The following is a 112,803-nucleotide window of genomic DNA, read 5'->3' on the forward strand; positions in this document are numbered from 1 at the left end:
CCGGTGATTTACTGGCAAACAGCCAGGCTGATCCTTACTTAAGCCAGGCGGTACTGGATCTGCAATTCGGCCATTCACAGCGCGTTGGCTATGATGTTGCGGTGAAAGTGCTGCAGCAACTGCGCGGAGTGACGCCGTTGCACAAACGTTTACCGGAACATGCCAGCTTAGGCGTGTTGCGTTCCCCGGATATCCCTTCTTTACTGGTTGAGACTGGCTTTATCAGTAACGCGGCGGAGGAGCGGCTGCTTGGCAGCAGCGCGTATCAGGAGAAAATTGCTCAGTCGATCTATAAAGGACTGCGCAACTATTTCCTCGCGCATCCGCTGCAATCCATCCCAAAGGAGGAAAACCGGCCGCTGGACAGCGCACCAGCGGTTAGCGTGGCCAGCAACCCGGCAACCGGAACCGTGCAATACACTGGCGCGACGCAGCGCCATACGGTGACGCGGGGTGAGACGTTGTCAGGTATTGCCGCCAAATACGGTGTCAGCATGGCAACCCTGCGTGACCTCAATAGCCTGAAGCGCGATGTGGTGTGGGTCGGGCAACGTTTGAAAGTCCCGGCAAAATCGGGCGTTAGCGTGACCGCTGCGAGTCGTCCTACCCGACACAAAGTGGTACGCGGTGACTCACTCACTGGGATTGCCGCTCATTATGGTGTCAGCCCCAAAGCCATCATGCAGGCGAATAATATGAAGTCGAGCAACGTGATGCTGGGGCAAAACTTAAAGATTCCACAATCCTGATTGCTGGCGCTGCGGCGCCAGTCTGCTTAAAGGATCACCACCATGCCAATACAGATTTTACCCCCGCAGCTGGCGAACCAGATTGCCGCCGGCGAAGTGGTTGAGCGCCCGGCATCGGTCGTAAAAGAGCTGGTGGAAAACAGTCTTGATGCCGGAGCAACGCGCATCGACGTTGATATCGAAAAAGGCGGCGCGAAATTGATTCGCATCCGCGACAACGGTTGTGGCATCGCCAAAGCCGAACTGGCCATGGCATTGGCTCGCCATGCCACCAGTAAAATTGCTTCGCTGGATGATCTTGAGGCGATTATGAGCCTCGGTTTTCGCGGCGAAGCCCTCGCCAGTATCAGTTCGGTTTCACGCCTCACGCTAACTTCTCGCACCGCGGATCAACACGAAGCCTGGCAAGCCTATGCGGAAGGACGTGATATGGATGTCACGGTGAAACCCGCAGCACATCCTGTCGGGACGTCGCTGGAAGTGCTCGATCTATTTTACAACACCCCGGCGCGGCGCAAGTTCATGCGCACTGAGAAGACCGAATTTACCCATATTGATGAAGTGATTCGCCGTATCGCGCTGGCGCGCTTTGACGTGGCAATTTCGCTGACCCACAACGGTAAGATGATTCGCCAGTATCGCGCGGTGGATCAGGAAGCGCAGCGTGAACGCCGTCTTGGCGCCATCTGTGGCACCCCCTTTATGCAGCATGCTCTGCGCATTGACTGGCAACATGACGATCTGGCGTTACGTGGATGGGTGGCCGATCCCGCCGGGTCACGTCAGGTCACAGACCTGCAATATTGCTACGTCAATGGACGCATGATGCGTGACAAGCTGATCAACCATGCGATTCGGCAGGCGTATCAGACGCAGTTGGGGGAAGATCAACAGCCCGCTTATGTGCTCTATCTGGAGATCGATCCCCATCAGGTGGATGTCAACGTTCATCCCGCCAAGCACGAAGTGCGTTTTCATCAGTCACGACTGGTGCATGATTTCATCTGGCAAGGCGTGATGAGCGCTTTGCAGTCGAGCCGTGTCGCAGAGTTGCCAATCGCGCATGCGGAAGAGCCCGCGCCGAAGTGGCAACCAGAGAACCGACAGGCTGCGGGGACGAATCATTTTGCGCAACCGGCGAGCACACCACGCAGTAGCACCAGCTCCATCAGCAGCGGTGCGGCTGCGGCGGGAACACACGCGGGTTGGCAGAATAAAGAGCCGGTCTATCGCGCACGTGAAGGTGCTGCTTATCAGCAGCTCATGAAAACGCCTGCGGCCGACACGCCTCGCGCCGCCGCGCCGCAACCGGCACCTGTGCGTCAACCTGAAGCACGGGAAGCGCCGTTGGCCGCACATGCACAAAGTTTTGGTCGCGTGCTGAGTGTGATGCATGAGCAATATGCGCTGTTAGAACGTGGCCCACAGTTACAGTTGTTGTCACTCAGTGTGGCCTCACGCTGGCTGAAACAGGCCCAGTTACAACCGGGAGAAGAGGGCTTAAAACCCCAACCTTTACTTATTCCGGTGCGGCTGAAAATTGCCAAAGAAGAGTTGAATGTGATCGATACTCAGGGCGGACTGTTACGGCTGATGGGCATTGATTTACAACGAGAAGGTCAGCACGTCACCTTGCGCGCTGTCCCTTTACCGTTACGCACACAAAATTTACAAATCTTGATTCCAGAACTGTTAGGCTATCTCGCCCGGCAGCAAGAGGTTTCTGCATCGGCGCTGGCCCAATGGCTGGCACGTCGTGATGATGCAGAAAACGCTCACTGGAATCACTCGCAGGCGATTGCACTGTTGGCAGAGCTCGAACGACTTTGCCCGCACTTGCTTAAATCGCCGCCTTCAGGTCTGTTACAGACCATTGAGATTGAGAGCGCGATGAACGCGTTGAAGCATGAGTGAACTAAACCAGGCTAGCCGGCCTAAGGCAATTTTTTTGATGGGGCCTACCGCCTCCGGTAAGACGGCATTAGCGATTTCGCTGCGTCAGCAACTTCCGGTGGAACTTATCAGCGTTGACTCTGCCTTAATCTATCGCGGGATGGATATTGGCACGGCGAAACCGTCGGCAGAGGAGTTAGCACAGGCGCCCCATCGTTTGCTGGACATTCGCGATCCAGCGGAAGCGTATTCCGCTGCTGAGTTTCGTCGCGATGCGCTGGCAGAAATGGCGGAGATTACTCAAAAGGGTAAGATTCCGTTGCTTGTTGGTGGAACCATGCTCTACTTCAAGGCGTTACTTGAAGGATTGTCGCCGCTGCCCTCGGCCGATCCCGAGGTGCGTCAGCGGATAGAGCAAATGGCGGCGGAGAAAGGGTGGGATGCCCTGCACCGCCAGCTGTGTGAAATCGATCCGGTCGCCGGTAGTCGTATTCATCCGAATGATCCGCAGAGACTTTCGCGAGCACTGGAAGTTTTTTTTATTTCGGGTAAAACTTTAACGGAACTGACAAAAACATCCGGCGAAGCGTTACCCTACGACGTGTACCAGTTTGCTATCGCTCCGGCGAATCGTGAACTGATACATCAACGCATTGCGTTGCGTTACGACCAGATGCTAGCGTCAGGATTTGAAGCGGAGGCTCGTGAACTGTTTGCACGAGGTGATTTGCATACGGATATGCCTTCCATTCGTTGTGTAGGTTATCGCCAGATGTGGTCTTATCTCTCTGGTGAAATCGATTACGACGAAATGGTTTATCGGGGAATTTGCGCCACCCGGCAGCTCGCTAAACGCCAGATGACCTGGTTACGTGGCTGGTCCAACGTCCACTGGTTAGACAGTGACGAGCCAGAATTAGCCCGTAATGCGGTGCTTCAGGTAGTTAGTGCGTAGCAGGGATGATTGTGTACAATTGGTCCGTTATCGTGCGCAAATTTTTACGCAGTTTTTCTGAACCACGGTTCTTAAAGTAACAAACAACAAGCATATAAGGAAAAGATAGAATGGCTAAGGGGCAATCATTACAAGACCCGTTTTTGAACGCATTGCGTCGTGAACGTGTACCGGTTTCGATCTATTTGGTGAATGGTATTAAGCTGCAAGGACAAATTGAATCCTTTGATCAGTTCGTCATTCTGTTGAAAAACACGGTTAGCCAGATGGTGTACAAGCACGCCATCTCTACAGTGGTTCCTTCTCGTCCGGTTTCGCACCATAGCAACAACCCGGGCGGTAGCGGTGGCAGCAGCAATTACCACCATAGCGGAAGCAACCAGGGCGCTCAGTCGCAGCCACAACAAGACGGCGATAACGCAGAATAATTTTGCGCTGCCGTAAAGCCAGGGCTGGGGAGCGAAAGCGTTTTCCCGTCCTGGTTATTTTATTTTAGCGAGGTTATAGCTTGTTTGACCGTTATGATGCCGGTGAGCAGGCCGTACTGGTACACATCTGGTTCTCCCAAGACAAAGAGCTGGAAGATTTGCAGGAGTTCGAAACTCTTGTCTCTTCTGCGGGCGTCGAAGCGCTGCAAGTCATTACGGGCAGCCGTAAAGCGCCACATCCCAAATATTTTGTCGGTGAAGGAAAGGCAGTTGAAATTGCCGATGCGGTGAAAGCGAGTGGAGCATCGGTCGTATTATTCGATCATGCCTTATCGCCTGCCCAGGAACGTAATCTCGAGCGAGTGTGTGAATGTCGCGTTGTCGACCGCACTGGCTTAATTCTCGATATTTTTGCTCAGCGCGCCCGTACCCATGAGGGTAAATTACAGGTCGAGCTGGCACAGTTGCGCCACATGGCAACCCGTTTGGTGCGTGGATGGACGCACCTTGAGCGCCAAAAAGGCGGTATTGGTTTGCGTGGTCCCGGTGAAACGCAGCTGGAAACGGACCGCCGCTTACTGCGTAATCGCATTAGTCTCATCCTTTCTCGCCTTGAGCGTGTAGAGAAGCAGCGCGAACAGGGCCGACAAGCACGCGCCAAAGCCGATGTGCCGACCGTTTCGCTGGTGGGATACACCAACGCCGGCAAATCTACCCTGTTCAATGCGGTGACGTCAGCCAATGTGTATGCGGCAGATCAGCTGTTTGCGACCCTCGATCCGACACTGCGTCGCCTGAATGTGGCAGACGTGGGTGAGGTGGTTTTAGCGGATACCGTTGGGTTTATTCGCCACTTACCGCATGATTTAGTGGCGGCCTTTAAAGCCACACTGCAGGAAACACGTCAGGCGACGCTCTTGCTGCACGTGATTGACGCTGCCGATTTGCGCGTCAACGACAACATCGACGCTGTTAATGAAGTATTGGCAGAAATCGAATCGGATGAAATTCCCGCGCTGTTGATTATGAATAAAATCGACATGCTGGACGGTTTTGTGCCGCGTATTGATCGTGATGAAGAGAATAAGCCGACACGCGTCTGGCTTTCTGCTCAGAGCGGTGAAGGTCTACCCTTACTTTGGCAGGCGCTGTCTGAACGCTTAGCCGGTGAAATTGCGCAGTATGATTTACGTCTGCCGCCAGAAGCGGGCCGTTTGCGCAGCCGCTTCTACCAACTGCAGGCGATTGAGAAAGAATGGAATGAAGATGATGGTTCTGTCGGTATGCATGTGCGAATGCCGATCGTTGACTGGCGTCGTTTGTGCAAACAGGAGCCGTCATTAGCCAGTTATATTGTTTGATATTGCCCTAACGCCTTTACCCAACTTATTGAAAAATGCAGTGATGATTGCTGTGAACCGCAAATTAGCAGGTTATACCCGACTATTTCGGATTTCAGCATGGCGGCAACTGAGTGAATCTTCGGGCACTTACGTCAGTCAGTGACCGGAGTGCGCGAAGACAGCCAACGCAGCTGCAATTCGCAAGAGAAGGGTAAAAAACGTAAATACAATAAATGGAGTAGAGACATGGCGTGGAATCAGCCCGGAAATAACGGACAGGACCGCGACCCGTGGGGAAGCAGCAATAATCAAGGCGGCAACTCTGGGGGAAATAAGGGAGGGCGCGATCAGGGGCCTCCTGATCTGGATGATATCTTCCGTAAGCTGAGTAAAAAACTCGGCGGACTGGGCGGTGGCAAACAGAGTGACAACAACGGCCAGCGCGGCGGCGGTAGCGGTGGCAAACTGGTTGGCATCGTTGCCGTAGCTGCAGTGGTCATCTGGGCTGCCAGCGGTTTCTACACCATTAAAGAAGCAGAACGTGGGGTTGTGACTCGTTTTGGTAAGTTCAGCCATCTGGTTGAGCCGGGCCTGAACTGGAAGCCAACCTTTATCGATCAGGTGCGTGCCGTTAACGTTGAAGCGGTGCGTGAGCTGGCTGCTTCTGGCGTAATGCTAACTTCGGACGAAAACGTGGTGCGCGTGGAAATGAACGTGCAGTACCGCGTAACCAATCCTGAGCAGTATTTGTACGCGGTTACAAGCGCTGACGACAGTTTGCGTCAGGCCACCGACAGTGCACTGCGCGGGGTGATTGGTCGTTCTACCATGGACCGTATCCTCACTGAAGGTCGTACCGTGGTGCGTAGCGAGACGCAACGTGAGTTGGATGAAACCATCCGCCCTTACAACATGGGGATTACGCTGCTTGACGTTAACTTCCAGGCGGCACGTCCACCGGAAGAAGTGAAGGCCTCGTTTGACGATGCCATCGCCGCGCGTGAAAACCGTGAGCAGTACGTGCGTGAAGCAGAAGCTTATTCGAATGAAGTGCAGCCGCGTGCGAACGGTCAGGCGCAGCGTATTCTGGAAGAGGCCCGCGCATACAAAGAGCGCACGGTGTTAGAAGCGCAGGGTGAAGTGGCACGCTTTGCTTTACTGCTGCCGGAATACAAAGCCGCACCGCAAATCACCAAAGAGCGTCTGTATATCGAAAGCATGGAACGTGTGCTGAGCCATACGCGCAAAGTTCTGGTTAACGACCGTGGTAACAGCCTGATGGTGCTGCCGCTGGATCAACTGATGCGTGGTGGTCAGATTTCTGGCAGCCAGGCAGGCCAGAAAAACACTAATTTGATGAAGCTGCCTTCGTCTGGCAGCAGTGCCAGCAATGATGACTCTTCGTCTTACAGTCCGAGCAGCATCATGGACCAGCGTCGCGCCAATGCGTTACGCAACGATACCCAGCGCGCAGGGAGGGAGTGATCGATGCGTAAGCCAATTATTGCCGTAATTATTGTCGTCCTGGTGGCGCTGTACGCATCACTGTTCGTGGTGCAGGAAGGTGAGCGCGGTATCGTGCTGCGCTTCGGTAAAGTTCTGCGCGATAGCGAGAACAAGCCGCAGGTTTACGAGCCGGGTCTGCACTTCAAGATCCCGTTTATTGAAACCGTGAAGTCGCTGGATGCGCGTATCCAGACCATGGACAACCAGGCCGATCGCTTTGTTACCAAAGAGAAGAAAGACCTGATCGTTGATTCCTACATCAAGTGGCGTATCAGTGATTTTAGCCGCTACTACCTGGCAACCGGCGGTGGTGATGTTTCTCAGGCGGAAGTGCTGCTGAAACGTAAGTTCAGTGACCGTCTGCGATCTGAGATGGGTCGCCTGGATGTGAAAGACATCGTGACGGATTCACGTGGTCGTTTGACCACCGACGTGCGTGATGCGTTGAACACCGGTACTGCAGGCAGTGATGACGAAGTACAAACGCCAGCTGCTGATGATGCGATTGCCAGCGCGGCAGCCCGCGTTGAGCGTGAAACCAACAGCAGCGAGCCAGCACCGAACCCGAACAGTATGGCTGCATTGGGTATCCAGGTAGTTGACGTGCGCATCAAGCAGATCAACCTGCCGGCGGAAGTGTCTGATGCTATCTACAACCGTATGCGCGCAGAGCGTGAAGCGGTTGCCCGTAGCCAGCGTTCACAAGGTCAGGAAGAGGCAGAAAAACTGCGTGCTCAGGCGGATTACCAGGTCACACGTACATTGGCTGAAGCTCAGCGTCAGGCATTGATTTCACGTGGTGAAGGTGATGCGCAGGCAGCAAAACTGTTTGCAGATGCTTTCGGTCAGGATCCTGATTTCTATGCCTTTATCCGCAGCCTGCGTGCTTACGAGAACAGCTTCTCTGATAACCAGGATGTGATGGTGTTGAGCCCGGATAGCGATTTCTTCCGCTTTATGAAGGCACCGACTAACACCGCGCGTTAAGAACTGATATAACCTTGAGGCCGACAATGTTGTCGGCCTTTTTTTTGGGAAAAATAGAATGAACACAACCATCTGGATGGCGCTGGCATTAGTTCTGGTGCTGGAAGGGCTGGGTCCGATGTTTCTGCCGCGTGTCTGGCGCCGCATGATTCTGTCGATGGCGCAGTTGCCCGATCGCATCCTGCATCGTTTTGGTGGTGGATTAGTGGTAGCGGGCGTGGTGATTTATTACATGCTGAGCGTGCACGCGAGCGCATAGCGTTAAATTTGAGCGGTAACGCACGGCTAAATTGTGTCTTGCAGTCGATGTTTCCCCCAACATGTTGTATTGATCAAAACGCGGGCAAAAAACCGCGCAATCGTATGCTAAAAGTGCTGAAAGTGAGCAAAACCGATGGTAGAATCCATTTTTAAGCAATCGGTGATTTTGATAAAATGGGTAAGAACGTCGTCGTACTGGGCACCCAATGGGGTGACGAAGGTAAAGGTAAGATCGTAGACCTTCTGACTGAACGCGCGAATTTCGTTGTGCGTTACCAGGGTGGCCACAATGCAGGCCATACACTTGTCATCAACGGTGAAAAAACCGTCCTCCACTTAATTCCATCTGGCATCCTGCGTGATAACGTGACCAGCATCATTGGTAATGGTGTTGTATTGTCCCCTGAAGCGCTGATGAAAGAGATGAAAGGTCTGGAAGAGCGCGGTGTGCCGGTACGTGAACGTCTGCTGATCTCTGAAGCATGTCCACTGATTCTGCAATATCACGTCGCGATGGACGTGGCGCGCGAAAAAGCGCGTGGCGCCAAAGCGATTGGTACCACCGGTCGTGGTATCGGTCCAGCTTACGAAGATAAAGTTGCACGTCGCGGTCTGCGCGTGAGCGATCTCTTCAACAAAGAAACCTTCGCCGTTAAGCTGAAAGAAATCGTCGATTTCTACAACTTCCAGCTGGTTAACTACTACAAAACTGATGCGGTTGACTACGAAAAAGTGCTGAGCGATACGTTGGCTGTGGCTGACATTCTGACCAGCATGGTGGTTGACGTTTCTGACCTGTTGGATGGTGCGCGCAAGCGTGGCGATCTGATCATGTTCGAAGGCGCACAGGGTACGCTGCTGGATATCGACCACGGTACTTATCCGTACGTGACCTCGTCTAACACCACCGCAGGTGGCGTGGCGACAGGCTCCGGTATTGGTCCACGTTATGTTGATTACGTGCTGGGTATCGTTAAAGCTTACTCAACGCGTGTTGGTGCGGGTCCATTCCCTACCGAACTGTTTGATGAAACTGGCGAGTTCCTGTGTGCTCAGGGCCACGAGTTTGGCGCGACGACTGGTCGCCGTCGTCGTACCGGCTGGCTGGATGCGGTTGCCGTGCGTCGCGCAGTACAGATCAACTCCCTGTCAGGTTTCTGCATGACCAAACTGGACGTGCTGGATGGCCTGAAAGAAGTGAAAATCTGTGTGGCTTATCGCATGCCGGATGGCCGCGAGATGACCACCACGCCACTGGCAGCGGAAGGTTGGGAAGGTATTGAGCCAATCTACGAAACCATGCCAGGCTGGAGCGAAACCACCTTTGGTGTGAAAACGCTGGAAGGTCTGCCGCAGGCCGCGCGTGACTACATCAAGCGTGTAGAAGAAGTGACCGGTGTGCCGATTGATATTATTTCAACTGGCCCGGACCGTAGTGAGACCATGATTCTGCGCGACCCGTTCGACGCATAATCTTACATGGCCGGACACTGTCCGGCCTTTGTTTATCCGCTCTTTGACTCCGCTCACTCTCTTTTTTCTTGCAATTATCGATACTTGCTTAAGAAAAAACGCACCGGCTTCCACGCTCTGGTTTATCATCATATTTAAATACCACGCCGACCGGCGCATAACCCTAACGCCCGATGGTTCACCGAGGTATATGTGCAGCTAACGAGTTTCACCGATTATGGTCTGCGTGCGCTGATTTACATGGCGACGTTGCCGGAAGGTAAGCAGACCAACATTACCGAAGTCACCGATACCTACGGGGTGTCGCGTAACCATATGGTTAAAATCATCAACCAACTAAGCCGGGCCGGCTTTGTCGCCGCAACACGCGGTAAAAACGGCGGAATTCGTTTAGGCATGGACCCGGAAAAAATCGTGATTGGTCAGGTCGTGAGAAAAATGGAGCCTTTGCAGTTGGTGAACTGTGAGGAGTGCGCCATCACACCGGCCTGTCGTCTGCGCAAGGCGCTGCACGATGCGGTCCAGTTATTCCTCAAAGAGCTGGATAACTATACGTTGGCCGATCTGGTCAAAGATAACGATTCACTGTACCAAATTTTATTGTCCGAACCGCCGGTGGCAATCCAAATTAAATGACATCGGAGGAACCGTAATGTCAAAAGATCCTTATCAGGATAGAGAAGCAGAAAAGTACGACAACCCCATTCCAAGCCGCGAATTTATTCTGGCGCTGTTAGAAAAGCGTGAGAAACCCATCAATCGTGATGAAATTGCCCAGGAATTGAATATCACCAGCGAAGAGCAGCTTGAAGCGCTGCGCCGTCGTCTGCGCGCCATGGAGCGTGACGGTCAGCTGGTATTTACCCGTCGTCAATGTTACGCCCTGCCAGAACGCCTCGACTTACTGCGCGGCAAAGTGATTGGCCATCGTGATGGCTATGGCTTCCTGCGCGTGGAAGGCCAGAAAGATGATTTCTATCTGTCTGCCGAGCAGATGAAATTTTGCCTGCATGGTGATGTGATTCTGGCTCAGCCGGGCAGTGCAGACCGTAAAGGTCGCCGTGAAGCGCGCGTGGTGCGCGTGCTGGAACCACGCAACAGCCAGATTGTTGGCCGTTACTTTACCGATGCCGGCACCGGTTTTGTGGTGCCGGATGACAGCCGCCTGAGCTTTGACATCCTGATCCCGCAGGAAGAAACCCAGAGCGCGCGCATGGGCTCGGTGGTGGTTGTAGAGATCGTCCAGCGCTCAACCCGTCGCACCAAAGCCACCGGAAAGGTCACCGAGATTCTCGGCGATAACATGGGCACCGGTCTGGCGGTCGATATGGCGCTGCGCACCCACGAGATCCCACATACCTGGCCGGAAGAAGTTGAGAAAGAGATCTCGAAACTGAAAGAGCAGGTGCCAGAGGCGGCAAAAAAAGGCCGCGTCGATCTGCGTGAATTACCGCTCGTTACCATTGATGGTGAAGATGCGCGTGACTTTGACGATGCCGTCTACTGTGAGAAAAAGCGCGGTGGTGGCTGGCGTCTATGGGTGGCGATTGCTGACGTCAGTTATTACGTGCGCCCAGGCACAGCGTTAGATGACGAAGCGCATCAACGCGGCACCTCGGTCTACTTCCCATCGCAAGTGGTGCCGATGCTGCCGGAGATCCTCTCCAACGGACTGTGCTCGCTGAACCCGCAGGTTGATCGCCTGTGCATGGTATGCGAGATGACCATCTCTTCCAGCGGTAAGCTCACTGGCTATAAGCACTACGAAGCGGTGATGAACTCCCATGCGCGTCTGACTTACACCAAAGTGTGGAACATTCTGCAGGGTGATACCGAACTGCGTGAGCAGTATGCCGCTCAGGTGAAACACCTTGAAGAGCTGCATCACATGTATCAGGAGTTGGAAACCGCACGTGAACAGCGTGGTGGCATCTCCTTCGAAACTGAAGAAGCCAAATTTATCTTCAATGCGGAGCGTCGTATTGATCGCGTTGAACGTACCGTGCGTAACGATGCGCACAAGCTGATCGAAGAGTGCATGATTCTCGCCAACATCGCCTCGGCGCGTTATGTTGAGAAGCATCAGGAACCGTCACTGTTCCGCGATCACGATCGTCCAACCGAAGACAGCATCAAAAGCTTCCGCACCGTATTGAACGAGCTGGGCTTGAGCCTGCCAGGTGGTGCGAAACCGCAGCCTGTCGACTATGCCGAATTGCTCAAGCAAGTGGCTGATCGTCCCGATGCAGAAATGCTGCAAACCATGTTGCTGCGCTCAATGAAGCAAGCGGTGTACGATCCTGAAAACCGTGGTCACTTTGGCCTGGCGTTGCAGTCCTATGCGCACTTCACCTCACCGATTCGTCGCTACCCTGATTTGCTGCTGCACCGTGCGATCAAATACCTGCTGGCGAAAGAGCAGGGCACGCTGAAAGGTAACACCACGCCAAACGGCGGTTATCACTACGATATGCAGCAGATGTTGCAGCTCGGTCAGCACTGCTCGATGACTGAACGCCGTGCTGATGAAGCCACGCGTGATGTCGCGGACTGGCTGAAATGTGACTTCATGCAGGATCAGGTTGGCAACGTGTTTAGCGGCGTGATCTCCAGCGTGACCGGTTTTGGCTTCTTCGTGCGTCTCAACGATCTGTTTATCGATGGCCTGGTGCACGTCTCTTCACTGGACAACGATTACTATCGTTTCGATCCGATTGGTCAGCGTCTGATTGGCGAATCTGGTGGCCGTACTTATCGTTTAGGCGATACGGTGGAAGTGCGTGTGGAAGCGGTGCACATGGATGAGCGCAAAATCGACTTTGCGCTGATCTCCAGCAAGCGCGTACCGCGCGGCGAGGGTAAAACCGAGCGCGAACGTGAGAAGCGCGGCGGCAAGCCGCCCGCAAGACGTCGTCGTGATGCGGGTAAAAAGGGCACCTTCGAGCCAGATTCAGCGTTCCGCAGCGAGAAGAAGCAGCCTGCGTCTGCTGAAAAATCGGCAAAAAATGAGAAAAAAGGCAAAAAAATCTCTGAGAAAACCCGTAAAATCGCCGCCGCCACCAAGGCCAAGCGCGGGTCGAAGAAGAAACCTAACGAAGCTTGAGGGTTGGCTCGCGAAGCCTGAAGACCTGATCGCACTGTGAAGCTGGGGCAGCCTTGAACGGCGCCCCTAAGCTAGGCCAGCATGCTGTGATGGCGCCCGTAGGGCAGATCATGGATAAGTGCGTAGTGATAGCGACCCTAAGTTAGGCCAGCGTGCTGTGATAGCGCCCGTAGGGCAGATCATGGATAAGTGCGTAGTGATAGCGACCCTAAGCCAGGCCAGCGTGCTGTGATGGCGCCCGTAGGGCAGATCATAGATAAGTGCGTAGTGATGGCGGCCCTAAGTTAGTTCAGCGTGTTGTGACGACGAGCGTACGTTAAATCGGCGCGTTTTGTAGGGTGCGCATTAATGTGCATCGAAATTAATACCCTTATATTCAGATATATACATCCAACCTTGAGCAAACAAATGAGTGAAATAATTTTTGGTATTCATGCCGTGCAGGCGCTGCTGGAACGTGATCCTCAGCGTTTCCAGGAAGTCTTTATTCTCAAAGGCCGTGACGATCGTCGCCTGCAGCCGCTGATTGCCGCACTGGAAGCTCAGGGAATTGTGGTTCAGGTGGCTAATCGCCAATGGCTCGACAGCCAGGTGGAAGGCGGAGTGCACCAAGGTATCGTGGCACGCGTAAAGCAGGGTAAAAATTATCAGGAAGGTGATTTGCCTGATCTGCTGCAAAGTCTGGATAAACCGTTCCTGCTGGTACTGGACGGCGTCACCGATCCGCATAACCTCGGTGCTTGCCTGCGTAGCGCCGACGCTGCGGGCGTACATGCCGTCATCGTGCCGAAAGATCGTGCCGCACCGCTGAATGCCACGGCGAAAAAAGTCGCCAGCGGCGCAGCTGAGAACGTGCCATTGATCCGCGTCACCAACCTGGCGCGTACTCTGCGTTTACTGCAGGAGTACAACATCTGGGTAGTGGGCACCGCAGGTGAAGCCGATCACACCGTGTACCAGAGCAAAATGACCGGCCCGATGGCGCTTGTGATGGGCGCGGAAGGTGAAGGTATGCGTCGTCTGACCCGTGAACACTGCGATGAGCTGATCAGCATCCCAATGGCGGGCAGCGTCTCTTCTCTGAACGTCTCTGTCGCAACCGGTGTCTGCCTGTTCGAAGCGGTGCGTCAGCGTTTGGCGTGATCCCCGCCGCAAAAGTGTTTCTGAGCCAGGCATAACTGCACATCCCCCTCATACTTGAACCATGCGTTTTATGAGGGAGATGCCACATTATGACCTGGACAACCCACAGCGTTTTCAATCAGCCCCATCCTCTTAGTCATAGCAATTTATTCACCCGCGATATCGCCTTGTGCGAGGCCGTCGTGCGCGAAGGTGCAGGCTGGGATCGCGAATGGCTGGCCTCTGTTGGACTGCAACTCGGCAGCGCTGAATCGCTGGAATTAGGTCGGCTGGCGAATACCCAACCGCCTGAGCTACAGCGCTATGACGCACGCGGTGAGCGGCTGGACGAAGTGCGCTTTCATCCCGCCTGGCATCTGCTCATGCAGGGTTTGTGCGCCAGCCGCTTGCACAACCTAAGCTGGCAGCCCGATGTTCAGCCTAATGCGATGGTAGCGCGTGCCGCGCGCTTTATTCTGCATGCTCAGGTCGAAGCGGGTTCACTCTGCCCGGTCACCATGACGCATGCCGCCATTCCGCTACTGCAAAACCATCTGCCGGAAGCCTACGATGATTGGCGCGAAGCGCTGCTGAGCGATCGCTACGATGCGCATCATCAGCCGGGCAATAAAAAGCGCGGCCTGTTGATTGGCATGGGCATGACCGAGAAGCAGGGCGGAACCGATGTGCTCAGCAATAGCACGCGCGCGGAACCTATTGGGTCACGCGGTACGGGTGAACCTTATCGCATTACCGGTCACAAATGGTTTTTCTCTGTGCCGCAAAGCGATGCGCATCTCATTCTGGCGCAGACTTCGCAAGGGCTGAGCTGTTTCTTTCTGCCGCGTCTGCTGCCTGATGGCACGCGCAACGCGATTCGCATTGAGCGCCTGAAGGACAAGCTCGGCAACCGATCCAACGCCAGCGCCGAGGTGGAATTCCAGGATGCGATTGGCTGGCTGATGGGCGAAGAGGGCGATGGCGTGCGGCTGATCTTAAAGATGGGCGGCATGACGCGCTTTGATTGCGCGCTGGCCAGCCATGGCTTGATGCGCCGCGCCTTATCGATTGCCCTGCATCATGCACAGCAGCGTCAGGTTATGGGCAAAAACCTTAGCGATCAACCGCTAATGCGCACCGTGCTGGCGCAGCAGGCCTTGCAGCTGGAAGGGCAAACCGCGCTACTGATGCGATTAGCACGCGCATGGTCCACGCCTGCCAGCGAGCACGAACGTTTGTACGCACGGCTATTCACGCCCGCCGCCAAGTTTGGCATTTGCAAAGCCGGCATACCGTTTGTGGCAGAGTCGATGGAGGTGCTGGGCGGTATCGGCTACTGCGAAGAGAGTGAACTGCCACGTCTGTACCGCGAGATGCCAGTCAACAGCATTTGGGAAGGCTCAGGTAACGTGATGTGCCTCGACGTGCTCCGCGTGCTGGGTCGCCAGGCCGATGTGATGACCATGCTTAACGATGAATTTGAAGCGGTAAAAGGCAGCCATCGCCACTTTGATCGTCGCTGGCGCCAGTTAAGGCTGCAGCTTAACCATGTGCGAGAAGGTATGGCGCGCGAGGTGACGCAGGAACTGTTACAACTGGCGAGCGCGGCGATTCTGTTGAAAGTGGCTGAACCGCCGTTGGCCGATGGCTGGTGCGATCAACACCTTGATATGCGGGGGCGACGTTCGCTGAGTGACGATCTCAGCACGCGCTTACTGCTGCGAGCCAGCACTGGCTGACGGCGCGCCATAGAGAATGGCGGTGCCGTACCAAAAGCCAGGCAGTGTGGTTTCATCCAGCATCAGGATTTGGTAGTAAACCGCGCCCGCCTGATTCGCTCGTGCGGCTAATGCGCGCTCGGCATCATCCGGTGAGCCACGGGTGGAGACCGTGATATTGCCCAGTTTGCGCAAGCCATAGCTTTGCGCGCGGCTGATTTCCTGCGCGTGGCTGGTTGGCGGTGGTGGGGCTTCCGGTGTGGTTTTAAACGCGGCACAACCGGTTAGTAACAGGCTCAACACCAGTAAAAAGCGACGCATAATACGCTCCTGATAAGGAAGATGGCTCCAGTTTAGGCCATCTTCCCCGTTCACATCAGTCTTTCAAATGAAAAACACTCACCAGCTGGGTTAAATGATGACCCTGCTGGCTCAACGTCTGCGCTGTGGTTTCCGATTGGGTAACCATATCGCTGCTTTGGTGCGTCGCCTGGCCAATATGATTCATCGCCAGATTCACCTGACCAATGCCCGCCGCCTGTTCCTGTGCTGCGATATTGATTTCGCCCATCAGCGTTTTCACCTGGTCAATATGGCTAACAATATGCTGCATTGCATCGCGCGTTTGCTCGGACAGCGCATGGCCGGCCGCGACTTTATCGATGGAGGTGGCGATCAAGTTATCGATCTCTTTAGCCGCATTGGCACTGCGTTGCGCCAGCGCACGGACTTCCGCTGCGACCACGGCAAAGCCTTTGCCATGCTCACCGGCACGCGCCGCTTCCACCGCCGCGTTTAGCGCCAGAATATTGGTCTGGAATGCAATGGATTCAATCACATGGGTGATATCAGCGATGCTCTGTGAAGCCACGCGGATCTCCGCCATAGTTTCGACCGAGCGCGCTACCGTACTGCCGCCATGATTGACGGTGCTGGCCGCTTCACCCACCAGCGCCATCGCCTGGCGCACGTTGGCCGCGGTTTGCGCCACGGTGGCACCAAACTGCTCCATGCTGGCAGAGGTCTCTTCCACGCTACTCGCCTGACGATTGATCTGTTCGCTGATGCTGGAGCTGCTGGCGGCGATAGTGTCAGTGCCACGACTGATATCGCGTGCCGCATGACGAACCTGACTCACCACTTTTTCCAGCCCATCGCCGATGCCGTTAATCGCCGCGACCAGTTGACCAATTTCATCACGGCGGGTGGAATCCAGATGCGCCTGCAAATTACCGGCCGCATACTGCTCTGCCAGATGAATCACCTGCTGCAACGGGCGCGTAATGGCGCGTCGGCTATACCAGATGAAGCCCACGGCGAAAGCGATGACCAGGGCAAGCCCAATGGCGATAAACAGGTTACGGCTCTGGGTAATCGGTGCCAGCAGGCTGGCGCGGCTGACTTCGCCAGCGATAATCCAGTTCCAGCCCGGCAGCTGCTGCCACGCCAGCAGCTTAGTCTCGCCATCCAGTTGAATACTCAGCAATCCTTTGGATTGGGTTAACAGCTGTTGCTGGACAGACTGATCCCAGCTCGGCAGCTTGCCTTCGGATTGACGATCAAACAGATACTGTCCTTGCGTGCTGCCGGGGGCGCCGTTGAGTACAAAGAAGGTGCCGCTGTCGCCGAGATGGCGTGCCAGCACTTTGTCGCGCATCAGGGCATATTGCGCATCGATCTGCACGCCGACAAACAGAATGGCGATCACCGCGCCGCTCTCATCCTGTACCGGCTGATACTGAGTGATATAGCGATGGCCAAACAGCGTGGCCAGCCCGCGATAGACTTCGCCCTGATTAACGCTGCGCCAGGCTGCGCTGCTGCGGTCAAGTCGGGTGCCAATGGCGCGATTGCCATCCTCTTTTTTCAGCGAGGTGGCAATACGAACATAGTCTTCACCATCACGCACAAAGATGGTCGACACTGCACCGGTACGATCGAGAAAATCATCCACCGCGATTTGATCCAGATTGAGGGTTTTCAGCCCCGCGCGCAGGGTTGGCGTGCTAAGTTCGCCGACCTGAATACGCTCATTCTCATCACGGCTAAAGCGCTTGGGCAGGAAACTCTGGAACAGTTTGGTGTAGTTCGCCACTTCTTCAGACAACGTGGCGTTAAACATGGTGGCCATTTCATTAATGCCCAGCACCTGATTCTGCATATCATCGGTCGCCAGCTGTTCCAGTTGGCGAGCCGCGTTATGGCTCAGGGTTAAGGTCAGGGTAAACAGCACAATTGCCACGCTTAAAGACGTCAATACAGACAGTTTAATGCCGAGACCCATGGCGCTGAGAGAGAGACGCTTCATAAAGTACCTATTTCAAGACTATTGGAGGGGTACAAGATCAACGGCAATTGCGGCAAAAGGTTTAGTACAGAAATTATTCTGATTAAATGTGAAGTCGCTCGCGTTTTGCCGCTCAGCGCTTACACTGTGACGGGTGATAATCATTCTCAACGGAGGCGGTATGATTGAGTTGGCAACGGAAAACCTGGCAGGTATTGAGTGTATTCATGCGGCTCCCGCAGGACAGCGGCAGGCACGTTTACCCACCATCCTGTTTTACCACGGATTTACCTCATCCAAAGAAGTCTACAGCTACTTCGCGGTGGCGCTAGCGCAGGCTGGGTTTCGCGTAGTGATGCCGGATGCCGATATGCACGGAGCGCGCTACAACGGGGATACCGAAACGCGTATGACGCACTTCTGGGAGATCCTCAAACAGAACATCGACGAAGTACCGCTGTTAGAAGCGGCGCTGCGTGAGAAAGATTTGATTGCCGATGAGCGCTTTGCGGTGGCTGGTGCTTCGATGGGCGGCATGACCGCATTGGGCGCGATGGTGCGCTATCCGCAGATACATAGCGTCGCTTGTATGATGGGCTCCGGTTACTTTATGCAGTTGAGTCAAACGCTGTTCCCGCCGCTGGTGGCGCGCACGCCAGAGCAGAAAGAGACGCTAGCTGCCCGCCTCGCGCCGCTGGCGCCTTACGATCCCAGCCAGCAACTGGATAAACTGGCCAATCGGCCGCTGCTGTTATGGCACGGCGAAGCCGATGAAGTGGTGCCGTTCGCTGAAACCGTCAGGCTGGAGAAAGCGCTGCGTGAAGCCGCGTTGAATGAAAAAATGACTTACCTGTCGGAAAAGCAAATCGGCCACAAAATTACGCCTTCAGCCCTGACTGCACTGGTGAGTTTTTTCAAGCATCAGCTGTAGAAACAACTCGGGCTGGCAAAGATGCCAGCCCGTTACGTCATCCGATTTTACAGCTGTGAAGACAGACGATCTGCTGCACTGGTATTCGCACTGACTGGGTTGCTGCCAGGCGTATCCAGCCGGTTGACATAGACATAGCCTGAAGCCGCATTGCTGCTGTTACTTCTCATCTGCTGCGCGTAGTCAGCGGAGCTGGCGAAAGCGGGTGGAGACAGGAAGAGACCCAGTAAAGTGGCGAAAATGATGGTTTTCATATTCGACTCCTCACTCCAGGGATTGCACTCTCAGACGCCGCGAATAAGCCAAACCGTTGCGCCTGTAAATAGTTTAGTTCTTCGCCACATTGATGCCAGATCGCCCTGTTGAACGCCTCCATCAGCGATTTTGAACAAACCTTCGCTAACCTGCTGAATCTTAATCCTTAGCACAAAAGGTGCGCTTAACTGGCATGACCCAAGGGATTTGATGAATTGTGCGCTTGAGTTTCCAGGGGGACGCCAGTATGATTACGCGTCAATTTTTCAGCTGCATTCAGAGGTGTGTTTCATTTAAATGATTCACAACCTATAACGTTCCTTGCTTCCATGGGCCGCAGCTGACCCCGACAGGAGGCTGAATAATCCGTAAGGAGCTATCGATGCGTCATTACGAAATCGTATTTATGGTCCATCCTGACCAGAGCGAACAGGTTCCAGGTATGATCGAGCGTTACACTGGTGCTATCACCGGTGCACAGGGCACGATTCACCGTCTGGAAGACTGGGGCCGCCGTCAGCTGGCTTACCCAATCAACAAACTGCACAAAGCTCACTATGTTCTGCTGAACGTAGAAGCACCGCAGGAAGTGATTGACGAGCTGGAAACTAACTTCCGCTTCAACGACGCCGTTATCCGCAGCATGGTTATGCGCGTTAAGCACGCGGTAACTGAAGCATCTCCGATGGTTAAAGCGAAAGATGAGCGTCGTGATCGTCGCGAAGACTTCGCTAACGAATCATCAGATGACTCAGATGCTGGGGATTCTGAAGAGTAATCCGACATGACGGCAAATCGACTGCGCCTGTCAGGCACTGTGTGCAAGACGCCAGTTCGAAAAGTCAGTCCGTCAGGGATTCCTCACTGCCAGTTCGTGCTTGAGCACCGTTCTGTGCAGGAGGAAGCCGGTTTTCACCGGCAAGCCTGGTGTCAGATGCCGGTGATTATCAGCGGCAGCACCCATCAGGTGATTACTCAACATATAACGGTCGGTACGCAACTCGTTCTCGAAGGTTTCATTAGCTGCCATCAGGCACGCAATGGTCAGAGCAGAATGGTGTTACATGCCGAGCAGATTGAATTGATAGATTCTGGAGACTAGCCAAATGGCACGTTATTTCCGTCGTCGCAAATTCTGCCGTTTCACCGCGGAAGGCGTTGTAGAGATTGATTACAAAGATATCGCTACACTGAAAAACTACATTACCGAAAGCGGTAAAATTGTCCCGAGCCGTATTACCGGTACTCGTGCAAAATACCAGCGTCAGCTCGCTCGTTGCATCAAGCGCGCTCGCTACCTGTCCCTGCTGCCATACACTGATCGTCATCAGTAATTGGTAGTTGTCCATTAACGACTTTAAGAGGATAAGGTAATGCAAGTTATTCTGCTTGATAAAGTAGCAAACCTGGGCAGCCTGGGTGATCAGGTTAACGTTAAAGCGGGCTACGCTCGTAACTTCCTGGTTCCACAGGGTAAAGCTGTTCCTGCTACCAAGAAAAACGTTGAGTTCTTCGAAACACGTCGCGCTGAACTGGAAGCCAAACTGGCTGACGTTCTGGCTGCTGCTAACGCACGTGCAGAGAAAATCAACGCACTGGGCACCGTTACCATCGCGTCTAAATCAGGCGACGAAGGTAAACTGTTCGGTTCAATCGGTACTCGCGACATCGCTGATGCAGTGACTGCAGCTGGCGTTGAAGTGGCTAAGAGCGAAGTGCGTCTGCCAAACGGCGTTCTGCGTTCTACCGGTGAGCACGAAGTTGACTTCCAGGTTCATAGCGAAGTGTTCGCTAAACTGGTTGTGAATGTAGTGGCTGAGTAATCTACTCTAAATAATTCAAGGTGCGGGAAGGCGGCAAGGGAATGAATCTCAGGAGCTTACTTAGGTAAGTGACTGAGGTGAATGAGCGAAGCCAACGCATCAGCAACTTGAAGTATGACGAGTATACTCGGTAACGCGAAAACGCCGGCCCTGTGCCGGCGTTTTTGTTTCTGCGATTTACTGGGCGCGGATAAAGCTGCCGTCGGGCTGACGGGTAAACAGCACCGGGCCGTTGCTGCCATCCACCGTTAATCCTGTCACCACGCCTTGCGCGTTCTGACGAATCTTCACCTGTTGTCCATTCTTCAGTGCGCTAAGAGGCTGATCGTCGCCCTCAACGCGTGCCATGGCGAACACATCATTGACCGGCAGATTATTGTCGCGGAACAGCTGTGCCAGCGTCTGACCTGATGCCACGGTATAGTTGTGCCACTCACCCTGAGAATCGGTTTTCGGTTGGGTGTTCTGCGGCTGCTTGTTGTCGTAAATCTCCGCCTGCAACGGCACCTCTTTGCTGCTGTTATCTGCCGGGCGCTCAATCGGATATTGCGGCGTACTGCTCGGCCAGAGAAACGCCAATAGCAGAACCAACAAGGCAATCACAATGCCACGGCGATGGAAGGCCGGCAGTGGGTTCATCCAGCGCACATCATCCAGCAGATGCCAGACGCGCAGCAGCACGGCGGGAACGCGGGAAGGGGTATCAGAAGCCATTCGTGAATCCTCCTCGCTGGCGGCCTTGCGCGGAAATTGCGGCAGCCAACGTTGCAACCTCGATAAAGTAAAAGCACGCGGTGCGCGCGTCCTGCGGCGTCGTGGGGCAATCTGGCCCATGTATTCTCTCTTTCTTAGCGCTGTACGACGAAAACGTTGCCACAGCTATAGTATGGGCAATGCGGGCACGAAGTGCCTGCCAGCATTGAAAAATTTGACCTGCGTATTGTTTCTCTTTCGCTGAGAAATGTCATCTGCGGCGCTGCAGATTTTACGCCAGCCGCCTGCGCTGTTATGCTGCCGTTTCTATTTTCTCCGGGATTAAGGAATCAAGATGACCACCCCTTCATTCGACAGCGTCGAATCACAAGCAAGTTACGGTATCGGTTTACAGGTCGGCCAGCAGCTGCAGGAATCTGGACTGCAGGGTCTGCAGCCGGAAGCACTGCTCGCGGGTCTGCGCGATGCGCTGGAAGGGAACTCACCGGCTGTGCCTGTTGATGTGGTACATCGCGCGCTGCGTGAAGTGCACGAACGTGCAGAAGGCGTACGACGTGAGCGAGTGGAAGCCATGGCGGCTGAAGGCCATAAATTCCTGGAGCAGAATGCCCAGCGTGAAGGCGTGAGCAGCACGGAATCTGGTCTGCAGTTCAGCGTAATCGCTCAAGGCGATGGCCCGATTCCATCACGTCAGGATCGTGTCCGTGTGCACTACACAGGCAAACTGATCGACGGTACGGTGTTTGATAGCTCAGTGGCACGTGGCGAACCGGCTGAATTCCCGGTAAGCGGCGTTATCGCTGGCTGGATTGAAGCGCTGACCCTGATGCCAGTGGGTTCTAAGTGGGAATTAGTGATTCCACAAAACCTCGCCTACGGCGAGCGCGGTGCAGGTGCATCCATCCCGCCATTCAGCACATTGGTGTTCGAAGTCGAGCTGCTGGAAATTCTGTAATCATTCAGCAATTCATTGAAACCGGCATAAATGCCGGTTTTTTTGTTTGTAAATCTGGCTGATCTTTACCCGATTGGCTAATACAATGAGCGAATCGAACGATTCAAGCGGAAGGTGCGAAATGTATTTACTCTCTGCCAACGAAGCTAAAACGCAATTTGGGGATATGCTTCTCAAAGCTCAGCGTGAACCGGTACAAATCAGTCGGAACGGAAAACCTGTCGCCGTTGTCATATCTGCTGAAGAGTTTCAGGCAATTGAACTCATGAAGCAGCAGTTTTTACAGGAAAAAATTGCCCGAGCCAGAGAAGACGTTGCCAACGGACGACTGACCGATGGTGAAACATTTTTCAATCAATTACTGGATTAAATGGCCAAATTTCAGCTCACGGATGAAGCGCGGCAGGATCTTGTCGATATTCGTCAGTTCACCTTACAGCACTGGGGCGAAGCGCAGTCTCATCAATACTTGAGGCGTTTGCAGCGCACATTACACACGCTGTCTGAACTCCCAGCCATGGGGATCAGCAGAACGTCCGATCTTGCCGAAGGCGTACTCAGTTTTCCCTTTGTTAGCCATATGATTTATTACCAGGTAATGCACCAGGGAATTATTGTGCTCGCTGTTGTGCATCAAAGCCGGGTGCCTTCCATTCATTTGGCAGCCCGGCTATAGCCTGTTACTGCTTCTGCAAATCTACCTGCCAAATCGCAAAACCAATCTCGTCACTGCCCACCGCTTTCATCGGATAATCTGCGTACTTCTCAATAAACTGCGTGGCTTTCTCGCCTGGTGCGGTTTCAAAGCGAATATCCAGCGGCGTATCACTGTGAATCGGCGCTAAACGCCAGTTGTGATCGGCCTGCGGTTTCACTTCGCCGTGTGCTTTGGTTTCGCTACTGATATAAGCCGCGACCACTGAACGGTTCTCATCCGGTGAGGCAAATGCCACATATTTATCGCCGGTGCCGGCAAATTTACCGCCATAGGCGCGATAGTTGTTGGTGGCGACCAGGAATACCGCGTTGGGATCGATGTGCTTACCTTGCCACGTCAAATCTTTAATGCGTGAAGCGTCTTTATTAATCAACGTACATTCACCGTCGTAGCGCGCAGGTTGCGTGACATCAATTTGATAATCCACGCCGTCAATCACATCGAAATTGTAGGTACGAAAATCCCAGTTAATCAGTGCTTGCGGTTTTCGAGTGTGTGGATCGATCTGATTAAACTGCGCGGCCGAGCATTCCAGCCACTCCTTCACCTGCGCACCCGTCACTTTCATCACCACCAGCGTATTGGGATAGAGATAGAGATCGGCGGCATTACGGAAGGTGAGTTCACCTTTTTCCACTTCGGTATAACTGGCGGGATCGTTTTTACGACCACCGGCTTTAAACGGTGCGGCAGCGGAAAGTACCGGCAGGCGGCCGAGATCGGGATCGCCCTGAATGAAGTGCTCAACATAGGCGCGCTGCGCATTATTGACGATCTGCACGGTAGGATCGTCCTGCACCAGCGACAGATAGCTGTACATCACATCAGCCGATTTACCGATCGGCTTAGCAACGAACTCACGCGTGGCACGATGATCAGGCTCCAGCACTTTCACCAGATCGGCGTCTTCTGCTGCCAGTGCTTTTTTGGCAACCGGATCGTAAATGGGCCGCGCTTCAGTTTTACCCTGGGTGACCTGCCATTTCCCGCCTTCATTATTTAGCACCAAATCGACCACGCCGAGATGATCGCCCCACATGCCGGGCATCACTGCCGGAACACCGTTTAGCGTGCCCTGTGCGATGTCAGCGCCCTGAATGGCCGTGAACTCTTTACTGGGGAATACCGCATGCGCGTGACCAAACATAATGGCGCTAATGCCCGGCACCTGGCTGAGGTAGTAGACCGAATTCTCCGCCATGGCGTGATAAGGCTCACTGCTTAAACCTGAGTGCGGAATAGCGATGATTATTTCAGCACCTTTTGCGCGCATTTCCGGCACATAGCGCTTCGCTGTTTCCGTGATGTCATCAACACGCACCTTACCCTGCAGATTGTTGCGATCCCACACCATAATCTGTGGTGGAACGAAGCCGATGTAGCCAATTTTTAAGCGGTGCGCGCTGCCGCTGCGGTCGGTAACGGTGGTTTCTTTGATTAAGTAGGGGGTAAACAGCGGTTTTCCGCTCTTTTCATCGATAATATTGGCATTCACATAGGGGAAACGCGCGCCGGCAATCGCCTTCTGCAGATAGGGTAAGCCATAATTGAATTCGTGATTGCCTAAGTTGCCCACTGCGTAATCCAGCGTGTTCATCGCTTTATAAACCGGATGCACATCCCCTTTTTTCAGCCCCTTAGCCGCCATGTAATCGCCCAGCGGGCTGCCCTGAATAATGTCGCCGTTATCAACCAGCACACTGTTTTTCGCTTCCGCGCGCGCCTGCTGAATCAGCGTGGCGGTGCGCACCAGACCAAATTTCTCGGTTGGCGTATCTTTGTAGTAATCGAAATCCATCATATTACTGTGCAGATCGGTGGTTTCCAGAATGCGCAGATCCACGGTAGCAGCCTGTACCGTTGCAGCAGATACACACAGCGCCAATAACGACATGCTCGCTTTGAACATCGCTTGCTCCTTGTTCGTTCGAATGGGCCTCTCAAAATAATGTAAAACAATGACGAATTATCATTTCAATTTGTGATGAAGCTCGGACTTTTAAGCCTTCGTTGCCGCAGTCGCGTGGTGAAAAGGGAATCAGCATCGCGCCATAGCCGCCATCTATGAACTATGGTATTGATAATCATATAGATTGCCGTTTCAGACAGTTCAGCCGCAAAGCATGGGAACACAACTGCTAAAATGTGTTGAGGTGAGCTGTTGATGTCTGACAGGCAGAATCAGCGGAAAAGAGGTGAAGTATGTTAGATAAAATTAGCCAACTGGCGCGTGAAGCGGGTGATGCCATTATGCATGTCTATGCGGGTGAGCAGCCGATGGATGTGACGAGCAAGTCGGATGATTCGCCGGTGACGGCTGCCGATCTCGCGGCACACAAAGTCATCGTGGAAGGGCTTGCCGCGCTCTCCCCAGAAGTGCCGGTATTATCAGAGGAAGATCCGCCGAGCTGGTCTGTGCGCCAGAACTGGAAAAAATATTGGCTGGTTGATCCACTGGATGGCACCAAAGAGTTTATCAAGCGCAATGGCGAATTTACCGTCAATATTGCCTTGATTGAAAACGGCAAGCCGGTATTAGGTGTCGTCTATGCGCCCGCGCTGGGTGTGATGTATTCGGCAGCTGAAGGCAAAGCCTGGAAAGAAGAGGGCGGCCATAAAACGCAAATTCAGGTGCGCGAGGCGCGTCCACTGCTGGTGGTTGTCAGCCGTTCGCATGCAGATAAAGATGAAGAGCTGAAAGAGTATCTGACGCAGTTAGGCGAACATCAAACCACGGCGATTGGCTCTTCGCTGAAATTTTGTCTGGTGGCGGAAGGCAAAGCGCAACTGTATCCACGTTTTGGGCCAACGAACATTTGGGATACCGGAGCGGGTCACGCGGTGGCCATTGCGGCGGGTGCCCACGTACATGACTGGCAGGGCAAAACCCTGGACTACACGCCGCGCGAATCTTTCCTGAACCCGGGTTTCCGCGTTTCGCTGTTTTAATTGCGGGTGCGCATCACTGCGCACCCTTTAAAAATGCTACCCGGTATTTTCCCTGTAAAAGTCCGCGATGAGCAATGGAAGCTCATCCTGAATTTTCGTCGTTAAAAGATCTGCGATAAGTCCTGAAAATGCATCCTGCATTTTCGCCGTAAATATCCCAATCAGTTAACAAACCCCAGCCAGTCGTTGTGCTTTTAATATGCGGGATGAGGTGGACGTGTAGTCGGGCAACATAGGGTCGTACCTTGATGGCGACCACTGTTTTTACTGCAACAGCTCACGGATCAGCTTCATCGCCTGCTGCACTTCATCCTGCGTAAGTGCACCCTCTTTGGCGTAACGCACATGCCCGGTCTTATCCAGCACCACAATCGTTGAACCGCCTTTTTCCAGCTGCCAGACTTTACGCACGTTGCCATTGCTGTCGACAATAAACTGCGACCACGGATATTGCTGCTTGTTGCTCTCAATACTGCTGCGCACAAACATCCCCGTGCCAGGAATCGCATCGTCAGTGTTCACAATGGTGGTGGTCTGGTAACGGTCATGCGGGAATTTTGCCGCTTTTATCGCTTCAATCAGCGCGGCATTCTGTTCTTTAGCCGAAGAACGCCCGGCAATATGTAAGATGACACGCACTTTTCCACTCAGCTGCGCGCTATTCCACGGTTGGTAGCTAAACTTATCTTGTTGATAAAGCAGTTCGCCCCTGTCGCTCACGCCTACTGGCGGAACACGATCGCCGATCTTAAAAGCATGAGCTGAGACAAGGCTGGGAACCAGCAGTGCCAGTGCTAAGACTGAGTGTGCCAAACGCATGGTGATGCTCCTTAGTGATCCGACCAGTTATTCATGTTTTTGCAATATTAGGTGTGGATGATGCGCCTGTCGCGATGAGTTAACAGCTTTGCAACCCACGCCACAATTCCTTAATGAGTGAAGGTTTATACTGGGTTTTGTGAACGTCATAACAGAGTGTTCTGTAATAATGTGTCAATTCAGTAAAAAATTCACCTTTTCGGAACATACGTAACGTTTGGTGTTCTATAGTTATGCCTCATTTGCGCTTCATGGGTTCGTACCGGATTTGGCAACGACGAAGCGTAGTACATCTGTTCAGGAGTTAGACAGTATGAAAATCTTCCAGCGCTATAATCCGCTGCAAATTGCGAAATACGTAAAAACGCTTTTTAAAGGAAGGTTGTATATTAAGGATGTTGGCGCGTTTGAGTTCGATAAAGGCAAAGTGATGTTGCCCCGCGTCAAAGATAAACAGCACCTTAGCGTGATGTCCGAGATCAACCGCCAGGTCCTGCGTTTGCAAGCCGAGTACAACTAAGCAGTAAAAAGAAAGGGCGCCATGCAATCAGGCGCCCTCAGTAGCGGCGCGAGAAATCGCGCCTTGTTTTTTTCTGCCGCCCGGTACTATGGCGACTCCAGCTCATCAGTGGCGCTCTTCGTCACACTCAGCACCGGCGGACGATCGTCTATACGCGTCACCAGCAGCTGGTCGATGCGATAACTGTCGATATCCACCACTTCAAACTTGTAACCTGAGAACTTGACGAAATCGGTGCGTTTCGGGATTTTGCGCAGCATGTACATCATGAAACCACCAATGGTTTCATAGTTGCCGGACTGTGGGAAATCATCGATATCCAGCACGCGCATCACGTCATCAATCGGTGTGCCGCCTTCAACCAGCCATGAGTTCTCATCACGCGCCACAATCTGCTCTTCCTGACCCTGGCCGACCAAATCACCCATCAGCGTGGTCATCACGTCGTTGAGGGTAATAATCCCCACCACCAACGCGTATTCGTTCATGATGACCGCGAAGTCTTCGCCCGCGGTTTTAAAGCTTTCCAGCGCTTCAGAGAGCGTTAACGTGTCCGGCACAATCAGCGCAGAGCGAATCTGCACGCCGCTGCTCAGGGTCAGGCTCTGATTGCCCAGCACGCGCAGCAGCAGCTCTTTGGAATCGACATAGCCGACGATATGGTCAATGTCGCCATCACACACCAGGAATTTAGAGTGCGGATGCTGGGCGATTTTGGTTTTGAGGCTGTTTTCATCTTCGTGCAGATCAAACCACACCACGTTCTCGCGTGACGTCATCGAAGACGGCACGGTACGCGATTCCAGCTCAAACACGTTTTCGATCAGTTCGTGTTCCTGTTTACGCAGCACGCCAGCCAGCGCACCGGCTTCCACCACCGCGTAAATATCGTCGGAGGTGATGTCGTCTTTACGCACCATCGGCAGCTTGAAGATGCGGAAAAACACGTTGGCCAGCCCGTTAAACAGCCACACCAGCGGGCGCATCACCAGCAAGCAGAAGCGCATCGGATTGATGATGCGCAGCGCCACCGCTTCTGGCGCAATCATCCCCACGCGCTTCGGCGTTAAATCGGCAAACAAAATAAACAGGCTGGTGACGACGGTGAAGGAACAGATAAAGCTGAGCTGATCGGCCAGTTCAGGGGCCATAAAGCGGCTAAATAAACTGCTGAAGGCGGGGGAAAACGCGGCATCACCGACAATACCGCCGAGGATGGCCACGGCATTGAGGCCAATCTGCACCACGGTGAAGAACATGCCAGGCTGTTCCTGCATTTTCAGCACGCGCTGCGCATTGATGTTGCCTTCATCGGCGAGCAGTTTAAGTTTGATCTTACGGGCAGCCGCCAGCGAGATCTCCGAAAGAGAAAAGAATGAACTGATCACAATCAGTAAAAGAATGACAAGTAAGCTATCGAGCATAAAAGATCCGTTGGGTTAATCACTTGTCATTTTTGGCCTGGGCAGCGCAGGGGAACATCCAGTATTCACCTGTCATACAGAGCTATCCGTGCCAAAAATGTCTGCGCCATTTCGACAAGGAACGTTAACGTCGGGGCAGAAAGGAAAGCAGGTCATGCCTGCTGGGTGCTGATTATAGCAGCAGCGCTTATGCCGCCGCCAGAGGCGCGCACAAGGAGGTCGGAATAATCCGAGTGCGCCCCTCTCTATCGCAGAAGTGCGGCTTCGGTGTTGTATCGATCCCCCCATTTACCGACAATAGGAAATGATTTGGCTTAGTGACCATTTTCCTCAGCCATCCGCCAAAAAGAGCGGCTATGCTGATGGGTAAGCGAGTGGTGGTGATAGCCTCCGATGAGAAATAACGCCCCTGCGGAATAAGGGGCAGGCATTATTAACAGGAGTACGCGTGCCGCGATTGCATATTTATTGTTTGGCCAGCCTGTTGCTTGCTGCACCTGCCGTTGAGGCAGCGAAAGTGCGCTTGCAGCTTGAAGGGCTAACCGGGGATTTACAAAAGAACGTCAGGGCACGCTTGTCCACCATTGGTACTGACGAAGTGTCGAGCGATGGGCGCTTCCAGGCGCGTGTTTCACAGGCGATCAAAGAAGGGTTGCGGGCACTCGGTTATTACGAACCCGAAATCGATTTCGAATCGCGTCCTGCACCGCCGCAGGGTGGCAGACCGGTGCTGATCGCCCACGTCAAACCCGGTGAGCCGGTGAAAATTGGTGGCAGCCACATCGTGGTCGAAGGGGCGGCGAAAAACGATGATGATTATAAAGCCTGGGTGAAGCAGGGCACGCCGAAAGTTGGCACCCAACTCAATCACGGCGAGTACGACAAATTTAAAAATGGCTTCTCCAGCCTGGCACTGCGTAATGGTTACTTCGACGGTGACTTTAAGCAAAGCCAGCTTGGCGTTTCGGTCGAAAGACGCGAAGCATTCTGGGATATCGACTACGACAGTGGCCCGCGCTACCGTTTTGGCGATGTCAGTTTCCAGGGCTCGCAAATCAACGAAGCCTATCTGCGTAATCTGGTGCCGTTCAAAAAGGGCGACCCTTACAGCTCGCGCGATCTGGCGGAATTAAACCGTCGTTTATCCGCCACGGGTTGGTTTAACTCGGTGGTCGTCGCTCCTGAATTCGACAAGGGCCGTCAAACCAAAGTGCTGCCGCTCAATGCGGCGGTATCGCCACGGGTTGAGAACACCATCGAAGCCGGTGTGGGCTATTCCACCGACGTCGGCCCGCGCCTGAAAGGCACGTGGAAAAAACCGTGGATTAACAGCAGCGGTCATAGCCTGACGGCCAGTTCCTATATTTCCGCGCCTGAACAACAGCTTGATCTCAGCTATAAAGTGCCCTTGCTGAAAAGCCCGCTGGAGCAGTATTACACCTTCTCGGGTGGTTTGAAGCGTACCGATCTCAACGACACCAAAGCGGACACCACCACGCTGGGCGTTTCGCGTAACTGGGACAGCAGCTCCGGCTGGCAGCGCGCGGTTAACCTGAAGTGGAGTCTCGACCACTTCACCCAAGGCAGTGTCACCAACACCACCATGCTGCTCTATCCAGGCGTGAGTTTGAGCCGCACGCGTTCGCGCGGTGGCTTGATGCCAACCTGGGGCGACTCGCAGCGTTATTCCGTCGATGTCTCCGATACTACCTGGGGATCGGATGTCGACTTCCTGATCCTGCAGGCGCAAAACGTCTGGATCCGCATGCTGGGCGAGAAAAATCGCTTTGTGGTACGCGGTAACCTTGGCTGGATCGAAACCAACGATTTCGACAAAGTTCCGCCTGACCTGCGCTTCTTCGCCGGGGGCGACCGCAGTATTCGCGGCTATAAATACAAAGATGTCTCGCCGCGCGACAGTGACGGCAAGCTGACCGGTGCCTCCAAAATGGCCACCGGCTCGCTGGAGTATCAATATAACGTGACCGGCAAGTGGTGGGGCGCGGTGTTTGTTGATTCTGGTGAAGCGGTAAATGACATCAAACAGAGTGATTTTAAAACTGGTGCCGGTGTTGGCGTGCGCTGGGCTTCTCCGGTCGGGCCAATCAAATTTGATATCGCGCGGCCGATTGGCGATGACAAGGAACATGGTTTGCAATTCTATGTAGGACTGGGGCCTGAACTATGAAGCTGTGGAAAAAGGTCCTGATTGGATTCGGTATTTTTCTGGTGGTGCTGTTTGGCAGTGTGGCGTTTCTGATTGGCACCACACCCGGATTGCATCTGGTGCTGAAAGGTGCCGATCGCTGGGTACCCGGTTTATCGATCAACAAAGTCGAAGGCGGCTGGCGCGATCTGACGCTGAGTGGTGTGAAGTATGAGATGCCGGGCGTGAGCGTGGATGCTGGACGCTTCCATCTGGCGCTCAATCTTAACTGCTTGCTGCACTCGTCGGTGTGCGTGAATGACATCGGTTTGCAGGATGTGAGTGTGGTGGTCGACAGCAAGAAAATGGCCCCGGCCGCTGCGCCCCCGCCGCAGGAAGAGAGCGGTAGCACCAACCTGACCACGCCGTATCCGATTACGCTCAGCAAGATCGGCCTGCATAACATCAATGTCAAAGTGGATGACACGTCCATCTCGCTGCTGGACTTCACCACCGGCCTTAACTGGCAGGGGCGCGCGTTGACGTTAACCCCAACGCATATTCAAAGTCTGCTGATTGCGCTGCCGAAGGCGGCGAAAGTGGTTGATGAGCAAGTGGTGCAGCCGAAAGTGCAACAGCCGCAGCCGGATGAGAAACCCTTGGGTGAAACGCTGCAAGAGATGTTCGCTAAACCGCTGTTACCCGAACTGCCTGACTTCCAGCTGCCTTTGGATATCACCGTACAGGAACTGCTCGGCGAACAGCTGCGCTTGACCGGCGATACCGATGTGTCGATTACCCGTCTGTTGCTGAAAGCCAAAACCGCTGACCGCCATCTTCAGTTAGAAACCTTTGACATCGATTCACCGCAAGGGCAGTTGAACGCCAGCGGTGATGCGCAGCTGGCGGATAACTGGCCGGTGAATTTCGCGCTCAGCGGATCGTTAAATCTCGAACCGATCAAGGGCGAGAAGATCAAAATGAATCTCAGCGGGGCGATGCGTGAAGAGCTGAAGCTGGGGCTGAATCTCTCTGGCCCGGTCCGCGCACAGCTGGATGCCGCTGCACAACCGGCGGTGGCGGGTCTGCCACTGTCACTGAAACTCACCAGCCCGGAGTTGCGCTGGCCGCTTACCGGCCCGGTGCAGTATCAGGCGGATAACCTCGATTATCAGTTCAAAGGCAAAGCCACTGATTATGTGATGTCACTGCGCACCGCGGTGAAAGGCGAAGCCGTGCCGCCGGCGACCATTTCACTTGATGGCAAAGGCAACGTGCAGCAGTTCAGCCTGGACAAGCTGCGCGTGGCAGCACTGCAGGGTAACGTTGATTTAACCGCGCTGGTGGACTGGAGCAAAGCCATTAGCTGGCGCAGCGAATTGACGCTCTCCGGCATCAACACTGCCAAACAGTACCCGGACTGGCCAGCCAAACTCGACGGCAAAATTGCCACGCGTGGCAGCCTGTACGGCGGCAGCTGGCAGCTGAGCGTGCCGCAGCTGGAGCTGAAAGGGAACGTGAAGCAGAACGCCGTCAGCGCCAATGGCTCACTGACCGGCAACAGCTATAACCAGTGGAAAATCCCGGGTATCAACCTCGCGTTGGGCCGTAACCATCTGGACGTGAAAGGTGAACTGGGCGACACGCTCAACCTGGATGCCAATATCGATGCACCGCATCTGGATAACGCACTGCCAGGACTCGGCGGTGTGGCGAAAGGCACGGTAAAAGCGCGCGGCACCTTACAGGCACCGCAGCTGCTGGCCGATCTCACCGCAACCGGCTTGCGCTGGCAGCAATTGCAGATCCGTCGCGTGGCGCTGGAAGGCGATGTGAAATCCAGCGATCAGATCGCCGGTAAGCTGCAATTGCGCGTCGAGCAACTGCAACAGGACGCACTGAAAATCAATCTGCTGAAGCTGAACGCTGATGGCAATGAGAAGCAGCATCAGCTCAAGCTGAACGTGGAAGGCGAACCGGTCTCCGGTCAGTTGGCACTCAACGGCAGCTTCGATCGCAAAACCGAACGCTGGCAGGGCAATCTCAACAACACGCACTTTGATACCCCGGTCGGCGAATGGCGTCTGACGCGTGCGATGGCGATTGATTACCTCAACACTAAGCAGACCGCCACCATCGGTCCGCACTGCTGGCAGAACCCGAATGCGCAACTGTGTGTACCGGAACCGATTGAAGCCGGGGCCAGCGGTCATGCCCATGTGGTGCTGAACCGCTTCGATTTGGCGATGATCAAACCTTTCCTCACCGATGCGACCAAGCTTAATGGCGTATTCAGTGGCGATGCGCGGGTGAACTGGACCGCCGATGGCGCGCTGCCAACCGGTACCGTATCGCTGAAAGGAAACGGCGTGAAAGTCGAACAAGACGTGCAGGGCAACACGCTGCCGATCGCCTTTGACACGCTTAACCTGAATGCCGCGATGCGCAACGGTCGTGCCCAACTCGACTGGCTGATTCACATCGTCAACAACGGCCAGCTGAGCGGTAACGTGCAGATTGCCGATCCGCAAACCCGTCGTCAGCTCTCGGGCAACATCGGTATCAGCAATCTGTCGCTGGCGATGTTCAACCCGGCGTTGATGCAGGGCGAGAAGATCAAAGGCAATCTCAACAGTAACCTGCGTCTGGGCGGCACACTGCAACAGCCGCAGGTGTTTGGCCAGTTGGGGTTGAGCGATGTCAACGTGCAGGCCAGCTTTATGCCGGTCACACTCACCTCCGCCAATCTGAACATGGTGTTCAATGGCATGAGTTCGACGCTTAACGGTTTGTTGCAGACGACGCAGGGCAACCTCAATCTGGGCGGCAATGCCGACTGGAGCCAGCTGGATAACTGGCGAGCGCGTATCACTGCGCAGGGCAACCGTATTCGCGTCACCGTGCCGCCGATGGTGCGTATGGATGTTTCGCCAGACCTGGTGTTTGAAGCCACGCCAGCCGCGTTTAATCTGGATGGTAAGGTCGATATTCCGTGGGCGCGTATTACGGTGCAGGAAGTGCCAGAAAGCGCCACTGGCGTCTCCTCGGATGAGGTGATGCTGGATAAAGATCTCAAGCCGATTCAGCCGAAGACCGCCGCCATCCCGATCAATAGCAACCTGGTGATCCACGTCGGTAACGATGTGCGGCTGTCAGCCTTTGGTCTGAAAGCCAAGCTGAATGGCGATCTTAAACTGGTGCAGGATAAAACCGGTCTGGGCTTAAACGGACAGATCAATATTCCTGATGGCCGCTTCCACGCTTACGGGCAGGATTTGATTGTGCGTAAAGGCGAGCTACAGTTTGCCGGGCCGCCAGATCAGCCGTACGTCAACCTTGAAGCGATACGTAACCCGGAAGCCACCGAAGATGATGTCACCGCCGGTATTCGCGTCACCGGCCTGGCCGATGAGCCGAAAGTCGAGGTGTTCTCTGACCCCGCCATGTCGCAGCAGGAAGCGCTTTCTTACTTATTACGCGGTCAGGGACTCAGCAGCGATGGCGACAGTAATGCATTAACTTCAGCACTTGTGGGGTTAGGGGTTGCACAAAGTGGTCAGGTTATGGGTAAAATCGGCGAGACATTCGGCGTCAGTAACCTCGCACTTGATACCACCGGTGTGGGCGACAGCCAGCAGGTGCAGGTGAGCGGTTATGTGCTGCCGGGTCTACAAGTAAAATACGGTGTTGGCATATTTGATTCACTGGCGACGTTAACCTTGCGTTACCGCCTGATGCCCAAACTCTATTTGGAAGCCGTGTCCGGTCTCGATCAGGCACTGGATTTGCTCTATCAGTTTGAGTTTTAGCAATGCGAATAATTGTCTACGGCAGTTTACGGCGCAAACAGGGAAACAGTCACTGGATGACGAATGCGCAATGGCTCGGCGACCATCAGATTGAGGGGTTTGCGCTCTACAATCTGGGTCACTATCCGGGCGTCGTTGAAGATGAGGGAACCGTCTTCTGCGAAGTGTATCGCATCGACGTCAGCACGCTTGGCGAACTTGATGCCTTGCGCACCAAGAATGGCGAATACAAACGCCAACTCATCCAGACGCCTTACGGCAGTGCCTGGCTGTATGTCTATCAGCGTTCGATTGCGGGTCGTACCCGCATTGCGAGCGGTGACTGGCTAAAGCGCGACGACGCACCCGAGGCATAAATAAAAACACCGTCCATTGGACGTAATGCCGATCAGTTAAGACAAAAATGATCGGTTGAACGATCCGGCAGTTCTGCAAGAATCCGTAATCTCTCAGGGATTACGGATTTTTTTATGCTTCTCAGTCAGGCTCTCGATATTGTTCATAACTTTACTCCTCAGGAGTTCTCGACGCTTTCTGATCTCCTTTCTCCTGAACTTATTGACGAGTGTCTCGCGGATACCGGGACAGTAACGTTACGAAAGCGCCGGTTATCGATGGAAATGATGGTCTGGGCAGTGACCGGCATGGCACTTTTTCGCTCCCATTCGATGACTCAGCTCGTCTCTCACCTGGATATTCTTCTGCCGGGAAAAAGGCCCTTTGTTGCGCCCAGCGCGGTTGTGCAGGCCCGGCAGCGATTTGGCGAAGATGTTATCCGATTAATGTTTGAGAAAACGCAGCGCCTGTGGTTTGAAAAGACACCGTTGTCGCACTGGAACGGACTGACTCTGATGGCGGTGGATGGCACCGTATGGCGTACCCCTGACACACCAGAGAATGATGCCGCCTTCGGGCGAACGGCCAATATTAATAAGTGCTCTGAGTGGCCGCAGGTGCGAATGGTCTGTCAGATGGAAGTCACCAGTCACCTGCTGTCAGCAGCAGCGTTCGACAGCGTCTCAGCTGTCGGCGAAGCCGATCTTGCCGCTCAGCTTATCCCACAGACCCCCGACCACTCTCTGACCCTCTTTGATAAAGGTTTTTATGCGCTGGGTCTGCTGCACGCCTGGCAGTCAGCGGGAACGGAAAGACACTGGATGCTGCCGCTGCGCAAAGGAGCACAGTACCGTGTAATCCGTAGCTTAGGGGCCGGGCAGGCGTTGGTGGAATTACAGCTGTCGCCGCAGGCGAAGAAAAAATGGCAGGGTGCTGCGGACACGCTGACGGCAAGGCTTATCAGCAAAGAACTCAACGGAAAAACGGTTCAAATCCTGACATCCATGTGCGACCCCCTGAGGTATCCCAAAGCAGATGTCGTGGATTTATACGGCCATCGCTGGGAAATAGAGCATGGGTTCCGCGAGATGAAACAACACCTGCTGAATAATGAGCTGACGCTGAGAAGCAAAAAGCCAGAACTTGTGCGTCAGGAGCTGTGGGGCGTGGTCCTGGCCTATAACCTTCTGAGGTTCATGATGGCGCAGATGGCGTACAGCCTGAAAGGCGTGGAACCTTATCAGATGAGTTTTAAGCAGTCCGCACTGTATCTGAGAAGTCATCTGAGCCTGCTACCGGGCATCTCACCGGGAAAAATACCGCGGATAATGGAAGAGATAATGGCGATGGCGCCAGGGCTGGTGCTGCCGGAAAGAAGAGTGCGGCATTACCCAAGGGCGGTAAAAAAGAAGCCGCAACGTTATCCGTTGCGGCCTCCATTAAGATCTTAACTGACAAGCATTACGTCCATTGGACGGTGTTTTTTTATGCTTGCGAGGCAGAGAAGATTATTTCTTCTGTGCGCGCTCGTAAGAAGAGATGATTTCAGCTTTGGCCGCTTCAGCGTTATCCCAGCCATCAACTTTAACCCATTTGCCTTTTTCCAGATCTTTGTAGTGCTCAAAGAAGTGGGTGATCTGCGCTTTCAGCAGTTCTGGCAGGTCGTTCACATCTTTGATGTGATCGTATTCTTTGCTCAGTTTGGTGTGCGGAACCGCAACCAGCTTGGCATCTTCGCCAGACTCGTCGGTCATTTTCAGCACGCCAACTGGACGGCAGCGAATCACTGAGCCCGGCACCAGCGGATACGGGGTTGGTACCAGCACGTCAACCGGATCACCATCCAGAGACAGGGTGTGGTTGATGTAACCGTAGTTGCACGGATAGAACATGGCGGTAGACATGAAACGGTCTACAAACAGGGCGCCAGACTCTTTGTCCACTTCATATTTGATCGGATCGGCATTCGCTGGGATCTCGATAACGACATAGATATCTTCTGGCAGTTCTTTACCTGCAGGCACCTGGTTCAAACTCATCTGGCTTTCCTTCATTGGTCATATGTTGAGTGACGGCTATTATAGCCAACTGACTCTGAAAGTATGCCCCCTTTTTGGCGTTTCGGAATGCTCCAACGGCCTACTTCGCGGTGACAAACAGCGAGACAATCCCTGCAGCAATCAGTGGTCCGACCGGCACACCACGGAAAAACGCCACGCCAATCACGGTACCGATCAACAATCCACCAATCACTGAAGGCTGCACGCTCATAAAACTGACGCCGCGCCCGCCCAGCCAGGCAACAAACACCCCGACGATAATCGCCACGATCGATTGCCAGTTAGCAAATGACTTCAGCAAGGATGAAGCGGGCAACGTCCCACTCGCCAGTGGCGCCATCACCGCAACGGTTAGAATAATAATACCGATCTGAATGCCCTGTTTTTCCACATACGGGAAGAACTGCGACAGCGGTGTCAGCTTGATGGCGAGCAGGATCAGAATGGAAATGGTAACGGCACTGTTATGAACGAAATAGCTCAGGACGGCGAGGCAGACCAGAATGATGGTAGAGGCATAAGCAGCCATGATTTCTCCCTGAAGATGGATGGGTGCGCAGGTCAGTGCCTGCGCTGACGTTTTTTTAACGCCACCATTTATCAACAATCATCGGGATTGGCGCAACTGCCTTTGTTCATTGATTGCAACATCAGTGCCTGATTCCGCACCAGATTTACCCCCTGCGCCCCAACAGAAAGCGCTGCCATGCTGCCCTGGCTGCTGAGGAAGTAGCTGCGGCTGGCTTCCATCCAACTGTCGCGATAGGCCAGCCACGCGCGTTGGGCAGCTCGTAATTTGTCTTTAGGTTCGCCAGTTAATTTTTTCATCACCTGGTTGTACTGCGTATTCATCTCTTTATCCCAGGCTTTATTGGCGCTGCCGTAGCACTGGGACATGCCTGCGGAGCTGGATTCCTTGTCCAGACACTGCTGCAGCTGCTGGTCGAGCGGATGCGTCTGTGCCATAGCCATACTACTGGCTAACAAACAGGCAATCGGGAGCCACTTTTTCATCATTTCATTCCTTCATTTTTGCGCAGCGGACTTCAGAAAAGCTGAAGGGTAAGCGAACGTCGGCAGATTGACCATCAACATTGGATAAAGTTTCTGCGATCAGCTGCCGATAATCTCTCCGTTTTAGGGCCAGTGGAGTTCTGCCTTTTCATACACACGGGAATGATCATGATCAGACAACTATCAATACGTACCGCTTTACTTGCGTTGTTGGCCATCATGACGGTGATGCTGTTAGCCGTCAGCGCCATGGGCATCTATGCCATTAATGCTGGAAATCAATCTCTGGACGCGCTGAACCGCATTCAGGGGATTGAGCTGAACAAGTTGTATCAGAGCCGCTCTGAGCTGATGCGCGCACGTGCTAACGCGGCATTGGCGGTGCGCAAAATCGAGATTGGCCTATTGGATGATGGCGCCAAAGTCACACAGCAGGCGCAGGCTGCAGTGGACAGCTCACACAAATTGCTGCAGGCGTTTGTCGATGCGGGCACTGTAACAGCGCATGGTAAAACTCTGGCCGATGCGATTGTGGCGACCTACAACGTCTACGATAAAGAAGGCATCACGCCCATGATGGATGCCTTAAAAAAACAGTACACCGATGAGTACTATCAGGTGCTGGAAGGCAAACAATCACAGCTGGCAGCAAACTATTCGAAGGCGGTAAATGATTTCAGTATTTACGCCGATGAAGTCTCTGCGGCACGCCTCAAGCAGGCGGCTGACAACGAAGTCCGGATGAAGGTGATGATTGGCGTGGTGATGGTACTGACACTGGTGCTGATTGTACTGGCCTGGCAGTTGTTGCGTCGCTCGCTGCTGCGTCCTCTGGACAACGCAATCGTACATCTGGAACAGATTGCGGCGGGCGATCTCTCGCAGCCTTTACCTGCCGCAGGTAAAAATGAAATTGGTCGCCTGAATCAGGCCCTTTCCGATATGCAGCTGGCGCTGCGTGATTCGGTAAGCCAGGTGCGTGAAGCCAGCATGCAGATTGATGTGGGCAGCCGTGAACTGGCGGCGGGCACGGTGCATCTGTCGCAGCGTACCGAAGAGTCTGCCGCTTCGCTGGAGCAAACTGCCGCCAGCATGGAGCAGCTGACCGCCACCGTCCGTCTTAACGCCAGTAACGCTCAGCAGGCCAATCAGTTGGCCAGCAATGTGTCGACCAGCGCCGACCGTGGTGCAGAGGTGGTGGGTTACGTGATGGAGAAGATGCAGGAGATCACCCAAAGCTCTAACCGCATCGGCGACATCCTCAGCGTGATTGATGGTATCGCCTTCCAGACTAATATCCTCGCGCTGAACGCCTCAGTGGAAGCCGCGCGTGCTGGCGAGCAGGGCCGTGGCTTTGCTGTGGTCGCCAACGAAGTGCGTACGCTGGCCGGCCGCAGTGCGACCGCCGCTAAAGAGATTCGTGAGTTGATCAGCGAATCACAAACGCGCGTCAAAGAGGGCAGCGACATGGCGACACGCGCCGGTGAAACCATGGATGAAATCTCCAGCGAAGTGATGCGTGTCACCTCACTGATGAAAGAGATCTCTATTGCCTCGGAAGAGCAGAGCCGCGGGATTGAGCAGGTGAATCAGGCGGTGACGCAGATGGATGAAGCCGCACAGCAAAACGCCGCGCTGGTGGAAGAAGCCAGTGCCGCCACGCAGTCACTGGAAGCGCAGTCACAGCAGTTGCAGGAATCGATGGCGCAATTCCGCGTGGCCACCGCGTAAACCGGGTGCAACGTGCGTTATTGCACGTTGCCACTCACCTCTTCAGCAAAGCGCAGAATCATCTCGGCTAACTGGTCATCTTCTGCAAGAAAGTAGGCCGCAGGAATCTCCAGCGCTTTCGCCAGCAGTTGCAGCGTCAGTAAATCGGGCTGATGCACACCGACTTCATAACGATTGATGCGCGCACTGGCGGAAAACTCTTCAATACCAGCGGCAATCCCTAACCCTTTTTGCGAAAAACCCTTCACCAGACGCGCCTGTTTCAGGCGTCGGCAGAAGGTATTTTGCAGGGAAGAGGTTGGTTTCATAGCTACGAGAATCGTAGATTTACTGCTTGTCAGATACTACGAGTAACGTAGTATCGTTATGGCAACCTATAACGAGAACTAAGGAGAGTGACGTGGGTGAAAGCAAACAGGACTGGCATCAGGCCGATATTATTGCTGCCTTACGCAAGAGAGGGACGTCATTAGCCGCCGTATCCCGTGCGGCGGGCTTGTGTTCCACTACGTTGGGGAATGCGTTAATTCGCCCCTGGCCTAAGGGCGAATGGCTGATTGCTGAAGCGATTGGCGTTACACCGGATGAAATCTGGCCCAGCCGCTACTACTCCCTGCAGGGGGAGCTTATCGATCGGCAGGCAAAGCGCCGAAAATAAGCCAATAAAAAAGCCCGCTGACAAAGTCGCGGGCTTTTTTCACATCACATCAGCTTATTCGTGGCTGTCCGGGAACTCACGGATAAAGCGCTCAACGTCATCCACCATCGCATCGTTGCCGCAGAAGAACGGGCAGCGCTGGTGCAGCGTTTCTGGCTGGATATCGAGGATACGATGCTCGCCATCGCTGGCTTTACCGCCGGCTTGTTCAGCCAGGAATGCCATCGGGTTGCATTCGTACAGCAGACGCAGCTTGCCTTTCGGGTGGCTTGCAGTGCTTGGATACAGATAGATGCCGCCTTTCAGCAGGTTACGGTGGAAGTCTGCCACCAGTGAACCGATATAGCGCGAGGTGTATGGGCGCTTGGTGGCGATATCTTCTTCCTGACAGAACTTCAGGTACTTCTTCACGCCCTGAGGGAAGCGAATGTAGTTACCTTCGTTGATGGAGTAGGTGTAGCCTTTCTCCGGGAAGGTCATGCGCTCATGGCTCAGGCAGAATACGCCCAGTGACGGATCGTAAGTAAACGCATGCACGCCCACGCCGGTGGTGTAGACCATCATGGTGGAAGAACCGTAAACCACATAGCCTGCCGCAACTTGCTTGTTGCCTGGCTGCATAAAGTCAGCTTCGGTGATTGGCGTACCCGGCTCACTGATGCGGTGGTAGATAGAGAAAATGGTACCGACGGAAACGTTCACGTCGATGTTGGAAGAGCCGTCCAGCGGATCCATCAACACCACATATTTACCGTCTTCTGAGCCTTCAAAGATCACGAACTCATCTTCTTCTTCGGAAGCGATACCGGCAACCACACCACGCGCTTTCAGAGCAGCTTTCAATTTTTCATTCGCGAAGAGGTCCAGCTTCATCTGCTGTTCGCCCTGCACGTTTTCCACACCGCTGGCACCGAGAATATCCACCAGACCCGCTTTGTTGATGTCGCGGTGGATAATCTTAGCTCCGAGCTTAATGGAGGAAATCAGCGCCGTCAGTTCACCTGTGGCGTGTGGAAAGTCGTGTTGCTTCTCGACGATGAATTCGCCTAACGTTTTCATAACACATTCCCTGAATCTACGGTGGAGTGGCAGCAGATGTAACACGCTACCAACGTATGAGCGCAGTTTAGCCGATTGAACTTTAAAAACCATAGTCCTAATCCGTTTCTTCCCACTCTGCTCGGGGTTACACTGTGCGCCGAACTTTTGAGTAATGGATCTCTATATGCGCATTCACATCCTTGGGATTTGTGGCACCTTCATGGGCGGACTGGCAATGCTGGCCCGTTCGCTAGGGCATGAAGTGACCGGCTCTGACGCCAATGTCTATCCGCCGATGAGCACCTTGCTGGAACAGCAAGGCATTGAATTGACAGAAGGTTACGATGCCAGTCAGCTCGATCCGCAGCCGGATCTGGTGATCATTGGCAATGCCATGACGCGCGGAAATCCGTGTGTGGAAGCGGTTCTGGAACGCAACATTCCGTACCTCTCTGGCCCGCAGTGGCTGCATGATTTCGTGCTGCGTGACCGTTGGGTGCTAGCCGTGGCCGGAACCCATGGCAAAACGACCACCGCAGGCATGGCAGCGTGGATTCTGGAGGCCTGTGGCCTTGAACCGGGCTTCATCATTGGTGGTGTGCCCGGAAACTTCGAGGTTTCGGCAAAATTAGGAAAAAGTCCATTCTTCGTGATTGAGGCGGATGAATACGACAGCGCGTTCTTCGACAAACGTTCCAAATTTGTCCATTACTGCCCGCGCACGCTGATCCTTAACAATCTCGAATTCGATCACGCCGATATCTTTGACGATCTGCGCGCGATCCAGAAGCAGTTCCATCACCTGATTCGCATCGTGCCGGGTCAGGGCAAAATTCTGCTGCCGGAACACGATAACAACCTCAAGCAGGTGATGGCGATGGGTTGCTGGAGCGAACAGGAAACGGTTGGCGATAACGGCCACTGGCAGGCGAAAAAGCTGACACCGGACTCCTCCCACTGGGAAATCTGGCTGGATGGCGAGAAAGTCGGTGAAGTGAACTGGGCGCTGGTCGGCGAGCACAACATGCACAATGGCCTGATGGCGATTGCGGCCGCACGGCACGTCGGCGTGAAGCCGGTGGATGCCGGTGAGGCGCTCAGCAGCTTTATCAATGCTCGCCGTCGTCTTGAGCTGCGTGGTGAAGTGAATGCCATCAAGGTGTATGACGATTTTGCCCATCACCCCACTGCAATCCTGGCGACGCTGGCTGCGCTGCGCAGCAAAGTGGGCGGCACCGCGCGTATTCTGGCAGTGCTGGAGCCGCGCTCCAACACCATGAAAATGGGCGTAAGCAAAAACGAGCTGGCGCCGTCACTGGGTCGCGCCGATAACGTGTTCCTGTTCCAGCCGCACCACATTCCCTGGCAGGTATCTGATGTCGCGGAAGCCTGCATCCAGCCGGCGAAGTGGAGCGCGGATATCGATACGCTGGTGGAAATGGTGGCAAAAGAAGCCCAGCCAAGTGATTCCATTCTGGTGATGAGTAACGGCGGCTTTGGTGGCATTCACCAGAAACTGCTGGAGAGATTGGGACGTTGATGGCGTGGCGCCCCTTAAATCGGGGTTGCCACTGGGTTTGAAGACACTCTGTTAACCGCCCAAATTAAAAAGGGTCGCCTGTTGGCGTAATGCTTGTCAGTTAAGATCTTAATGGAGGCCGCAACGGATAACGTTGCGGCTTCTTTTTTACCGCCCTTGGGTAATGCCGCACTCTTCTTTCTGGCAGCACCAGCCCTGGCGCCATCGCCATTACCTCTTCCATTATCCGCGGTATTTTTCCCGGTGAGATGCCCGGTAGCAGGCTCAGATGACTTCTCAGATACAGTGCGGACTGCTTAAAACTCATCTGATAAGGTTCCACGCCTTTCAGGCTGTACGCCATCTGCGCCATCATGAACCTCAGAAGGTTATAGGCTAGGACCACGCCCCACAGCTCCTGACGCACAAGTTCTGGCTTTTTGCTTCTCAGCGTCAGCTCATTATTCAGCAGGTGTTGTTTCATCTCGCGGAACCCATGCTCTATTTCCCAGCGATGGCCGTATAAATCCACGACATCTGCTTTGGGATACCTCAGGGGATCGCACATGGATGTCAGGATTTGAACCGTTTTTCCGTTGAGTTCTTTGCTGATAAGCCTTGCCGTCAGCGTGTCCGCAGCACCCTGCCATTTTTTCTTCGCCTGCGGCGACAGCTGTAATTCCACCAACGCCTGCCCGGCCCCTAAGCTACGGATTACACGGTACTGTGCTCCTTTGCGCAGCGGCAGCATCCAGTGTCTTTCCGTTCCCGCTGACTGCCAGGCGTGCAGCAGACCCAGCGCATAAAAACCTTTATCAAAGAGGGTCAGAGAGTGGTCGGGGGTCTGTGGGATAAGCTGAGCGGCAAGATCGGCTTCGCCGACAGCTGAGACGCTGTCGAACGCTGCTGCTGACAGCAGGTGACTGGTGACTTCCATCTGACAGACCATTCGCACCTGCGGCCACTCAGAGCACTTATTAATATTGGCCGTTCGCCCGAAGGCGGCATCATTCTCTGGTGTGTCAGGGGTACGCCATACGGTGCCATCCACCGCCATCAGAGTCAGTCCGTTCCAGTGCGACAGCGGTGTCTTTTCAAACCACAGGCGCTGCGTTTTCTCAAACATTAACCGGATAACATCTTCTCCAAATCGCTGCCGGGCCTGCACAACCGCGCTGGGCGCAACAAAGGGCCTTTTCCCCGGCAGAAGGATATCCAGGTGTGAGACGAGCTGAGTCATCGAATGGGAGCGAAAAAGTGCCATGCCCGTCACTGCCCAGACCATCATTTCCATCGACAACCTGCGCTTACGTAACGTTACTGTCCCGGTATCCGCGAGACACTCGTCAATAAGTTCAGGAGAAAGGAGATCAGAAAGCGTCGAGAACTCCTGAGGAGTAAAGTTATGAACAATATCGAGAGCCTGACTGAGAAGCATAAAAAAATCCGTAATCCCTGAGAGATTACGGATTCTTGCAGAACTGTTGGATCGTTCAACCGATCATTTTTGTCTTAACTGATCGGCATTACGCCTGTTGGCGACCCTTTTTATGCACGCGGTAAACTCACGCCTCGGCCAGTTCGCGCAGATACTGGAAGATCTGACGGGTGGCTTTCGGGGGCTTGTTAGCGGCTTTCTCTTTCTGCGCATTACGAATCATGGTGCGCAGCTGCTGGCGATCGGCCTGCGGATAGAGGTTAATCACTTCCGCGATCGCGTCATCGCCTTTCTCGATCATGCGATCGCGCAGTTGCTCGAGTTTATGGAACAGCGCCACCTGCTGGTTATGGCGGTTCTTCAGCTTATCCAGTGCCTGACGAATCGGATCTTCATCGCGCGCGCGCAACATCTTACCGATCAGCTGCAACTGGCGGCGACGGCCTTCCTTTTTAATACGCTGTGCCAGCTCAATAGCGGCACGCAGATCATCGTCGAGTGGAATTTTGTCGAGGGAGTTTTTCCCCAGATCCACTAACTCGGCGCCCAGGCGTTTCAGCTCTTCGGCGTCGCGTTTAATTTCGCTTTTGCTGACCCAGATAATCTCTTCGTCTTCATCTTCTTCGTTTTGATTATCTGGCACATCGTCGAGCCAGTCATCGGGCTGCTTGGTCATCTCTTGGCTCCCTAAAAAAAAAGAGGCTAATCCTACCAGTTTATCGGGCGACTGCGAAATTGTTCTCTGAGTCTGATAGACTCAATAAATTCATACTTAAGATTAGACGGCAGGTCGATGAACGTATCTACTCAGGTTGCAGAACAACGTAAAGTGTTAGAACAGGCTGTCGCGCAGGCGCTGGAACTGGCGAAAGCCAGCACCGATGGAGCAGAAGTTGCGGTGACCAAAACCACCGGCATCGGCGTCAGTACCCGCTATGGCGAAGTGGAAAACGTCGAATTCAACAGCGATGGTGCGCTTGGCATCACCGTCTATCATCAGAACCGCAAAGGCAGTGCTTCTTCAACCGACCTCAGCCCGGATGCCATCAAACGCACCGTGCAGGCGGCGATCGACATTGCGCGCTACACCTCGGTTGATCCTTTTGGTGCCCCGGCCGATCCCGATCTGCTGGCATTTGAAGCGCCGGATCTCGATCTTTACCATCCGTGGGAGATCGATGCCGATCACGCTATCGAATGGGCCGCACAGGCAGAACAGGCGTCGTTGCAGGCTGACAAGCGCATTACCAATACCGAAGGCGGTAGCTTCAACAGTCACGTCGGCATCAAAGTATTCGGTAACAGCCACGGCATGTTGCAGAGCTACTGCTCCAGCCGCCATTCGCTCTCCAGCTGCGTGATTGCCGAGCAGGATGGCAACATGGAGCGTGATTACGCCTACACCATTGGCCGTTCCATTGACGATCTGCAAACTGCGGATTGGGTGGGCCAGGAGTGCGCGCGTCGCGTGCTATCCCGTTTAGCGCCGCGCAAGTTGCCGACCATGAAAGCGCCGGTGATCTTCGCGCCGGAAGTGGCGACGGGTCTATTTGGTCATCTGGTCGGCATGATCAGCGGCGGCAGCGTCTATCGCAAAGCGACCTTCCTGCTGGATTCACTCGGCAAGCAGATCCTGCCTGAGTGGCTGACGATTGAAGAGAAGCCGCACCTGCTGAAAGGGCTGGCGTCTACGCCGTTCGACAGCGAAGGCGTGCGCACCCAGGCGCGCGACATCATCAAAGATGGCGTGCTGCAAAACTGGCTGCTGACCAGCTATTCGGCACGCAAGCTTGGCCTGCAGAGCACTGGCCATGCGGGCGGTATTCACAACTGGCGCATTGCGGGCCAGGGGCATAGCTTTGAAGATATGCTGAAGCAGATGGGCCGTGGTTTAGTGGTCACCGAAATGATGGGCTCCAGCGTCAGCGCCATGACCGGTGACTATTCGCGCGGTGCCTCAGGCTTCTGGGTTGAAAACGGTGAAATCCAATATCCTGTGAGCGAGATCACAATTGCGGGCAACCTCAAGGATATGTGGCTCAATATGGTAACGCTCGGTAACGACATTGAAACGCGCAGCAATATACAATGCGGGTCGGTGCTGCTGCCGGAGATGAAAATCGCCGGACAATAAAGACATCGCTTCATGAAAGCAGCCCGCAAGGCTGCTTTTTTTTTAGCCCGACAATAAAACCCCCAAAATTATTCGCGTGACAGAAAGGCGGCAAGTGAATGAATCCTCAGGATATGACATCAGTAAGTGACTGGGGTGAGTGAGCGTAGCCAACGTGTCTGGAACCTGAAATATGACGGGAAATAAGGAATATTTATGCGTAAGCATGTGATTGCAATGTTGTCTCTCTCGCTGTTGTTCTCTTCAGCTAGCGTATTCGCTGCTGACCTGAAGAGTGATATGGATACCCTGAAAGATGGCCTGAGCGTGGTGAAGAAAACCTCTGATGCTCAGGAAATGCAAACCGCGCTCGGCAAGATGCGCCAGGCGGCGGAGGATGCTAAAAAATCCACGCCGGAAAAACTGGAAGGTCAGGCTGCCGATAGCGCCCAGATTAAGGATTATCACGCCGGTCTTGATTCTCTGATTGCGCAGATTGATGTCGTCGATCAGTTGGCGAAAGCCAACAAGCTCGACGAAGCCAAAACTGAAGCGAAGAAGTTGGAAGATATTCGTAACGCCAACCATAAGAAATTCCGCTGATAACCCGGCCAGCCCTGTGGCTGGCCTTATCTCCCCTCGCATTTCCTCCGTTTAAACGCATAGATTCCCGGCATAACCCGCATTTTTGTGACCTGTTTCGCACACTTCATGCGTAGTGCGATCTGGCGCACACACGCCCGTGGGATTTCCACTTTGAGGTGGAAAAGATGCGTCTCCACAGCCTGAAGCGGAAAGCGTAATTTCTTTTCAACGCGAATTATCTCTAATTGTCCGCAGTAAACAGGAGTAGCAAGGTGAGGAGTGAAGCTGTCCCACTGAAACAGAGCACGCCGGAAGCCATTCAGGCGCTGGCGGATAACGTGATGAAGCAAATTGCGGCGATCTACGCTGCGCACCACATCGAAGCCAACGCCGTGCAGCAGCAGATGCTGGCCTCGCATGTGCGGGCGATGGCAGCGCGTTCGCTCACGGGTGAAGCCTTGCCGGAAGTGGAAGCCGAACTGTTTGAAGACATCTCGCCAGAAACCATGGCGCTGGCACAGCAGGTGGTCGATCTGTTTGGCAATCTGCCAAAAGAAGAAGCCTGGCTGCTATCGGTGCATATCGAAGTGGCGAAATCCAACGAAGCATAAATCGAGAGGAATTGAACATGGTAACAGTCGTGATTGGTGATCGTCTGGGTAAAGGTCAGAAAGTCGCAGCAGGGATTGAGAAAGCAGGCGGCCGTGCTGTTGTGGTGCCGGGCGTTGCAGCGGACATGAAGCTGGGCGATGTGATGAAAGCGGAAAACGCTGACTTCGGCATCTCTTTCTGCGGCAGCGGCGGTGCCGGTGCCATCACTGCGCAAAACAAATATGGCTACAAAGCCAAACACGGTATGCGTTCGATTGATGAAGGCGTGACCGCCATCAACGAAGGCGCCACCGTGCTGGGCTTTGGCTTTATGGATAAAGAAGAGCTGGGTGAACGTCTGGTGCAGGCCTGGAATAAAAAACACGGCAGCTAAGCATGAAACAGCAATACGAGACGCAGGTTACGGTGCAGGGCAAAGGCGATAGCAAAGCGAAAGCCTTTTCCGATGCACTGAGCAAGGTGCAGCAGCAAGTGCTGCGCACCAGCCAAAAGATTCTGTTGCGCATTGAACCCATAGATGTGCGGGTGCTGCGCGCGCAGGAGAGCGTACGCACAGAGAAGTTCTTGTTCTTCTTTCTGGCGCGCGAACGACGGAATTACAGCGTCGAGCTGGAAATCACCGTCAGCGTCACCGTGATCGACACCGACAAGGTGGATTTCATCGCGACGAAATAAAAACGACAACAAAGGGTACAACAACATGTTTTTAATCATTTTGTTTAAGTCGTTGATCATTGGTGGATTGGTTGGCGTTGGGGTAGGAGCGGGCGCAGCGCGCATGTTCCATGCACCGACCACGCAAGGTATGGGCGCGTTTCGTACCTTGGGTGAACTCAATTCCTGTGAGGGCGATCCCGCTTCGCACTTCTCCTTTGGTCTTGGCTTCTTCTTTAACGCCTGGGCATCGTCTGTGGCTGCAGGTTCCTTCACTCAGGACGTTGATCACCGCATTCTGCCTAACTGGGGCGCAGCCGCGTTGATGGTGAAAAACCGCAACGTCGCCGAAACCCTGCATAACCCAAAACGCATGGCGATTGCCTGCGGCATCATCGGCATGATCGTGGTGGCGTTCCTCAACAGCACGGCTTCTGCGGTGCCTGCAGCGTTGCAGGTTACGGCGGTTAAAGTGCTGGTGCCGGCGGCCAACCTGCTGGTGAACACCGTGATGCCGGTGATCTTCTGGCTGGCAGCGATTGATGCCGGTAAGAAATCCGGTTTCTGGGCGACCATCTTTGGTGGTCTGGCGCAGTTGATCATGGGCAATGCCGTACCGGGTCTGGTGCTGGGTATCCTGATTGGTAAAGGCGTGGAAGAGAGCGGCTGGAACAAAGTCACCAAAGTGATGATGTTCGCGATTGTGCTGCTGTTCGCTCTGAGCGGCTTCTTCCGTGGCTTCGATATGAAGCTGCTGCAATCCTTCCAACTTGGCATTCCTGGCTGGCTGGACATGATTCACAACAGCCTGAGCGGCAAATAAGGAGCCTTGAGAATGAACGAGACCGAAAACAAAGGGTTCTGGTACGCCGACTGGTCTTTCCCGATCTTTGTTGGCCTGCTGTCCGCCGGGGTGTTTGCCGGTACGCACATGTACTACCTGTACGGCATCGGCGCATTTAACGAAGTGGCGTTTGTTTCAATGCTGCGTTCCGGCATGGAAACCGGCGTGTATGGCGCCGTGGCGGCGTTTGGTGCCAGCTTCCTGTTTGCTCGCATCATCGAAGGTTCGCTGGTCGGGATTCTGGATATCGGCGGCGCGATTCAAACCGGTGTCGGGCTGGGCGTTCCCGCTTTACTGCTGGGCGCGGGCATCGTGTTCCCGGTGGCGAACTTTGCGGCATCACTGGCAACGGGCCTGGTGGTGGGTTTAGCCATTGGCTATCTGATTATCCTGGCGCGTAAGTTCACCATCAATCAGAGCGACTCCACTTACGGTGCGGACGTGATGATGGGTGCAGGTAATGCTTCCGGCCGCTTCCTTGGGCCGTTGATTATCCTGTCTGCGATGGCGGCATCGATTCCCATCGGCCTCGGTTCGCTGGTGGGTGCGCTGTTGTTTTATCTGTGGAACAAACCGATCACCGGTGGCGCGATTTTAGGTGCCATGGCGTTAGGCGCGATGTTCCCGGTTTCTCTCTGATTTTTTTGTGTTACCAGGTCGCCATTAATGGCGACCCTACAACTGTTCGACATGTTTTGAAGGGCGAGAGCCGATTGTGGCTAGTCGTTTTTAGGGTCTGCAGTCGGTTGTGGCTAGTGGTTTGTGGGGCCGGCAGTTGATTGTGAATAATGGTTTGTAGGGTCTGCAATCAATCGTGGCTAGTGTTTTGTAGGGTGCGCATTTATGCGCACCTCGCAGAATGCACGTTAAGGAGTAAATATGTTTGATTTGATTCTGCGCCGCGCGCGTTTGTGCGACGAACAGCTGGTGGATATCGCCATCCAGCAGGGCAAAATTGTCGCGGTCGGCGACGTCAGCGGTTCAGCTCAGCAGGAGCGCGATTTAGAGGGGCGCTATTACGTCAGCGCAGGCTGGATTGACAGCCACGTGCACTGCTATCCCAAATCCCCCATTTATCACGATGAAGCCGATGCGATTGGCATGGCGCAGGGCGTCACTACCGTGGTTGATGCAGGCAGCACCGGCGCGGATCATATCGACGATTTCTATCAGCTCACCCGTTCCGCCATCACCGAAGTGCGCGCGCTGATCAACATCTCACGCACCGGCATCATCACCCAGAACGAGCTGGCCGATATGGCGCAGATTGACGGTGAGGCCGTGGTGCAGGCGGTGAAACGTCGCCCGGACTTTATCGTGGGGCTGAAAGCGCGCATGAGCAGCAGCGTGGTGGGTGAGAATGGCATTCAGCCGCTGATTCGCGCCAAAGCTATTCAGCAGGCGGCGGGAAATCTGCCACTGATGGTGCATATCGGCAACAATCCGCCGGTGCTGGAAGAGATTGCCGATCTGCTCACTTCCGGCGACATCATTACTCACTGCTTTAACGGCAAACCAAACCGCATTCTTTCACCACAGGGTGAGTTGAAAGCGGCAGTGAAAAACGCCATCGCGCGTGGCGTAAAACTGGATATCGGCCACGGCAGTGCCAGCTTCAGCTTTGAAGTGGCCCGTCAGGCCATCGCGCAGGGCATTCTGCCCGACACCATCAGTTCGGACATTTATTGTCGCAACCGCATCAACGGCCCGGTACATAGCCTGGCGCACGTGATGTCGAAATTCTTCAGCATTGGCATGACGCTGCCGCAGGTTATCGACTGCGTCACCGGCAATGCCGCGGCTGGCCTGCGCTTAGCGGGCAAAGGGCGCTTAACAGAAGGTTATGACGCCGACCTGACCATTTTTACCGTCAAAGAGGAAGCCCGCCCGTTCGTCGATGCTGAAGGCGAACGGATTTTGGGTGAGCAACATTTGCTGCCGCTGGCCGTGGTTATCACGGGTAAGTGGCATCTGACTGATGAAGGGAAAGCTAATCATGTCTTCGATTTATGAAAAATATGACCTGAAACAGGTCATCAATGCCTCCGGTCGTATGACCATTCTGGGTGTTTCAACGCCGTCTGCCGATGTGGTGGAGACCGTCAGCTACGGTTTGAATCACTATTTCGAGATCAAAGATCTGGTCAACAAAACCGGCGCCTACATCGCTAAATTGCTGGATGTGGAAAATGCGGTGGTGGTTTCCTGCGCCTCTGCGGGCATCGCACAGAGCGTGGCGGCGGTGATCGTCAAAGATAACGACTGGCTGCTGGACAACCTGCATGCCGCGCCGCTGACGGTGCCGCACGATATCGTGGTGCCGAAAGGCCATAACGTGAACTTCGGTGCGCCGGTAGGTGCGATGGTGGCGCTGGGCGGCGGACGTCTGGTGGAGGCTGGTTACAGCAACGAATGTTCGCCTGAACAGCTGGCTGCCGCCATCACGCCCACCACGGCGGCGCTGCTGTACATCAAATCACACCACTGTGTGCAGAAGAGCCACCTGAGTGTGGAGCAGGCGGCGGTGGTCGCGCGTCAACACGGTATCCCGTTAATCGTGGATGCGGCGGCAGAAGAAGATCTGCAGTGCTACTACCAAATGGGCGCGGACCTGGTGATCTACAGCGGCGCCAAGGCGATCGAAGGGCCGACCAGCGGTCTGGTGATTGGCCGCACTCAGTACGTTGAGTGGGTCAAACGTCAAAGCAACGGTATAGGCCGCGCGATGAAAGTCGGTAAAGAGGGCATTCTTGGTCTGACGCAGGCGATTGAAAACTATCTGGTGCAGCCGAAAACCACCGGTGCAGAGATGGTGGCCAACATGACGCCGTTTATCGACAACCTCAATACGCTGAATGGTGTGTCCGCACGCGTAGTGTGGGATGCGGCAGGCCGCGATATCGCCCGTGCTGAGATCAAGTTCGATGAAGCCGTCACACAATGGCCAACTGGCGAGCTGGTGCAGGCGTTGAAAACCGGCGACATCGCGATCTACTTCCGTGGCTACAAGGCCAATGAAGGCATTATCGAAGCCGACGTGCGCAGCGTCAGCGCCGATCAGTTGCATATTATCTTTAGCCGTATCCAGGCGTTACTCAGCGGAGGAAAACGCGCATGAGTCTGAACCCGAATTTTTATCAGGGCCGTCTGTGCCTCAACGTGCTGGCCGGTTCTAAGCAGAACGCCAAAGAGATCTGGCAGGCCGCAGAAGGCCACGTGCTGGTGGGCGTGTTATCAAAAAATTACGCGAGCAATGAAGAAGCGATTGCTGATATGCGCGAGTACGCGGCGCTGATCGACAACGCGCTGTCCGTCGGACTGGGCGCGGGCGATCCTAATCAGTCGGCGATGGTGAGTGAGATCTCAGCGGTGCTGCAACCGCAGCATGTGAACCAGGTGTTTACCGGTGTGGCGACCAGCCGCGCGCTGCTCGGGCAGAATCACACCGTGGTCAACGGTCTGATTTCGCCAACCGGCACGCCGGGCCTGGTGAAAATTTCCACCGGACCGCGCAGCTCACAGCTGGAAGATGCGATCGTGCCGATCGACAGCGCCATCGCCATGCTGCAGGACATGGGTGGCAGTTCGGTGAAATACTTCCCGATGGGCGGCTTAAAAGCGGTGAATGAGTACCGTGCCGTTGCTGAAGCCTGTGCGCGTCACGACTTCTGGCTGGAACCGACCGGCGGCATCGATCTCAATAACTTCGAAGCCATTGTGCAGATTGCACTCGATGCGGGCGTCAGCAAAGTGATTCCACACGTCTATAGTTCGATCATCGACAGTGCCACTGGCGACACGCGCATTGACGATGTGCGTCAGCTTCTAGCAACGTGCAAGAAACTGCTGTAACAAACGAGTCACAGGTGAAGCTCCGTGAGATTTCCCAATCAGCGTCTGGCCCAACTTTTCGCTGCGCTGCAAAACGAAACGCTGCCGCAGGATGAGCTGGCGCGCCGCTTTTCTGTTTCAACGCGCACGGTGCGCACCGATATCACCGCACTGAATGCACTGCTGGAGCAACACGGCGCACAGTTCGTACTGGCGCGCGGCGCGGGATATCAGCTGAAGATCGACGATGTGGCGCTTTTTGACCGTCTGCAGGAAGAGAGTGCCGCGCCGCTGCGCGTGCCGCGCACTTCTCAGGATCGCGTGCGCTATTTGCTCACGCGTTTTCTCACCGCCGCCTATTCTCTCAAGCTGGAAGACCTGTCGGAAGAGTGGTTTGTCAGCCGCGCCACCCTGCAAAGCGATATGGCGGAAGTGCGCGAGTGGCTGGGCCGCTATCATCTGAATATCGAAACCAAACCGCATTACGGCATGAAGTTGTTCGGCAGCGAAGCGGCGATCCGCACCTGCCTGACGGATTTGCTGTGGCAGATTGATCAGGAGATGCCTGATAGCCCGCTGTTGACGGTGGAAGCGCTGCACAGCGGCATCCTGGCACAGCTGGAACCGCTGTTGCAGCACTGTTTTAATCAGTATGCGATTCGCCTGAGCGATGAGGGTGAGCGCTATCTGCAAATTTACTGTGCGGTGGCGGTGCGACGCATCAGCGAAGGTTTCCCGCTCAACGATCCCGGCGCGGAAGATGTCGGTGAAGAGGTGCGCGAAGCCGCGCATCATCTGGTGAATCTGATGCAGCCGCTGGTCGGCAAACCGATCTCGCAGGCGGAAGAGAACTGGCTGCGCGTCAATATCGCCGCCCGGCAGATTCAGGCGCTGTCGCCCAGCACCATTAATGCTGATGATGCCGATGCGCTGGTCGACTACCTGCTGAACTACATCAACACCCATTACAACTACCGCTTGCAGCAGGATGAGCAGCTGCGAGCCGATCTGCTCACCCATATCAAAACTATGATTACCCGGGTGCGCTACCAGATTCACATCCCCAATCCGCTGCTGAGTAACATCAAACAGCACTATCCGATGGCTTATGACGTGACGCTGGCGGCGGTGACCAGCTGGGGAAAATACACGCCCTATAGCATCAGCGAGAACGAAATCGGTTTTCTGGTGCTGCACATCGGTGTCGGGCTGGAGCGGCATTACGATGTCGGCTATCAACGCCATCCGCAGGTGCTGCTGGTGTGCGACAGCGGCAACTCCACACTGCGCATGATTGAAGCGCTGCTGCTGCGTAAATATCCGCAGTTGGTGGTCACGGCGCGTTTGTCGCAGCGTGATTACGAGATGCGCAAACACATCGACGAAGATTTCGTGATTTCCACCGTGCGTTTGAGTGAGAAGAATAAGCCAATTGCGGTGATGTCACCGTTCCCGACCGAGTTCCAGCTGGAGCAGTTGGGCAAGCTGGTGCTGGTGGATCGCACGCGGCCTTACATGCTGGAAAAATATTTCGATGCACAGCACTTTATGGTGCTGGATAAGCCAATGACGCAATCCGCGCTGTTCCGCGTGTTGTGCGATCAGCTGGAGTCAGAAGGCTGTGTGGATGCGGACTTTTATCCCTCCGTTGAAGAGCGAGAAGCGATTGTCAGCACCCTGCTTGGCGAAGGCATTGCGCTGCCACACTCACTGGGATTGCTGGCGAAGAAAACCGTGGTGTATACCGTACTGGCGCCGCATGGCGTGAGCTGGGGTGATGAAACCGCTTCGGTGATTTTCCTGCTAGCGATCAGCAAAAGCGAATACGAAGAGGCGATGGCGATTTACGATCTGTTCGTCACCTTCCTGCGGGAGAGGGCGATGACCCGATTGCGCGATTGCGCGGATTTCGTCAGCTTTAAAGCGGTGGCGATCGATTGTCTCAGCCGGATGTGAGGGTAAACCTGGGTGGGATGAAGCCAGCACGACAATGTCCGGCATGCATCCGGGCTGACGAGGTTTGAGATGAATGCCAACACGACAACGTCCGGCATGCACCCGGCTTACGAGGTTTGGGATGAATGCCAACACGACAACGTCCGGCATGCATCCCGCCCCAGGATGTTTGGGAAGCATGTCGACGCTTTACTATTCGGGCTGGGTGCCGGGCTGTGATGATTGGGATGAATCTCCCGCTACACTTTTAGGGGAGAGTCGGCATTTATGCCGACCAGATCTTAATCAGCTACGCTGCTTCGCCAGCAATCGCGGGATCTCACGCAAGCACCACGCTTTGGCTTCACCCATGCTATCGCGGCGCCACGCCATAATAATATCCACTTCACGGGTGTATTCGGCACTCACCACACGCAGACGGCCTTCGGCGATATCCTGTTCCACCATCGGATAAGGCATGGTGGCGACACCCAATCCTGCCAGCAGGGCGCGACGTTTATCGTCCATGCTGCTCACCGTCAGACGCTGCTGTTTGTCCAGTAATTGCACCGTTAACACCGGGCGTTCGCGCGCGGTATCCGCCACCGCGATACCGCGATACTTCACGCGCGTCACTTCAGACAGCGGTTCGGCTTCCTGATGAATCGGGTGATCCGGACTGGCCACGTAGACGCTCATAATGCTGTAGAGCTTACGGGTGTTAATCTCGGTTGATGCACGGAAATGCATATCAGGCGCAATCACGATGTCCGCGCGGCCCTGTTCAAGACGCTCCCAGGCACCGGCCAGCACTTCCGTCACCAGCGAAATCTGCGTGTTGGCTTTCTCCGCCAGCTTTTCAACGACAGGAAACAGCAGATTAGTGGGGATCAGTGCTTCGGCCACGATGGTGAGATGGGTTTCCCAACCGCGTGCCAGCGCTTCGGCATCGGTGGTGAGTTTATCGGCCGCTTCCAGCAGCACGCGCCCACGCTCCAGCAGCATACGCCCGACATTGGTGAACTTGGTGCGATGGCCGGAGCGGTCAAACAGCACCACGTCCAGTTCCTCTTCCAGCTTCTGCATGGTGTAGCTCAATGCAGAGGGAACGCGGCCCAGTTCATCGGCTGCCGCAGCAAAGCTACCACGACGATCAATAGCATCCATCACACGTAAAGCTTCGAGTGTTAACGCGCGGTCTTTTGCCATGCCGGTTCTCTGTCAGTAAATTTGAATATGCCAGGCAGATTAACTGGCTAACAATCCGGCGTCCAGCCTTTTACCATTAACGTATAAAGCCTGTGGTCGAATCTCACCGCAGTGCGTCGGAGGTAAATCATGATGACAACCCGCTGCGCGTCAGCATGTGGCCAGGCCGATTTCGGTTGGTTGCAGGCGCGATACAGCTTCTCTTTTGGCCACTATTTTGACCCGAAATTAATGGGCTACGCTTCATTGCGTGTGCTTAATCAGGAAGTGCTGGCACCTGGTGCGGCGTTCCAGCCACGCAGCTATCCGCAGGTTGATGTGCTGAATCTGGTGTTGCAGGGCGAAGCAGAGTACCGCGATAGCGAAGGTAACCACCTGATCGCGCGGGAAGGCGAAGCCATGCTGCTGTCGGCGCGGCAGGGCGTGAACTACAGTGAAATCAATATCAGCAAAGATCACCCGTTAACACGTATGCAGCTGTGGCTGGCGGCCTGCCCGGATCGAGAGAATCCGCTGCTGCAGAAAATCGCTGTGCCGCAGCAGACCCGCTTCTTGCTGGCCTCGCCAGACGGCGTGGATGGCAGCCTGCAACTGCGTCAGCAAGTTTGGGTCCATCAGGTGATACTGGCACCCGGTGAGCAGCATACGGTGAAACTGAACGGTCCGCGTGCCTATCTGCAATCCATCCACGGTTCGTTGGATCTGCAGGCAAGTAGCGCCAATCAGGAGTTACTGAGCTGCGGTGACGGCGCGTTCTTGAGTGAAGAACAGCAGATTACGTTGCAGGCGAAAACGCCGCTGCGTGCCCTCGTCATCGATTTACCGGCATAAAAAAAGGCAGCCCGCTGAGGCTGCCCTTGTCTGTGGTCGGGGCGCAACTGACTGCGCCCGTCAGATGCAGATTACTTCAGGATGGTGAACGCGGTCGTTACGTGTTTCACACCGCTCACACGACTGGCCACATCGGCCGCCGCAGTGGCTTCCTGTTGTGTCACCAGACCCAGCAGGAACACTTCACCGTTTTCCGTGGTCACTTTCACGTTCGACGATTTCACCTGATCGCTACCCAGCAGCTGCGAGCGGATTTTGGTGGTGATCCAGGTATCGGATGATGACGTTCCGAGGCTCACTTTCTGGCCGGTACGGATTTCGTTATACACTTCGGTGGCACCATCTACGCCCATCGCAATCTGCTTGGCGCGGCTCGCCAAATCAGCCGATGGTGATTGGCCGGTCAGCAGTACTTTGCCCTGATAAGCGGTGACCACGACGCGCGCCTGGTTTTTAATTTGTTCATCTTTAGCCAGTGCGTTAGTGACACGCAGTTCCAGCGTACCATCATCCACTTGCGTACCCACAGTGCGCGGGTCCGTTGCCGTTTTGGTCGCCACAGCGGCGCCGCCTGCCACAACGGCAACACAGCCCTGCAGCATCATGGCAGTTAAAAGAATGGCGACAGCGTTCAATGCTTTCATTTGAGCTCCTTCAGTCATTCCTGGTGTGGGAACAAAGTGTTATCAATCAAATCACACAGGCAGTTCAGCGTCAGCATATGCATTTCCTGAATGCGTGCACTGCGATGTGACGGAATGCGAATTTCCACATCGTGCGGACCCAACAGGCCCGCCAGCTCACCGCCATCATGGCCGGTCAGCGCAACGATAGTCATATCGCGAGTCACCGCAGCTTCAACCGCTTTAACAATATCGCGGGTGTTGCCACGGGTTGAAATAGCCAGCAGCACATCACCGGCCTGACCAAGCGCGCGAACCTGCTTGGCATAAACTTCATCGTGGAGACGATCGTTGCCGATTGCCGTCAGCATGACATTGTCGGCGCTCAGTGCCAGCGCAGGCAGGCTGGGGCGCTCGGTCTCAAAACGGTTAATCATACTGGCGGCAAAATGCTGAGCATTGGCCGATGAGGCACCGTTACCACAACTCAGGATTTTGTTACCGTTCAGCAGCGACTGCACCAGCGTCATAGCGGCGCGAGAAATCGCGTCCGGCAGTGCCTCCGCAGCGGCGATTTGAGTCTGAATACTTTCGGTAAAACACGCTTTAATTCTGTCCTGCACAAGACCACCTGGTTCTATCCATCGGCATTAAAGGCATCGGGCAGCCATTCCAGCTCACGCCCGGTAATGGCAATGATGTCAAAACGGCAATTCACCGTATCAAAACTGCCGCCGCGTGCCAGCAACCACCATGCAGCGGTACGCAGCAGCTTTTGTTGTTTCTTGCGCGTCACGCTGGCGGCGGCACCGCCGTAGCGCGCATCGCGTCGATAGCGCACTTCGACAAACACCCAGCAATCGGCGTCTCGCATAATGAGGTCAATTTCCCCACTGCGGCAACGCACGTTGCTGGCAATCCATCGCAGCCCGGCGCGCTCCAGATAGCCACGCGCCTGCTGCTCTTGCTCAGCGCCAATGCGCTGGCGGTTTATTGCACCGGAACGATTTGTCCCTGACGATACTGGTTCCATGCCAACTTCCTGTTGATCACGCAATCCGTGTCGGCGCTCAGTTTGCCGGTGTTGCCGTCAATGGCAAAGCCAGGCACCTGGCGCATCTGGTTAAAGTGATTCGCCAGCGTCCAGGCATCAATGCCCATCGCGTAGAGGCGAACCAGCGAATAATCGTTGTTAAACGACTTCGCCGCCTGCTGCATCAGACCCGGATTGTTACCGGAGAGCAGCGGAATATCACTGAACTGCAGGCCATCCATTTCCAGACGGAAGTCTGGACCGGCACCCGCCTGCGCACTGCGGGAGCTGGCATACAGTGCGATATTGTTGCGGCTGCTGGTGCGCATCGCAATCATCGGTTTGATCAGTTGCAGCTCGTCCTGGCTGGCCACGATATACACTGCATCCACACTGCCGCCGCTGGCATCGGTCGTTGGCGCTGGCGGGGTGGTTTGCGGCGCCGGAATGGTCAGGCCCGCAACAGCCACGCCGGCAGACTGCGGCTGTTCAACCGTCAGCGGCGTGCCACTCAATGCGATACCGGCCCCGCTATTAATACCTTGTTTCAGCTCAGAAACGCCACCGAAACGCTGTTGCAGTACGGTTGAACCGCCGAGTTTCTGCCACTCCTGTGCGAACGCCTTGCTGACGCGATCGCCATAGCTGCTACGCGGTACCAGCAGTAATGGCTGGCGTTTGCCTTGCTCGTAGATATGGTGCGCGGCATCGCGCGCTTCGTCTTCAGGAGAAAGCGCAAAATAACAAATATTCGGATGGTTCTGGATCTGTTCTGGCTCATTCAGCGCCAGCACGTTAAGGGGTGTCTGGCTATTCACCACCGACTCGACGTCGTTTTTCAACAGTGGACCCACCACGATGGTCGCGCCATCCTGCTGTGCCTGCTGCATCACCTGAGCAATCGGCTGGCTGCTGGTGTCATAAACTTTAACCTGAGCGCTGCTGTCCGGCTGAGCAGCCGTTGTCGCCGGTTGTGCGGCGGGCTGCGGCTGTTCGGTCTGTGGCGGCATATTACCTGCCATGGCCGGGCTGACAACCGTGTTAGCGGCAGCGTTAGCATCGGCAGGCTGTTGTGCATTGGCATCGCCAGTCTGTTGTGCTGACGGCTGACCATTGGCATCGGTTGCCGCTGGCGCAGCAGGGGCAGGTTGCGGGGCTGGGGCAGTTAACACGCCATTTTTGGCATCGTTAAAACCTTTCTGAATCGCATTGGCAAAAACCTGTGCCTGGCCATTCAGTGGCAGCAGAAGCGCGATGGTGCTGGTCGAGGCTTTGGTGAAGTTTTGCACCTGGCTAAGCTGCGTCGGCAGCGTTTTCGCGCCCGGATTCTGCGGATAGCGCGTCTGCCAGTCTTTGATCGCGGCTTTCAGCATCTGCGGGTCCTGGCTATTGGTGTGCCAGGTGTTGAGCAGATCCAGCCAGCCTTGCAGGGTGTTCTCATTGGCGTTAATCACCAGGCTGTTCAGCTGATCCTGCGTCATTTGCGTCAGAGCTTGCCAGGTGGCGTCAATATTGCTCTGGTGGTCGGCGCCTTGCAGCAGCGGTTCCTGAGCAATATAGGCGCGTAAGAGCGCGAGTGAAGGGCGATTCTGTGCCGCAGCGATTTGCAGTGCGTAGTAGCGTACCTGCTGATCCTGAGACAGGCCATCAGTCTTCACCTGACCCAGCGTCTGCTGAGCGCCGCCGAAATCCTGCTGACCAATCTGCATCTGCGCGCGCAATAATTGCAGTTCCTGCTGCTGCACTGCAGAGAGCTGCTGTGGCAGTTGCGAGATCTGATCGTTAGCCTGCGGATACTTTCCTTCCTTCAACAGGGCACGGATGGCAAGTAATTGCCAGTCGGTCTTGCTATCATCGCTGCTTTGCTGCACCTGCTGCAGATAATAGTCAGACCGGCCAGTAGCAGGCCCCTGAATATTGACGTTGGAGGTTTGCTGCGGTCCCTGGCCGCTACAGGCGGCTAAAATCAGTCCAGCGAGAAGAACAGGTACAAAGCGTCCTGCTTTATGACGTACGACTTTTGAAGGAAGCATACTGTATCCAGTGATGTTTTTTTCTAGATGCTCAATATTAAATCGGCAATTCGGATGAAACAATGAAACAACTCGATCGGGCAGAGATTTCTGCCAGCACGCTCTATATCGTTCCTACCCCGATCGGTAACCTGGGTGATATCACGCAGCGTGCGCTGACGGTGCTTGCGAGCGTCGATCTGGTCGCAGCGGAAGATACACGTCATACCGGGCTGTTGCTACAACATTTCGCCATCAATGCGCGACTGTTCGCACTTCACGACCACAACGAACAACAGAAAGCAGAAGTGTTGTTAGCCAGGCTGCAAGAAGGCCAGAGCATTGCGCTGGTCTCGGATGCGGGCACGCCATTAATCAACGATCCTGGCTATCATCTGGTACGTCGCTGCCGTGAAGCAGGTGTGCGCGTGGTTCCGTTGCCGGGTGCCTGCGCGGCGATTACAGCATTAAGTGCGGCGGGGTTACCGTCAGATCGTTTCTGTTACGAAGGATTTCTGCCCGCCAAGAGTAAAGGCCGCTGCGATGTGCTGCGCTCCCTCGAGAATGAACCACGTACCCTCATTTTTTATGAATCCACTCACCGTTTGATCGATAGCCTGCAAGATATGGTGAGCGTATGGGGTGCCGATCGCTATGTGGTGCTGGCGCGCGAAATTACCAAAACCTGGGAAACCATCCAGGGCGCGCCGGTGGGCGAGCTGCTGGCCTGGGTATTGGAAGATGAAAACCGTCGCAAAGGCGAGATGGTGCTGATTGTTGAAGGGCACAAGGCCGATGAAGAAGCGCTGCCTGCCGAAGCGTTGCGCACCCTGGCGTTGCTGCAAACTGAGCTGCCGCTGAAAAAAGCCGCTGCGTTAACGGCGGAAATTCATGGCGTTAAGAAGAACGCCCTGTATAAGTACGCGCTGGAGCAGCAAGAGGCGTGACAAACGCGGGCGGATCGCCTATTATCCCGCGCCGAAGCTGACCAGACAGTCGCCGCTTTGTCGTCGTCCCTTTCGGGGGAGACGGGCAGAGGGGAGGAAAGTCCGGGCTCCATAGGGCAGGGTGCCAGGTAACGCCTGGGGGGCGCAAGCCTACGACCAGTGCAACAGAGAGCAAACCGCCGATGGCCCAGTAATGGGATCAGGTAAGGGTGAAAGGGTGCGGTAAGAGCGCACCGCGCGACTGGCAACAGTTCGTGGCACGGTAAACTCCACCCGGAGCAAGGCCAAATAGGGGTTCACAAGGTACGGCCCGTACTGAACCCGGGTAGGCTGCTTGAGCCAGTGAGCGATTGCTGGCCTAGATGAATGACTGTCCACGACAGAACCCGGCTTATCGGTCAGTTTCGACTTCTTTATGGAAAAACCCCGCTCCGGCGGGGTTTTTGCTATCTGACGTCCAGCGGCAAGATGAATGACTGTCCACTCCACTCTCTATGAAAAGAACGCGGCATACCAATAATTAAAATAAATTATCGTTTGCAGAGAATAAAAAATGCCAAAGCGTAAAGAAATGAAAATCCCGCATAATAAACTAGACCTTATGCCAGAATAGGCGTGTGTTTAATTACCGAGGACAATTATTCATCCACATCGACGAAAAGCAACAACGTGGATAAGTTGTAAAATTATGGACAAAATGCTCGCCCCAATGATGGCAACCTCTATTTATCTCTCCGAACACTTCCACTGCTCGATCTGCGACCAGCACTGGCGTTTCGCGCTGTAGCGCCACACTCTCCTTATTTAAAAATATTCTTAAAATTTTTCACGCGTCTATTCCGCGTGATGGCTCTTTATTTCTCTTAAGGAGAGAAAATATGCGCTATTGGTTTTTGTTAGCTCTCGCTATCCTGGCAGAAATAACCGGCACGCTCTCAATGAAATGGGCTAGCGTCAATGACGACAACGCGGGTTTTATTTTTATGCTGGTGATGATCGCGCTCTCTTATATTTTCCTGTCTTTCGCCGTAAAACGTATCGCTTTAGGCGTGGCCTATGCGATGTGGGAAGGTATCGGCATTCTGTTTATCACCCTGTTCAGTGTCACACTGTTCGATGAAACCCTATCGCTGATGAAAGTGGCTGGCTTAATCACGCTGGTGGCGGGAATTGCGCTGATCAAATCTGGCACGCTGACACGCAAGGAGCTGCACCATGGCCACGTTTAATGCGATACACGTTGCCTGGCTGGCACTGGCGATTGGGCTGGAGATCGTCGCTAATATCTTTCTCAAATACTCCGATGGTTTCCGCCGTGTAATTTACGGCGTGCTCTCACTGGTCGCGGTGCTGGGGGCATTCAGCGCCTTGTCACAGGCGGTTAAAGGGATCGAACTCTCAGTCGCTTATGCGCTGTGGGGCGGTTTTGGTCTGGTGGCAACGGTGGCAGCCGGATGGGTGCTATTTGGTCAACGTCTGAACCGTCTCGGCTGGCTTGGTGTTGGGTTGCTGATTGCGGGGATGCTGTTGATCAAGTTCGCTTAAACCTGGCTTTAGCGGCACGAGCTGTCCCGGGTTGTGCACAACAGAAATGGTCAATCGGGTGTTTTTACACCTCGCATTCAATCGGTAATCCGCGCTCAACGCACTCCTTCAGGAAAAGAGTGTGTTGAGCGCAACGTGCTTAACCTCGGCCGTGTGGCTCATCCCAGTCAAACGCCGGGCCCAGCGAAATCACGCCGCTCGGGTTGATGGTCTTGTGGCTACAGTAATAGTGATGGCGAATATGCGGCAGATTCACCGTGTCGGCGATGCCCGGCATCTGATAGATATCACGCAGGAAGCCGCTCAAATTGCGGTAATCACTGATGCGGTGACGATCGCATTTGAAATGCGTTACATACACCGGGTCGAAGCGGACTAAGGTGGTCCATAAACGCAAATCCGCTTCTGTCAGGCGATCGCCAGCCAGATAGCGATGCTGGCCGAGGATCTGCTCAAGTCGTGCCAGCGAATGGAACAGCGCGGTGACTGATTCATCATACGCCGCCTGCGAGGTCGCGAATCCGCTCTTATACACGCCATTGTTCACCGTGTTGTAAATCCAACCATTCAGCTCATCAATCTTATCGCGCAACGCCGGCGGATAATAATCTCCGGCGCGGGCACCCTGTGCATCAAAGGCCGTGTTGAGCATACGGATGATGTCAGCCGATTCATTACTGACGATGGTGTGCTGAGTTTTATCCCACAGCACCGGAACGGTCACGCGGCCGGTGTATTGCGGGTCGGCGTGCAGATAGAGCTGATAAAGGTATTCGTTTTGATACAGCGAGTCGCCAGTTGCGTCCGGGAAATCGTCGTCGAAGGTCCATCCGTTTTCCAGCATCAATGGATGCACCACTGAGACGGAAATCATCTCTTCCAGCCCTTTAAGCTGGCGCATCAGCAGCGTGCGGTGTGCCCACGGACAGGCAAGAGAAACATAAAGATGATAGCGATCGCGCTCGGCAGCGAAACCCGCCTTGCCAGTTGGGCCTGCACTGCCATCTGCGGTGACCCAGTTGCGCCAGACTGCTTCTGTGCGTTTGAAGCGGCCACCGGTTGACTTCGTATCGTACCAGGTGTCATGCCAGACACCGTCAATCAGTTGTCCCATAAGCCCTCCATAAAGAAAAAAGGCGGGGAAAATCCCCGCCCCTGCAAATCAGTATATGTGTTCTGGCAGCGCTTGTGTGCTTAGCGTGCGGCTGCTGGTGCGAAACGAGCACGAATCAGACGGTCGATGCTGTAAGCACCTGGACCTACCAGACCCAGCACCAGGAAACCACCGGCGATGGACAGGTTTTTCATGAACATCAGCTGGTTAACGCCTTCAGCAAAGTTGCTGTGGAACAGGAAGGCAGTCAGCAGAGTGAAGCCCGCAGTGAACAGTGCGGTAAAACGAGTCAGGAAACCGAACAGAATTGCCAGACCGCCGCCGAACTCCAGCAGAATAACCAGCGGCAATAAGAAGCCCGGGACGCCCATCGCCTGCATGTATTGTGCGGTACCGGCATAACCGGTGATTTTGCCCCAGCCCGCAGTGATGAACAGAATGGTCATTAATACACGTGCCAGCAGCAGGCCTGAGTCTTCGAATTTTTTCATCATTTACTCCAACAAGAATTAAGAAGCAGGTTGATGGCCTGCAAGGTTTTGATCCCGCTGAATCGCAGGTCGCAATTCGTTGGGCTGATGGAGGAAGATGATAGTCGCAGGTTGCAACAGTTGTAAGCGAGTTAAACTGTCAATGTTGTTCAGGGATTTTGATAAAGAAAAACCGAATCTTTTAGATCCGGTTTCAAATGAAGGCGTTAGCGAGGTTCGAGCGTGGATTTAATCATGCGCCAGGTACTCCAAAGACCAAAACCGCGTTTTGCCCAACGCAAAATACGGTTAGGACTGCGGATTGACCAGATGGCCAGCGCGCTGCTGCCAATCGCCAGATAGCGGCGTAAGCTGAGAAACGTTAGCCAGCCGCGATCGTAGTGAGCGGTGCCATCCAGCCAGTCACGGCGTGCAGCACTGAGATCCAATCGCTGCTGCTGAACCTGATTCAACAGTTCATGAATGCGTGCTTCACGTTCACGACGGCTCATGAGCGATGCTCCTCCAGCAAGCTGCGATCGGTTTCCAGCTCCTTGCGGGTATGACGCAGCAACGTTGACTGGCGTGACTTATACAGTGTCCACACACCAAAAATCAGCGCCAGCGCAAACAGCACGGCGGTGGTAATGGCAATCGCCATTAACCGATACTGCGCATCCACCGCCCAGATGATCAGCACCATCAGGCTCATTAAACCAAAAGCGGTAAACAGCATCGTCAGTCCAACCATCATCAGCATCTGAATCAGATTGGCTTTCTCCTCCTCTAGCTCGACAATCGCCAGACGGACGCGCGTTTCCACCATACTCACTAAGGTAGTGATGACGCGCTGACCGATGTTGAAGACCCCTTTGCCTGGGCCGTGGCTCTGACTATCGCTCATATCAACGACGTGAGATCAGGATGCCGATCAGTACACCGACAGCTGCACCGATGCCTACGCCGTGCCACGGATTATCGCGCACATACTCGTCGGCCTTCTCTGCCGCTTCACGCGTGGATTGCGCGATGCGTTCACCGGAATCGCCCAGGCGCTCACGCGAACTTTCAATCGCGCCGCGCGCTTTGCTGCGCAGTTTGTCCAGCTCGGTTTTCGATTTATCCGCCGAGCTGCTCAGTACTTCTTCCAGGGTGTCAGCAAGGTTTTTCAGTTCCGCACGCAGATGTTCAGATGTGGTGTCTTTAGACATGAAGTTCTCCATTACATCATTTATTTAAGTCCGATTAGTAAGGCTCAGCTTCAAGCTTTTTCAGCTCGTGCTGTGCCTCTTCCAGCTTACGTTCGCGCTTCTCAATCTTATCTTTGTCGCCATCCTGACGCTCTTCCTTCAACTCACGCTCACGTTCCGCAATTTTGTGTTTTTGCTCTGCAATGCGTTCGCTGTGGGCTGACTTCAGTCTTTCATCAGTACAATTCGCACGTACTTCAGTGAGCGCGCGCTCCAGCCCGGTCACACGGCGCTGGTTATCGTGCTGTTTAGCCATGTCGATTTCACGCTGAATATCGTGTTCTTTCTGCTGACACAGCGATTCAGCTGCCATCAGAGATCCCGAGAGAGAGAACAGAATAGCACCCAGCAGTAATTGATGTTTCATCAGGTTTTACCTTCCATTGTTGATGACCTGCCGCAAACCGGGCAGGAGAAGCGTCCCAGCTTGTCTTAACTCGCGCTACCTTTAAGCATAGACAGCAGACGAAAAAATTCAACGAAGACGCGGGGATAGCGAGGATTGATTCACCGTCTGGCTTATCGCCAGACGGTGAAAATCAGCTATAAGTTGGGCGGTTGCTGTCAGATACTTGCTGCGAAGCTTGCGGTCCGCTTGCGACGACAAAGCCCTGTGGTAGCAAGCGTTTCAGCACTTTTTGGGCGGCAAGGCTTTGTTCTTCATTTTCGAAATGAATCACCAGCGCATCGCCCGCAGGTGTAATGCTTTTGATACGCACACCTTGCGCACTGAGCTGCTGATACAGATAAAAGCCATCCGGCAAGTTGGTACCATTGTGTGCGACGCGAATCTGTACCACGGTATCGTGCTGCAACATCGAAGGTACAAAGATCACTGCCAGCAGCGCCAGCGCAGCGCCAAGTGCCCAGGGCACAAAGCGCCTGGGGAACCCACGGAATCTGATCATGGCTGTGAATTCCCGTTGCGTGAAGACTGACGTTTACGCCACAGCACCACCAGAGAGCCCACCAGACCAATCACCAGCAACACTAGCGGTAACAGCATCAGGCAGAACATCAGTTCATCTTCATAGCGGCGGAAAATCGGCGTTTTACCCAGCGCGAAGCCCAGTACCGTCAGAATCACCACCCACAGGAAACCGCTCATCCAGTTGAAGAACTGGAAGCGTGCATTACTCAGACCAGAAAGCCCGGCAATGGTCGGCAGCAGGGTGCGCACAAAGGCAATAAATCGACCGATCAGCAAGGCCGAAAGCCCATGGCGATGGAATAAGCTATGCGCGCGTTGATGATATTGCGCCGGAAGGTGCGAGAGCCACTTCTGTACCGTAGGCGTATTCCCCAGCCATCGGCCCTGAATGTAACTTACCCAACAGCCCAGACTGGCGCCGGTGGTCAAAATCAGGATGGTCAGCGGGAAACCCATGGTGCCTTTGGCAATCAAAACACCGACTAAAATCAATAGACTATCGCCGGGCAGAAACGCGGCGGGTAGCAGGCCATTCTCGAGAAACAGGATCAAGAACAGCACGCCATAAATGGCCCAAACCAGTGTCGGGTCGGAGAGCATTTCGTAATCCTGCTGCCACAAGGCATGCAGCAATGCTTTCAAAATATCCATCAATCATTCCTGAACATCATTGTTAAACGTGCCCGTAAGGGACTGAGGCGCAGGCTGGCTTGGTTATACATTTTTGGTATGCAGCCGTTGCGGGATTTCCGGATCCATCCAGAATTGATTGTTAAATCAGCGACTTTTTAAAGCCCTGTCGCAAAGGGTAAGAAAAGGGCGATAACTGTAACAAAAATCATGCAGGTCAGACAGTGTAAAGTGGCGCTCGCACAGGAGTTTTACCTTTTGACGCAGATGCTCAAAAGGAGCTTTACATGAGCTGACACTATTGCAGATTAACTGACTTATTCGCCTGGAAATGCAGCAGAATCAATAAGAATTGTCACTACCTTCCGGCAGGATGACGGGATTTTCCGCAAACATGTAACGGTCGACATTAAATTCAAAATCGTCGGCGGTGGCGTTAAACAGCATCTGTTTAGTATTTTCCAGGTGCTGCCACATTGCCAGCTTACTGGCGGCGGGATCTTTGCGCATGAGTGCTTTCAGAATCTGGTCATGATCGTCGCACCAACTGGTGATGTTGCGCGCATCAATATGTTCGTGCAGTTTGAGCCAATAAGGGTTATGCAGGCGATGCAACCACATCTTCTCGACAATCGCGGCGAGCGCGCTGTTTTGCGTGGATTGCGCGATGCGGACGTGGAAATGCATATCCCATTCTGAATCACGTGAATGGTCTTCCTGGCGGGCTTTTGCCTGAATCGCCATCAACGCCATGATGTCCTGACGCGTGACCTGGGTGGCGGCAAACTCGGCCACGTTGCTTTCAATTAACTGGCGCGCCTGCAACAGCTCAAACGGTCCGAAGCTGGCAAATTCCAGCTGGCTGGGGGTGGTCTCACGGTTTTGCTGCTGATTGCTGATGACGTGGATGCCGGAGCCCTTACGCACTTCAACATACCCTTCCACTTCCAGCATAATGATGGCTTCGCGAACCACGGTGCGGCTGACTTCCATCTCCTCAGCTATCAGGCGTTCAGCAGGCAGCTTATCGCCCACGCGATAATCATCCGCCTCGATACGACGTTTGAGTTCACTGGCGAGTTTTTGGTAAAGACGACGGGATTCGTTCAGATCCATTGCGCGGTTCGCTGTGGCAGGGAAGGATGAGTTGTTATACCACTTTGACCGGGTGGAGGAAATGGGCTGACGTGCGCCAGCCCAAAGCGTGGAGATTAAGTGCGGGCTGTCGCCGGTTGTGCCACGTGCTGAACGTCCAGCTCAGATACCGGCTGATTTTTCAGCACGGTCCAGATCACACAGGCACCGAGCAGGTCGAACACCGCCAGCGCAGCAAACAGCGGGCTGAAGCCCAGCGTATCAGCCAATGCACCCACCACCAGCGCAAACAGGGTGCTGGCAGTCCACGCGGCCATGCCGGTCAGGCCATTCGCCGTGGCCACTTCATTACGGCCAAATACATCCGAGGAGAGGGTGATCAACGCACCGGACAGTGCCTGATGGGCGAAGCCACCGACGCACAGCAAACCAATTGCCACATAAGGGCTGGTAAACAAGCCGATGGTGCCCGGTGCAATCATTAACACCGCGCCCATGGTGACCACCAGTTTGCGCGACACAATCAGGTTAACGCCAAACCAGCGCTGGAACAGCGGTGGCAGGTAACCGCCGACGATACAGCCGAGGTCGGCAAACAGCATCGGCATCCAGGCGAACATGGCGATCTCTTTAAGGTTGAAGCCGTAGACCTTGAACATGAACAGCGGGATCCACGCGTTAAAGGTGCCCCATGCCGGTTCCGCGAGGAAACGTGGCAGGGCAATGCCCCAGAACTGGCGATTACGCAGGATCTGGCGGGCTGACATTTTGCTGTTATTGCCGGTCTGATGCTGTACTTCCTGACCGGAAATAATGTAGTGACGCTCTTCTTCGCTGAGTTTAGTTTGCTGTTTAGGATGTTTATAAAATATTAACCAGCACAACGCCCACGCCATGCTCAGCACGCCAGTGATGATAAAGGCCAGCTGCCAGCTGTGTGCCAGAATCGCCCATACCACCAGCGGTGGTGCCAGCATCGCACCAATCGATGAACCCACGTTGAAATAGCCTACCGCGACGGAACGCTCTTTGGCCGGGAACCATTCGCTACTGGCTTTCAGGCCAGCAGGAATCATTGCCGCTTCTGCCGCGCCCACCGCGCCACGTGCCAGCGCAAAACCACCCCAGCTGCCGGCCATGGCGGTGGCGGCACAGAAGATCGCCCAAAGGATGGCAAACACGGCGTAGCCAATTTTGGTGCCCAGTAAATCGAGCACATAACCCGCCACAGGTTGCATCACGGTGTAGCACGCCGAATAAGCGGCGACGATATAGGAGTACTGTTGTGTGGTAATGCCCAGCTGCGTTTCCAGCGTCGGCGCGGCCACGGCAATGGTATTACGTGTCAGGTAACCGAGAATGGTGCCCAACGTCACCAGCCCAATCATGTACCAGCGTAGCCCTTTGATCTTACGCATCATTTACCTCTTCCAGTCTGTCGTAACACTTGCCATTAAAGGTAGGGGAGCACTTGAGTACTCCCGCTGGCGGCGATGACGAATCAGACCTGCCGCCTTGTTGTTATGAGATGTGCCATGAGGTTCGGCATCAACGAGGTGAGAGATTAACTTGTTATACAACTTTAAAAGTTGAATGCCATCACAAAAACCCTGCATGTGCTGTGTGATCCACTAAACAGGCGTTATAACAGCAAGTTAGTGCAATATAGCTGACTATTTTGTCCATATACCCACAGGGAAACTGTCATTATTGTGAGGTCTATCGCAAACAATTTTGCCGATCGTCAAAATTGGTATGATAACTTTGAATCAGAAGCCAATTGGCCCCAAACATGAGGAAGCAGGTATGTCGCGTTTTATGAGTGAGGATTTTCTACTCGATAGCGAGTTCGCCCGTCGTCTGTACCATGACTACGCCAAAGACCAGCCGATTTTCGACTATCACTGCCATTTACCGCCGCAGCAGATTGCCGAAAATTACCGCTTCACCAATCTCTATGACATCTGGCTGAAAGGCGATCACTACAAATGGCGTGCGATGCGTGCTAATGGCGTACCCGAAGCGCTGTGCACCGGCGACGCCAGCGATCGCGATAAATTCAACGCCTGGGCGCGCACGGTGCCGCATACCATCGGCAATCCGCTGTATCACTGGACGCACCTTGAGCTGCGCCGCCCGTTTGGCATCACCGATGTATTGCTGAATGAGCAGAGCGCGGACCGCATCTGGCAGCAGTGCAATGAACTGCTGGCGCAGGATGCCTTTAGCGCACGTGGCATCATGCAGCAGATGAAGGTGAAAATGGTCGGTACCACTGACGATCCGCTTGATGATCTGCAGCACCATCGCACGCTGGCGGACGATGCCAGCTTCAGCGTGAAAGTGCTGCCAAGCTGGCGTCCGGATAAAGCCTTCAACATTGAGCTGGATACCTTCCTGCCGTGGATTCAGCGTCTGGAGCAGGTCGCCGATGTCAGCGTGCAACGTTTTGATGATCTGCGCCGCGCGTTGAGCCTGCGTCTCGATCATTTTGCCGCACACGGCTGCAAAATCTCCGACCATGCGCTGGATGTGGTGCTGTTTGCCGAGGCCGATGAAAGCACGCTGGATGGTATTCTGGCGCGTCGCCTGCAAGGTATTGCACCGTCGCAAGAGGAGGTGGCACAGTTTAAAACGGCGGTGCTGGTGTGGCTGGGCAGCGAATATGCGCGTCGCGGCTGGGCGCAGCAATATCACATTGGTGCGCTGCGTAATGCGAATCGTCGGCAGTTCGATATTCTCGGCCCGGATGTGGGCTTTGACTCCATTAATGATGCGCCGATGGCGATCCCTTTGGGTCGTTTGCTGGATGCGCAGAACCGTAACAACGCACTGCCGAAAACTATCCTTTACTGCGTTAACCCACGCGACAACGAAGTGCTGGCGACCATGGCGGGCAACTTCCAGGGCGAAGGTGAACCAGGCAAGATGCAGTTTGGTTCCGCCTGGTGGTTTAACGATCAGCTCGATGGCATGCACCGTCAGATGACGCAGCTGGCGCAGATCGGCCTGTTGAGTCGCTTTGTCGGTATGCTCACCGACAGCCGTAGTTTCCTCTCCTATACCCGCCACGAGTATTTCCGCCGCCTGCTGTGCCAGATGATCGGCAACTGGGTTGAGCGCGGTGAAGCGCCAGCCGACGAAGCACTGCTGGGACAGATGGTGCAAAACATCTGCTTCAACAACGCGCGCGATTACTTCGGCATTGAGTTGGGAGCCTGATGATGCAGCGGCTAAACCGTCACGATTTCCCCGGCGCAAGCTATAGCGAGCGCGTGATCCAGTTTGGGGAAGGCAACTTCCTGCGGGCGTTTATTGACTGGCAGCTCGACTGGCTCAATGAGCATCAGGGCACCGATGCGGGCGTGGTGGTGGTGCGGCCGCGCAATCGCGTGGTGGATGACACTCTGAATCAGCAGGACGGTTTGTACACCACGCTGATCCGTGGATTGAACGGCGAAGGTGAGCCGGTGAGTGAAACCCGGCTGATTCGTAGCCTCAATCGCGAGATCCAGCCCTATCAGCAGTTTGAGGATTTTCTCGCACTGGCCCGTGCGCCGCAGATGCGCTTTGTGTTCTCCAATACCACCGAAGCAGGCATTGCCTTTGCTGAGCAGGATCGGCTGGAGGATGCGCCAGCCTCTTCCTTCCCAGGCAAGTTGACACAGCTGCTGTGGACGCGCTTCCGCCACTTTGCCGGTGCGGCAGAGAAAGGCTGGCTGATTGTGCCGTGCGAGTTAATCGATCACAACGGCGATGCACTGCGTGAGCTGGTGCTGCGCTATATCAAGCACTGGCAGCTCCCGCCAGAATTTGCCCGCTGGGTGCTGGACCACTGTGCATTCTATAACACGCTGGTGGATCGCATCGTTACCGGCTATCCAGCCGAGGGTACCGACATCGCTGCACAGTTGGGTTACGAGGATCGCTATCTGGTGGCAGGCGAAGTCTATTACCAGTTTGTGATTCAGGGGCCGGATGCGCTGGCACAGGAACTGAAACTCGCCGCGCTGGCACCGGAAGTGAAGTTCGTTGATGACATCACGCCCTACAAAGCGCAGAAGGTGGCGATCCTCAACGGTGCGCACACTGCGATGGTGCCGGTGGCATTTCAGGCCGGACTGGAGAGCGTCGGTGAAGCGATGGATGACGCCGCCATTACGGCTTATGTCGATGCGCTGTTGCGTGAGGAAGTGATCCCGACGCTGGATCTGCCTCGCGATGAACTGCACGTCTTTGCCGATGCGGTACAACGCCGCTTCCGCAATCCGTTTATCCGCCATGCGCTGCTCTCGATTGCGCTCAACGGCATGACCAAATTCCGCACCCGTTTGCTGCCGCAGCTGTTGCTGTCTCAGCAACAAACCGGCCAATGGCCACCGCGCCTGACCTTTGCCTTTGCCGCGCTGCTGGCATTTTATCGCGGTGAACAGGGCGACCAGCAGTGGCCATTACAGGATGACAGCCACTGGCTACAGCAGTTCGCAGAACTGTGGCCGGCGGTAAATCAGGACACGTTGACCCCGGAACAGCTGGTGCAAGCGGTACTCAGCAACAGCTCACACTGGGGCGAAGATCTTACTCAGCGGCCCGGATTAGTGACCGCAGTCAGCCAACACCTGCAAAACATCGTTGTCCACGGGATGCGGACGGCGCTGGTACAACTGAGATAACGCTATGCAAGATGCGATAAGAATCCATTCGCGCGACAACGTGGCGGTAGCGCTGCGCGATTTACCTGCCGAAGCCAAAGTCGAAATTGATCGCCAGTTTATTACCTTGCAGCAAGAGGTTGGGCGGGGCCATAAGTTCGCGCTGACGCCGCTGGCAACGGATGCGCTGGTGATTAAATACGGCTTGCCGATTGCCCATGCCACGCGCCCGATTGCAATGGGGGAAATCATCCACTCCAGCAACGCACGCACAAATCTGAGCGATGTGGATGAGTACGACTACCAGCCGGAGTTTCTCGATATCCCCGCTCAGGCCGGCGATCGCGAGGTGCAGATTTACCGCCGCGCCAGTGGTGAAGTCGGTATTCGCAATGAGCTGTGGATTCTGCCAACGGTGGGCTGTGTGAACGGTATCGCCCGGCAAATTCTGTCGCGCTTCCTTAAAGAGACCAATGAAGCGGAAGGGATTGATGGTGTGCATCTGTTCAGCCACCCGTTTGGCTGTTCTCAGCTCGGCCAGGATCATGAAAACACCCGCACCATGCTGCAAAACATGGTGCGCCATCCCAATGCCGGTGCGGTGCTGGTGATTGGTCTGGGCTGCGAGAACAATCAGGTAGATGTGTTCCGCGAGACGCTCGGTGGTTTCGACAGTGACCGCGTGCAGTTTATGGAGTGCCAGAAGCAAGACGACGAGGTAGAAGCGGGATTGGAGCGGCTGCATGCACTGTACAACGTGATGCGCGGCGATCTGCGCCAGCCGGGCAAACTCAGCGAACTGAAGTTTGGACTGGAGTGCGGCGGTTCTGACGGTTTCTCTGGCATTACCGCCAATCCGATGCTGGGCTGCTTCTCCGATCAGATGATTGCCAACGGCGGCACCACGGTGCTGACCGAAGTACCGGAAATGTTTGGCGCAGAGCGCATTTTGATGAGCCGCTGCCGGGATGAAGCCACCTTTGATAAAACGGTGGCGATGATTAACGACTTCAAGCGTTACTTTATCGACCATCAGCAGCCGATCTATGAGAACCCTTCTCCGGGTAACAAGGCGGGCGGTATTACCACGCTGGAGGAGAAATCCCTTGGCTGCACGCAGAAAGCCGGACAGAGCCAGGTGGTGGATGTACTGAAATATGGCGAGCGTCTGATCACGCCTGGACTCAATCTGCTGAGCGCACCAGGTAATGATGCGGTGGCCACCAGCGCACTGGCAGGGGCAGGTTGTCATATGGTGTTGTTTACCACCGGACGCGGCACCCCCTATGGCGGATTCGTTCCAACCGTGAAGATTGCCACCAACTCGCAGTTGGCAGAGAAGAAGCCGCACTGGATTGATTTTAATGCCGGGCGTTTGATTGAGGGCATGAGCATGCCGGAGATGCTGGAGGATTTTGTTGATATGATTGTGGCGATTGCCAACGGTAAACCCGCGCGTAATGAAGCTAATGATTTCCGCGAGTTAGCGATATTTAAGAGCGGAGTAACGTTGTAAATCGCCAGGCGCGCATAAATGCGCACCCTACGAAAACCGTGCCAGATTGTTGTGGGGGCGGCAAATGCGCACCTTAAAAAGCCGTGCCAGATTAGCGTGGGGGGCGGCAAATGCGCACCTTACAAAACCGTGGCAGATTGACCAGGGCGGCATTTATGCCGCCCCGGTCAATCTCAGTTTACTCTGCTTCAGACACCGTGCGCGGTTCGCGCTCGGCTTCAGCCTGACACACCGCCGCAGTAAACAGAATATCGGTTGAGGAGTTCAGTGCAGTCTCGGCGGAATCCTGCAATACGCCAATAATAAAGCCAACCGCCACTACCTGCATCGCCAGATCGTTCGGGATACCAAACATATTGCATGCCACCGGAATCAGCAGCAATGAACCGCCCGCCACGCCGGATGCTCCACAAGCACACAGCGAAGCCACCAGACTCAACAGAATCGCCGTAGGCACATCCACTGAAATCCCCAGCGTATGCACTGCCGCCAGCGTTAGCACGGTGATGGTAATCGAAGCACCTGCCATACTGATGGTGGCACCCAGCGGGATAGAAACAGAATAGGTGTCTTCGTCAAGGTTCAGGCGTTTCGCCAGCGCCATATTCACCGGAATATTTGCCGCTGAACTGCGGGTAAAGAACGCGGTCACGCCGCTTTCGCGCATGCAGGTGAACACCAGCGGATACGGGTTGCGGCGGATTTTCTGGAACACTAACATCGGGTTGACCACCAGCGCCATAATCAGCATGCAGCCGAGCAGCAACGCCAGCAGATTGGCGTATTCCCACAGCGCATCAAAGCCGGTTGAAGCCAGAATGGAGGCGACCAGACCGAAAATCCCTAACGGCGCGCAGCGAATCACACAACGCACCACCCAGGTTGCCGCGTTAGAGGCATCGTTCAGAAAGGCTTTGCTACTTGGGCTGGCATGGCGAAACGCCAAACCGAGACCCAACGCCCACACTAAAATGCCGATGTAGTTGGCATTCATCAATGCATCAATTGGGTTTGCCACCATGCTAAGCAGCAGACCATGCAGCACTTCGGTGATGCCTGAAGGCGGAGTGATTTGCGTCGCACCGACGTTCATCGACAACGTTTGCGGGAAAAGGTGACTGAAAATAACCGCGACCACCGCCGCGAAGAAGGTGCTGAGTAAATACAGCATGATGATCGGCCGGATGTTGGTTTTCTGCCCTTGTTGATGATTAGCAATCGACGAAATCACCAATACCAAGACCAGCAGCGGGGCCACCGCCTTCAGGGCGCGAACGAACAGTTCGCCCAGCAGACCTACGGCCAGAGCGGCATCACGTGAGAACCACGCCAGCGCCACACCGGCAATCAGGCCAATCATGATTTGTTTTACCAGGCTTCCTGCGAACAGCGCGCCCAGACGTCCAATAAAGTTATTTAGCATAGTTCGGTCTTTTTATAGCGGTATGAGTGTTGTGCGCGGTTCCTCCGCGCCAAACGGTTTGCCCGGCGGAGTATAAGGAAAAGTCCTGGTGAGGAAAGAGATAATTCTGTGCGTGCGGCGCAGATCGGTTTTTTGATCTGCTGACGATGTGAAATGTGACAGAGCTATGAAAGGTGAAATTTGCAGCTGGCGAAACAAAGCAGGGGCGATTACCGCCCCTGCAGAAGATTATGGTGAGATGCGCTTCTGGTCGTTTCTGTGGTTCACCCAGGCGTTGATCAGCAGCGTACCGCCCAAAATCACGCCCACTACCGACAGTGAGATGCCCACCGGGATATGGTAGAACTCGACGATCAGCATCTTGATACCGATAAACACCAGCACAATCGCCAGGCCATATTTCAGCATCGAGAAGCGTTCTGCCACGTTCGCCAGCAGGAAGTACATGGCGCGCAGACCGAGGATCGCAAACAGGTTCGAGGTCAGGACGATGAAGGGATCGGTCGTCACCGCGAAGATCGCCGGGATACTGTCAACCGCGAAGATCACATCGCTCAGCTCCACCATGATCAGCACCAGCAGCAGCGGGGTGGCAAACAGCACACCATTTTTGCGGGTGAAGAATTTCTCGCCTTCGAGATTATAGGTCATGCGCAGATGTTTACGCAGCCAGCGCACCACCGGTTTGTCGCCGACCGCCGCGTCATCGCCCTCTTTGGCAAACGCCATTTTCAGGCCGGTGAACAGCAGGAAAGCCCCGAACACATAGAGGATCCAGCTGAACTGCGTTACCAGATAGCTACCGGCGAAGATCATGATGGTACGCAATACGATCGCGCCCAGCACGCCATACACCAGCACGCGGCGTTGCAGGTTTGCCGGAATAGCGAAGTAGCTGAACAGCATCAGCCAGACGAAGACGTTATCCACCGCCAGCGCTTTTTCCAGCACGTAGCCGGTGAGGAAGGCGAGGGTTTGTGCGGTCGCCACTTCACGACCGGCGGTGCCTTCGAGGTACCACCAGAAAGCGGCGCTGAACAGCAGGGAAACGGAGATCCACACCAGCGACCAAACGGCGGCCTGCCTAAATGACATGGTTTGCGCGCCCCGACGTCCCTGTAAGAAGAGGTCGATCGCCAGCATGATGAGCACAACAACAGCGAAGCTGCCCCAGAGTAACGGTGTGCCTACAGTGTGCATAGTTGTAATCCTGTCCGGAAAATAAAAAAGCGGCTAAGTCAGAAGACGTTAGCCGCTTTGATCAAGCTGCAAGCAAACCTCGCCTTCCGGCAAGGTCTCACTTACAACTCAGAATAGATTCCGGGTTGCCTGATGACCGGATGCATTCAGCATCGTAATGACGATCAATCAGCTTACAAGTTACTCCCCTTTGCAGTGACCAAGATACGTCCAACCGCTGAGGTATTCAATGGGGTGTTTGAAATATTCTGCAATATTTACACTTAAGCCTGGTCTGCCGGGAATACCACGCCAGTCTGGCGGCGGATTTCCGTCAACAGTTTTGCCGTGATACGCGAGGTTTCAAGAGCCGGGTGCTCGACCTGACGCTGCTCAACCAGTTGGGCAAAAGTCTCGGCTTCATACAGCATGGTGTTGATGTGCTGCGGCTGCGTCAGATTCTGACTCTCACCACCGCGCGGGATAAAGCGCAACTGCTGGCATTCAGAGATTTTCTCAATCACCAGGGAACCGGCCTCACCCTGAATTTCGCTCGGGATCAGTGAATCACTGACCTTAGAGTGCAGCAGCGTGACATCAAAATCGCCGTAGCCTAGCACCACCACACCGTGCGCATCGACACCACTCTCCAGCAGCGAAGCCTGCGCTTGCACCTGCTTCGGCTCACCCCACAATGTGACGGCAGCGGCCAGGCAGTAAAAGCCAATGTCCATTATCGAGCCGTTCGACCAGCGCGGATTAAAGGTATTGGGATTTTCACCGTCAAGATAACGCTGATAGCGTGATGAATACTGGCAGTAATTGATCAACGCTTTGCGCAGCTTGCCAAGTTGCGGCAGGGTGTTCTGCAGTTGCAGGAACGTCGGCAGGCTGGCGGTTTTAAACGCTTCAAACAGCACCACCTGATGCTGGCGTGCGCAGGCAATCATTGCTTCGGCTTCACGCAGGTTTGACGCCATCGGCTTTTCGCAAATCACATGTTTGCCGTGCGACATAAACAGCATCGCTTGCTCAGCGTGGAGTGCATTCGGGCTGGCGATGTACACCGCATCGATTTCCGGACTGGCTGCCAAATCGTCGAGTGAAGTAAAAGTGAGTTTACAGGGATAGTCAGCGATAAAGGCATCAGCTTGCGACTGCTGACGCGAATAGACACCGCTTAACTTCATTTTACCGGTCTCATGCGCGGCGTCGATAAACTGGCGGGTTATCCAGTTGGTTCCCACAATGGCAAAACGAATCACGGGCTTGTTCTCCTGCAACAGTAAAGCGGCAGAGTAGCATGTTCAGCGAGTGGTTCGTCAGACGAAATTTGATCATGCGATCCGCATTCCAATATGATGATGCGGCACATTTTTTTAACCAGCTAGCGGGGACGCGCGGGTGAGTGGAAGTAAACATGCATTGAACTGGACCACACTGCTGATTGCTATCCCCGTGGGATTCGTCGCGTCGCTGGTGACCTTAGCTTTTCGCGGCGTCATTGATCTGATTAACCGCCTGCTGTTTAACAGCGACAGCGAAATCACCGTGGCGATGCACGTCTGGCCGTGGATTTTCTGGCCGCTGCTGGTGGGCGCGGGCGGCGTACTGGCGGGTTTCTTCCTGCGCTATGCGGTGGCGATAGAGAAACAGGAAACGGTCAAAACCGATTACCTCGAAGTGATCAACGCGCGCCTGGATGCCGTGCCGACCAAAACTTCGCTGTTTCGTGCACTCTCCTCGATTGCCAGTATCGGCAGCGGTGCCTCGATTGGTAAAGAGGGCCCGATGGTGCAACTCTCCGCGCTGAGTGGCAGCCTGATGGGCCGCTGGTTCCCGCAGATGCGTAACAGCGATATTGTCGCCATGGCCGCTGCGGCTGGCCTCTCTTCGGTGTACCACGCACCACTGGCCTCGGCGATATTTGTCGCTGAAATTGCCTTTGGTATCTCGGCGCTACAGCGGCTGATCCCGTTAATTGTCGCCTCGGCGGTGGCGGTGATGACCATGTGGTCACTTGGCTTTCGTAGTGCGCTCTATCCGCTCTCCGAAGCCTTGTTCCAGATGGATATCAGCAGTTTGTTGATGACCATCGTGATTGGTTTGGTGGCCGGTTTAGCCGGTTGGTTGCTGATCAAGTTGATTGCCCGCAGCAAAATGCTATTTGGTCGTGTTAAGTCATTGCCTGCACGCCTGGGGCTTGGCGGATTAGCCGTCGGTTTTCTGGCATTGATCTCCACCGATATTCTGGGCAACGGCTACGAAGTGATCGTGAAGATCATCGATGGTCACTATGTACTGGCCGGATTGATTGGCCTGCTGGTGCTCAAAACCCTGGCCACCACGCTGTCGGTGGGATCGAACGCGGTGGGTGGTCTGTTTACGCCTTCGCTGCTGATTGGTGCGCTGCTTGGCGTGGCGCTGGCGCAGATGGGCGTGGCACTTCATCTGCCGGTTGGCGATACCCTGCTTTACGCGGCGATTGGTATGGCGGCGGTATTAGCGGCTGTAAGTCAGGCACCGTTAATGGCGATGCTGATGGTGCTGGAGATGACGCTCAACAGCAGCCTGTTATTCCCGATCATGATCGCCTCAGTGCTGGCCTCCATGGTGGTGTATCGACTGCAATCTGCCAGCACCTATCCGGTGGTGAGCAATCACTTTAGCCGTTCAGAGGCCAAATTTGATTTCGATAATATGCGCGTTGACCAACTGATCATCCCTGGCGCCGCGTTGCAGCCTGAAGAGTCGGTAGGTCAGGCGTTGGCAGTCAGTTCACTGAAGCGCGAACGCTATGTGTATGTGATCAACAGTGCGGGGCAGTTTCTGGGGGTCGTCTCGATCCATGACATCTCGCGCAAAGTGTTATCGCAGGAGATCACCCTGGATTCCCCGGTCAGCAGCGTGATGGATGATAACTTCCCGTGCATTTATCAGAACCAGAGCATGCGTGAAGGCTGGGAGGCATTCGCACGGGTGACGCTGGAGCGCTTGCCGGTACTCAACAACCCGCAGGAGCGCCGCTTTATGGGCGCCTTGACCAAAACCAGTTTGATTCAGAAGGCGCAGGAGTTTCTTTAAGCCGCGTTACCGCGCATCGCCTGATCCGTCATCCACAGGCGCGCATCGAACTCCAGTTGATGGTAATCCGGTTCCATATGGCAGCAGAGTTGGTAGAACGCTTTGTCGTGATCCTTCTCTTTCAGGTGCGCCAGTTCGTGCACCACGATCATGCGCAGGAACGGTTCCGGTGCCAGACGGAAGAAGGTGGAAATACGAATCTCGGCTTTGACTTTCAGGTTGCCGCCCTGCACGCGCGAGATGGCGGTGTGCAGGCCAAGCGCATGTTTCATCACCTTGATTTTGTTATCCCAGATCACTTTGCTGATCGGCGGTGCGCTGCGCATATAACGGCTTTTCATTGCCTGAGTGTAATCATACAGCGCACGGTCACTGACAATATTGTGCGTGTCAGGATAGCGTTCCTGCAAAAAGCTGCCTAATCGCTGATTATCAATCAGCAACTGCACCTGTTCGAGGATGTTTTCAGGATAACCCTGCAGATAGATTAATGACATTGGGATTCCCGACGAAAGACAGTATACTGCGCCCCCTTTTTAGGGCGAAAATCGCGCAAAGTGTACCACGCCGGAGATTCCATGAGCCAACTTGAACTGACCAATCGCACGCTGACCTTGCAGCGCTTCCCGCCGATGCGTGAAGAAAGCCCGTTACAGGCGTGGGATTCCGCCGATGAATATCTGTTGCAGCAAGAACTGCCAGAAGGACCGGTGCTGGTGTTCAACGACAGCTTTGGTGCGTTGACCTGCGGACTGAACGGCCGTGAAGTGTGGCACGTCAGCGACTCGCTGCTGAGCGAGCAGGCGGCGAAGCAGAATCTGCGTCTTAATGAGATGGACGAGGATCAGGTGCACTTTATCGATAGCCTGGCGCCGCTGCCTGCTGCGCCTGCTGTTGTACTGATTAAAATCCCGAAAGCGCTGGCTCTGCTGGAGCATCAACTGCGCGCACTGCGTAAAGTGGTGACGCCAGACACGCTGATCCTCGGCGCGGCCAAAGCTAAAGACATCCACAACTCCACGCAGCAGCTGTTCGATCGCATCCTGGGTGAGAGCAAAACCTCCCTGGCGTGGAAAAAATCCCGTCTGATCTACTGCACATACAGCGCACCTCAGCTGCCAGAAGTGTCGGAAACCACGGTGTGGCCGCTGGACGATTCCTCTTACCAGATTCACAACCACGCCAACGTGTTCTCTCGCGGATCGCTGGACGTGGGTGCGCGTTTCTTTATGCAGCATCTGCCGTCAGATATTGAAGGGGAAATCCTCGATCTTGGCTGCGGCAATGGCGTGATTGGTTTATTGGCGCTGGAACAGAACCCGCAGGCGGACGTGCTGTTCTATGACGAATCTTATATGGCCGTGGCGTCCAGCAAGCTGAACGTGGAAGTGAACCGCCCGCAGGATCTGGCGCGCTGTCAATTCCGCGTCAACAACGTGCTGAGTGGCTTCCCGTCGGATCGTCTGCATGCAGTGCTGTGCAACCCGCCGTTCCATCAGCAGCACGCGGTGACCGATCATCTCGCCTGGCAAATGCTGCGCGATGCCAAACGTTGCCTGCAGTATGGCGGCGAGTTGCGCATTGTCGGCAACCGCCACCTCGGTTATCACGTCAAAATGAAAAAGCTGTTTGGCAACTGTGAGCTGGTGGCGTCTAACGCCAAGTTCGTGGTGCTGCGTTCGGTCAAACTGCGTTAATCAGACGCTGAGCGCCAGCTCAGTGGCCTGGGCGATGGCGCGGCGAGCATCCAGCTCCTGCGCCACATCGGCTCCGCCAATCAGCTTTACCGCTTTACCGCGTGCGGCCAGCTCATCCGCCAGCTGACGCAATGGTTCCTGCCCGGCACAAATCACCACGTTATCCACCGCCAGCGTGATCGGCTCGCCCTGATGGCGCAGGTGCAATCCGGCATCATCAATCTTCAGATACTCGACGTCGCCCCACATCTGCACGCCATGTGCCTGCAAACTGGCGCGATGGATCCAGCCGGTGGTTTTCGCCAGCCCGGCTCCAGGCTTGCCGGATTTACGCTGCAACAGCCAGATTTGCCGATCCGCTGCCAGCGGCTGCGGGCGCACTAACCCGCCGCGCGCCTGTAAGCTCTGATCGATGCCCCAGCTCTGATAGAAATCTTCGTGCGCGTTTTGATGCAACAAAAACTCGGCGGTATCAAAGCCAATGCCGCCCGCACCGATAATCGCCACGCGCTGGCCGACCGGCTTTTTATCGCGAATCACATCGAGATAGCTGAGCACGCTGGCATGGTCGATGCCGGGAATCGACAACTGACGCGGCGCAATACCGCTGGCGATCACCACTTCATCCACATTTTTCAGCTCGTCAGCGCTAACGCGATGCTCGGTGCGAATCGCCACGCCCTGTGCCTCCAGCTGATGACGGAAGTAGCGCAGCGTCTCGCTAAACTCCTCTTTACCGGGAATCTGACGCGCAATATTAAACTGGCCGCCAATCTGTGCGTCCGCTTCATACAGCGTAACCTGATGCCCGCGCTCGGCCGCCTGAAGCGCGAACGCCATGCCCGCCGGGCCAGCACCGACCACCGCAATCTGTTTAGGCTGCTCAGCAGGGATCACCGGCATCAGGGTTTCGTGGCAGGCGCGGGGATTGACCAGACAGGAAGTGACTTTGCCGACAAATATTTGATCGAGACAGGCCTGATTGCAGGCGATGCAGGTGTTGATGGCATCCGGTTGCCCGGCCTGCGCTTTGCGCACAAAGGCCGCATCGGCAAGAAACGGACGTGCCATCGACACCATATCGGCAATGCCATCGCGCAGCAGCGATTCTGCCACCTGCGGATGATTGATACGGTTAGTGGCAATAACGGGGACGGACACCGCCTCACGCAGATGCTGCGTTACCCACGCAAAACCGGCACGCGGTACGCAGGTTGCGATAGTCGGGATGCGCGCTTCGTGCCAGCCAATACCGCTGTTGAACAGCGTCACACCGCGCCGTTCCAGCGCCCTTGCCAGCGTCAGCGTCTCTTCCAGTGAGCTGCCGTTGTTCACCAAATCGAGCATCGACAGACGGAAGATGATAATAAATTCTGGGCCGACCGCTTCACGCACCGCCTGCGTAACCTCCAGCGCAAAGCGACGACGGCGCTGCACATCGCCGCCCCATTCATCGTCGCGGTGATTGGTGTGTGCTACCAGGAACTGATTAATCAGATAGCCTTCGGAGCCCATGATCTCGACGCCGTCATAACCGGCCTGCTGGGCCAACCTGGCGCACTGGGCAAAGTCCGCAATGGTCTGACGAATCTCACCATCGCTCAGTTCACGCGGCGTGAACGGGTTAATCGGTGCCTGCAACGCTGAAGGCGCAACCAAATCGCGTTGATAGCTGTAGCGCCCGGCATGCAGAATTTGCAGCGCGATTTTGCCGCCTTCTGCATGCACCGCATCGGTCAGGGTGCGATGCCAGTCGCACTGGCTCTCCTGATTGAGGATGGCGCCGCCGTGTGCCACCACGCCCTGTGGGTTGGGGGCGATGCCGCCGGTCACAATCAGTGCCACGCCTCCCCGCGCGCGTTCCGCATAAAACGCGGCTAATCGTGTGGCGCCATCAGTGTGTTCTTCCAGCCCGGTATGCATGGAGCCCATCAGAAAACGATTCTTTAATTGGGTAAACCCCAGATCCAGCGGGGCAAACAGGTGGGCGTAATGCTCAGTCATGAACACAGTCTCAGAAAGTGGTCGGATGAGTTAACTCTAGCGGGAATTGGTTGGGATGGAAGTTCGTGTTGTTCAGGCTGTGAGAAACCTCAAAAAAAGCAGGGCGACAGGTCGCAGGCGAAAGGTTCGGACTCCTTCGCCCGGCACGGGAAGAGACCTGTGCACCCTGAAACAGCTTGAAGATGAGGGCTAATGATTTAGCTCTATAGTTATGCTCCTGTCAGACTCAATCCCGGGTGAGGGTGCGGCGATAATGACATAGCTCACTGTGGTTGATCCCCAAGACGGGTCTTGATTTTCCCCAGCAAACAGTGATCCCGCTTCCAACTTCTGTACGAGCAGTTCACGTTCCAGGTAACAGCTATTTCGTAACATGATTTAGAGTGATCTGGTTCACAGTTTTCAGCCCCTGATCCCGCTTTGATAGCCCCCATTGCAACAGCAACAAATGGGGAAACCATGAATATCGAAACGCAATCCTGCGTGATTACCGGGAAAAAACAGGTCAGCGTCGCACCGCAACAGGTGAATTGGGACGGCACAGGCACGCTGGTGCGTATTACGCGCGGCGGCATTTGTGGATCTGACCTGCATTACTATCAGGAAGGCAAAGTCGGTAGCTTCGAAGTCAAAATGCCGATGATCCTGGGCCATGAAGTGATTGGCCATGTGGTGCAAAGTGATAACCCGGACCTGAAGCCGAATCAGAAAGTGGCGGTCAATCCCTCAAAACCGTGCGGCGAGTGCAAATACTGCCAGCGCGACCAGGAAAACCAGTGCACCTCCATGCGCTTTTTCGGCAGTGCCATGTATGTGCCGCATGTCGACGGCGGTTTCACCCAATACAAAGTGGTGGACAGCAAACAGTGCGTGCCTTTCCCACAGGATGCGGATGAAACCGTGATGGTGTTTGCCGAGCCGCTGGCGGTGTGCATTCACGCCACGCATCAGGCGGGCGATCTTACCGGCAAGCACGTGTTCATTTCCGGCGTCGGACCGATTGGCTGCTTAATTGCGGCGGCAGCGAAAGCGCGCGGTGCCGCCTCTGTGGTGTGCAGCGACATCAGCGAGCGTTCGCTGGAGATGGCGCAGCAGATGGGCGCGACCGATGTGATCCATGCCGCCGAGGGCGATTTCACGCCTTATCTGGCCGACAAAGGCTATTTCGATGTGGCGTTTGAAGCTTCTGGCCATCCTTCCTCGCTGCAGCGCTGCCTTGATGTGGTGTGCGCCAAAGGTACGCTGGTGCAGGTCGGCATGAGTGGCACTATCCCGAACTTCCCGATCATGGCGCTGATTGCCAAAGAGATTCAGCTGGTCGGTTCCTTCCGCTTTACCCATGAATTCAACACCGCCGTTGAGTGGCTGGCGAACGGTGTGATCAATCCGCTGCCGCTGTTCAGCGGTGAATACGATTTGCAGGACATCGACGCGGCCTTGCAGTTTGCCGGCGATAAAACCCGTGCGGCGAAAGTCCAGTTAACCTTTTAAGGAGCAGTGATGAGTCAGTTATTTTCCCTCGAAGGCAAGCGTGTATTACTCACCGGATCGGCGCGCGGCATTGGTTTTCTGCTGGCGCGGGGTTTAGGTGAAGCCGGTGCGGAAGTGATCGTCAACGCCACCACGGAGCAGGGGGCAGAGCAGGGCGCGGCGAAACTGCGTGAGCTGGGTTTACGTGCCCATGCCAAAGCCTTTGATGTGACCCAGTCTGCGCAGGTGCAGCAGGCGGTGGATGAGATCGAAGCCGAGTGGGGCCCGATTGATATTCTGGTCAATAACGCCGGGATCCAGCGCCGTCGTCCGTTCCTCGAATTCCCGGAACAGGACTGGAATGATGTGATTGCCGTTAACCAGACGGCAGTGTTCCTGGTGTCACAAACCGTGGCGAAAAAAATGGTCGATCGTCAGCGCGGTAAGATCATCAACATTGGTTCAATGCAGAGTGAGCTGGGCCGCGACACCATTACGCCTTATGCCGCTTCTAAAGGCGCCGTCACCATGCTGACGCGCGGGATGTGCGTCGAGCTGGCGCGCCATAACATCCAGGTGAACGCCATTGCACCGGGCTACTTCGTCACGGAAATGACTCAGGCGCTGGCCGACGATCCGGCCTTTACCGGTTGGCTCACCAAACGCACGCCAGCGGCGCGCTGGGGTAAACCGGAAGAGCTGATCGGGGCTGCGGTGTTCCTCGCCTCGGGCGCGTCTGATTTCGTCAATGGTCACTTGCTGTTTGTTGATGGCGGTATGCGCGTCGCCGTGTAATGCCATGGTGCGGCTGGCATTTTCGCCGGGCCGCGCCTAAACCTTAATCACCCCTCTGTATTCCTAAGGATAATAAAAAATGCCAATAACCATTATTGTGCTGGGTGTGATACTGCTGCTGGTATTGATGATTGTATTTAAGGTCAACGGCTTTATTGCGTTGGTGTTTGTCTCGGCGGTGGTGGGTATCGCTGAAGGGATGACGCCGCTCAACGTGATGGCCTCGATCCAGAAAGGTATCGGCTCGACGCTCGGTGGATTAGCGATGATCCTCGGCTTCGGTGCCATGCTCGGGCGATTAGTCTCGGATACCGGTGCGGCACAACGCGTGGCGATCACGCTGATTGCCGCCTTTGGTAAAGAGCGGCTGCAATGGGCGCTGGTGGTCACCGGGCTGATCGTCGGTCTGGCGATGTTCTATGAAGTGGGCTTCGTGCTGCTGCTGCCGCTGGTGTTCACCATCGTCGCTGCGGCCGGTTTGCCGCTGCTGTACGTCGGCGTGCCGATGGTGGCTGCACTCTCGGTGACGCACTGCTTCCTGCCGCCGCATCCCGGTCCAACCGCGATTGCCACCATCTTTGGCGCTAACCTCGGCACCACGCTGCTGTACGGCATGATCATCACCATTCCGACAGTGATCGTGGCCGGGCCGATCTTCTCGAAATTCCTCAAGAGCTTTGAGAAGTCACCGCCGGAAGGCTTGTACAACCCGAAGATCTTCACTGAAGAAGAGATGCCAGGTTTCGGTATCAGTATCTTTGCCGCCATCATCCCGGTAGTACTGATGGCGATTGCGGCGGTGTTTGAGCTGACCACGCCCAAAGAAAACCCGCTGCGCCAGTTCTTTGAGTTCATTGGTAACCCAGCGGTGGCGCTGTTTATTGCCGTGGTGATCGCCGTACTGACGTTGGGTCTGCGCAACGGCCGCAAGATGGAAGAAGTGATGGATATGTGCGGCGAGTCGATTGCCGCTATCGCCATGATCGTCTTCATCATTGCCGGTGGTGGTGCGTTTAAGCAGGTGCTGGTGGACAGCGGCGTCGGCAACTATATCGCCGACATGATGAAAGGATCGTCGCTCTCGCCACTGCTGATGTGCTGGACGGTGGCAGCGATGCTGCGTATCGCGCTGGGATCGGCCACGGTGGCGGCGATCACCACCGCCGGGATCGTCACGCCAATAATCGCGGTGACCCATGCCGATCCGGCACTGATGGTGCTGGCAGTGGGATCGGGCAGCGTGATCGCTTCACACGTTAACGATCCGGGCTTCTGGCTGTTTAAGGGGTACTTCAACCTGAGCGTGGTGGAAACCCTGAAAACCTGGACGGTGATGGAGACGCTGATCTCCATTCTCGGTCTGGCGGGTGTGTTGGCACTTAACGCCATCATTCACTGATGCAACGGGCTGCACAGGGACGTGCAGCCACTCAGTCGCGACGACGAATCCACGAAAATCGCGATTGATAGCCGCTGTCAAAATGGGTGTTGTAGCGATAGCTCGATCCCGACTCCGCCATGCAATAAGTGCAGACGTTTAACACTTCGATTTGTTCAGCCGGAATGCCGCGCTGTAACAACAACCCTCGCGCCAGATGCGGCAAATCAAACCACACGCCCTGATGATGCGCCCGCGCCTGCGGACGGATCGCCGCGCTATTGTGCGGTTGCTCGCTTGCCCACTGCAACGCAGGCAAATCTGCGCGTTGCTGCATCTGCGACACTAAATCTTTGCCTAGCTCATAACAGCACGGACCGATGGCCGGGCCGATGGCGACATGCAGCGTTTCAGTGCGGGCACCGCGCGCCAGTAGCGCATCAATCGCACTGTTAAGGATTCCGCTTAAGGTGCCTTTCAAACCCGCATGCACCGCCGCAACCTGATGTTGCTGCGTGTCGGCAAACAGCACCGGTAAGCAATCTGCGGTATACACCGCCACCGGCAACTGGTTTTCCCCAATCACGCCATCGGATTCGCAGCTTTTCGGCGGCAGATTTTGTGTTGCCAGTACCACCTGGGCGCTATGGCGCTGCTGGCCATAGGCGGCATCCGTGGGCACCGGTTGGCCCGCAGGCTGGAAGGCATAATCGAGCCACGGCAGGGCATCAAGCAGCGTTGAACGCGGTCCGGCATGTGACATAAGTGTCTCCTTTGACAGGGCGGCAGCTTTCTTCTGCCCACAGCTTACGTTAACTGCTACATTTTTAAAGCTTTACACAAACTGACCATAATCACTTAAGGATGATCTGATGAAAAACACCTCTTTGCTGGCAGCGTCCGGCATTCTTGCGCTGCTGCTGACAGGATGCGCGCAACCGGCCAAACAGCAGGCGCAGCAGCAGCTTGGCCAGCAATCGGTATTGGCAGTGAACTGGTTCCAGCAGTCCGGTGAGTATCAGGCATTAAGCTGGCAGGCATTTAACACTGCGCGTATGGCGTTTGATGCCGCGCCATCGCTGACGGGCAAACCGAAAGCGGTGATCGTCGATCTCGATGAAACCATGATCGATAACAGTGCCTATAGCGCATGGCAGGCGAAAAATGGCCAGCCGTTCTCTGGCAAAACCTGGTCAGCCTGGACTCAGGCGCGTCAGGCCACCGCCGTGCCGGGCGCGGTGGAGTTCGCGAACTACGTCAACAGCCACGGCGGCACCATGTTCTATGTCTCGAACCGCGACCAGAAGGATTACGCCGCCACGGTGGATAACCTCAATAAGCTGGGCTTCAGCGGCGTGAGCGACAAAACCGTGCGTCTCAGCACCGGAAACTCCAATAAGCAGGCGCGCTTCGATGCGATTAAAAACGCGGGCTACAACGTGGTGCTGTACGTGGGCGATAACCTGAATGACTTTGGCGGCGCGACCTGGCATCAGGGCAATGCGCAGCGCCAGCAGTTCGTTAGCCTCAATCATCAGCACTTTGGTACGCAATTTATCGTGCTGCCTAACCCGCTGTACGGCGACTGGGAAAGCGGCATGGCGGAGAACTACAACAAACTGACGCCGGAACAGCAGCTTCAGGTGCGTGAAGAACGTATGAAAGCGTGGAACGGTAAATAATTCGTCAAGCGAATTAGCGCCTGTTTCGGCAGGCGCTTCATTCTTCGCTTCAGGGCCAGCAATATTTACTTTTCATCGTCATTATTATTCTCCTTATTATTTTCCTGATCTCTTACCGAATAATGGATTAATCTCCAGCGAAAAATATCGAGAATGAGTCATTTACCCAGCGAATAACGCTAATCATAAATTTTATAATTAAGATTTTTCTCAGTCCTGCATCCTTAATTCACCATACTAGTGCAAAGGCTTATTAACAGTGCTTGTATATTTTTGTTGATTCATCTGAGATGAAAATTTTATTTTATTATTTAATAAATTGATTTTAATGAGATGTATTTGATTTTATCTATTCTCTCTGGCTTGCATTAAATTACGTTGAATCGACACTTCCTGACGTTTGTTTTACAAAGTATGTGAATTCTTGATGCGTAAAAATATTCTCTATGCAACATCATGCTTAAGCGTCTATAAACAATTTCTGTGAGGAAGCTCTGCTTTCACCCTCCTTTTAACGTCGTGCTGGCGTTTTAATGCCCGTGACTTTGCCTGAAAGCGATATTTCTGGACGTAGAGAGAAGATAATTGTGACGACACTTAAACCCTTATTAGCGAAAAATCGCAGCTGGGCATTACAGCGCCGCGAGCGTAATCCCGATTATTTCGAACAATATTTGCATCAGCAGAAACCCCATTCGCTGTGGATTGGTTGTTCGGACAGCCGCGTGCCTGCCGAGGTGCTGACCGGCTCGCATCCCGGCGAACTGTTCGTGCATCGCAATATCGCCAATATGGTGGTGCCCGATGACGACAACCTGATGAGCGTGCTGCAATACGCGATTTTCTACCTCGGCGTGGAGCGCATTGTCCTGTGCGGCCATTACGGCTGCGGTGGCGTGCAGGCCGCGCTGGGTTTGCCCGCCAGCCCGCTGGCAAAAGAGGATTCGGCGCTGGCAAGACGCATCGCCGCGTTGCGCAGTGGACTGCAACAAGGATTGGTGGAATATCACGCCAGCCGCGCCGGAGAAGAGGAGAGCAACAAGCTCAACCGCTTAGTGGAAGCCAACGTCATCGCCCAGTTCGCTCATCTGGTGGCATGCGAGCCAGTGCGACAAGCCTGGCAGGCGGGACAGACGCTGGATGTGTTTGGCTGCGTGTACGACCTGCAGTCGGGTCATCTCAAAGAGCTTACTCAGCAATCTGCAGAGGAATTGGCGCCATGAATCTGAATACACTGCGTCAGGATATTCCCGCCGGTTTGGTGGTGTTTTTGGTGGCACTGCCGCTGTGTCTCGGTATCGCGCAGGCCAGTGGGTTACCGCCGTTTGCCGGACTGCTTACCGGGGTGATCGGTGGCCTGCTGGTGACGTCGCTGAGTCCCTCACGCTTTGCCGTCAGCGGCCCGGCTGCGGGTTTGGTGACCATTGTGGTGGCCTCAATCCAGACGCTCGGCAGCTTCTCCGCTTTCCTCACCGCGCTAATTCTGGCGGGCGTGTTGCAGTGCTTGCTCGGATTATTGCGTGCCGGCCGCTTTATCTCGCTGGTGCCGGGCAGCGTCATCAAAGGGATGCTGGCGGCAATCGGTATTTTGCTGATTATGCAGCAGATCCCGGTGGCTTTCGGCGCCGCAGGTGATGCTGAACTGGTATCGCTGGTAAACGGTGAGTTTCAGTTTTCGCTGAGTGCGATGCTGGTCGCGGGCATCGGTCTGATGATTCTCTGGCTGTGGACCACGCCGATGGTGAAATCGGTCAAGCTGCTTGGCTGGATCCCGGGGCCGCTGGTGGCGGTGTTGTTCGGCTGCATGGCGACGGTGTTTGGCGACCGCCTGTTCCCAAGCCTGGCGGAAGGGCTGCCGCGTATCGCGTTGCCTGCCTTTGACAGCCTGTCAGCGCTGGTGGCGGAACTGGAAACTCCGGACTGGCTGGCGTGGCAAAATCCTTCTGTCTGGGTGGTTGCCGTCACCCTGGCGCTGGTCGCGAGCCTGGAAACGCTGCTGAGTCAGGAGGCGCTAAAAAAACTGCGTCCGCAGCATCCCGCACCTTCGCCAAATAAAGAGATGTTCGCACAGGGCATCGGCAACCTGACCGCGGGTTTCCTCGGTGCGATGCCGATTACTGCGGTGATCGTGCGCAGTTCGGTGAACGTCAGCGTCGGGGCGCAGACCAAACTGTCGATTCTGATCCACGGCGCGCTGTTGTTGATTTGCGGTCTGTGGTTCAGCGATCTGCTCAATGCCATCCCTTTAGCCAGCCTCGCCGCGGTCTTGCTGTATACCGGCTATAAGCTGGCGACGCCGCGCCTGTTCATTGAACAGTTCCGCATGGGCGCTCAGCAGTATGTGCCATTCCTCGCCACCATCGGCGGGATCATTGTGTTCGGCATGCTGGCGGGGATTGGTATCGGTATCGCCACGCAGATTCTCTATAGCATCTACAAAAGCCACCGTAATGCGCTGCAACTCACGCGCTATGACGATCACTACGTGCTGCGCTTCCAGCAAAATCTCACCTTTATGCATAACCCGAAACTGCAGGGATTACTGGCGGAGATCCCGGAAAACAGCACGGTGATTGTCGATCACGATAACGCCGAGTACCTTGATCCGGACGTCAAAGCGGTACTGCAGGATTTCGGCGAAAACGCGCGCGATCGTGGTATTCGTCTGAGTCAGTGGCCCGTTGCGGTTAAATAGCAATAACACTTTGCTTAAAAACTAGTTTTTAGCGTAAAAATCGGATATCTCGGATATCCGATTTTTTTATTTGCAGGGCATAATTGCAGCAGCTCTCATCCTTGTTTCTCGGGTTTCAACCCTGCTAGCGCGCTCACATCTCGCCGATGCGGCTCTTTGAGCGCGGCCCAGCCGCAGAGTAGGATGACGAACACTCGCTTAATTGCCGAATCATCGCACAGTTATTTCAGGTTAAATGCTTGCTGATGCCCGTGGGCAGAAGGCAGCGATTTCCAGGTTACAGGGTTCAGACGTATGCGCGTTAAGCTGTTTGCTGAGAATAATTTAAAAAAGAATGCACTCTCGCTGTTCCTGATTACGCTTTTCTTCTGCTTTATCGGCAGTCATCTGCGCATTCCGGAGGAGTTCTCCCTGTTTTGGCCGGTGAACGCGCTGATTGCCGGTTTAATGGTGCGAAATCCTTTCCTGCATACCACGTCCAGCTATCTGGTGTGCTATGCCGCGATGATATTTAACGACACGGTGTTCTCCGGCTGGGCGCTGCCTGCGGTGACCGTGAACTTCGCCAATATCCTGTTTATCCTCGTTTCGGTCAGCATGTTGATCAAACACCTGCAGCCGCCCTCGGCCAACAGCCAGGTGTTCAACGCCATGCGCATCTTCCCGGCCTGTTTCCTTGGTGCCGCAGCCTGTGCCACCTGGGGCGCGTGGGCGCAGGATATCGATTTCAACGCGCGCTTTGTGGTGGCATGGGGCGACTGGTTTAGCGAGCAGTTCTCGACTTCCCTGATGCTGCTGCCAGTCATGCTGGCGCGCTCATTGCGCAACGTCTCACCGCGCACCTTACTGCATCCCGGCAAACTGTTGCCGCTGGCGGCGGTGGTGCTTTCGCTGACCATGGGGGCGATGATTGGCGGGGCAGGTAGTTTAACCTTCCCGGTGCCGGCGCTGATCTGGTGCGCCATCGTGTTACCGATTCCTGTTACAAGCCTGGTGATCCTGATTACCGGTATCACTGAGATCGTTCTCGTTTCCCACGGCGTAATGAATATTCAGGGCGATGACGCACTGCTGCCGATCAGCCATCTCACCTCGGCGCGATTGGGTGTGGCAACCGTGGCACTCAGCCCGCTGCTGGTAGCGGTGAGTATGGATGCGATTCGCCAGCTCAATCATCGCCTGGCGTTGCGGGCGAATTTTGATTTCCTCACCCAGCTGCTGTCGCGTTCCGGCCTGTATGAAAGCCTGAAACAGGAGCCGTTCTCCTTACAGCGCGAAGCGGGCGTAGTGATGCTGGATGTCGATTATTTCAAAGCCATTAACGACAACTTTGGTCACGATGCCGGTGATGGGGTGCTGGAAGAGATTGCGCGCCGCATGCAACGCGTGGTGGGCAATCGCGGCATGGTGTGTCGCTTTGGTGGCGAAGAGTTTGTGGTGGTGGTGTTCGATTACAGCCATCTGCAACTTTACCAACTGGCCGAAGCGATACGTCAGGCGATGGTCAAAGAGAAGTTCTGGATTCAGGGCAACACGGTGACGGTTACCGCCAGCTTAGGCCTGGCGCGCGGCAGTGCGCAGAGTGAGCGGGAATGGCCGGGTGTGATTAACCGTCTGGTGTCGGCCGCGGACAAAAATCTCTACCTCTCGAAACGCAATGGCCGTAACCAAACCTCTCCGGCAATGGAACCGCGCAGCATGGTGAATGACGTGGCGTGAAGCGCGTGATGGTCGCCGTGGATGGCGACCATAGGATGGCTTGATGCTGGGTTGTACTTTAATCACGACCTCACAATTGCCTGACGCTAATTTGTTTCGATCGCTATCAATGACGAACAGGTTTAACCGTCGCAGGGTGCACATTGCTGCGCACCTGGAAAATGATGATTAAACGCTGCTTTTCAACTGGCTGCTCTGTTGATGGCGCTGCTGCGCCAGCTCAATCAAGCGCGTAATCAAATCGCTGTAGCTTAATCCTGCCGCCTGCCACAACTTCGGATACATGCTGATATTGGTAAAGCCCGGCAGGGTATTCACCTCGTTCACCACGATCTCGCCGCTCTCGGTCAGGAACACATCGACGCGCGCCATACCGAAGCACTCCAGCGCCTGGAATGCGCGAATCGCCACGGCACGAATCGCTTCGCTGGCTTCCTCGCTAATGGCAGCGGGCACCACCACTTGTGCTCCATCGGCGCTGATGTATTTGGTGTCGTACGAGTAGAAGGCATCATGCACCACCACTTCGCCACACGGGCTGGCTTCGGGCCCATCATTGCCCAGCACCGCACACTCAATCTCGCGGCCTTTGATGCCTTGCTCGATCAGCACTTTACGATCGAAGGTAAAGGCCAGATCCAGCGCTGCCGCCAGATCGTCGATATGATCCACTTTGCTCACGCCGACAGACGATCCCTGATTGGCCGGTTTGATAAACAGCGGCAGACCAAATTGATCGACCACGGCTTGCGCATCCAGACGTGCACGCTGCGCCTGCGTTACGCTGATCCACGGCGCGACGTTTAAGTCGGCATCACGCAGCAAGCGCTTGGTGAAATCTTTGTCCATGCTCACTGCCGAACCCAGCACATCCGATCCGACAAACGGCAGGTTCGCCATGCGCAACAAGCCCTGCAGCGATCCATCTTCACCCAGCGTACCGTGCACGATCGGGAAGATCACATCCAGCTGTGACAGCGGCTGCGCCTGCTGACGGGTGATCAACTGCTGCGAGGCACTGCCCGGCACCAGCGCAACATTTTCGCCAGAACGATTCAGGGCAATCAGCGCCGGATTATCGGCATTCAGCAGGAAGCCGGAAGCATCATTCAGATGCCATTCGCCCTGTTTATCGATGCCCAGCAGCACCACCTCGTATTTGCTCTTATCGATGGCTTCGAGGATGTTTTTTGCTGATTGTAACGACACTTCATGCTCGGCCGATTTGCCACCAAACACGATTCCTACACGTTGTTTTGCCATTGGTCTTGATCCGATTGCGGTATAGCGAGTGGGTAAGATAGCACGGTCAGATTCAGCTCAGACAGCCTGAGTTTTACATGGCAATCAGGAGGTGATATTTTCGCCAACGGCTAATGATGGCCAACGAATTAAGGATGATTTAATGGGTATTTACGTATTTGATATTGATGGCACCATCTCAAAAGGTGGCTTAAAAGTGGAGGCCGAACTCTGCCAAAGCCTTGCCAGATTACAGCAACAACATCAGTTAATTTTCGCCTCCGCCAGACCTGTGCGCGATATGCTACCGATGCTTTCTGATGAACTGCATACGGCAACCTTCATTGGCTGCAATGGCGGCATGGCCTATCAGGCGGGTGAAATTAAAACCAGCCATACACTCAATCCCGCGTTTGTGAAGCAGGTCTTGCAACATCTGACCGCTCTGGATATCCCTTATGTGCTGGATGGCGAATGGAGTTTTTCGTTCTCCAGTCGAACGCACCCTTTCCATGAATACATTCGCTCGCTCAGCAGTGAAGAGATCAGCGAACAAGCGTTGATGGAAGAGGGCGTGACGAAAATCCTGATGCTTTCCGATGCACACAAAGCATCAGTATTGGCATTAGTTGAAGCTGAAAATGTCAGTGTACATACCCATCGTAGCGATGGTTTCTACGACATCACACCGCAGGGGAATAATAAACACCGCGCCCTGAGCGAGCTGATTGGCAGCGAGAAATATACCGCGTTTGGCAACGATCAAAATGATTTCATTATGCTTAGCCATGCGGAAGTCGCCGTATTTATCGGCGAGGAAAAGGATTTTCCTCACGCCACGCATTACATCGAAATGGAGGCGATTCCTGAGCTGCTAATGCAGCTTGAGAGCAATGCAACTGCGTAAACATTTGATAAACAGAAGCGCAGTTGGATAGCAATTAACCGGCGCGAGGTTTACAATCGCGCCGAATTTTACCCCAAGAGGATAACTGCATTGGACACCTGTCCCGAACGATTACAAAAGGTCCCTGCGGTAAGATAGCCCTCAACGCTGTCTTAACCGTGCGTTAAGACGGTGGATTTCCTTCCAGAATCTCCCCCTGTTTTTTTGCGTGATGCTGCTGAGTTTCAGCGGTAGCGGCACCGGCTGTAATCCATTTATTACCCCCTGAAGTTCCGCCTGCCTGAAGCAGCGGAGTGAGGTTTATGATGGATTGGAAAATCTTTTTACTGCGCGTCACCGTCGCGCTGGTTCTGGGCGCGCTGATTGGCAGCGAGCGCCAGCTTCGCCAACGTATGACCGGTTTGCGCACCAATGCGCTGGTCAGCACTGGCGCCTGTTTATTTGTTTTGATGACGCAAAGCGTACCCGGCATCGCCACCGATGCCTCACGTGTGGCGGCCTATGTGGTTTCTGGCATCGGCTTTCTCGGCGGTGGGGTGATCATGCGTGATGGCCTCAACGTACGTGGCCTGAATACTGCCGCAACGCTGTGGTGCACCGCTGCCGTGGGCGTGCTGTGCAGCATGGGATTGCTGCTGGAAGCGACGATAGGTTGCATGGTGATTCTGTGCGCCAACATTCTGCTGCGCGATTTGGCCCAGGGGATTAATCGCCAGAGCCTGGTGCCTGCGGAGGAAGTGGTACAGCATTACAAGGTGCAAATTATCTGTCTGGCACAGGATGAAGTGCAGGTGCGCAGCCTGATGCTGCACAGCCTCGGCGGCAGCGGATTGCGCCTGCAATCATTGCACAGCGAAGATATGAATCCGCCGCATCGCATGGAGGTGAATGCGGAAGTGCTGGGGAAACCGAGTATGACGGATCAGCTGGAGAGTTTGGTGGGACGGATTAGCCTGGAGAAGGGCGTGAGTTCGGTGCGGTGGCAGGTTTGTGGGTTGGAAGGGGAGTGATGATAAGGGATTTATCCGTAGAGGTGGATAAATCCCTTTACGATAATTGGCATCGTTTATTCTATGTAACTTGACGCTTTTTTATGATCATTTTTAATACTTTCAGCTAAGCGTTTGGTATAGATTATTGTTAAGACGATACTCACGAAAAACCATGAGATTAATATTGTAAGAGCAGAGAGCATTACTAAAAGGAATGGTTTACTGCGAGAGAACTCTTTTATGGATTTATCTAATGCTTCATGATTTTCATTGGTGGTTATTTCATTGCAGATGTAATTTTTGAGTGGGAGAGAAATTTTATTATTGTTAACTAATTTTAATGATTGAGTTGTTGAGCATAATTCATTATTTAAAATCCAGGTTGGTTTAAAAGCATGTTCAGAAGCTTTCCCGTCGGTCATTAGAAAGCTCTCTTTAGTACTCTTCAGTGTTAAGGCAGTCCAGTCATTAGGAACTTGCAGTATTTTAATATTGAAGTAGGTTGTCAAGGAAGTTCCTAGGATGCAAAAAACTAATACAATGGAAAATATGACATATTCTATCTTGGATATCTTTGGTGTGCTCTTCAATGCTATCTTTATAGAGAATAATCGGATTGCCCATGGTTTTATATCTGCATTTTTGTAAGTCTCATTGTCTTTATCAAGTGGTTTTTTCAAATACCCTACTAAGAATTTTAATATGATGCCAATAAAGGTTAGTATTGATATGGTAGATGTTACTGTATCCTTGTCAAAAATTGCACTCGTTGTTTGCATCTAATGATCTCCTGATTTTATACTTTCCTTCATTGAAAAAGTATTTTATTGATTAATAGTTAATTTTTTAGCAATTGAATCATTCGTAATGAGATTCCTACAAAAAATACAGAGCCCCCTTTGCGTCTTCGGATTGTTGTGAGTCATTAATATGCATTATATTTTCCTCATGTCAAATGTATTGCGAGTTATTGCACACTTGAATTTAAATAGGTCGATGAACAATGCATGTGTTTTTGATTGAGGGAAAAGGTTGTCTAAATATCATCTAAACTCTGCGGAGACAATATATCAACCCGAGTCTTCAGGAAAAGTGTTATTGAATAAGCTAGGAATTATCGATTCAGAAGAAATGGAAGCACTTGAGTCGGGGTTGCTATTAATGATGTATGAACGGCTTTTCTTAGAATCAGAACCCTTAACATCATTGAATTTCGAACACATCCAGGTTTGGCATCGTTACTGGCTGGGTAATGTGTATAAATGGGCAGGCCGATTACGTAATGTTAATCTCGTCAAAGATGGATTTAAATTTGCTGCCGCTGAACGTATACCTCACCTGATTAGTGATTTTGAAAAACGTTATCTAAGTCGCTTTGAAAAACTTAAAGTCTTGAGTCGTTTAGAGCTAACTTGTTATCTGGCAGAATGCCATGTGGAGTTTATCTTGATTCATCCATTCAGGGAGGGAAACGGAAGGTTATCGCGTCTGCTATTTGATGCATTATCTGTTCAGGCTGGAACTGGATTGCTGGACTATAGCTTGTGGGACGAGCATCGAACATTTTATTTCAAGGCTATTCAGGCTGGGGCATCAGGTAACATTCAACCTATGCTGCTGCTGATAAACGATATTTTGCCGTGCTAACAAGATAAACCGATAGTTTTTGCTTTCAATTGATACTGCTTGAGATTTTGCTCAATTTTTTGCACTTTTTCGCCAGTTTCAATAGCCGTCGAGCTTGCTACAGATCGATAGATTTGCTGTTTAGTAATCCTGGCGCTGGTTGCTCGATTTTGCATAGTATTTTCTCGTCGAATTTAGAGAGATTGTAGTAGGTAGGAAGAATGCTTACAAGGCCGCTATCTAACGTGGGCGTGATCTCGCTTCTTAAGCAGTTTCAGCCATAAGGGCTTAGTCGGCGTGACAATTGAAAATCTGATTTCGGGTGATGAAAAGGACGCAGCTAAAGTGATCTAAATGTCTAAAATGTTGAGTTGATATAACCTTCTGATTTTCATAACTAAATTTGGTGGCCCCTGCTGGGTTTGAACCAGCGACCAAGCGATTATGAGAAAGTTGAATAGCAACGGAAAAACAATAGTTTGCGTTTTAATACAATGACATAACATGAAAATGTTAACCTCTATTTGCCACTGTTAGCCGTCTGCGTCGCCATTTCATCGCCACTTGTAGCCAAGGGGTTTAACTTAGCTGCTTCCTCAAGATGGTCGGGAGCGAAGTGTGCATAACGCATCGTCATCTTGATATCAGTGTGCCCCAGCACTCTCTGCAAAACTAGAAGGTTTCCACCATTCATCATAAAGTGACTGGCAAAGGTGTGCCGTAAAACGTGGGTTAGTTGGCCTGCTGGCAACTCTATTTCTGTTCTGTCTAAAGCTGAACGAAACGCACCATAACAATCAGCAAATAATCTTCCAGTTTTGTTTTCTGGAATAAGTTTGTAGACCTGTTCTGTAATCGGAACGGTTCTATTTTTACGACCTTTAGTTTTGGTGAAGGTGATTTTAAATTTAGATATCTGACTTTTTTTCAATCCTTCAGCCTCAGACCACCTTGCGCCTGTTGCGAGACAAAGTTTTACTACTGTTTCGAGATCGGCGTGTTCACTGTTCCTACATTCCGCCAGTAATACATTAATCTGCTGATGATTGAGCCACGCCATTTCTGATTCTTCGGTGCGAAAAGGCCTGACGTTCTTCAGGGGATTCTCACCCTTCCATTCACCCAGCCTGCTCATTTCATTAAACACTGCACGAAAATAAGCGAGTTCAAGATTCAAGGTTCGCGGGGATACTTCTTTAACGCGGTTAGAGCGCGCGAAGTCACCTTTTAATCTGCGTTCGCGATATCGAGAAAACATCTGAGCATCAAAATCGCGAGCAAGTGGTTCGCCCATGCACTCATGTGCATGCCGCATTGCAAGTTGGCGTTTCTCTCCATCTTTAAGTGTGATGCCATGAGCGCCGTACCAGGCAGAAACCAAATCATTGAGCGTCCGCCTATCCTCTTTTTCTTCTTGCCAAGGCAATTGCACTGCATGCTGCTCGAAAGCTAAGGCTTCACCTTTGGTGGCGAATTTCTTGCGGGTGCGTTTGCCTCCGGCACCGTTTGGGTAAATTTCGCAGAGCCAGCCACCAGTGGGCAGTTTACGAACAGCCATTACTTAACCTCGCGATAAATACCAACGACTCTGCCAAGCACACGTATATCTTCAAATGAACATTCAAAAGGGATTTTGCCCCCTGTGACATGAAGGCGTTTGCCAGGCAAAACCGCGATTTCTCGAATGCTAATAACCCCATCAACATCGATCAGCTTTTCACCATCTGAAACAACGCTGCTTTCCTCAATGATGAAGGCCGCGGATTCGACCATTACGCAGAACAATTTTCCATCAGGTTTGCTAAGCAAGCTTACATCAATCCCAAAAGTGCCTATTTGAGTGAGGTTAGATTCACTAATTGTGAATTTATCAAGTTCGATGACTTCACAATTATCTAGTTTCCCGACGGTTGCTTGAGCATTTGGCTTCCCATCGCCTGTCAGTATCCAGTTCAAATCAGTTCCTGTCTCGATTGAACACAATGCTGCAAAGTCAAAGGAGACATTGCCGCGCGAGTAGCGGTTTGAGAGGGAACTTGCCGCGATATCAAAGTGATTAGCTAATTGGATTTTTTGATGAAAACCATACACGGCGCAGATTCTGTCGAGGATTTTTACATTGTCTAGCTTCGATGTATCGAATTTCATTTTAATTTCCATGTTGACCACTTCGAAAAATGGTAGTAAATTTCGTCTTGTTGAAGTGCACTGATGGCAAACGTTGGCAAACACAATGCAATCAGTGTCGTTAATTGGCTAACTGGGAATCATGCTACATGGCTTCTGAAATCGCAATCATCAAAGTACCTGCACCTGTCGTAACCGCTGAGCAATTTGCAGAGTTAGAGGGTGTTTCTGTACGAACTGTCTACCGCTGGACAACTGGCGATAACCCTCAATTACCTATCGAACCTCGCAAAATCCGCAAGGGTTGCAAGAAAGCCGGTGGCCCTATCCGCATCTATTACGCGCGCTGGAAAGAAGAACAACTGCGTAAGGCTTTTGGTCATTCACGCTTCCAACTCATTATTGGCGGCTAATTCACATTAAGTGAATAGGGAGATTCCGCACATGTTTGATTTTAAGATTTCCACCCAAAGCCAGTTTGATGAAGCCTGTCGCAAGTTTGCTGCCACTCATAACCTGACCGAGTTGGCGCAGCGTGCAGAGATGAAAGTGCAGACACTGCGCAACAAGCTGAATCCTGATCAGGTGCACAAACTGACGGTTGAAGAAATGCTGCTGCTTACCGACCTGACAGAAGACGCAACACTGGTTGATGGCATGCTGGCGCAGTTGCAGTGCCTGCCGTGTGTACCAGTAAACGAAATGGCTAAAGACAAGTATTCGGCTTATGTCCTGAAAGCCACCGCTGAAGTGGGGGTGCTGGCAGCAAGCGCATTTGGTTCTGGCAAGGTAACTGCTAATTGCCGTCGCGGGATCGTTGAAGCGGCTAATACCGGTATTCGTTGCATGATGCTGGCAGCGCTGGCAGTACAGACACGTATCCATTCCAACCCGACTTTAGCCTCAACCGTGGATGCAATTAGCGGGCTGGGTGCTTCTATCGGCATGAGTTGAGGGCGGCGTAATGATCTCATTAGCAGCACGCCTGAAGAAGCAAAGCCCGTCAATGTCCTACGGAAACGGCTGGATTATGGGTGAGAAAGGCAAGCCATGGCATCCGGTAATGTGCAGCCAGGGCAAAGAAGTAAAGCAGAGAGGTAAATCATGGCTATCGAAGGTAATGCAATGCTGGGCGAGCTGACAGCAGGCCAGCGGGTTTCAGCTTTAAATCACCTTTCCGCAATTCGCTCTCAGTTTGGCGGTAATAGTGAAAAAGAGTTGTCGCGGTTCTTTTCTGATATGCGCGATGTAAGAGACGGAAATTATCAGGAAAACAAACGAGCTCTAAGTGCGATTCTTTTTTTAGCGAACATCGGTAAAGACAGACACGATGTTGATTTTAGTGAACTGACTACTGATGAAAAAGCGACGCTTATTCGTGCAATGAATCAATTAAAAGCAGTCGTGAGTTTATTTCCAAAAAGATTGGCTCTGTCTAATTAATTAACCCCAAGCAAATAAATGGCGTAAACCCGCCGGGCATTCTTTTGCCCAAATTCTGGAGAAAGAGATATGCGAAATATTGAAACCCGTAAGTTCGAAGCCGAGGTGGAGCAGCTTTCCACGATCATCACACAGGCCCGCACAGAAGAACGCGTAGAGCGTGGCCTGCAGGTGGCTCGCCGTTTAACTGATCTGGCTATGCGCATTCAGCAGAAAGGTCTGAACAGCGTAGAAGCTGCTGAGTTGCTTCGTCAGGAAGCTGAACGTTTTGAGAACGAAGCGCGTGAGGCGGTGCACTAATGGCTGACTCAATGGACTTGGTACAGCAGCGAGTTGAAGAAGAGCTGGCGCGCAATTTGGCGAACGCAAAACAGCACCCTGTCGGTGCGAGTGAGTTTTTCTGCCTGTCATGTGACGCCGAAATTCCTGAAGCCCGTCGCCGTGCGCTGCCGGGCGTCCAGCTTTGTGTGACCTGTAAGTCAATCGGCGAACTCAAGAGCGCCCATTATTCAGGGGGTGCAGTATGAGCACCATTCTGAAATGGGCTGGAAGCAAGGCGGGCATTATGCCCGCTCTTTCCGTTCATCTGCCGCAAGGTAAGCGTCTGGTTGAACCTTTCGCGGGTTCATGCGCAGTAATGATGAATACGGATTATCCTCAGTATTTAATCGCTGATATTAATCCCGATCTTATTAATCTTTATCGTCAGGTTAAAGAGCATACACGCCCGTTTATTGTTATGGCGGCGCAGATGTTTAACCAGAACGCGAACTTTGAGGATTATTACCGCATCCGTGGAGAGTTTAATCTTTGTCTTTCACTGACGCTTTTGCAGCGTGCCGTTTATTTCCTGTACCTGAATCGTCACGGATATCGCGGCCTCTGTCGTTATAACCAGAAAGGCGGATTTAATACCCCGTTCGCCAAAAACGACACCGCATATTTTCCACTGGCTGAAATTGAAGCGTTTGCCGAAAAAGCACAGCGCGCGACTTTCATCTGTGCTGACTTCAAAGAAACCCTGCAGATGGTTGAAGGCGGGGATGTTGTTTATTGCGATCCGCCATATGACGGCACATTCAGTCAGTATTTCGGTGATGGGTTTGGCAAAGAGCAGCATAGCCAACTTGCCTCAATGTTAGCCGGTATTGCTGATACGAATGCGGTGGTTTGTTCAAACAGCGATAACGAGTTCACCCGCCAGCTATACAGCCGGTTCAACACATCTTCAGTGACAGCCCCTCGCAGCATTGGCAGCAAAGCCGGTGATGCAAAGCGCGGTGCGGAAATTATCGCAGTGCTCAAACCGCAGAATGAATTTGCTGTGATTGGCTGGGATATGGCGTCCGGGCCAGACATCTCTGTTGAAGCAGGGGTGCCGCAATGATTCATTTCCACGGTGGGCCTATCACGCCAGAGACATGCGCACTGAAAGCATGGAAAGGCAGGCACGCGTTTATCAGTTTTGCCAACCCAGGTCAGCTTTTGCTGGCCTCTGAGGTTTGCCAGAGTTTTGCGCTGGATAATGGCGCGTTCAGTTTCTGGACTAAAAAGCGCGCCGTGAATTGGGGTAGCTATTACGACTTTGTGGCTCGCTGGTCGAATCACCCTCGATTTGCATTTGCCATTATTCCCGACGTGATTGGCGGAAGTGGTGAAGAAAACGACGCGCTGATAGCTGAATGGCCCCACGGGAAAGTAACCGGGGTTCCCGTGTGGCATATGAACGAATCAGACGATCGTTTTATTCGTCTGTGCAACGAGTTTCCACGCGTGGCGCTGGGATCTATGGGTGAGTATGACGCCAGTAGGCCAAAGCAGTGTGCTGCACGTTTGCGTGATCTTATCCGTCATGTTGTCGATGAAAATGGATATCCGATCACGAAGTTGCACGGGCTTCGTATGCTTAACAAAGACCTGTTCAAGCGTGTGCCGCTCTCATCGGCAGACAGCACCAACGTTGCTCGAAATATCGGAATAGACAAAGCCTGGAACAAAAGCGCGTATGCGCCTGCGAGTAAAGAGACCAGAGCTGCTGTGCTGGTTGAGCGCATTGAATATATGAACAGCGCCAGTTCACTCAATTATGACGCTGAGCGTGATCTGTTTATGCCGCAGTTGGCCTTCGAAATATGATGGAGTCTGTAATCCTGTCAGATTGGGCGTACGACTGGAATAAACCTAAAAGCGCCATCGCCAGCCCATATCCTACTTACGAGGAAATGCACAGCCGCAACCAGATGATTGCGGCTTTAGTGCACGCACAGGAGCTACTTGAAAAGCAGCCAACACTGGTGCAACTCGACGTTAAGCGTCGTATTAGTGATCTGGAAAAAACACAGGGTACAGCCCGTGCCAATGCGTACTTTACGAAGACTTTCGTAGAGCGCACATTGCCACGTGTTGAGGTAGTCAGCGCTCAGTATCGCCTCGGTGATATGAGTGCCGGCACAATCAATATTTTCACTGATAACGCACCGCAAAACACCGGAGCTGCCAGACCTGTAGGTGCTCTGTGGGAGTTAATGCGCCGCTTTAATCGCCTGCCAGATATGGCAAGAGCGGATGTTGATTTGCTGGCTGGCGATGTTGCAAATTTCATCCTGGCTGAACTGGTGCAGGCGCATCATCAGGCCAGCGATGAGTCAGATTATAAGTACACACACCGCGTTTATATGACCGCTGCTGCTATCACGCGGGAGCTGAACCAGACTCCGCCGTTGTGGGAAAAAGTTACATCGCGCCTGTTTGACCCGGAAGAAGTTACCCCGGCAATCATGCGCATGCAGACGGAAAAATGGTGGAAAGGCAGACTGCGCCGCGTAGCAGCTTCATGGCGTGAACATCTTCAGATTGCGCTGGCGAATGTCAGTAAAAAGCACACCCCTTACGCCAGCAATATGACCGTTGCTGAATGGCGCGAGCAAAAGCGCCGCACGCGCGAGTTTCTGAAGTCGCTGGAGTTGGAAGACGAAGAAGGCAACCGTATCAGCCTGATCGATAAATACGACGGCAGCGTGGCTAATCCGGCGATCCGTCGTTGCGAACTGATGACCCGCATCCGTGGATTTGAAAACATCTGCATCGAGATGGGCTTTGTGGGTGAGTTTTATACCCTGACGGCGCCAGCCCGCTATCACGCCACTATCAAATCAGGCCACCGTAACCGTAAGTGGAACGGCTCAAGTCCCTCAGACACGCAGCGCTATCTCTGCACGGTATGGCAAAAAATCCGCGCCAAACTGCATCGCGAAGATATCCGTATTTTCGGCATCCGCGTTGCTGAGCCGCATCATGACGGCACTCCGCACTGGCACATGTTGATGTTCATGCTTCCTGAGAATGTGGATCAGGTGCGCCAGATAATCCGCGATTACGCATACCACGAAGACAGCGGCGAGCTGACTACTTATAAAGCCCGTAAAGCCCGCTTTCACGCTGAAGCTATTGATCCAGAAAAAGGTAGTGCTACCGGCTACGTGGCGAAATACATTTCCAAAAACATTGATGGCTATGCGCTCGATGGTGAGCTGGATGATGAAAGCGGTAAAGATCTGAAAGAGACTGCGCCTGCGGTTTCCGCATGGGCCGCTCGCTGGCACATCCGTCAGTTCCAGTTTGTCGGTGGTGCACCTGTCACCGTATATCGCGAGTTGCGCCGCATGGCAGACAGCGAAACAGCCCACGGTCTGAGCGTTGAGTTTGCTGCTGCGCATGATGCTGCCGACGCTGGTGATTGGGCCGGATACGTTAACGCGCAGGGTGGGCCGTTTGTCCGTCGTGATGATCTGGCGGTTCGCACCTGGTATCAGGCCAGTGATGAAGTAAACGAATACGGCGAAGAAACAGTACGTATTAAGGGTGTATTTGCCACTGAAGTTGGTGAAGACACGCCAATCCTAACCCGTCTGGCACAGTGGAAGATCGTTCCGAAGCGTGCCGTTGCTTTTGATTTTGACCTTCAGGACGCGCCCGCGTCCTCTTGGAGTTCTGTCAATAACTGTACGGGAGGTTTGAGATCTGAGGATTCAAACCCACCTGAAAGCTTCGAAAAAATTGAGCTTGATGGCTTGAGTAAGAAAGAACGGCGCCAGCTTCTTGCCCGGATAAGGGCAGAGCAACCCAAAAAGCGGCATAAGAAACTGCGGCGATCAGACAAAATTGAGGCAGCTTGCGACAACGTTATAAGCCAGGTGAGAGATTTATGCGGTGAAACGATTAGTCGCGGGCTGGCTGTGCGCCTAATTGGTGGTACACAGACAGAGATTGCAGGCCGGATGTTCTACAGCTCGGCCTATGGCGATCTATTCCGACCAAAAATTGAGCGCAAAACTATCGGCGTATTAGAACGATTTAACCGATTGGCAGAGCAAGTTAGAGCAAAAAACGCTCAGTAATCGACCAAGGTTAGCATAAACAGGGCAACTTATAGCTAAACCACTGTGGTTATGCAGTTTATTTGCCGCAGTGGTTATGATGAAAAAAGGTGTTTCATATCATGCAGATAAAAACATGTTTCTGCTGCAACATTTTTCTTTCGATAACTTCATTTGCTATGATACTGTATAGATGTACAGTTATTTCGATGGGGAGGGCGCGTGGATAACGAATTACAAGAGCGGGTTATGCTTGAGCGGGTTGAGTTGATAGCAAGGCTAACTACAGAAGGGATCTGCAAGGAAAGAGATAGGGAAATAGCACTCAGCTTGATAGCTGAGATTGCAAGCAACACCGCGATGGCAAACAAACAATTTTCGGTCGTATTTTCGGCTGTTCCTCTTGATAAATAATCCTATAGGTTACTGCGATGCGCGTTGAAATCATGCTCGATAAGAATCAAAAAATAAGCCAGTCGGTGATGGGTGCTTTTCATGAAGAAGTCAGCAAGCGGGTTTGCGCGCTGTTTCCCGAAACCATCGTGCAGATTCGCCAGGGCAGTTATACAAAAATTGAGATGCTTGGCGCTAGTCTGGATGAAGATAAGCGCCGTCTAAATGATCTGCTGCAGAATGTCTTTGAAGATGGCAGTTGGCTGCATTGATAACTGCGCGAATGACAAAATATTGATTTTGGCGGCAACGCGTTTGAACAACTAGCATTGCGAGGCGTTAACAAATGGCGGGAAGCGACGCAAATTACCAGATAGTTTATAGGGGTGATAGCTTAGAATGCTTCCATCTCGGCGGCTGGGTTTTCTTCCAGCGTTCTAAGGAGGCTGGCGGAGGATTCTGGCTAGGCAGGACTTTTGACTTTGTTTTTATGATCGAGTTACAGCACCCGGTTTCACTTCATGAGGGCATTATTTACTTGCAAAAATTGAAATTTGAGTGCTCCCTTCTCCATTAGGCTTACATGACCTTTAAATTAGCATGCTTGCACAAAGTACTAAAAATTTGCGCCGGCTATCATGTTTTATGAGTTTTTTCTTATTTACATGATAATAAACACAGTAGATTCGCTAACTTAATGTATGTAAAATCGGCGCATTTTCATTCCAAGGAAGCTCACCATGTCGACCGAAACTCAGTCAGTAACAATCATTTATGAAGGCGAAGCATTAGATAACCACAAAATGAACATTATCGCTTTCGCTGAAAGTCTTAAGGGTTTAGGTGAAGCGATTTACATTGCCGACAGCTTGATTAATGGTGAAGGTGGCATTGAAGTAAACATTGATGCGGATTTAATCGCAGGATCTTTTGGTTTTGAAATTGAAGTAAAACAAAAGCTCAGGAATGCTAAAGACATCCTGCAGCTGTTGGGCCTATCTGCAGGAAAAGCGCTTATCGGCACTGATAACGTAATCGAAATTTTAAGAAGACTAAATGGCAGGAAAATCGACATAGTTGAAACGGGTGAGCCTGGAGGTGAAGTAAAACTTTGGGTTGATGGAGAAGAAATTACTTGTTCTGCTGATGTAGAAAAAATAGTCAACTCTCCTGAAATCAGGAAGGCAGTAGACTCATTTATTAGGCAACCTCTTTTGCAACAAGGTATCGACAGTTTTGGCGTCAAAAAAGAGCGCGGCGACGACGCTAAAATCCTTGAAATTCAGAAGGATGAAGCCGACGAATTTAAATCTCCTAAAGTGCTTTTTGAAGTAAGAGAAGAAGAAGATGAATTTGATACTTCTGTAACGTTCATTTCGGCTCATACTGATAAAAAGTCGGGATGGCGAGTAGAATTCCTAAATGAAAAAAGAACAGTTCGCATGGAAGATGATGAATTCATGCGTTTACTCAAAAGAGAGGATGCCCCCCATATCTTTGGCGAGCTTTTTGCGGTAAAAATGAAGAAAATTACGCGGAATTCTGGCGGCGAGATCAAAGAAACTTACGCTATCGTCAAAGTCGGCAGGCAGTTTGGTTAAGTATAACTCGTTGATATCTATAAATAATAGGAAGGTTTATGTCATATGATTTTGGCATAATTCTTAGTGTCTTGGGGCTGGCATGCGCAGTCCCAGCTTTACTCTATGCATTAAGAGTAACAATACGCATTCTCATCTCTTTCTTATGGCCTCAGCAAAATATTGAAGTGAATTACACAAATAAAGATGGTGAAAAATTCCGAAAAAAAATAAAAATTAATAAAAATGACCAAATTTTCAGAGCCTTAGATGAAATAGCAAAGAACGAGAAAGTCGGGAAAACCCATCATGGCTGATGAAGAAAAGAAAGAAGGTAACCGTGCTGTTGGGGTCTTAGGTGGGGGTGGATTGGGAACTTTCATTCTCCATTTTGCGCCCATGTTCAAAGATGAAGCTAAAAGAGAAATTTTTATAGCTGCAGTGCCTTTCATTTCTGTTTTATTAAGCGAAATATTTACATTTATTACAGCTTTGGTTTCGCTGGACGCTCAGTCAGTTAGGCTTCGAATCAGATTGAAATTTCTGAAATGGCGTCTATATTGGGGCAAAAAAAACAAGTCTGTCTCTCAAGATATCAGGGACATAGCCCAGCGTCGTTACGATGTCATAGTCGCTTTTGAGATGGGGGTCTATACCCTCGAATACCTTATCCAAATACTTGCTCAACCCCCTACAGATACCACTTTAACAACTAATCCAACGACTAATCCTGTGGTTGCACCACCACCACCGCCATCACCACCAACCACTTAGTGGGGTGCATGTAGTTACTGCATGAATTCGCATGATTCCGTAAGTAAAGTTTAGGCCCAAGCTCGCCAGTAATGGCGGGCTTTTGTTTGTATGATGCAGTTGCATGAAAAGCGACCTATGAAGCGGGCAGGCGTGGCGGGGATAGCATTGCGCGCGAGGGGTGCAAACATGTATGCGGAGGCTGAGCCAGCCACACGGAGGCGGGCGCACGGCACAGTGTCGAACGCGAGGGAGCGAAACGGCAAAACCCCGCAAAACGCGTTTGAGCGCGTCTGGCGGGGTGTATTCAGAGGGGCAAATCAGGGGTGCTTTGGCGGGGGCGACACTTTACCTGCAGGGATGGTTTTCAGACAGGGTTGAAAGCCGGGCCAGCCTTTACGATGCCTTTCACAACCGGCGCAGCGGCAACGGATTTTCATATCAACCCTGGTCAACAGTCAGCACATAAGGTGAGAACTGAATAACCTCCTGACCAATCCAGTTATTGATCTCCTTCATGCGCTCCTGCAGTGGAGTCAGCTCATTGCGGACAAATACCTGAGACGCCTTCACCGCGTCACCAAATCCGCCAGTGTTATCAGGGATGATGCCCATCATTTGCGGCGGCACGCGGTGCGCACTCAACAGATCATCCCGGCTGGCCTTCTTGATGTTAAAGAAATCGTCCTTTGTCGCGACTTCACTCAGCGGCAAAATCTTGATGCCGTCGGGCTTGCCGTTGGGCGCGTACATAAACAGGTTGCGGAAGTTGCCGATCCCTTTCGTGTCTCGCATGGCCTGACGCATGCGCTCGATATCGCTGCTGCTCTGCGCGGCGTCGGTCATATACAGGATGTAACCCGCGTGAGCGCCATTCTGGTAATACTTGCGGCGGAACAGCGTAGCCGACTCATTCAGCCAGGCGGAGTTAAGCGCGCTGAGATATTCCGGCAGGCCGTAAAGCTCCTGATTGATATCCGGTTCGATTAGGTGGAAAACCTGATCCGCTTCAAACTGGTGCGCCTCTTTCCACTCATTCACAAACCAGTAAACGCCATCCTGCACGCCACGGCGCGTGTACTTCGCCGGTGAGGTTTCCAGTCGAAGCGGCTTGCCCAGCGTATTGCGGCGCAGCTCGGCAAAGGCGTTGCCAAACACCAGATAATCCAGCGCAAATTTGCTGAACTCCTGCTGACTCATGAGCGGGTGAGGGATGAACGTAGAGGCCAGAATGTTACGTTTCACATAGAGCGGCGAACTGTGATGCACTGCCGAGCGCAGGCTTTTCGCCAGACCGTGAAAACTGACCGGCGGCTCATACCAGCGCCCGTTATGGATGCACTCGGCGTAATCCATGATGTCGCGCTTATCAAGCACGGCAGTCGGTTCACCGAAGCTGAACGCCTCGAAAGGCTGTTGGCTCTGCTGTGTGCTCTGCTCTGTCTGTGCTCTGGCGGCGAAAGCCTTGCGGCCTTTATGTTTTGTCATCAGTTAAATTCCAGGAATGAGGATGATTCGCCGCCGCTGGCAGCGGTAAGCGGTTCGTTTAAGAGGGCGTGCATGATTGCCCAGGCGACGTCAGCGTGGCTGGCCTCTTCGCTGCGGCTGGCTTCGTAGGTGGAGCGGTTGCCGCTGGCAGTCATGGTTTTGCGGATAGCCATAAATGACTGTGTGATATCCGTCTGCCCCGTGTCGTACTCAAGTCGCCCGCTGGTGATGGTGTCTTTCGCCTTCAGCACCATGGCGGTTTTCACCTCGGGCGAATATTTGATCTCACGCGCTGCCGGGAAGAACTGGCGCACCAACTGGAAAACGCCTTGCCCGATGCCGGTCGCATCAACGCCGATGTATTCCACGGTGTATTTTTCGGTGAGCTGTTTAATCGACTGCGCCTGCGCGGCGAAGTCCATACCGCGCCACTGATGACGCTCCAGCACGCGGAACTTGCCACCCTTAACCAGCGGTGGAGCAAGGACGGCACACCCGGCGCTGTCGCCGGTATGCGAGGGATCGTAACCAATCCACACCGGGCGATAATCAAAGGGGCGCAGCGCGTAGGGGTTAAAGTCGTTCCATTCCTCCAGGCTGTCGACCATGCAGGTCTTCAGCTCGGCAAATGGGAATACGCTGGCTTCGTCGTCAACAAATTCGCACATAAGCAGGTTCTGATATTCCGCCGGGCTGTATTCGAGCTGCAGCTGATCGATGTCGAACAGGTCACACCCGCCCGACAGCGCATCTTCAACCGTGACAATCTGTCGCCACTGGTTATCACCGCACAGCACGCCTTTCGCCAGGTGAGAGTGAGACAGGTCAATCTCGATACGATCATCCCGGTTGCGCCGCCCTTTGTTAAACAGCTCACCTGACCAGAACGGGTAAGCGCTGTGCGACAGGCTGGACGGCGTTGAAAAGTAGGTGGTGCGCCACTTCTTGTGCAGTGACATGCCGCTGGCGACTTTTCGCAGCTCCTGAAACTTCGGTATCCAGAAATATTCATCCAGATACAGATTGCCGGTGTAGCTCTGCGCGGTGCGAACGTTGGTACCGAGAAATATCAGGCTGGCACCGTTTGGCAGCACTATCGGATCGCCTTTAAGGTCAACATCAACCAGGCGGGCGAAATTGATAATGTAATTCTTGAAAACGTGCGCCTGCGCTTTACTTGCTGACAGGAATATCTGATTGCGGCCGGTGGTGAGCGCATCGATAAGTGCTTCACGGGCAAAGTAGAACGTCGCGCCTATCTGGCGGGATTTCAGAATGTTGCGGATACGGTGCGTCAGGCCCGCTTTGTGCCAGTTGAGCTGATAATCAAAGCTGCCGTCCATAAACAGGTCGGTAAGCTTTCCGGTCTGCTCGTCGCTGAACACGTTTTTACTCGGCGGCTGGCGCTCGCCCTTATTGCGGTTGCGCACGTTTGGGTTTAAATCGGCCTCGTTGCCGCTGCCGCGATAGCGCTCAACGCGGGCCAGTCGTTCAATCTGACGCCCGAGCGCGTCTATTTCCTTGTAATCACCATTCCCCTTGACCTCTTTCATGATGAGCTGAATCAACCGGGCTTCCATGCTGGCTTCCACGCGACTGATGGGTGCAACGCTTTCCCACTCGTCGCGCGTCT

General features: G+C 53.8%; 115 protein-coding genes and 1 other RNA gene (2 of these 116 only partly in view). 75 read left to right on the forward strand and 41 right to left on the reverse strand.

Annotated elements, in window-relative coordinates; all coding sequences use genetic code 11:
* The 13 genes from amiB to LH22_RS04545 all read left to right on the forward strand — a co-directional run.
* A protein-coding gene (gene amiB / locus LH22_RS04485) for an N-acetylmuramoyl-L-alanine amidase AmiB (RefSeq protein ID WP_369800323.1) crosses the window boundary here: on the forward strand, positions 1–749 show its 3' end. The gene continues 889 nt to the left of window position 1, outside the view; the window shows 749 of its 1,638 coding nt (coding positions 890–1,638); its start codon lies beyond the left edge, outside the window; it ends in the stop codon at positions 747–749.
* Positions 750–791: 42 nt separating this feature from the next.
* Positions 792–2,663, forward strand: coding sequence for a DNA mismatch repair endonuclease MutL (gene mutL / locus LH22_RS04490; protein WP_038644400.1), 1,872 nt, complete (start codon positions 792–794; stop codon positions 2,661–2,663).
* Positions 2,656–3,597 (forward strand): tRNA (adenosine(37)-N6)-dimethylallyltransferase MiaA, encoded by a 942-nt coding sequence (miaA, locus tag LH22_RS04495; RefSeq protein WP_038644402.1) that lies wholly within the window; start codon positions 2,656–2,658, stop codon positions 3,595–3,597. Before mutL ends, miaA begins: the two co-directional genes overlap by 8 nt.
* Before the next feature lie 110 nt (positions 3,598–3,707).
* The gene (gene hfq / locus LH22_RS04500; RefSeq protein WP_034829366.1) at positions 3,708–4,025 is read left to right on the forward strand and encodes an RNA chaperone Hfq; all 318 of its coding nucleotides are present in this window, start codon (positions 3,708–3,710) and stop codon (positions 4,023–4,025) included.
* 80 nt (positions 4,026–4,105) lie between these two features.
* Positions 4,106–5,386 (forward strand): ribosome rescue GTPase HflX, encoded by a 1,281-nt coding sequence (hflX, locus tag LH22_RS04505; RefSeq protein ID WP_038644406.1) that lies wholly within the window; start codon positions 4,106–4,108, stop codon positions 5,384–5,386.
* 228 nt (positions 5,387–5,614) lie between these two features.
* Positions 5,615–6,853: an FtsH protease activity modulator HflK gene (gene hflK / locus LH22_RS04510; RefSeq protein ID WP_034829354.1), complete on the forward strand. Its 1,239-nt coding sequence runs from the start codon at positions 5,615–5,617 to the stop codon at positions 6,851–6,853.
* A 3-nt stretch (positions 6,854–6,856) separates the two neighbouring features.
* Positions 6,857–7,861, forward strand: coding sequence for a protease modulator HflC (gene hflC / locus LH22_RS04515; protein WP_034829352.1), 1,005 nt, complete (start codon positions 6,857–6,859; stop codon positions 7,859–7,861).
* Positions 7,862–7,919: 58 nt separating this feature from the next.
* Positions 7,920–8,120, forward strand: coding sequence for a DUF2065 domain-containing protein (locus LH22_RS04520; RefSeq protein ID WP_038644411.1), 201 nt, complete (start codon positions 7,920–7,922; stop codon positions 8,118–8,120).
* Positions 8,121–8,296: 176 nt separating this feature from the next.
* Positions 8,297–9,595: an adenylosuccinate synthase gene (locus tag LH22_RS04525; RefSeq protein WP_034829348.1), complete on the forward strand. Its 1,299-nt coding sequence runs from the start codon at positions 8,297–8,299 to the stop codon at positions 9,593–9,595.
* 192 nt (positions 9,596–9,787) lie between these two features.
* Positions 9,788–10,231 carry a nitric oxide-sensing transcriptional repressor NsrR gene (gene nsrR, locus LH22_RS04530; protein WP_034829346.1) on the forward strand — a complete coding sequence of 148 codons (444 nt, stop codon included), beginning with the start codon at positions 9,788–9,790 and terminating at the stop codon, positions 10,229–10,231.
* A gap of 16 nt (positions 10,232–10,247) precedes the next feature.
* Positions 10,248–12,698, forward strand: coding sequence for a ribonuclease R (gene rnr / locus LH22_RS04535; RefSeq protein WP_038644414.1), 2,451 nt, complete (start codon positions 10,248–10,250; stop codon positions 12,696–12,698).
* Positions 12,699–13,106: 408 nt separating this feature from the next.
* Positions 13,107–13,841, forward strand: a complete 735-nt coding sequence (gene rlmB, locus LH22_RS04540; RefSeq protein ID WP_038644417.1) for a 23S rRNA (guanosine(2251)-2'-O)-methyltransferase RlmB — start codon at positions 13,107–13,109, stop codon at positions 13,839–13,841.
* Positions 13,842–13,930: 89 nt separating this feature from the next.
* Positions 13,931–15,559, forward strand: coding sequence for an isovaleryl-CoA dehydrogenase (locus LH22_RS04545; RefSeq protein ID WP_038644420.1), 1,629 nt, complete (start codon positions 13,931–13,933; stop codon positions 15,557–15,559).
* Here the strand turns inward: LH22_RS04545 and bsmA are convergent.
* Positions 15,533–15,859 carry a biofilm peroxide resistance protein BsmA gene (gene bsmA / locus LH22_RS04550; RefSeq protein ID WP_038644423.1) on the reverse strand — a complete coding sequence of 109 codons (327 nt, stop codon included), beginning with the start codon at positions 15,857–15,859 and terminating at the stop codon, positions 15,533–15,535. The two genes, LH22_RS04545 and bsmA, sit on opposite strands and share 27 nt — an antisense overlap.
* A gap of 55 nt (positions 15,860–15,914) precedes the next feature.
* Positions 15,915–17,846, reverse strand: coding sequence for a methyl-accepting chemotaxis protein (locus LH22_RS04555; RefSeq protein ID WP_038644426.1), 1,932 nt, complete (start codon positions 17,844–17,846; stop codon positions 15,915–15,917).
* Between the two features lie 160 nt (positions 17,847–18,006).
* Between LH22_RS04555 and yjfP the strand changes: the two genes are divergently transcribed.
* A complete protein-coding gene (yjfP, locus tag LH22_RS04560; protein ID WP_038644429.1) occupies positions 18,007–18,756 on the forward strand; it encodes an esterase in 750 nt (249 codons plus the stop codon).
* Positions 18,757–18,803: 47 nt separating this feature from the next.
* Here yjfP and LH22_RS04565 read toward each other — a convergent pair whose 3' ends face one another.
* The gene (locus LH22_RS04565) at positions 18,804–19,010 is read right to left on the reverse strand and encodes a hypothetical protein (RefSeq protein ID WP_038644432.1); all 207 of its coding nucleotides are present in this window, start codon (positions 19,008–19,010) and stop codon (positions 18,804–18,806) included.
* A gap of 383 nt (positions 19,011–19,393) precedes the next feature.
* Here LH22_RS04565 and rpsF point away from each other — a divergent pair, with 383 nt between their 5' ends.
* From rpsF to rplI, 4 genes are read left to right on the forward strand one after another with little or no spacing between them, the layout of a single operon-like run.
* Positions 19,394–19,789 carry a 30S ribosomal protein S6 gene (rpsF, locus tag LH22_RS04570; protein WP_034829324.1) on the forward strand — a complete coding sequence of 132 codons (396 nt, stop codon included), beginning with the start codon at positions 19,394–19,396 and terminating at the stop codon, positions 19,787–19,789.
* 6 nt (positions 19,790–19,795) lie between these two features.
* On the forward strand, positions 19,796–20,113 hold the full coding sequence (priB, locus tag LH22_RS04575; protein WP_034829319.1) for a primosomal replication protein N: 318 nt from the start codon (positions 19,796–19,798) through the stop codon (positions 20,111–20,113).
* 4 nt (positions 20,114–20,117) lie between these two features.
* The gene (gene rpsR, locus LH22_RS04580) at positions 20,118–20,345 is read left to right on the forward strand and encodes a 30S ribosomal protein S18 (protein ID WP_002210155.1); all 228 of its coding nucleotides are present in this window, start codon (positions 20,118–20,120) and stop codon (positions 20,343–20,345) included.
* 39 nt (positions 20,346–20,384) lie between these two features.
* Positions 20,385–20,834, forward strand: a complete 450-nt coding sequence (rplI, locus tag LH22_RS04585) for a 50S ribosomal protein L9 (protein ID WP_038644435.1) — start codon at positions 20,385–20,387, stop codon at positions 20,832–20,834.
* A 177-nt stretch (positions 20,835–21,011) separates the two neighbouring features.
* On the opposite strand, the gene LH22_RS04590 is transcribed toward rplI, so the two are convergent.
* Complete coding sequence (locus tag LH22_RS04590; protein WP_156102775.1) at positions 21,012–21,668, reverse strand: LysM-like peptidoglycan-binding domain-containing protein; 657 nt, start codon at positions 21,666–21,668, stop codon at positions 21,012–21,014.
* A gap of 214 nt (positions 21,669–21,882) precedes the next feature.
* On the opposite strand from LH22_RS04590, the gene fklB reads away from it, so the two are divergent.
* The 3 genes from fklB (at position 21,883) to LH22_RS04605 (ending at position 23,179) form a co-directional block, all read left to right on the forward strand.
* The gene (gene fklB / locus LH22_RS04595) at positions 21,883–22,503 is read left to right on the forward strand and encodes an FKBP-type peptidyl-prolyl cis-trans isomerase (protein ID WP_038644441.1); all 621 of its coding nucleotides are present in this window, start codon (positions 21,883–21,885) and stop codon (positions 22,501–22,503) included.
* 121 nt (positions 22,504–22,624) lie between these two features.
* Positions 22,625–22,873: a type II toxin-antitoxin system Phd/YefM family antitoxin gene (locus tag LH22_RS04600; protein ID WP_038644444.1), complete on the forward strand. Its 249-nt coding sequence runs from the start codon at positions 22,625–22,627 to the stop codon at positions 22,871–22,873.
* Complete coding sequence (locus tag LH22_RS04605) at positions 22,874–23,179, forward strand: type II toxin-antitoxin system RelE/ParE family toxin (protein ID WP_038644447.1); 306 nt, start codon at positions 22,874–22,876, stop codon at positions 23,177–23,179. It abuts the gene before it with no gap.
* 4 nt (positions 23,180–23,183) lie between these two features.
* Here the strand turns inward: LH22_RS04605 and LH22_RS04610 are convergent, their stop codons facing one another.
* Positions 23,184–25,130, reverse strand: coding sequence for a bifunctional 2',3'-cyclic-nucleotide 2'-phosphodiesterase/3'-nucleotidase (locus LH22_RS04610; RefSeq protein ID WP_038644450.1), 1,947 nt, complete (start codon positions 25,128–25,130; stop codon positions 23,184–23,186).
* Between the two features lie 293 nt (positions 25,131–25,423).
* Between LH22_RS04610 and cysQ the strand changes: the two genes are divergently transcribed.
* Positions 25,424–26,170, forward strand: coding sequence for a 3'(2'),5'-bisphosphate nucleotidase CysQ (gene cysQ, locus LH22_RS04615; RefSeq protein ID WP_038644453.1), 747 nt, complete (start codon positions 25,424–25,426; stop codon positions 26,168–26,170).
* Positions 26,171–26,434: 264 nt separating this feature from the next.
* Here the strand turns inward: cysQ and LH22_RS04620 are convergent, their stop codons facing one another.
* Positions 26,435–26,989 carry a YtfJ family protein gene (locus LH22_RS04620; RefSeq protein ID WP_052059346.1) on the reverse strand — a complete coding sequence of 185 codons (555 nt, stop codon included), beginning with the start codon at positions 26,987–26,989 and terminating at the stop codon, positions 26,435–26,437.
* A 313-nt stretch (positions 26,990–27,302) separates the two neighbouring features.
* Here LH22_RS04620 and LH22_RS04625 point away from each other — a divergent pair, with 313 nt between their 5' ends.
* On the forward strand, positions 27,303–27,509 hold the full coding sequence (locus tag LH22_RS04625; protein ID WP_031280153.1) for a DUF1107 domain-containing protein: 207 nt from the start codon (positions 27,303–27,305) through the stop codon (positions 27,507–27,509).
* A gap of 86 nt (positions 27,510–27,595) precedes the next feature.
* On the opposite strand, the gene LH22_RS04630 is transcribed toward LH22_RS04625, so the two are convergent.
* On the reverse strand, positions 27,596–28,933 hold the full coding sequence (locus tag LH22_RS04630) for a hemolysin family protein (RefSeq protein ID WP_034829259.1): 1,338 nt from the start codon (positions 28,931–28,933) through the stop codon (positions 27,596–27,598).
* 448 nt (positions 28,934–29,381) lie between these two features.
* Here LH22_RS04630 and tamA point away from each other — a divergent pair, with 448 nt between their 5' ends.
* The 4 genes from tamA to LH22_RS04650 all read left to right on the forward strand — a co-directional run bounded on the left by tamA (position 29,382) and on the right by LH22_RS04650 (position 36,675).
* On the forward strand, positions 29,382–31,121 hold the full coding sequence (gene tamA, locus LH22_RS04635; protein ID WP_038644462.1) for an autotransporter assembly complex protein TamA: 1,740 nt from the start codon (positions 29,382–29,384) through the stop codon (positions 31,119–31,121).
* Positions 31,118–34,888: an autotransporter assembly complex protein TamB gene (gene tamB / locus LH22_RS04640; protein ID WP_038644464.1), complete on the forward strand. Its 3,771-nt coding sequence runs from the start codon at positions 31,118–31,120 to the stop codon at positions 34,886–34,888. The genes tamA and tamB overlap by 4 nt, the downstream gene beginning before the upstream one ends.
* A 2-nt stretch (positions 34,889–34,890) precedes the next feature.
* Entirely contained in the window at positions 34,891–35,244 is a 354-nt protein-coding gene (locus tag LH22_RS04645; protein ID WP_038644468.1) for a gamma-glutamylcyclotransferase family protein, read from the forward strand.
* Between the two features lie 114 nt (positions 35,245–35,358).
* Positions 35,359–36,675, forward strand: coding sequence for an IS4 family transposase (locus LH22_RS04650; RefSeq protein WP_038644473.1), 1,317 nt, complete (start codon positions 35,359–35,361; stop codon positions 36,673–36,675).
* Between the two features lie 57 nt (positions 36,676–36,732).
* On the opposite strand, the gene ppa is transcribed toward LH22_RS04650, so the two are convergent.
* The 3 genes from ppa to LH22_RS04665 form a co-directional block, all read right to left on the reverse strand.
* A complete protein-coding gene (ppa, locus tag LH22_RS04655; protein WP_034829250.1) occupies positions 36,733–37,263 on the reverse strand; it encodes an inorganic diphosphatase in 531 nt (176 codons plus the stop codon).
* Between the two features lie 100 nt (positions 37,264–37,363).
* A complete protein-coding gene (locus tag LH22_RS04660) occupies positions 37,364–37,813 on the reverse strand; it encodes a DUF441 domain-containing protein (RefSeq protein WP_038644476.1) in 450 nt (149 codons plus the stop codon).
* Positions 37,814–37,884: 71 nt separating this feature from the next.
* Complete coding sequence (locus tag LH22_RS04665) at positions 37,885–38,298, reverse strand: lysozyme inhibitor LprI family protein (protein ID WP_038644478.1); 414 nt, start codon at positions 38,296–38,298, stop codon at positions 37,885–37,887.
* Positions 38,299–38,469: 171 nt separating this feature from the next.
* Here LH22_RS04665 and LH22_RS04670 point away from each other — a divergent pair, with 171 nt between their 5' ends.
* Complete coding sequence (locus LH22_RS04670; RefSeq protein WP_038649843.1) at positions 38,470–40,029, forward strand: methyl-accepting chemotaxis protein; 1,560 nt, start codon at positions 38,470–38,472, stop codon at positions 40,027–40,029.
* 17 nt (positions 40,030–40,046) lie between these two features.
* On the opposite strand, the gene LH22_RS04675 is transcribed toward LH22_RS04670, so the two are convergent.
* Entirely contained in the window at positions 40,047–40,337 is a 291-nt protein-coding gene (locus LH22_RS04675) for a helix-turn-helix domain-containing protein (protein WP_038644481.1), read from the reverse strand.
* A gap of 92 nt (positions 40,338–40,429) precedes the next feature.
* On the opposite strand from LH22_RS04675, the gene LH22_RS04680 reads away from it, so the two are divergent.
* Positions 40,430–40,687: a helix-turn-helix domain-containing protein gene (locus LH22_RS04680; protein ID WP_038644483.1), complete on the forward strand. Its 258-nt coding sequence runs from the start codon at positions 40,430–40,432 to the stop codon at positions 40,685–40,687.
* 54 nt (positions 40,688–40,741) lie between these two features.
* Here the strand turns inward: LH22_RS04680 and fbp are convergent, their stop codons facing one another.
* Positions 40,742–41,746, reverse strand: a complete 1,005-nt coding sequence (gene fbp / locus LH22_RS04685; RefSeq protein WP_038644485.1) for a class 1 fructose-bisphosphatase — start codon at positions 41,744–41,746, stop codon at positions 40,742–40,744.
* A 166-nt stretch (positions 41,747–41,912) separates the two neighbouring features.
* Between fbp and mpl the strand changes: the two genes are divergently transcribed.
* On the forward strand, positions 41,913–43,268 hold the full coding sequence (gene mpl / locus LH22_RS04690; protein WP_038644487.1) for a UDP-N-acetylmuramate:L-alanyl-gamma-D-glutamyl-meso-diaminopimelate ligase: 1,356 nt from the start codon (positions 41,913–41,915) through the stop codon (positions 43,266–43,268).
* 100 nt (positions 43,269–43,368) lie between these two features.
* Here mpl and LH22_RS04695 read toward each other — a convergent pair whose 3' ends face one another.
* Together LH22_RS04695 and yjgA are read right to left on the reverse strand one after the other, a co-directional pair.
* The gene (locus LH22_RS04695) at positions 43,369–44,685 is read right to left on the reverse strand and encodes an IS4 family transposase (protein WP_038644489.1); all 1,317 of its coding nucleotides are present in this window, start codon (positions 44,683–44,685) and stop codon (positions 43,369–43,371) included.
* Between the two features lie 127 nt (positions 44,686–44,812).
* Complete coding sequence (gene yjgA, locus LH22_RS04700; RefSeq protein ID WP_034829237.1) at positions 44,813–45,361, reverse strand: ribosome biogenesis factor YjgA; 549 nt, start codon at positions 45,359–45,361, stop codon at positions 44,813–44,815.
* A gap of 117 nt (positions 45,362–45,478) precedes the next feature.
* On the opposite strand from yjgA, the gene pmbA reads away from it, so the two are divergent.
* From pmbA to LH22_RS04755, 11 genes are all read left to right on the forward strand, one after another.
* A complete protein-coding gene (gene pmbA / locus LH22_RS04705) occupies positions 45,479–46,819 on the forward strand; it encodes a metalloprotease PmbA (protein WP_038644490.1) in 1,341 nt (446 codons plus the stop codon).
* Between the two features lie 195 nt (positions 46,820–47,014).
* The gene (gene cybC / locus LH22_RS04710; RefSeq protein WP_038644492.1) at positions 47,015–47,401 is read left to right on the forward strand and encodes a cytochrome b562; all 387 of its coding nucleotides are present in this window, start codon (positions 47,015–47,017) and stop codon (positions 47,399–47,401) included.
* Positions 47,402–47,655: 254 nt separating this feature from the next.
* Complete coding sequence (locus LH22_RS04715) at positions 47,656–47,994, forward strand: glycine dehydrogenase (RefSeq protein ID WP_038644494.1); 339 nt, start codon at positions 47,656–47,658, stop codon at positions 47,992–47,994.
* Between the two features lie 17 nt (positions 47,995–48,011).
* Complete coding sequence (locus LH22_RS04720; RefSeq protein WP_009087404.1) at positions 48,012–48,368, forward strand: SFCGS family glycine-rich protein; 357 nt, start codon at positions 48,012–48,014, stop codon at positions 48,366–48,368.
* A gap of 2 nt (positions 48,369–48,370) precedes the next feature.
* Positions 48,371–48,670 (forward strand): DUF4312 family protein, encoded by a 300-nt coding sequence (locus tag LH22_RS04725; RefSeq protein ID WP_034829228.1) that lies wholly within the window; start codon positions 48,371–48,373, stop codon positions 48,668–48,670.
* Between the two features lie 25 nt (positions 48,671–48,695).
* A complete protein-coding gene (locus LH22_RS04730) occupies positions 48,696–49,472 on the forward strand; it encodes a DUF4311 domain-containing protein (protein ID WP_034829226.1) in 777 nt (258 codons plus the stop codon).
* 12 nt (positions 49,473–49,484) lie between these two features.
* Positions 49,485–50,132, forward strand: a complete 648-nt coding sequence (locus LH22_RS04735; protein ID WP_038644496.1) for a DUF4310 family protein — start codon at positions 49,485–49,487, stop codon at positions 50,130–50,132.
* Between the two features lie 240 nt (positions 50,133–50,372).
* Positions 50,373–51,506 (forward strand): amidohydrolase/deacetylase family metallohydrolase, encoded by a 1,134-nt coding sequence (locus LH22_RS04740; protein WP_038644498.1) that lies wholly within the window; start codon positions 50,373–50,375, stop codon positions 51,504–51,506.
* The gene (locus LH22_RS04745) at positions 51,490–52,611 is read left to right on the forward strand and encodes a DgaE family pyridoxal phosphate-dependent ammonia lyase (protein WP_038644500.1); all 1,122 of its coding nucleotides are present in this window, start codon (positions 51,490–51,492) and stop codon (positions 52,609–52,611) included. Before LH22_RS04740 ends, LH22_RS04745 begins: the two co-directional genes overlap by 17 nt.
* Positions 52,608–53,345 (forward strand): 2-dehydro-3-deoxy-phosphogluconate aldolase, encoded by a 738-nt coding sequence (dagF, locus tag LH22_RS04750; RefSeq protein WP_038644502.1) that lies wholly within the window; start codon positions 52,608–52,610, stop codon positions 53,343–53,345. The genes LH22_RS04745 and dagF overlap by 4 nt, the downstream gene beginning before the upstream one ends.
* Positions 53,346–53,369: 24 nt before the next feature.
* A complete protein-coding gene (locus tag LH22_RS04755) occupies positions 53,370–55,280 on the forward strand; it encodes a BglG family transcription antiterminator (RefSeq protein WP_038644504.1) in 1,911 nt (636 codons plus the stop codon).
* Between the two features lie 285 nt (positions 55,281–55,565).
* Here the strand turns inward: LH22_RS04755 and LH22_RS04760 are convergent, their stop codons facing one another.
* Positions 55,566–56,468, reverse strand: a complete 903-nt coding sequence (locus LH22_RS04760; RefSeq protein WP_038644506.1) for a LysR family transcriptional regulator — start codon at positions 56,466–56,468, stop codon at positions 55,566–55,568.
* A gap of 129 nt (positions 56,469–56,597) precedes the next feature.
* Between LH22_RS04760 and LH22_RS04765 the strand changes: the two genes are divergently transcribed.
* Positions 56,598–57,299, forward strand: coding sequence for a pirin family protein (locus tag LH22_RS04765; protein WP_034829215.1), 702 nt, complete (start codon positions 56,598–56,600; stop codon positions 57,297–57,299).
* A 71-nt stretch (positions 57,300–57,370) separates the two neighbouring features.
* Here LH22_RS04765 and dolP read toward each other — a convergent pair whose 3' ends face one another.
* Genes dolP through LH22_RS04785 form a run of 4 tightly spaced genes read right to left on the reverse strand, consistent with a single transcriptional unit; the run spans position 57,371 to position 60,988 of the window.
* Positions 57,371–57,943, reverse strand: a complete 573-nt coding sequence (gene dolP / locus LH22_RS04770) for a division/outer membrane stress-associated lipid-binding lipoprotein (protein WP_038644509.1) — start codon at positions 57,941–57,943, stop codon at positions 57,371–57,373.
* Between the two features lie 14 nt (positions 57,944–57,957).
* Positions 57,958–58,545 (reverse strand): DnaA initiator-associating protein DiaA, encoded by a 588-nt coding sequence (diaA, locus tag LH22_RS04775; RefSeq protein WP_034829211.1) that lies wholly within the window; start codon positions 58,543–58,545, stop codon positions 57,958–57,960.
* A gap of 14 nt (positions 58,546–58,559) precedes the next feature.
* Complete coding sequence (locus tag LH22_RS04780) at positions 58,560–58,955, reverse strand: YraN family protein (RefSeq protein WP_038644511.1); 396 nt, start codon at positions 58,953–58,955, stop codon at positions 58,560–58,562.
* Entirely contained in the window at positions 58,913–60,988 is a 2,076-nt protein-coding gene (locus tag LH22_RS04785; RefSeq protein ID WP_038644513.1) for a penicillin-binding protein activator, read from the reverse strand. Before LH22_RS04785 ends, LH22_RS04780 begins: the two co-directional genes overlap by 43 nt.
* Before the next feature lie 62 nt (positions 60,989–61,050).
* On the opposite strand from LH22_RS04785, the gene rsmI reads away from it, so the two are divergent.
* The 4 genes from rsmI (at position 61,051) to mdtI (ending at position 63,459) form a co-directional block, all read left to right on the forward strand.
* Entirely contained in the window at positions 61,051–61,914 is an 864-nt protein-coding gene (gene rsmI, locus LH22_RS04790; protein WP_038644515.1) for a 16S rRNA (cytidine(1402)-2'-O)-methyltransferase, read from the forward strand.
* Between the two features lie 33 nt (positions 61,915–61,947).
* Positions 61,948–62,324: RNase P RNA component class A (gene rnpB, locus LH22_RS19970), an RNA gene on the forward strand.
* A gap of 468 nt (positions 62,325–62,792) precedes the next feature.
* Positions 62,793–63,143 carry a multidrug/spermidine efflux SMR transporter subunit MdtJ gene (mdtJ, locus tag LH22_RS04795; RefSeq protein ID WP_038644517.1) on the forward strand — a complete coding sequence of 117 codons (351 nt, stop codon included), beginning with the start codon at positions 62,793–62,795 and terminating at the stop codon, positions 63,141–63,143.
* Positions 63,130–63,459: a multidrug/spermidine efflux SMR transporter subunit MdtI gene (mdtI, locus tag LH22_RS04800; protein ID WP_038644519.1), complete on the forward strand. Its 330-nt coding sequence runs from the start codon at positions 63,130–63,132 to the stop codon at positions 63,457–63,459. The genes mdtJ and mdtI overlap by 14 nt, the downstream gene beginning before the upstream one ends.
* Positions 63,460–63,598: 139 nt before the next feature.
* On the opposite strand, the gene LH22_RS04805 is transcribed toward mdtI, so the two are convergent.
* The 10 genes from LH22_RS04805 to LH22_RS04850 form a co-directional block, all read right to left on the reverse strand.
* A complete protein-coding gene (locus LH22_RS04805; RefSeq protein WP_038644521.1) occupies positions 63,599–64,573 on the reverse strand; it encodes a glutathione S-transferase family protein in 975 nt (324 codons plus the stop codon).
* Between the two features lie 80 nt (positions 64,574–64,653).
* Entirely contained in the window at positions 64,654–65,064 is a 411-nt protein-coding gene (locus tag LH22_RS04810) for a DoxX family protein (protein ID WP_034829198.1), read from the reverse strand.
* A gap of 206 nt (positions 65,065–65,270) precedes the next feature.
* Entirely contained in the window at positions 65,271–65,555 is a 285-nt protein-coding gene (locus LH22_RS04815) for a YqjK-like family protein (protein WP_038644523.1), read from the reverse strand.
* Positions 65,552–65,947 carry a phage holin family protein gene (locus LH22_RS04820; RefSeq protein WP_038644525.1) on the reverse strand — a complete coding sequence of 132 codons (396 nt, stop codon included), beginning with the start codon at positions 65,945–65,947 and terminating at the stop codon, positions 65,552–65,554. Before LH22_RS04820 ends, LH22_RS04815 begins: the two co-directional genes overlap by 4 nt.
* A gap of 1 nt (position 65,948) precedes the next feature.
* A complete protein-coding gene (locus tag LH22_RS04825) occupies positions 65,949–66,254 on the reverse strand; it encodes a DUF883 family protein (RefSeq protein ID WP_034829194.1) in 306 nt (101 codons plus the stop codon).
* Positions 66,255–66,288: 34 nt separating this feature from the next.
* Positions 66,289–66,660: a DUF1090 domain-containing protein gene (locus tag LH22_RS04830; RefSeq protein ID WP_034829192.1), complete on the reverse strand. Its 372-nt coding sequence runs from the start codon at positions 66,658–66,660 to the stop codon at positions 66,289–66,291.
* A gap of 172 nt (positions 66,661–66,832) precedes the next feature.
* Positions 66,833–67,201, reverse strand: a complete 369-nt coding sequence (mzrA, locus tag LH22_RS04835) for an EnvZ/OmpR regulon moderator MzrA (RefSeq protein ID WP_038644528.1) — start codon at positions 67,199–67,201, stop codon at positions 66,833–66,835.
* Positions 67,198–67,875, reverse strand: coding sequence for a DedA family protein (locus LH22_RS04840; protein WP_038644530.1), 678 nt, complete (start codon positions 67,873–67,875; stop codon positions 67,198–67,200). The genes mzrA and LH22_RS04840 overlap by 4 nt, the downstream gene beginning before the upstream one ends.
* A 321-nt stretch (positions 67,876–68,196) precedes the next feature.
* The gene (gene exuR, locus LH22_RS04845) at positions 68,197–68,970 is read right to left on the reverse strand and encodes a transcriptional regulator ExuR (RefSeq protein WP_038644531.1); all 774 of its coding nucleotides are present in this window, start codon (positions 68,968–68,970) and stop codon (positions 68,197–68,199) included.
* Positions 68,971–69,065: 95 nt separating this feature from the next.
* Positions 69,066–70,367 carry an MFS transporter gene (locus LH22_RS04850; RefSeq protein ID WP_038649846.1) on the reverse strand — a complete coding sequence of 434 codons (1,302 nt, stop codon included), beginning with the start codon at positions 70,365–70,367 and terminating at the stop codon, positions 69,066–69,068.
* A 388-nt stretch (positions 70,368–70,755) separates the two neighbouring features.
* Between LH22_RS04850 and uxaC the strand changes: the two genes are divergently transcribed.
* Genes uxaC through LH22_RS04865 form a run of 3 tightly spaced genes read left to right on the forward strand, consistent with a single transcriptional unit; the run spans position 70,756 to position 75,117 of the window.
* Positions 70,756–72,171 carry a glucuronate isomerase gene (gene uxaC, locus LH22_RS04855; protein ID WP_038644533.1) on the forward strand — a complete coding sequence of 472 codons (1,416 nt, stop codon included), beginning with the start codon at positions 70,756–70,758 and terminating at the stop codon, positions 72,169–72,171.
* A 2-nt stretch (positions 72,172–72,173) separates the two neighbouring features.
* A complete protein-coding gene (locus LH22_RS04860; protein WP_038649849.1) occupies positions 72,174–73,622 on the forward strand; it encodes a tagaturonate reductase in 1,449 nt (482 codons plus the stop codon).
* Positions 73,623–73,626: 4 nt separating this feature from the next.
* Entirely contained in the window at positions 73,627–75,117 is a 1,491-nt protein-coding gene (locus LH22_RS04865; RefSeq protein ID WP_038644535.1) for a UxaA family hydrolase, read from the forward strand.
* Positions 75,118–75,295: 178 nt separating this feature from the next.
* Here LH22_RS04865 and sstT read toward each other — a convergent pair whose 3' ends face one another.
* The 3 genes from sstT to LH22_RS04880 all read right to left on the reverse strand — a co-directional run bounded on the left by sstT (position 75,296) and on the right by LH22_RS04880 (position 78,984).
* A complete protein-coding gene (gene sstT, locus LH22_RS04870) occupies positions 75,296–76,540 on the reverse strand; it encodes a serine/threonine transporter SstT (RefSeq protein WP_038644537.1) in 1,245 nt (414 codons plus the stop codon).
* Between the two features lie 228 nt (positions 76,541–76,768).
* Positions 76,769–77,740, reverse strand: coding sequence for a TerC family protein (locus LH22_RS04875; RefSeq protein ID WP_038644539.1), 972 nt, complete (start codon positions 77,738–77,740; stop codon positions 76,769–76,771).
* A 263-nt stretch (positions 77,741–78,003) separates the two neighbouring features.
* On the reverse strand, positions 78,004–78,984 hold the full coding sequence (locus LH22_RS04880) for a Gfo/Idh/MocA family protein (RefSeq protein ID WP_038644540.1): 981 nt from the start codon (positions 78,982–78,984) through the stop codon (positions 78,004–78,006).
* Between the two features lie 139 nt (positions 78,985–79,123).
* Between LH22_RS04880 and LH22_RS04885 the strand changes: the two genes are divergently transcribed.
* A complete protein-coding gene (locus LH22_RS04885; RefSeq protein WP_038644541.1) occupies positions 79,124–80,803 on the forward strand; it encodes a chloride channel protein in 1,680 nt (559 codons plus the stop codon).
* Here the strand turns inward: LH22_RS04885 and LH22_RS04890 are convergent.
* Positions 80,800–81,300, reverse strand: coding sequence for a M48 family metallopeptidase (locus LH22_RS04890; protein WP_038644543.1), 501 nt, complete (start codon positions 81,298–81,300; stop codon positions 80,800–80,802). The genes LH22_RS04885 and LH22_RS04890 overlap by 4 nt on opposite strands.
* Positions 81,301–81,381: 81 nt before the next feature.
* Here LH22_RS04890 and rlmG point away from each other — a divergent pair, with 81 nt between their 5' ends.
* Positions 81,382–82,500 carry a 23S rRNA (guanine(1835)-N(2))-methyltransferase RlmG gene (gene rlmG / locus LH22_RS04895; protein WP_038644545.1) on the forward strand — a complete coding sequence of 373 codons (1,119 nt, stop codon included), beginning with the start codon at positions 81,382–81,384 and terminating at the stop codon, positions 82,498–82,500.
* On the opposite strand, the gene LH22_RS04900 is transcribed toward rlmG, so the two are convergent.
* Positions 82,501–84,504, reverse strand: a complete 2,004-nt coding sequence (locus LH22_RS04900; RefSeq protein ID WP_038644547.1) for an NADPH-dependent 2,4-dienoyl-CoA reductase — start codon at positions 84,502–84,504, stop codon at positions 82,501–82,503. It lies immediately after the preceding gene.
* 459 nt (positions 84,505–84,963) lie between these two features.
* Here LH22_RS04900 and idnD point away from each other — a divergent pair, with 459 nt between their 5' ends.
* The 3 genes from idnD (at position 84,964) to LH22_RS04915 (ending at position 88,168) form a co-directional block, all read left to right on the forward strand.
* Positions 84,964–85,995 (forward strand): L-idonate 5-dehydrogenase, encoded by a 1,032-nt coding sequence (gene idnD, locus LH22_RS04905; protein WP_038644548.1) that lies wholly within the window; start codon positions 84,964–84,966, stop codon positions 85,993–85,995.
* A 9-nt stretch (positions 85,996–86,004) separates the two neighbouring features.
* Positions 86,005–86,769, forward strand: coding sequence for a gluconate 5-dehydrogenase (gene idnO / locus LH22_RS04910; RefSeq protein ID WP_038644549.1), 765 nt, complete (start codon positions 86,005–86,007; stop codon positions 86,767–86,769).
* A gap of 79 nt (positions 86,770–86,848) precedes the next feature.
* Positions 86,849–88,168, forward strand: a complete 1,320-nt coding sequence (locus LH22_RS04915; protein ID WP_038644551.1) for a gluconate:H+ symporter — start codon at positions 86,849–86,851, stop codon at positions 88,166–88,168.
* 31 nt (positions 88,169–88,199) lie between these two features.
* Here the strand turns inward: LH22_RS04915 and LH22_RS04920 are convergent, their stop codons facing one another.
* Entirely contained in the window at positions 88,200–88,910 is a 711-nt protein-coding gene (locus LH22_RS04920; protein WP_038644552.1) for a polyphenol oxidase family protein, read from the reverse strand.
* Between the two features lie 109 nt (positions 88,911–89,019).
* Between LH22_RS04920 and LH22_RS04925 the strand changes: the two genes are divergently transcribed.
* The 4 genes from LH22_RS04925 to LH22_RS04940 all read left to right on the forward strand — a co-directional run bounded on the left by LH22_RS04925 (position 89,020) and on the right by LH22_RS04940 (position 94,243).
* The gene (locus tag LH22_RS04925; RefSeq protein ID WP_038644554.1) at positions 89,020–89,829 is read left to right on the forward strand and encodes a 5'-nucleotidase, lipoprotein e(P4) family; all 810 of its coding nucleotides are present in this window, start codon (positions 89,020–89,022) and stop codon (positions 89,827–89,829) included.
* Between the two features lie 581 nt (positions 89,830–90,410).
* Positions 90,411–91,052, forward strand: coding sequence for a carbonic anhydrase (locus LH22_RS04930; RefSeq protein ID WP_038649851.1), 642 nt, complete (start codon positions 90,411–90,413; stop codon positions 91,050–91,052).
* Positions 91,049–92,524, forward strand: a complete 1,476-nt coding sequence (locus tag LH22_RS04935; protein WP_038644556.1) for a SulP family inorganic anion transporter — start codon at positions 91,049–91,051, stop codon at positions 92,522–92,524. Before LH22_RS04930 ends, LH22_RS04935 begins: the two co-directional genes overlap by 4 nt.
* Positions 92,525–92,818: 294 nt before the next feature.
* Positions 92,819–94,243, forward strand: a complete 1,425-nt coding sequence (locus tag LH22_RS04940; protein WP_038644558.1) for a GGDEF domain-containing protein — start codon at positions 92,819–92,821, stop codon at positions 94,241–94,243.
* 168 nt (positions 94,244–94,411) lie between these two features.
* Here LH22_RS04940 and ddlA read toward each other — a convergent pair whose 3' ends face one another.
* Positions 94,412–95,506, reverse strand: coding sequence for a D-alanine--D-alanine ligase (gene ddlA / locus LH22_RS04945; protein WP_038644560.1), 1,095 nt, complete (start codon positions 95,504–95,506; stop codon positions 94,412–94,414).
* 142 nt (positions 95,507–95,648) lie between these two features.
* Here ddlA and LH22_RS04950 point away from each other — a divergent pair, with 142 nt between their 5' ends.
* Both LH22_RS04950 and LH22_RS04955 read left to right on the forward strand, forming a co-directional pair.
* Positions 95,649–96,392, forward strand: coding sequence for an HAD-IIB family hydrolase (locus LH22_RS04950; RefSeq protein WP_038644562.1), 744 nt, complete (start codon positions 95,649–95,651; stop codon positions 96,390–96,392).
* 305 nt (positions 96,393–96,697) lie between these two features.
* Positions 96,698–97,402 (forward strand): MgtC/SapB family protein, encoded by a 705-nt coding sequence (locus tag LH22_RS04955; protein WP_038649854.1) that lies wholly within the window; start codon positions 96,698–96,700, stop codon positions 97,400–97,402.
* 56 nt (positions 97,403–97,458) lie between these two features.
* Here LH22_RS04955 and LH22_RS04960 read toward each other — a convergent pair whose 3' ends face one another.
* On the reverse strand, positions 97,459–98,163 hold the full coding sequence (locus LH22_RS04960; protein WP_038644564.1) for a DUF6216 family protein: 705 nt from the start codon (positions 98,161–98,163) through the stop codon (positions 97,459–97,461).
* A gap of 253 nt (positions 98,164–98,416) precedes the next feature.
* Between LH22_RS04960 and LH22_RS04965 the strand changes: the two genes are divergently transcribed.
* On the forward strand, positions 98,417–99,031 hold the full coding sequence (locus LH22_RS04965; RefSeq protein WP_038644566.1) for a Fic/DOC family protein: 615 nt from the start codon (positions 98,417–98,419) through the stop codon (positions 99,029–99,031).
* Between the two features lie 499 nt (positions 99,032–99,530).
* On the opposite strand, the gene LH22_RS04970 is transcribed toward LH22_RS04965, so the two are convergent.
* Together LH22_RS04970 and LH22_RS04975 are read right to left on the reverse strand one after the other, a co-directional pair.
* Positions 99,531–100,568 (reverse strand): phage integrase, encoded by a 1,038-nt coding sequence (locus LH22_RS04970; protein ID WP_038644567.1) that lies wholly within the window; start codon positions 100,566–100,568, stop codon positions 99,531–99,533.
* Complete coding sequence (locus LH22_RS04975) at positions 100,568–101,158, reverse strand: phage repressor protein CI (protein ID WP_038644569.1); 591 nt, start codon at positions 101,156–101,158, stop codon at positions 100,568–100,570. Before LH22_RS04975 ends, LH22_RS04970 begins: the two co-directional genes overlap by 1 nt.
* 128 nt (positions 101,159–101,286) lie before the next feature.
* Between LH22_RS04975 and LH22_RS04980 the strand changes: the two genes are divergently transcribed.
* From LH22_RS04980 to LH22_RS05040, 14 genes are all read left to right on the forward strand, one after another.
* On the forward strand, positions 101,287–101,550 hold the full coding sequence (locus LH22_RS04980; RefSeq protein WP_038644571.1) for a hypothetical protein: 264 nt from the start codon (positions 101,287–101,289) through the stop codon (positions 101,548–101,550).
* 31 nt (positions 101,551–101,581) lie between these two features.
* Positions 101,582–102,091 carry a phage regulatory CII family protein gene (locus LH22_RS04985; RefSeq protein WP_038644572.1) on the forward strand — a complete coding sequence of 170 codons (510 nt, stop codon included), beginning with the start codon at positions 101,582–101,584 and terminating at the stop codon, positions 102,089–102,091.
* A 10-nt stretch (positions 102,092–102,101) separates the two neighbouring features.
* Positions 102,102–102,278, forward strand: a complete 177-nt coding sequence (locus LH22_RS20035) for a phage filamentation protein Fil family protein (RefSeq protein ID WP_071845585.1) — start codon at positions 102,102–102,104, stop codon at positions 102,276–102,278.
* Positions 102,242–102,580, forward strand: coding sequence for a DUF5347 family protein (locus LH22_RS04990; protein WP_038644573.1), 339 nt, complete (start codon positions 102,242–102,244; stop codon positions 102,578–102,580). Before LH22_RS20035 ends, LH22_RS04990 begins: the two co-directional genes overlap by 37 nt.
* A 69-nt stretch (positions 102,581–102,649) precedes the next feature.
* Positions 102,650–102,880, forward strand: coding sequence for a DUF2732 family protein (locus LH22_RS04995; RefSeq protein WP_038644575.1), 231 nt, complete (start codon positions 102,650–102,652; stop codon positions 102,878–102,880).
* Complete coding sequence (locus LH22_RS05000) at positions 102,880–103,107, forward strand: TraR/DksA family transcriptional regulator (RefSeq protein ID WP_038644577.1); 228 nt, start codon at positions 102,880–102,882, stop codon at positions 103,105–103,107. Before LH22_RS04995 ends, LH22_RS05000 begins: the two co-directional genes overlap by 1 nt.
* Entirely contained in the window at positions 103,104–103,967 is an 864-nt protein-coding gene (locus tag LH22_RS05005) for a DNA adenine methylase (RefSeq protein WP_038644580.1), read from the forward strand. The genes LH22_RS05000 and LH22_RS05005 overlap by 4 nt, the downstream gene beginning before the upstream one ends.
* Positions 103,964–104,716 (forward strand): hypothetical protein, encoded by a 753-nt coding sequence (locus LH22_RS05010; RefSeq protein WP_038644582.1) that lies wholly within the window; start codon positions 103,964–103,966, stop codon positions 104,714–104,716. The genes LH22_RS05005 and LH22_RS05010 overlap by 4 nt, the downstream gene beginning before the upstream one ends.
* Positions 104,713–106,977 carry a replication endonuclease gene (locus tag LH22_RS05015; protein ID WP_038644584.1) on the forward strand — a complete coding sequence of 755 codons (2,265 nt, stop codon included), beginning with the start codon at positions 104,713–104,715 and terminating at the stop codon, positions 106,975–106,977. Before LH22_RS05010 ends, LH22_RS05015 begins: the two co-directional genes overlap by 4 nt.
* 201 nt (positions 106,978–107,178) lie before the next feature.
* Entirely contained in the window at positions 107,179–107,370 is a 192-nt protein-coding gene (locus tag LH22_RS20505) for a hypothetical protein (protein WP_071845586.1), read from the forward strand.
* 17 nt (positions 107,371–107,387) lie between these two features.
* Positions 107,388–107,621 carry a DinI-like family protein gene (locus LH22_RS20510; protein WP_038644586.1) on the forward strand — a complete coding sequence of 78 codons (234 nt, stop codon included), beginning with the start codon at positions 107,388–107,390 and terminating at the stop codon, positions 107,619–107,621.
* Positions 107,622–108,089: 468 nt separating this feature from the next.
* On the forward strand, positions 108,090–108,950 hold the full coding sequence (locus LH22_RS05030) for a hypothetical protein (RefSeq protein ID WP_038644590.1): 861 nt from the start codon (positions 108,090–108,092) through the stop codon (positions 108,948–108,950).
* A 38-nt stretch (positions 108,951–108,988) separates the two neighbouring features.
* On the forward strand, positions 108,989–109,246 hold the full coding sequence (locus tag LH22_RS05035) for a hypothetical protein (protein WP_038644593.1): 258 nt from the start codon (positions 108,989–108,991) through the stop codon (positions 109,244–109,246).
* The gene (locus LH22_RS05040) at positions 109,239–109,703 is read left to right on the forward strand and encodes a hypothetical protein (RefSeq protein ID WP_052059351.1); all 465 of its coding nucleotides are present in this window, start codon (positions 109,239–109,241) and stop codon (positions 109,701–109,703) included. Before LH22_RS05035 ends, LH22_RS05040 begins: the two co-directional genes overlap by 8 nt.
* Positions 109,704–110,123: 420 nt before the next feature.
* Here LH22_RS05040 and LH22_RS05050 read toward each other — a convergent pair whose 3' ends face one another.
* Together LH22_RS05050 and LH22_RS05055 are read right to left on the reverse strand one after the other, a co-directional pair.
* The gene (locus LH22_RS05050) at positions 110,124–111,170 is read right to left on the reverse strand and encodes a phage portal protein (RefSeq protein ID WP_038644596.1); all 1,047 of its coding nucleotides are present in this window, start codon (positions 111,168–111,170) and stop codon (positions 110,124–110,126) included.
* Positions 111,170–112,803: the 3' portion of a terminase ATPase subunit family protein gene (locus LH22_RS05055; protein ID WP_038644598.1), read on the reverse strand. The gene runs 130 nt beyond the window's last position; the window shows 1,634 of its 1,764 coding nt (coding positions 131–1,764); its start codon lies off the right edge, out of view — the gene reads right to left on this strand; it ends in the stop codon at positions 111,170–111,172. The genes LH22_RS05050 and LH22_RS05055 overlap by 1 nt, the downstream gene beginning before the upstream one ends.

The sequence above is a fragment of the Pantoea rwandensis genome, assembly GCF_000759475.1.
GTDB classification, from domain to species: Bacteria; Pseudomonadota; Gammaproteobacteria; order Enterobacterales; family Enterobacteriaceae; genus Pantoea; species Pantoea rwandensis_B.

Coding starts and splice junctions, on each gene's coding strand:
- mutL (WP_038644400.1), top strand. CDS start 792: ATGCCAATACAGATTTTACCCCCGCAGCTGGCGAACCAGATTGCCGCC.
- miaA (WP_038644402.1), top strand. CDS start 2,656: ATGAGTGAACTAAACCAGGCTAGCCGGCCTAAGGCAATTTTTTTGATG.
- hfq (WP_034829366.1), top strand. CDS start 3,708: ATGGCTAAGGGGCAATCATTACAAGACCCGTTTTTGAACGCATTGCGT.
- hflK (WP_034829354.1), top strand. CDS start 5,615: ATGGCGTGGAATCAGCCCGGAAATAACGGACAGGACCGCGACCCGTGG.
- hflC (WP_034829352.1), top strand. CDS start 6,857: ATGCGTAAGCCAATTATTGCCGTAATTATTGTCGTCCTGGTGGCGCTG.
- LH22_RS04520 (WP_038644411.1), top strand. CDS start 7,920: ATGAACACAACCATCTGGATGGCGCTGGCATTAGTTCTGGTGCTGGAA.
- LH22_RS04525 (WP_034829348.1), top strand. CDS start 8,297: ATGGGTAAGAACGTCGTCGTACTGGGCACCCAATGGGGTGACGAAGGT.
- rnr (WP_038644414.1), top strand. CDS start 10,248: ATGTCAAAAGATCCTTATCAGGATAGAGAAGCAGAAAAGTACGACAAC.
- rlmB (WP_038644417.1), top strand. CDS start 13,107: ATGAGTGAAATAATTTTTGGTATTCATGCCGTGCAGGCGCTGCTGGAA.
- LH22_RS04545 (WP_038644420.1), top strand. CDS start 13,931: ATGACCTGGACAACCCACAGCGTTTTCAATCAGCCCCATCCTCTTAGT.
- bsmA (WP_038644423.1), bottom strand. CDS start 15,859: ATGCGTCGCTTTTTACTGGTGTTGAGCCTGTTACTAACCGGTTGTGCC.
- LH22_RS04555 (WP_038644426.1), bottom strand. CDS start 17,846: ATGAAGCGTCTCTCTCTCAGCGCCATGGGTCTCGGCATTAAACTGTCT.
- yjfP (WP_038644429.1), top strand. CDS start 18,007: ATGATTGAGTTGGCAACGGAAAACCTGGCAGGTATTGAGTGTATTCAT.
- LH22_RS04565 (WP_038644432.1), bottom strand. CDS start 19,010: ATGAAAACCATCATTTTCGCCACTTTACTGGGTCTCTTCCTGTCTCCA.
- rpsF (WP_034829324.1), top strand. CDS start 19,394: ATGCGTCATTACGAAATCGTATTTATGGTCCATCCTGACCAGAGCGAA.
- priB (WP_034829319.1), top strand. CDS start 19,796: ATGACGGCAAATCGACTGCGCCTGTCAGGCACTGTGTGCAAGACGCCA.
- rpsR (WP_002210155.1), top strand. CDS start 20,118: ATGGCACGTTATTTCCGTCGTCGCAAATTCTGCCGTTTCACCGCGGAA.
- rplI (WP_038644435.1), top strand. CDS start 20,385: ATGCAAGTTATTCTGCTTGATAAAGTAGCAAACCTGGGCAGCCTGGGT.
- LH22_RS04590 (WP_156102775.1), bottom strand. CDS start 21,668: ATGGGCCAGATTGCCCCACGACGCCGCAGGACGCGCGCACCGCGTGCT.
- fklB (WP_038644441.1), top strand. CDS start 21,883: ATGACCACCCCTTCATTCGACAGCGTCGAATCACAAGCAAGTTACGGT.
- LH22_RS04600 (WP_038644444.1), top strand. CDS start 22,625: ATGTATTTACTCTCTGCCAACGAAGCTAAAACGCAATTTGGGGATATG.
- LH22_RS04605 (WP_038644447.1), top strand. CDS start 22,874: ATGGCCAAATTTCAGCTCACGGATGAAGCGCGGCAGGATCTTGTCGAT.
- LH22_RS04610 (WP_038644450.1), bottom strand. CDS start 25,130: ATGTTCAAAGCGAGCATGTCGTTATTGGCGCTGTGTGTATCTGCTGCA.
- cysQ (WP_038644453.1), top strand. CDS start 25,424: ATGTTAGATAAAATTAGCCAACTGGCGCGTGAAGCGGGTGATGCCATT.
- LH22_RS04620 (WP_052059346.1), bottom strand. CDS start 26,989: ATGCGTTTGGCACACTCAGTCTTAGCACTGGCACTGCTGGTTCCCAGC.
- LH22_RS04625 (WP_031280153.1), top strand. CDS start 27,303: ATGAAAATCTTCCAGCGCTATAATCCGCTGCAAATTGCGAAATACGTA.
- LH22_RS04630 (WP_034829259.1), bottom strand. CDS start 28,933: ATGCTCGATAGCTTACTTGTCATTCTTTTACTGATTGTGATCAGTTCA.
- tamB (WP_038644464.1), top strand. CDS start 31,118: ATGAAGCTGTGGAAAAAGGTCCTGATTGGATTCGGTATTTTTCTGGTG.
- LH22_RS04645 (WP_038644468.1), top strand. CDS start 34,891: ATGCGAATAATTGTCTACGGCAGTTTACGGCGCAAACAGGGAAACAGT.
- LH22_RS04650 (WP_038644473.1), top strand. CDS start 35,359: ATGCTTCTCAGTCAGGCTCTCGATATTGTTCATAACTTTACTCCTCAG.
- ppa (WP_034829250.1), bottom strand. CDS start 37,263: ATGAGTTTGAACCAGGTGCCTGCAGGTAAAGAACTGCCAGAAGATATC.
- LH22_RS04660 (WP_038644476.1), bottom strand. CDS start 37,813: ATGGCTGCTTATGCCTCTACCATCATTCTGGTCTGCCTCGCCGTCCTG.
- LH22_RS04665 (WP_038644478.1), bottom strand. CDS start 38,298: ATGAAAAAGTGGCTCCCGATTGCCTGTTTGTTAGCCAGTAGTATGGCT.
- LH22_RS04675 (WP_038644481.1), bottom strand. CDS start 40,337: ATGAAACCAACCTCTTCCCTGCAAAATACCTTCTGCCGACGCCTGAAA.
- fbp (WP_038644485.1), bottom strand. CDS start 41,746: ATGAAAACGTTAGGCGAATTCATCGTCGAGAAGCAACACGACTTTCCA.
- mpl (WP_038644487.1), top strand. CDS start 41,913: ATGCGCATTCACATCCTTGGGATTTGTGGCACCTTCATGGGCGGACTG.
- LH22_RS04695 (WP_038644489.1), bottom strand. CDS start 44,685: ATGCTTCTCAGTCAGGCTCTCGATATTGTTCATAACTTTACTCCTCAG.
- yjgA (WP_034829237.1), bottom strand. CDS start 45,361: ATGACCAAGCAGCCCGATGACTGGCTCGACGATGTGCCAGATAATCAA.
- pmbA (WP_038644490.1), top strand. CDS start 45,479: ATGAACGTATCTACTCAGGTTGCAGAACAACGTAAAGTGTTAGAACAG.
- cybC (WP_038644492.1), top strand. CDS start 47,015: ATGCGTAAGCATGTGATTGCAATGTTGTCTCTCTCGCTGTTGTTCTCT.
- LH22_RS04720 (WP_009087404.1), top strand. CDS start 48,012: ATGGTAACAGTCGTGATTGGTGATCGTCTGGGTAAAGGTCAGAAAGTC.
- LH22_RS04725 (WP_034829228.1), top strand. CDS start 48,371: ATGAAACAGCAATACGAGACGCAGGTTACGGTGCAGGGCAAAGGCGAT.
- LH22_RS04730 (WP_034829226.1), top strand. CDS start 48,696: ATGTTTTTAATCATTTTGTTTAAGTCGTTGATCATTGGTGGATTGGTT.
- LH22_RS04735 (WP_038644496.1), top strand. CDS start 49,485: ATGAACGAGACCGAAAACAAAGGGTTCTGGTACGCCGACTGGTCTTTC.
- LH22_RS04740 (WP_038644498.1), top strand. CDS start 50,373: ATGTTTGATTTGATTCTGCGCCGCGCGCGTTTGTGCGACGAACAGCTG.
- LH22_RS04745 (WP_038644500.1), top strand. CDS start 51,490: ATGTCTTCGATTTATGAAAAATATGACCTGAAACAGGTCATCAATGCC.
- dagF (WP_038644502.1), top strand. CDS start 52,608: ATGAGTCTGAACCCGAATTTTTATCAGGGCCGTCTGTGCCTCAACGTG.
- LH22_RS04760 (WP_038644506.1), bottom strand. CDS start 56,468: ATGGCAAAAGACCGCGCGTTAACACTCGAAGCTTTACGTGTGATGGAT.
- LH22_RS04765 (WP_034829215.1), top strand. CDS start 56,598: ATGATGACAACCCGCTGCGCGTCAGCATGTGGCCAGGCCGATTTCGGT.
- dolP (WP_038644509.1), bottom strand. CDS start 57,943: ATGAAAGCATTGAACGCTGTCGCCATTCTTTTAACTGCCATGATGCTG.
- LH22_RS04780 (WP_038644511.1), bottom strand. CDS start 58,955: ATGGAACCAGTATCGTCAGGGACAAATCGTTCCGGTGCAATAAACCGC.
- LH22_RS04785 (WP_038644513.1), bottom strand. CDS start 60,988: ATGCTTCCTTCAAAAGTCGTACGTCATAAAGCAGGACGCTTTGTACCT.
- rsmI (WP_038644515.1), top strand. CDS start 61,051: ATGAAACAACTCGATCGGGCAGAGATTTCTGCCAGCACGCTCTATATC.
- mdtJ (WP_038644517.1), top strand. CDS start 62,793: ATGCGCTATTGGTTTTTGTTAGCTCTCGCTATCCTGGCAGAAATAACC.
- mdtI (WP_038644519.1), top strand. CDS start 63,130: ATGGCCACGTTTAATGCGATACACGTTGCCTGGCTGGCACTGGCGATT.
- LH22_RS04805 (WP_038644521.1), bottom strand. CDS start 64,573: ATGGGACAACTGATTGACGGTGTCTGGCATGACACCTGGTACGATACG.
- LH22_RS04810 (WP_034829198.1), bottom strand. CDS start 65,064: ATGAAAAAATTCGAAGACTCAGGCCTGCTGCTGGCACGTGTATTAATG.
- LH22_RS04815 (WP_038644523.1), bottom strand. CDS start 65,555: ATGAGCCGTCGTGAACGTGAAGCACGCATTCATGAACTGTTGAATCAG.
- LH22_RS04820 (WP_038644525.1), bottom strand. CDS start 65,947: ATGAGCGATAGTCAGAGCCACGGCCCAGGCAAAGGGGTCTTCAACATC.
- LH22_RS04825 (WP_034829194.1), bottom strand. CDS start 66,254: ATGTCTAAAGACACCACATCTGAACATCTGCGTGCGGAACTGAAAAAC.
- LH22_RS04830 (WP_034829192.1), bottom strand. CDS start 66,660: ATGAAACATCAATTACTGCTGGGTGCTATTCTGTTCTCTCTCTCGGGA.
- mzrA (WP_038644528.1), bottom strand. CDS start 67,201: ATGATCAGATTCCGTGGGTTCCCCAGGCGCTTTGTGCCCTGGGCACTT.
- LH22_RS04840 (WP_038644530.1), bottom strand. CDS start 67,875: ATGGATATTTTGAAAGCATTGCTGCATGCCTTGTGGCAGCAGGATTAC.
- exuR (WP_038644531.1), bottom strand. CDS start 68,970: ATGGATCTGAACGAATCCCGTCGTCTTTACCAAAAACTCGCCAGTGAA.
- LH22_RS04850 (WP_038649846.1), bottom strand. CDS start 70,367: ATGCGTAAGATCAAAGGGCTACGCTGGTACATGATTGGGCTGGTGACG.
- uxaC (WP_038644533.1), top strand. CDS start 70,756: ATGTCGCGTTTTATGAGTGAGGATTTTCTACTCGATAGCGAGTTCGCC.
- LH22_RS04860 (WP_038649849.1), top strand. CDS start 72,174: ATGCAGCGGCTAAACCGTCACGATTTCCCCGGCGCAAGCTATAGCGAG.
- LH22_RS04865 (WP_038644535.1), top strand. CDS start 73,627: ATGCAAGATGCGATAAGAATCCATTCGCGCGACAACGTGGCGGTAGCG.
- sstT (WP_038644537.1), bottom strand. CDS start 76,540: ATGCTAAATAACTTTATTGGACGTCTGGGCGCGCTGTTCGCAGGAAGC.
- LH22_RS04875 (WP_038644539.1), bottom strand. CDS start 77,740: ATGCACACTGTAGGCACACCGTTACTCTGGGGCAGCTTCGCTGTTGTT.
- LH22_RS04890 (WP_038644543.1), bottom strand. CDS start 81,300: ATGTCATTAATCTATCTGCAGGGTTATCCTGAAAACATCCTCGAACAG.
- rlmG (WP_038644545.1), top strand. CDS start 81,382: ATGAGCCAACTTGAACTGACCAATCGCACGCTGACCTTGCAGCGCTTC.
- LH22_RS04900 (WP_038644547.1), bottom strand. CDS start 84,504: ATGACTGAGCATTACGCCCACCTGTTTGCCCCGCTGGATCTGGGGTTT.
- idnD (WP_038644548.1), top strand. CDS start 84,964: ATGAATATCGAAACGCAATCCTGCGTGATTACCGGGAAAAAACAGGTC.
- idnO (WP_038644549.1), top strand. CDS start 86,005: ATGAGTCAGTTATTTTCCCTCGAAGGCAAGCGTGTATTACTCACCGGA.
- LH22_RS04915 (WP_038644551.1), top strand. CDS start 86,849: ATGCCAATAACCATTATTGTGCTGGGTGTGATACTGCTGCTGGTATTG.
- LH22_RS04920 (WP_038644552.1), bottom strand. CDS start 88,910: ATGTCACATGCCGGACCGCGTTCAACGCTGCTTGATGCCCTGCCGTGG.
- LH22_RS04925 (WP_038644554.1), top strand. CDS start 89,020: ATGAAAAACACCTCTTTGCTGGCAGCGTCCGGCATTCTTGCGCTGCTG.
- LH22_RS04935 (WP_038644556.1), top strand. CDS start 91,049: ATGAATCTGAATACACTGCGTCAGGATATTCCCGCCGGTTTGGTGGTG.
- LH22_RS04940 (WP_038644558.1), top strand. CDS start 92,819: ATGCGCGTTAAGCTGTTTGCTGAGAATAATTTAAAAAAGAATGCACTC.
- ddlA (WP_038644560.1), bottom strand. CDS start 95,506: ATGGCAAAACAACGTGTAGGAATCGTGTTTGGTGGCAAATCGGCCGAG.
- LH22_RS04950 (WP_038644562.1), top strand. CDS start 95,649: ATGGGTATTTACGTATTTGATATTGATGGCACCATCTCAAAAGGTGGC.
- LH22_RS04955 (WP_038649854.1), top strand. CDS start 96,698: ATGGATTGGAAAATCTTTTTACTGCGCGTCACCGTCGCGCTGGTTCTG.
- LH22_RS04960 (WP_038644564.1), bottom strand. CDS start 98,163: ATGCAAACAACGAGTGCAATTTTTGACAAGGATACAGTAACATCTACC.
- LH22_RS04970 (WP_038644567.1), bottom strand. CDS start 100,568: ATGGCTGTTCGTAAACTGCCCACTGGTGGCTGGCTCTGCGAAATTTAC.
- LH22_RS04975 (WP_038644569.1), bottom strand. CDS start 101,158: ATGAAATTCGATACATCGAAGCTAGACAATGTAAAAATCCTCGACAGA.
- LH22_RS04980 (WP_038644571.1), top strand. CDS start 101,287: ATGGCTTCTGAAATCGCAATCATCAAAGTACCTGCACCTGTCGTAACC.
- LH22_RS04985 (WP_038644572.1), top strand. CDS start 101,582: ATGTTTGATTTTAAGATTTCCACCCAAAGCCAGTTTGATGAAGCCTGT.
- LH22_RS20035 (WP_071845585.1), top strand. CDS start 102,102: ATGATCTCATTAGCAGCACGCCTGAAGAAGCAAAGCCCGTCAATGTCC.
- LH22_RS04990 (WP_038644573.1), top strand. CDS start 102,242: ATGGCTATCGAAGGTAATGCAATGCTGGGCGAGCTGACAGCAGGCCAG.
- LH22_RS04995 (WP_038644575.1), top strand. CDS start 102,650: ATGCGAAATATTGAAACCCGTAAGTTCGAAGCCGAGGTGGAGCAGCTT.
- LH22_RS05000 (WP_038644577.1), top strand. CDS start 102,880: ATGGCTGACTCAATGGACTTGGTACAGCAGCGAGTTGAAGAAGAGCTG.
- LH22_RS05005 (WP_038644580.1), top strand. CDS start 103,104: ATGAGCACCATTCTGAAATGGGCTGGAAGCAAGGCGGGCATTATGCCC.
- LH22_RS05010 (WP_038644582.1), top strand. CDS start 103,964: ATGATTCATTTCCACGGTGGGCCTATCACGCCAGAGACATGCGCACTG.
- LH22_RS05015 (WP_038644584.1), top strand. CDS start 104,713: ATGATGGAGTCTGTAATCCTGTCAGATTGGGCGTACGACTGGAATAAA.
- LH22_RS20510 (WP_038644586.1), top strand. CDS start 107,388: ATGCGCGTTGAAATCATGCTCGATAAGAATCAAAAAATAAGCCAGTCG.
- LH22_RS05030 (WP_038644590.1), top strand. CDS start 108,090: ATGTCGACCGAAACTCAGTCAGTAACAATCATTTATGAAGGCGAAGCA.
- LH22_RS05035 (WP_038644593.1), top strand. CDS start 108,989: ATGTCATATGATTTTGGCATAATTCTTAGTGTCTTGGGGCTGGCATGC.
- LH22_RS05040 (WP_052059351.1), top strand. CDS start 109,239: ATGGCTGATGAAGAAAAGAAAGAAGGTAACCGTGCTGTTGGGGTCTTA.
- LH22_RS05050 (WP_038644596.1), bottom strand. CDS start 111,170: ATGACAAAACATAAAGGCCGCAAGGCTTTCGCCGCCAGAGCACAGACA.